At 55.5% G+C, this 103,296-nt stretch carries 87 protein-coding genes and 2 pseudogenes (1 of these 89 running past the window's edge); 45 read left to right on the top strand and 44 right to left on the bottom strand.

Annotation, left to right across the window (positions count from 1 at the left end):
* Both ACEW72_RS08270 and ACEW72_RS08265 read left to right on the top strand, forming a co-directional pair.
* A pseudogene (locus ACEW72_RS08270) lies at positions 1-553 on the top strand (elongation factor 4); the annotation flags it as partial.
* 523 nt (positions 554-1,076) lie between these two features.
* The gene (locus ACEW72_RS08265) at positions 1,077-2,939 is read left to right on the top strand and encodes an ABC-F family ATP-binding cassette domain-containing protein (protein ID WP_373475907.1); all 1,863 of its coding nucleotides are present in this window, start codon (positions 1,077-1,079) and stop codon (positions 2,937-2,939) included.
* On the opposite strand, the gene ACEW72_RS08260 is transcribed toward ACEW72_RS08265, so the two are convergent.
* The 4 genes from ACEW72_RS08260 to pnuC all read right to left on the bottom strand — a co-directional run bounded on the left by ACEW72_RS08260 (position 2,936) and on the right by pnuC (position 4,799).
* Entirely contained in the window at positions 2,936-3,424 is a 489-nt protein-coding gene (locus tag ACEW72_RS08260) for a DUF1579 domain-containing protein (protein WP_373475906.1), read from the bottom strand. The two genes, ACEW72_RS08265 and ACEW72_RS08260, sit on opposite strands and share 4 nt — an antisense overlap.
* 93 nt (positions 3,425-3,517) lie before the next feature.
* Entirely contained in the window at positions 3,518-3,700 is a 183-nt protein-coding gene (locus tag ACEW72_RS08255) for a DUF1289 domain-containing protein (RefSeq protein WP_373475905.1), read from the bottom strand.
* Positions 3,697-4,200 carry an AAA family ATPase gene (locus ACEW72_RS08250; protein WP_373475904.1) on the bottom strand — a complete coding sequence of 168 codons (504 nt, stop codon included), beginning with the start codon at positions 4,198-4,200 and terminating at the stop codon, positions 3,697-3,699. Before ACEW72_RS08250 ends, ACEW72_RS08255 begins: the two co-directional genes overlap by 4 nt.
* Positions 4,197-4,799 carry a nicotinamide riboside transporter PnuC gene (gene pnuC / locus ACEW72_RS08245; RefSeq protein ID WP_373475903.1) on the bottom strand — a complete coding sequence of 201 codons (603 nt, stop codon included), beginning with the start codon at positions 4,797-4,799 and terminating at the stop codon, positions 4,197-4,199. The genes ACEW72_RS08250 and pnuC overlap by 4 nt, the downstream gene beginning before the upstream one ends.
* Before the next feature lie 67 nt (positions 4,800-4,866).
* Here pnuC and ACEW72_RS08240 point away from each other — a divergent pair, with 67 nt between their 5' ends.
* The 7 genes from ACEW72_RS08240 (at position 4,867) to ACEW72_RS08210 (ending at position 11,246) form a co-directional block, all read left to right on the top strand.
* Positions 4,867-5,211: an ArsR/SmtB family transcription factor gene (locus ACEW72_RS08240; protein WP_373475902.1), complete on the top strand. Its 345-nt coding sequence runs from the start codon at positions 4,867-4,869 to the stop codon at positions 5,209-5,211.
* Positions 5,208-5,678, top strand: coding sequence for an ArsI/CadI family heavy metal resistance metalloenzyme (locus ACEW72_RS08235; RefSeq protein ID WP_373475901.1), 471 nt, complete (start codon positions 5,208-5,210; stop codon positions 5,676-5,678). Before ACEW72_RS08240 ends, ACEW72_RS08235 begins: the two co-directional genes overlap by 4 nt.
* 3 nt (positions 5,679-5,681) lie before the next feature.
* Positions 5,682-6,353, top strand: a complete 672-nt coding sequence (locus ACEW72_RS08230) for an aquaporin (protein WP_373475900.1) — start codon at positions 5,682-5,684, stop codon at positions 6,351-6,353.
* 77 nt (positions 6,354-6,430) lie between these two features.
* The gene (locus ACEW72_RS08225; RefSeq protein ID WP_373475899.1) at positions 6,431-8,185 is read left to right on the top strand and encodes a PHA/PHB synthase family protein; all 1,755 of its coding nucleotides are present in this window, start codon (positions 6,431-6,433) and stop codon (positions 8,183-8,185) included.
* Positions 8,186-8,300: 115 nt separating this feature from the next.
* The gene (locus tag ACEW72_RS08220) at positions 8,301-9,131 is read left to right on the top strand and encodes an alpha/beta fold hydrolase (protein WP_373475898.1); all 831 of its coding nucleotides are present in this window, start codon (positions 8,301-8,303) and stop codon (positions 9,129-9,131) included.
* A 62-nt stretch (positions 9,132-9,193) separates the two neighbouring features.
* A complete protein-coding gene (locus ACEW72_RS08215) occupies positions 9,194-10,501 on the top strand; it encodes an FAD-dependent oxidoreductase (RefSeq protein WP_373475897.1) in 1,308 nt (435 codons plus the stop codon).
* A gap of 73 nt (positions 10,502-10,574) precedes the next feature.
* Complete coding sequence (locus ACEW72_RS08210; protein ID WP_373475896.1) at positions 10,575-11,246, top strand: purine phosphorylase; 672 nt, start codon at positions 10,575-10,577, stop codon at positions 11,244-11,246.
* Between the two features lie 50 nt (positions 11,247-11,296).
* Here the strand turns inward: ACEW72_RS08210 and ACEW72_RS08205 are convergent, their stop codons facing one another.
* From ACEW72_RS08205 to ACEW72_RS08180, 6 genes are all read right to left on the bottom strand, one after another.
* Positions 11,297-12,505 carry a DUF445 domain-containing protein gene (locus ACEW72_RS08205; protein ID WP_373475911.1) on the bottom strand — a complete coding sequence of 403 codons (1,209 nt, stop codon included), beginning with the start codon at positions 12,503-12,505 and terminating at the stop codon, positions 11,297-11,299.
* 116 nt (positions 12,506-12,621) lie between these two features.
* Positions 12,622-15,762: an efflux RND transporter permease subunit gene (locus ACEW72_RS08200; RefSeq protein WP_373475895.1), complete on the bottom strand. Its 3,141-nt coding sequence runs from the start codon at positions 15,760-15,762 to the stop codon at positions 12,622-12,624.
* Positions 15,763-15,789: 27 nt separating this feature from the next.
* Positions 15,790-16,968 carry an efflux RND transporter periplasmic adaptor subunit gene (locus tag ACEW72_RS08195; protein ID WP_373475894.1) on the bottom strand — a complete coding sequence of 393 codons (1,179 nt, stop codon included), beginning with the start codon at positions 16,966-16,968 and terminating at the stop codon, positions 15,790-15,792.
* A gap of 365 nt (positions 16,969-17,333) precedes the next feature.
* Positions 17,334-17,597, bottom strand: a complete 264-nt coding sequence (locus tag ACEW72_RS08190; protein WP_373475893.1) for a GlsB/YeaQ/YmgE family stress response membrane protein — start codon at positions 17,595-17,597, stop codon at positions 17,334-17,336.
* A 148-nt stretch (positions 17,598-17,745) separates the two neighbouring features.
* A complete protein-coding gene (locus ACEW72_RS08185; protein WP_373475892.1) occupies positions 17,746-18,045 on the bottom strand; it encodes a DUF1153 domain-containing protein in 300 nt (99 codons plus the stop codon).
* Positions 18,042-18,413: a hypothetical protein gene (locus tag ACEW72_RS08180; protein WP_373475891.1), complete on the bottom strand. Its 372-nt coding sequence runs from the start codon at positions 18,411-18,413 to the stop codon at positions 18,042-18,044. Before ACEW72_RS08180 ends, ACEW72_RS08185 begins: the two co-directional genes overlap by 4 nt.
* Positions 18,414-18,580: 167 nt before the next feature.
* On the opposite strand from ACEW72_RS08180, the gene mnmA reads away from it, so the two are divergent.
* Positions 18,581-19,705 (top strand): tRNA 2-thiouridine(34) synthase MnmA, encoded by a 1,125-nt coding sequence (gene mnmA / locus ACEW72_RS08175; protein ID WP_373475890.1) that lies wholly within the window; start codon positions 18,581-18,583, stop codon positions 19,703-19,705.
* Here the strand turns inward: mnmA and ACEW72_RS08170 are convergent, their stop codons facing one another.
* Complete coding sequence (locus tag ACEW72_RS08170) at positions 19,706-20,080, bottom strand: hypothetical protein (RefSeq protein WP_373475889.1); 375 nt, start codon at positions 20,078-20,080, stop codon at positions 19,706-19,708. It abuts the gene before it with no gap.
* 31 nt (positions 20,081-20,111) lie between these two features.
* On the opposite strand from ACEW72_RS08170, the gene ACEW72_RS08165 reads away from it, so the two are divergent.
* Positions 20,112-21,251, top strand: a complete 1,140-nt coding sequence (locus tag ACEW72_RS08165; protein WP_373475888.1) for a serine hydrolase domain-containing protein — start codon at positions 20,112-20,114, stop codon at positions 21,249-21,251.
* Here the strand turns inward: ACEW72_RS08165 and ACEW72_RS08160 are convergent.
* Positions 21,248-21,523, bottom strand: coding sequence for a DUF3297 family protein (locus ACEW72_RS08160; RefSeq protein WP_373475887.1), 276 nt, complete (start codon positions 21,521-21,523; stop codon positions 21,248-21,250). The two genes, ACEW72_RS08165 and ACEW72_RS08160, sit on opposite strands and share 4 nt — an antisense overlap.
* Before the next feature lie 65 nt (positions 21,524-21,588).
* Between ACEW72_RS08160 and ACEW72_RS08155 the strand changes: the two genes are divergently transcribed.
* Positions 21,589-22,797, top strand: a complete 1,209-nt coding sequence (locus ACEW72_RS08155) for an NAD(P)/FAD-dependent oxidoreductase (protein WP_373475886.1) — start codon at positions 21,589-21,591, stop codon at positions 22,795-22,797.
* A 60-nt stretch (positions 22,798-22,857) separates the two neighbouring features.
* On the opposite strand, the gene typA is transcribed toward ACEW72_RS08155, so the two are convergent.
* From typA to ACEW72_RS08140, 3 genes are all read right to left on the bottom strand, one after another.
* Entirely contained in the window at positions 22,858-24,678 is a 1,821-nt protein-coding gene (gene typA / locus ACEW72_RS08150) for a translational GTPase TypA (protein ID WP_373475885.1), read from the bottom strand.
* Positions 24,679-24,808: 130 nt separating this feature from the next.
* Positions 24,809-25,807, bottom strand: coding sequence for a hypothetical protein (locus ACEW72_RS08145; RefSeq protein ID WP_373475884.1), 999 nt, complete (start codon positions 25,805-25,807; stop codon positions 24,809-24,811).
* Positions 25,735-26,667, bottom strand: coding sequence for a tetratricopeptide repeat protein (locus ACEW72_RS08140; RefSeq protein WP_373475883.1), 933 nt, complete (start codon positions 26,665-26,667; stop codon positions 25,735-25,737). Before ACEW72_RS08140 ends, ACEW72_RS08145 begins: the two co-directional genes overlap by 73 nt.
* A 124-nt stretch (positions 26,668-26,791) precedes the next feature.
* Here ACEW72_RS08140 and ACEW72_RS08135 point away from each other — a divergent pair, with 124 nt between their 5' ends.
* A complete protein-coding gene (locus ACEW72_RS08135; protein WP_373475882.1) occupies positions 26,792-27,763 on the top strand; it encodes a bile acid:sodium symporter family protein in 972 nt (323 codons plus the stop codon).
* A gap of 24 nt (positions 27,764-27,787) precedes the next feature.
* On the opposite strand, the gene ACEW72_RS08130 is transcribed toward ACEW72_RS08135, so the two are convergent.
* Entirely contained in the window at positions 27,788-30,286 is a 2,499-nt protein-coding gene (locus ACEW72_RS08130; RefSeq protein ID WP_373475881.1) for an ABC transporter permease, read from the bottom strand.
* Positions 30,283-30,966, bottom strand: coding sequence for an ABC transporter ATP-binding protein (locus ACEW72_RS08125; RefSeq protein WP_373475880.1), 684 nt, complete (start codon positions 30,964-30,966; stop codon positions 30,283-30,285). Before ACEW72_RS08125 ends, ACEW72_RS08130 begins: the two co-directional genes overlap by 4 nt.
* A 30-nt stretch (positions 30,967-30,996) precedes the next feature.
* Here ACEW72_RS08125 and ACEW72_RS08120 point away from each other — a divergent pair, with 30 nt between their 5' ends.
* The 16 genes from ACEW72_RS08120 to ACEW72_RS08045 all read left to right on the top strand — a co-directional run bounded on the left by ACEW72_RS08120 (position 30,997) and on the right by ACEW72_RS08045 (position 51,195).
* Positions 30,997-31,680, top strand: coding sequence for an arylesterase (locus ACEW72_RS08120; RefSeq protein ID WP_373475879.1), 684 nt, complete (start codon positions 30,997-30,999; stop codon positions 31,678-31,680).
* A gap of 102 nt (positions 31,681-31,782) precedes the next feature.
* Positions 31,783-32,991: a toxic anion resistance protein gene (locus tag ACEW72_RS08115; RefSeq protein WP_373475878.1), complete on the top strand. Its 1,209-nt coding sequence runs from the start codon at positions 31,783-31,785 to the stop codon at positions 32,989-32,991.
* A 16-nt stretch (positions 32,992-33,007) separates the two neighbouring features.
* Positions 33,008-33,721 (top strand): hypothetical protein, encoded by a 714-nt coding sequence (locus tag ACEW72_RS08110; RefSeq protein ID WP_373475877.1) that lies wholly within the window; start codon positions 33,008-33,010, stop codon positions 33,719-33,721.
* A gap of 170 nt (positions 33,722-33,891) precedes the next feature.
* Positions 33,892-36,399: an FAD-dependent oxidoreductase gene (locus tag ACEW72_RS08105; protein WP_373475876.1), complete on the top strand. Its 2,508-nt coding sequence runs from the start codon at positions 33,892-33,894 to the stop codon at positions 36,397-36,399.
* Positions 36,400-36,402: 3 nt separating this feature from the next.
* Positions 36,403-37,653, top strand: coding sequence for an aromatic ring-hydroxylating dioxygenase subunit alpha (locus ACEW72_RS08100; RefSeq protein WP_373475875.1), 1,251 nt, complete (start codon positions 36,403-36,405; stop codon positions 37,651-37,653).
* A gap of 2 nt (positions 37,654-37,655) precedes the next feature.
* Positions 37,656-37,985, top strand: a complete 330-nt coding sequence (locus tag ACEW72_RS08095) for a cupin domain-containing protein (RefSeq protein WP_373475874.1) — start codon at positions 37,656-37,658, stop codon at positions 37,983-37,985.
* Positions 37,982-39,235: a sarcosine oxidase subunit beta family protein gene (locus ACEW72_RS08090; RefSeq protein WP_373475873.1), complete on the top strand. Its 1,254-nt coding sequence runs from the start codon at positions 37,982-37,984 to the stop codon at positions 39,233-39,235. The genes ACEW72_RS08095 and ACEW72_RS08090 overlap by 4 nt, the downstream gene beginning before the upstream one ends.
* A complete protein-coding gene (locus tag ACEW72_RS08085) occupies positions 39,235-39,507 on the top strand; it encodes a sarcosine oxidase subunit delta (RefSeq protein ID WP_373475872.1) in 273 nt (90 codons plus the stop codon). Before ACEW72_RS08090 ends, ACEW72_RS08085 begins: the two co-directional genes overlap by 1 nt.
* The gene (locus ACEW72_RS08080; protein ID WP_373475871.1) at positions 39,504-42,365 is read left to right on the top strand and encodes a 2Fe-2S iron-sulfur cluster-binding protein; all 2,862 of its coding nucleotides are present in this window, start codon (positions 39,504-39,506) and stop codon (positions 42,363-42,365) included. The genes ACEW72_RS08085 and ACEW72_RS08080 overlap by 4 nt, the downstream gene beginning before the upstream one ends.
* The gene (locus ACEW72_RS08075) at positions 42,358-42,864 is read left to right on the top strand and encodes a sarcosine oxidase subunit gamma (RefSeq protein ID WP_373475870.1); all 507 of its coding nucleotides are present in this window, start codon (positions 42,358-42,360) and stop codon (positions 42,862-42,864) included. Before ACEW72_RS08080 ends, ACEW72_RS08075 begins: the two co-directional genes overlap by 8 nt.
* Positions 42,865-42,893: 29 nt before the next feature.
* Positions 42,894-44,492, top strand: a complete 1,599-nt coding sequence (locus ACEW72_RS08070; RefSeq protein WP_373475869.1) for a BCCT family transporter — start codon at positions 42,894-42,896, stop codon at positions 44,490-44,492.
* Positions 44,485-46,143 (top strand): choline dehydrogenase, encoded by a 1,659-nt coding sequence (betA, locus tag ACEW72_RS08065; RefSeq protein ID WP_373475868.1) that lies wholly within the window; start codon positions 44,485-44,487, stop codon positions 46,141-46,143. The genes ACEW72_RS08070 and betA overlap by 8 nt, the downstream gene beginning before the upstream one ends.
* Positions 46,140-47,504 carry an FAD-dependent oxidoreductase gene (locus ACEW72_RS08060; protein ID WP_373475867.1) on the top strand — a complete coding sequence of 455 codons (1,365 nt, stop codon included), beginning with the start codon at positions 46,140-46,142 and terminating at the stop codon, positions 47,502-47,504. Before betA ends, ACEW72_RS08060 begins: the two co-directional genes overlap by 4 nt.
* Positions 47,505-47,514: 10 nt before the next feature.
* Positions 47,515-48,792, top strand: a complete 1,278-nt coding sequence (locus tag ACEW72_RS08055; RefSeq protein WP_373475866.1) for an MFS transporter — start codon at positions 47,515-47,517, stop codon at positions 48,790-48,792.
* 115 nt (positions 48,793-48,907) lie between these two features.
* Positions 48,908-49,897: a LysR family transcriptional regulator gene (locus ACEW72_RS08050; RefSeq protein ID WP_373475865.1), complete on the top strand. Its 990-nt coding sequence runs from the start codon at positions 48,908-48,910 to the stop codon at positions 49,895-49,897.
* Positions 49,898-49,932: 35 nt separating this feature from the next.
* Entirely contained in the window at positions 49,933-51,195 is a 1,263-nt protein-coding gene (locus ACEW72_RS08045; protein ID WP_373475864.1) for an alpha/beta hydrolase family protein, read from the top strand.
* Between the two features lie 4 nt (positions 51,196-51,199).
* Here ACEW72_RS08045 and ACEW72_RS08040 read toward each other — a convergent pair whose 3' ends face one another.
* Genes ACEW72_RS08040 through ACEW72_RS08005 form a run of 8 tightly spaced genes read right to left on the bottom strand, consistent with a single transcriptional unit; the run spans position 51,200 to position 61,015 of the window.
* Positions 51,200-51,688 (bottom strand): hypothetical protein, encoded by a 489-nt coding sequence (locus tag ACEW72_RS08040; RefSeq protein ID WP_373475863.1) that lies wholly within the window; start codon positions 51,686-51,688, stop codon positions 51,200-51,202.
* A complete protein-coding gene (locus tag ACEW72_RS08035) occupies positions 51,681-54,449 on the bottom strand; it encodes a 2Fe-2S iron-sulfur cluster-binding protein (RefSeq protein ID WP_373475862.1) in 2,769 nt (922 codons plus the stop codon). Before ACEW72_RS08035 ends, ACEW72_RS08040 begins: the two co-directional genes overlap by 8 nt.
* The gene (locus tag ACEW72_RS08030; RefSeq protein ID WP_373475861.1) at positions 54,446-54,709 is read right to left on the bottom strand and encodes a sarcosine oxidase subunit delta; all 264 of its coding nucleotides are present in this window, start codon (positions 54,707-54,709) and stop codon (positions 54,446-54,448) included. The genes ACEW72_RS08035 and ACEW72_RS08030 overlap by 4 nt, the downstream gene beginning before the upstream one ends.
* A complete protein-coding gene (locus ACEW72_RS08025) occupies positions 54,709-55,965 on the bottom strand; it encodes a sarcosine oxidase subunit beta family protein (RefSeq protein ID WP_373475860.1) in 1,257 nt (418 codons plus the stop codon). Before ACEW72_RS08025 ends, ACEW72_RS08030 begins: the two co-directional genes overlap by 1 nt.
* Positions 55,962-57,098 carry an NAD(P)/FAD-dependent oxidoreductase gene (locus tag ACEW72_RS08020; protein WP_373475859.1) on the bottom strand — a complete coding sequence of 379 codons (1,137 nt, stop codon included), beginning with the start codon at positions 57,096-57,098 and terminating at the stop codon, positions 55,962-55,964. Before ACEW72_RS08020 ends, ACEW72_RS08025 begins: the two co-directional genes overlap by 4 nt.
* On the bottom strand, positions 57,095-58,558 hold the full coding sequence (locus tag ACEW72_RS08015) for an FAD-dependent oxidoreductase (protein ID WP_373475858.1): 1,464 nt from the start codon (positions 58,556-58,558) through the stop codon (positions 57,095-57,097). Before ACEW72_RS08015 ends, ACEW72_RS08020 begins: the two co-directional genes overlap by 4 nt.
* Positions 58,558-59,811 (bottom strand): cystathionine gamma-synthase family protein, encoded by a 1,254-nt coding sequence (locus ACEW72_RS08010; protein ID WP_373475857.1) that lies wholly within the window; start codon positions 59,809-59,811, stop codon positions 58,558-58,560. Before ACEW72_RS08010 ends, ACEW72_RS08015 begins: the two co-directional genes overlap by 1 nt.
* Positions 59,804-61,015 carry an SRPBCC family protein gene (locus ACEW72_RS08005; RefSeq protein WP_373475856.1) on the bottom strand — a complete coding sequence of 404 codons (1,212 nt, stop codon included), beginning with the start codon at positions 61,013-61,015 and terminating at the stop codon, positions 59,804-59,806. The genes ACEW72_RS08010 and ACEW72_RS08005 overlap by 8 nt, the downstream gene beginning before the upstream one ends.
* A 140-nt stretch (positions 61,016-61,155) precedes the next feature.
* Between ACEW72_RS08005 and ACEW72_RS08000 the strand changes: the two genes are divergently transcribed.
* Positions 61,156-62,106 (top strand): LysR family transcriptional regulator, encoded by a 951-nt coding sequence (locus ACEW72_RS08000; RefSeq protein ID WP_373475910.1) that lies wholly within the window; start codon positions 61,156-61,158, stop codon positions 62,104-62,106.
* Here the strand turns inward: ACEW72_RS08000 and fdhD are convergent.
* Genes fdhD through purU form a run of 8 tightly spaced genes read right to left on the bottom strand, consistent with a single transcriptional unit; the run spans position 62,054 to position 70,348 of the window.
* Positions 62,054-62,857, bottom strand: a complete 804-nt coding sequence (fdhD, locus tag ACEW72_RS07995; RefSeq protein WP_373475855.1) for a formate dehydrogenase accessory sulfurtransferase FdhD — start codon at positions 62,855-62,857, stop codon at positions 62,054-62,056. The two genes, ACEW72_RS08000 and fdhD, sit on opposite strands and share 53 nt — an antisense overlap.
* On the bottom strand, positions 62,844-63,056 hold the full coding sequence (locus ACEW72_RS07990; RefSeq protein WP_373475854.1) for a formate dehydrogenase subunit delta: 213 nt from the start codon (positions 63,054-63,056) through the stop codon (positions 62,844-62,846). The genes fdhD and ACEW72_RS07990 overlap by 14 nt, the downstream gene beginning before the upstream one ends.
* Positions 63,053-65,911: a formate dehydrogenase subunit alpha gene (gene fdhF, locus ACEW72_RS07985; protein WP_373475853.1), complete on the bottom strand. Its 2,859-nt coding sequence runs from the start codon at positions 65,909-65,911 to the stop codon at positions 63,053-63,055. The genes ACEW72_RS07990 and fdhF overlap by 4 nt, the downstream gene beginning before the upstream one ends.
* A gap of 31 nt (positions 65,912-65,942) precedes the next feature.
* Complete coding sequence (locus ACEW72_RS07980; protein ID WP_373475852.1) at positions 65,943-66,482, bottom strand: molybdenum cofactor guanylyltransferase; 540 nt, start codon at positions 66,480-66,482, stop codon at positions 65,943-65,945.
* A complete protein-coding gene (locus tag ACEW72_RS07975) occupies positions 66,479-67,921 on the bottom strand; it encodes an NADH-ubiquinone oxidoreductase-F iron-sulfur binding region domain-containing protein (protein ID WP_373475851.1) in 1,443 nt (480 codons plus the stop codon). The genes ACEW72_RS07980 and ACEW72_RS07975 overlap by 4 nt, the downstream gene beginning before the upstream one ends.
* The gene (locus ACEW72_RS07970; RefSeq protein WP_373475850.1) at positions 67,918-68,328 is read right to left on the bottom strand and encodes an NAD(P)H-dependent oxidoreductase subunit E; all 411 of its coding nucleotides are present in this window, start codon (positions 68,326-68,328) and stop codon (positions 67,918-67,920) included. The genes ACEW72_RS07975 and ACEW72_RS07970 overlap by 4 nt, the downstream gene beginning before the upstream one ends.
* Positions 68,329-69,438 carry an S-(hydroxymethyl)glutathione dehydrogenase/class III alcohol dehydrogenase gene (locus ACEW72_RS07965; RefSeq protein WP_373475849.1) on the bottom strand — a complete coding sequence of 370 codons (1,110 nt, stop codon included), beginning with the start codon at positions 69,436-69,438 and terminating at the stop codon, positions 68,329-68,331.
* Between the two features lie 52 nt (positions 69,439-69,490).
* Positions 69,491-70,348: a formyltetrahydrofolate deformylase gene (gene purU, locus ACEW72_RS07960; RefSeq protein ID WP_373475848.1), complete on the bottom strand. Its 858-nt coding sequence runs from the start codon at positions 70,346-70,348 to the stop codon at positions 69,491-69,493.
* Between the two features lie 238 nt (positions 70,349-70,586).
* Between purU and ACEW72_RS07955 the strand changes: the two genes are divergently transcribed.
* From ACEW72_RS07955 to ACEW72_RS07925, 7 genes are all read left to right on the top strand, one after another.
* Positions 70,587-73,292 (top strand): TonB-dependent receptor, encoded by a 2,706-nt coding sequence (locus ACEW72_RS07955; protein WP_373475847.1) that lies wholly within the window; start codon positions 70,587-70,589, stop codon positions 73,290-73,292.
* 129 nt (positions 73,293-73,421) lie between these two features.
* Positions 73,422-75,422, top strand: a complete 2,001-nt coding sequence (locus ACEW72_RS07950) for a sulfotransferase (RefSeq protein ID WP_373475909.1) — start codon at positions 73,422-73,424, stop codon at positions 75,420-75,422.
* A gap of 12 nt (positions 75,423-75,434) precedes the next feature.
* A complete protein-coding gene (locus tag ACEW72_RS07945; protein WP_373475846.1) occupies positions 75,435-76,745 on the top strand; it encodes a spinster family MFS transporter in 1,311 nt (436 codons plus the stop codon).
* Entirely contained in the window at positions 76,738-78,177 is a 1,440-nt protein-coding gene (locus ACEW72_RS07940) for an aldehyde dehydrogenase family protein (RefSeq protein ID WP_373475845.1), read from the top strand. Before ACEW72_RS07945 ends, ACEW72_RS07940 begins: the two co-directional genes overlap by 8 nt.
* The gene (locus tag ACEW72_RS07935) at positions 78,174-79,361 is read left to right on the top strand and encodes a mandelate racemase/muconate lactonizing enzyme family protein (protein ID WP_373475844.1); all 1,188 of its coding nucleotides are present in this window, start codon (positions 78,174-78,176) and stop codon (positions 79,359-79,361) included. The genes ACEW72_RS07940 and ACEW72_RS07935 overlap by 4 nt, the downstream gene beginning before the upstream one ends.
* Positions 79,358-80,974 (top strand): GMC family oxidoreductase, encoded by a 1,617-nt coding sequence (locus tag ACEW72_RS07930; RefSeq protein WP_373475843.1) that lies wholly within the window; start codon positions 79,358-79,360, stop codon positions 80,972-80,974. The genes ACEW72_RS07935 and ACEW72_RS07930 overlap by 4 nt, the downstream gene beginning before the upstream one ends.
* Positions 80,975-81,045: 71 nt before the next feature.
* On the top strand, positions 81,046-81,969 hold the full coding sequence (locus ACEW72_RS07925) for a LysR substrate-binding domain-containing protein (RefSeq protein WP_373475842.1): 924 nt from the start codon (positions 81,046-81,048) through the stop codon (positions 81,967-81,969).
* A 23-nt stretch (positions 81,970-81,992) separates the two neighbouring features.
* Here the strand turns inward: ACEW72_RS07925 and ACEW72_RS07920 are convergent, their stop codons facing one another.
* The 3 genes and pseudogenes from ACEW72_RS07920 to ACEW72_RS07910 form a co-directional block, all read right to left on the bottom strand.
* Positions 81,993-82,973, bottom strand: coding sequence for an NAD(P)-dependent oxidoreductase (locus ACEW72_RS07920; protein WP_373475841.1), 981 nt, complete (start codon positions 82,971-82,973; stop codon positions 81,993-81,995).
* A gap of 109 nt (positions 82,974-83,082) precedes the next feature.
* A complete protein-coding gene (locus ACEW72_RS07915) occupies positions 83,083-83,865 on the bottom strand; it encodes a lysophospholipid acyltransferase family protein (RefSeq protein ID WP_373475840.1) in 783 nt (260 codons plus the stop codon).
* Positions 83,866-84,017: 152 nt separating this feature from the next.
* A pseudogene (locus ACEW72_RS07910) lies at positions 84,018-84,781 on the bottom strand (SDR family NAD(P)-dependent oxidoreductase).
* Positions 84,782-84,947: 166 nt separating this feature from the next.
* Here ACEW72_RS07910 and ACEW72_RS07905 point away from each other — a divergent pair.
* The 4 genes from ACEW72_RS07905 to ACEW72_RS07890 are packed head-to-tail and all read left to right on the top strand — an operon-like array spanning position 84,948 to position 92,127.
* Positions 84,948-87,362 (top strand): FAD-dependent oxidoreductase, encoded by a 2,415-nt coding sequence (locus ACEW72_RS07905; protein ID WP_373475839.1) that lies wholly within the window; start codon positions 84,948-84,950, stop codon positions 87,360-87,362.
* A 3-nt stretch (positions 87,363-87,365) separates the two neighbouring features.
* Entirely contained in the window at positions 87,366-89,810 is a 2,445-nt protein-coding gene (locus tag ACEW72_RS07900; protein WP_373475838.1) for an FAD-dependent oxidoreductase, read from the top strand.
* Positions 89,810-91,060: an aromatic ring-hydroxylating dioxygenase subunit alpha gene (locus ACEW72_RS07895; RefSeq protein WP_373475837.1), complete on the top strand. Its 1,251-nt coding sequence runs from the start codon at positions 89,810-89,812 to the stop codon at positions 91,058-91,060. The genes ACEW72_RS07900 and ACEW72_RS07895 overlap by 1 nt, the downstream gene beginning before the upstream one ends.
* Positions 91,057-92,127 (top strand): alcohol dehydrogenase family protein, encoded by a 1,071-nt coding sequence (locus tag ACEW72_RS07890; RefSeq protein WP_373475836.1) that lies wholly within the window; start codon positions 91,057-91,059, stop codon positions 92,125-92,127. The genes ACEW72_RS07895 and ACEW72_RS07890 overlap by 4 nt, the downstream gene beginning before the upstream one ends.
* 281 nt (positions 92,128-92,408) lie before the next feature.
* Here ACEW72_RS07890 and ACEW72_RS07885 read toward each other — a convergent pair whose 3' ends face one another.
* Genes ACEW72_RS07885 through ACEW72_RS07875 form a run of 3 tightly spaced genes read right to left on the bottom strand, consistent with a single transcriptional unit; the run spans position 92,409 to position 94,104 of the window.
* Entirely contained in the window at positions 92,409-93,362 is a 954-nt protein-coding gene (locus tag ACEW72_RS07885) for a cation diffusion facilitator family transporter (protein ID WP_373475835.1), read from the bottom strand.
* A gap of 8 nt (positions 93,363-93,370) precedes the next feature.
* The gene (locus tag ACEW72_RS07880; RefSeq protein WP_373475834.1) at positions 93,371-93,616 is read right to left on the bottom strand and encodes a hypothetical protein; all 246 of its coding nucleotides are present in this window, start codon (positions 93,614-93,616) and stop codon (positions 93,371-93,373) included.
* A complete protein-coding gene (locus ACEW72_RS07875; protein WP_373475833.1) occupies positions 93,613-94,104 on the bottom strand; it encodes a DUF983 domain-containing protein in 492 nt (163 codons plus the stop codon). Before ACEW72_RS07875 ends, ACEW72_RS07880 begins: the two co-directional genes overlap by 4 nt.
* Positions 94,105-94,293: 189 nt before the next feature.
* On the opposite strand from ACEW72_RS07875, the gene ACEW72_RS07870 reads away from it, so the two are divergent.
* On the top strand, positions 94,294-94,614 hold the full coding sequence (locus ACEW72_RS07870) for a helix-turn-helix domain-containing protein (RefSeq protein WP_373475832.1): 321 nt from the start codon (positions 94,294-94,296) through the stop codon (positions 94,612-94,614).
* Between the two features lie 139 nt (positions 94,615-94,753).
* Here ACEW72_RS07870 and ACEW72_RS07865 read toward each other — a convergent pair whose 3' ends face one another.
* The 3 genes from ACEW72_RS07865 to ACEW72_RS07855 form a co-directional block, all read right to left on the bottom strand.
* The gene (locus ACEW72_RS07865; protein WP_373475831.1) at positions 94,754-96,070 is read right to left on the bottom strand and encodes an aspartate aminotransferase family protein; all 1,317 of its coding nucleotides are present in this window, start codon (positions 96,068-96,070) and stop codon (positions 94,754-94,756) included.
* Positions 96,071-96,167: 97 nt separating this feature from the next.
* The gene (locus ACEW72_RS07860; protein ID WP_373475830.1) at positions 96,168-97,544 is read right to left on the bottom strand and encodes an amino acid permease; all 1,377 of its coding nucleotides are present in this window, start codon (positions 97,542-97,544) and stop codon (positions 96,168-96,170) included.
* A gap of 17 nt (positions 97,545-97,561) precedes the next feature.
* Positions 97,562-98,029 carry an Lrp/AsnC family transcriptional regulator gene (locus tag ACEW72_RS07855; RefSeq protein ID WP_373475829.1) on the bottom strand — a complete coding sequence of 156 codons (468 nt, stop codon included), beginning with the start codon at positions 98,027-98,029 and terminating at the stop codon, positions 97,562-97,564.
* A gap of 140 nt (positions 98,030-98,169) precedes the next feature.
* Between ACEW72_RS07855 and ACEW72_RS07850 the strand changes: the two genes are divergently transcribed.
* Positions 98,170-100,512 (top strand): transketolase, encoded by a 2,343-nt coding sequence (locus tag ACEW72_RS07850; RefSeq protein ID WP_373475828.1) that lies wholly within the window; start codon positions 98,170-98,172, stop codon positions 100,510-100,512.
* On the opposite strand, the gene ACEW72_RS07845 is transcribed toward ACEW72_RS07850, so the two are convergent.
* Together ACEW72_RS07845 and ACEW72_RS07840 are read right to left on the bottom strand one after the other, a co-directional pair.
* Complete coding sequence (locus tag ACEW72_RS07845) at positions 100,502-100,978, bottom strand: hypothetical protein (RefSeq protein ID WP_373475827.1); 477 nt, start codon at positions 100,976-100,978, stop codon at positions 100,502-100,504. The genes ACEW72_RS07850 and ACEW72_RS07845 overlap by 11 nt on opposite strands.
* 136 nt (positions 100,979-101,114) lie before the next feature.
* Entirely contained in the window at positions 101,115-102,029 is a 915-nt protein-coding gene (locus ACEW72_RS07840; RefSeq protein WP_373475826.1) for a sulfotransferase, read from the bottom strand.
* A 119-nt stretch (positions 102,030-102,148) separates the two neighbouring features.
* On the opposite strand from ACEW72_RS07840, the gene ACEW72_RS07835 reads away from it, so the two are divergent.
* Together ACEW72_RS07835 and ACEW72_RS07830 are read left to right on the top strand one after the other, a co-directional pair.
* Positions 102,149-103,201: an acyltransferase family protein gene (locus tag ACEW72_RS07835; RefSeq protein ID WP_373475825.1), complete on the top strand. Its 1,053-nt coding sequence runs from the start codon at positions 102,149-102,151 to the stop codon at positions 103,199-103,201.
* Positions 103,198-103,296, top strand: the beginning of a protein-coding gene (locus ACEW72_RS07830) for an acyltransferase family protein (protein WP_373475824.1). The gene runs 930 nt beyond the window's last position; the window shows 99 of its 1,029 coding nt (coding positions 1-99); it begins with the start codon at positions 103,198-103,200; the stop codon falls past the right edge of the window. Before ACEW72_RS07835 ends, ACEW72_RS07830 begins: the two co-directional genes overlap by 4 nt.

Genomic DNA, 103,296 nt, shown 5'->3' with positions numbered 1-103,296 from the left:
TCTCGGCTCCATCCTGAAACTCTGTCAGGACCGGCGCGGGGTGCAGAAACAGCTCACCTATGTCGGCGGCCGGGCGCAGCTGGTCTATGAACTGCCGCTCAACGAAGTGGTGTTCGATTTCTACGACCGGTTGAAGAGCATCTCGCGCGGCTATGCCTCGTTCGATTACCACCAGATCGGCCACCGCGAAGGCGACCTTGTGAAGATGAGCATCCTCGTCAACGGCGACGCGGTCGACGCGCTCAGCATGATCGTCCACCGCGGCACCGCCGAAGCCCGCGGCCGCGGCATGTGCGAACGCCTAAAAGACCTGATCCCCCGCCACCTGTTCAAAATCCCCATCCAGGCAGCCATCGGCGGCAAAGTCATCGCCCGCGAAACCATCGCCGCGATGCGCAAGGACGTGACCGCAAAATGCTACGGCGGCGACATATCGCGCAAGAAGAAGTTGCTGGAGAAGCAGAAGAAGGGCAAGGCGCGGATGCGGGAGTACGGGAATGTAAGCATCCCGCAGGAGGCGTTTATTGCGGCGTTGAGGATGGGTGAGGAGTAGGTAATCTCCCTTCAGGCGCCTCACGCGCGTGAGGAATAATTTCTCTAGACAAAACAATTATTTGACCCGATAATAGTCAAGTTATTTGAGGGGCCTTGGCTTGTTTAACCTTTTGTCTTCGCGTGATGACGTCGCCCCTTTTCTCGAATGCATAATTAAAGCTTCGAATAGCGAGCGGAATTCCTTCGGCTTTTTGCCTGCGACCGTTTATCGAGATTTCATACAGCAACAACAGATCGTTGTTGCGATAGATGAAGAGACTTCCGCGTTCGTAGGATACATCATATTTGCGGGTGCACAAGTGCAAGGCTGAACCGCAAGCTCAGCCTGTCGCTTTTCGGGTCGACCGGTCTAAACAGCAACAGCGCCGACTTTGCAGCTGGTATTGGAATAAGTTTCAAGCTGAACTGACCCAAATCCCGAAGACTATCGCAACAGCGGTGATTTAAAGGATCGGGTCGGTTCGTTCGATACCATAATCCCCCATGACACGCGCGCCTTGCTCTGCTAGGCGCGCGCCATCATGCTCAATCTCAACGGTATCACCGTGCGCCTTGGCGGACGCACTATCTTGGACCGCGCCACTGCGGCGCTGCCTCCTTATTCGCGCGTTGGCCTGATCGGGCGCAATGGCGCTGGTAAATCGACACTGATGAAGGTGATGATCGGCGAGCTTGAGGCCGATGACGGCGCGATCGAAATGCCCAAGAACACGCGGATCGGCTATATCGCGCAGGAGGCGCCTTCGGGCACCGCGACGCCGTTTGAAACCGTGCTGGCAGGCGATGTCGAGCGCGCTGCTTTGACGGAAGAGGCCGAGCATTGCGCAGACCCCGACCGGCTGGGCGAACTGCACGAACGGCTGATTGCGATCGACGCTTACACCGCGCCTGCACGGGCAGCGCGGATTTTGGTCGGGCTGGGTTTCGACGAGGAAATGCAGGGGCGACCGCTTGATAGCTATTCGGGTGGTTGGAAAATGCGCGTGGCGCTGGCGGCGTTGTTGTTTTCTGAACCCGACCTGCTGCTGCTCGATGAGCCTTCGAACCACTTGGACCTCGAAGCGACGTTGTGGCTCGAGAATTTCCTCAAATCCTATCCGTCGATGATGGTGGTGATCAGCCACGAGCGCGATTTGCTGAACAATGTGGTCGACAACATCCTGCATCTGGAAGGCGGTGCGGTCACGCTCTATTCGGGCGGCTATGACAGCTTCGAACGCCAGCGGGCGGAACGTGCGGCGCAGCTTGCTGCGGCCAAGGCCAGCCAGGATGCACAGCGCGCCAAGTTACAGGATTATGTCGCGCGAAACTCGGCCCGCGCCTCGACCGCAAAGCAAGCGCAGTCACGGGCCAAGGCGCTGGCACGGATGCAGCCGATTGCTGCGATGGCCGAAGATCCGACGTTGAGCTTCGACTTTCCGTCGCCTGATGAACTGCGCCCGCCTTTGGTCACACTCGATATGGCAGCGGTGGGTTATGCCGAGAACAAGCCGATTTTGCAGCGCCTGAACCTGCGGCTCGACCCCGATGACCGCGTGGCGTTGCTCGGGCGTAACGGGAACGGCAAGACGACGCTGGCGCGATTGCTCGCGGCGCAACTCGCCCCGATGGATGGCGCGATGTCGGCCTCGGGCAAGATGCGTGTGGGTTACTTCACGCAATATCAGGTCGAGGAACTCGACGGCAAGGACACGCCGCTTGAGCATATGAGCCGGCTGATGAAGGGGGCGACCCCGGGCGCGGTGCGCGCGCAATTGGGGCGGTTCGGCTTTTCAGGTGCGAAGGCAACGACCTTGGTCGGCAAGCTGTCAGGCGGCGAACGCGCACGGCTCGCGCTGGCGCTGATTACCCGCGATGCGCCGCACATGCTCATCCTCGATGAGCCGACCAACCACTTGGACGTCGATGCGCGTGAGGCTTTGGTGCAGGCGCTGAACGATTATGACGGTGCAGTGGTTCTGGTCAGCCATGACCGCCACATGCTCGAGCTAACTACGGACCGGCTGGTGCTGGTCGATAACGGCACAGCAACCGAATATCAGGGCAGTATCGACGATTATACCGACATGATTTTGGGCAAGACGCCTGCCAAGGAAAAGATGTCGAAGGCCGACCGCAAGGAAGACAAGAAGGCCCAAGCCGCGGCCCGCGAGGAGCAGGCCAAGCTGAAACGCGCGGTGAGCGATGCCGAGGCGGACCTCGCGAAATTCGAAGTGGTGCTGTCTGCAATCGACAAGGCAATGTTCGACCCGGCGTCTGCAATGAACGAATACAAGAACCTGACGATGGGCGAACTGTCGCAACGGCGCGGCAAGATCATCGCGGCGCAGGAAGCGGCTGAAGCAAGATGGGTCGCGGCGAGTGAGGCTTTGGAGAAGGCTTAGCTAACCTCGTCGCGTTCGAAATCCATCGTCCAGTTAGTCTCCCAACTTTCGCCGCCGTCGAGCGACATGGCTTGCTCCCAACGTGGGGAGGGCGCATCTGTTCGGGACCAGATAAAGCGAACCTTTAGCGGTTGGCCTTCAAAACTGTCTTCGGCATAAAATGTCCCGATTCCATTTTCAAACCGGCCAATGACCGGCACATCCAGCGCTTGGGGATTGCGCCCGTCCAGCCACCAGATAGCCCAGTTTCCCGTTGAAACATCATAAGATCGCAACGCCACCGCGCGATAGCTGCCCGATGCGATATGCAATAAGTTATCTTCAATATTCCCATTGCCACCCAGAATTGGGCGGGCGTCGGCTGTGCCTTCAAATTCTTCCCAGTCGGTGCTCTGAACGAGCCGCTCTTTCAAACGGCGATGTGTGACGCGCCAATGTCCAAATTGAAAATCGAAATCATGCGATATTTCCGGGGATGGTGACATGATTCCTCCGCTATTAAATATGATACCAGATTGTTCTTTATATGTTCCAGAAATTTGTCAACTATTTTGCGACACAGAACGGGACAATTCACATCAGGCCAAAAGCGCTTTTCGATCCGGCAGCTTCGCCAATATCTGCAACTTTTCTTCACAACTCGCGGTCGGCCAAGCGGCAATCTCGTCCAAGGATCGGCCGCAACCGATGCAATATTGGCCGGTGACGTCGACGTTGCAGATGTCGATGCAGGGCGACGATATGAGGGCAGGGTCTGTCATCCGATTGCCAGCAGCGCCGCCTCAAAACGCGCCTCACCTTCGCCCTGTATGAGGGCATAACGAACTCCGCGCCGGTCGAGTTCGGTTTTGCATAGATCGAAAAAGCGCTGGCGCTGTTCGGGGCTGGCATAAACGCGCAGACCATCGTCGACAAAGGGCAGGTCGATGTCGAGCAACAGATAGAGGTCGGCATAGCTCGAAAAGCTGTCGAACCACGGATCACGGGTTCCGAACATCATCTCTGCCCAGACGGCGGTGATCAGCGGGTCGGTGTCGAACAGCACAATTGCACCCTCGCGCGCCGCCGCCGCTTGGTTCATCGCGTCCTGCGTCTGGGCGATATGGACCAGTTCGGCCATGCCGATGTCGGTGCCATGCGCCTCACAATAGGCGCGGCCATATTCGGGCACCACTTCGCAGCCCAGATGTGCGGCAAGCCGCGTGCCGAGGGTGGACTTGCCTGTGCTTTCCGGGCCGTGGAGACAGATGCGTTTGGTCATGGCCGCACCTCAGCTTTGCGCCACGCCACCAGCCCGGCAATTGCGAGCACAAGAAATACACCATAAAGCCCGGCGGTCAGATAAAGACCTTTCAACACATAAAGCGGGATCGAGATCAGGTTGACCAAAATCCACCAGTGCCAGTTCTCGACGAAACGCCGTGCCATCAAAATCTGGCCCGCGACCGAAAGCATCGCCACCGAAGCATCCCAATAGGGATAGCTGGTTTGGGTATAGCTACCCATGAAAGCACCCCATCCCCAGATCGCGGCGACCGACCCTGCGATGCAGATCGCATAGCCAAAGGCGGGCAGGCGGCGGACAACAACTTCGCCGACATCCGCACGGTTGCGATGCCAGCTCCACCAGCCATAGAGATTGACCACAGCGAAAAAGATCTGAAGTCCGGCATCGCTGTAAAGCTGGGCATCGCGGAAAATGACGAAATAGAGGCTGACCATCGCGATCGCAAAAGGGAAGTTCCACACCGACCGCCGGATAATCAGCACGATATTGGCAAGGCCGAGCAGGACGGCGACGATTTCGATCAACGACATGGGCGGGGTGATGGCAGCATGGCCCCGCAAAATCCAGCCCACCTGTGTTGACAAAATGGGAGTGGTGCTTTATTCGATGATTCGATAATTATGGAAATATGGATTCCTCATGGACAGTAACACCACCATCCGCGCTCTCGCCGCCCTCGCGCAGGAGCATCGCCTTGCTGCGTTCCGGTTGCTGGTACAGGCGGGCGAAGCGGGCCTTTCGGCGGGCGCAATCGCCGAAGCGGTGGGCGCACCCGCCTCTTCGATGAGTTTTCATCTCGCCCAACTCAGCCATGCCGGTCTCATCCGGCAAAAACGCCAGAGCCGTTCGCTGATCTACAGCGCGGACTATGCGGCGATGGGCGGGTTGATGGCCTATCTGACCGAAAATTGCTGCGGCGGGCAAAGCTGCGCGCCTGCGACTTCTTGCGAAACCCAAAATGACACAGAAAGGAATGCTGCATGAAAAGGCTGCATGTACATGTCGGCGTGGACAATCTGGACCAGTCTATCGCCTTCTACTCCTCGCTCTTCGGAAACGAACCCAGCGTGACCAAGTCCGATTACGCCAAATGGATGCTTGATGATCCGCGCGTCAATTTCGCAATTTCCTGCAAGGAAGGCGCGGCCAAGGGTATCGAACATCTGGGTATCCAGGTCGAAGACGGGGCCGAACTCGCCGATGTCTATGGACGGCTGAAGGTTGCGGGCGGACCCGTACTGGAGGAAGGGGCGACCACCTGTTGTTACGCCAAATCCGAGAAAAGCTGGATTACCGACCCTGACGGCGTTGTGTGGGAGGCTTTCCTGACCCATGGCGAGTCCACCGTTTACGGCGACAGCCCCGATTTCGATCACCTCGTCGGCGACAATGCCGCCGCCACCGCTTGCTGCGCCCCCAAGGTCGAGTCGGCACCCAAGGGTTGCTGCTGAGCCATGAAGCCAGATATCCGCCGTCCGCTAGTGGCGGAGGCATTGGGGTCCTTATTCTTGTTCGCGACAGTGGTCGGGTCTGGAATTATGGCAGAGCGTTTATCGGACGGCAATGATGCCGTGGCGCTTCTGGGCAACAGCGTGGCGACCGGGGCGATGTTGTTCGCGCTGATAACGATGTTGGGGCCGGTTTCTGGCGCGCATTTCAACCCGGCGGTAACTTTAGTGATGCGGCTCCGCAAGGAATTGGCAACAACAACGGCGCTTGCCTTTATCGTGGCGCAGCTGTCGGGCGGGATCGCAGGGGTGTGGATCGCGCATCTGATGTTTGATGAGCCGATATGGCAGCTTTCGACCAAAACCCGAACCGGCGTCGGGCAATGGATGGGTGAATTTGTTGCAACCTCCGGTCTGATTCTCACCATATTGGGGACATTGAAAACCCGCGCCCATCTGGTGCCTATCAGTGTGTCGCTGTATATAGTCGCGGCGTACTGGTTTACGTCATCGACCAGCTTTGCCAATCCGGCGATTACAATCGCGCGCAGCCTGAGCAACAGCTTTGCCGGAATTGCGCCGGTTGATGTCGTTCCGTTCATCGTTGCTCAAATATTGGGGGCATGTTCCGGCCTGGCTATGGCGCATTTCATTTTCGACCTTCCGGAAAATCGATAGTTACCAATTCGGGAATTCACTTCAATTGACGTCGGCGAAAGTCCGTGCAATCTCTCGTCCGGGAAGAGGAGAGATTTATGGCTGTTAAAGCTGATAAAGGGCCTGAGAAAAAATCAGGCGCAAAGAAGCCTAAAAAGGGCGCGCCATTTGAGGGCATTTCGGGGGCTTTCGACGCTGCCAATGATGCTACGATGGCGCTGGGGCCGCTGGCTGGTCTTGCGCGTGAGGATTTTATCGGCGCAATTGGCCTGATGTTGCGTCAAACCGCGACCAACCCGGACAAGGCATTCAAGGCCGCCGGTAATTTCAGCGAAGATGTCGTAAAGATCATCACCGGAAAGTCCGACATAGCGCCCGATCCCAAGGACAAGCGTTTCATGGACCCGGCATGGACCTTCAATCCCTTTTTCAAGGCGGGTGCACAATATTATCTCGCAGTGCAGAAGGGCGTCAAAAGCTATATCGAGGACCTTGAACTCGACGCGATGGAACGCGACCGCGCGAACTTCATCTCTCAGATCATCATTGATGCGATGTCCCCGACCAACAGCCTGATCGGCAACCCGACCGCGCAGAAGCGGCTGGTAGATTCGGGCGGGCTTAGCCTCGTCAAGGGGCTGAAAAACGCCTATAATGACATGGTTCACAACGACATGATGGTGAGCCAGGTCAATAAAGAGCCGTTCAAACTCGGCGAGAATGTCGCCACCGCCAAGGGTTCGGTTGTCTATCGTGACGAACGCTTTGAACTGATCCAATATGCGCCGACCACCGACAAGGTTTATGCGATCCCGCAACTGACCATCCCGCCGCAGATCAACAAGATGTATATCAACGACCTTTCACCCGAAAAGTCGGTGATTAAATGGCAGACCGATCACGGTATCCAGCCATTCATGATTTCCTGGCGCAACCCGACGGACGAAATGGGCGTTTGGGGCATGGCGGAATATATCGAAAGCTGCGTCAAGGCATTGGACGTGGTGTGCGACATCACTGGCAGCGACAAGGTCAACGTTTCGGGTGGTTGCTCGGGCGGGCAGACCATGTCGGTTCTGCTGTCTAAACTGGCCTCAATGGGCGACACCCGCGCTAATGCGATCACGATGATGGTGTGCGTTCTGGAACCAAAGCCGGGCGATACCGAGGTGTCATCGCTGGTCAGTCACAACGGCATCGCGTTGGCACGGCAGCGCGCGGCGAAGAAGGGCGTCATTGAAGGCTCTAGCCTCGCGCGAGGTTTCGCGTGGCTGCGGCCCAATGACCTGATCTGGAATTATGTCATCAACAATTACCTCCTCGGCGACGATCCGCCCGCGTTCGACATTCTCTTCTGGAATGCCGACGCGACCAACCTGTCGTCGGCGCTGATGGGTGATTTCCTCGAATTGTTCGAAGCCAACGCTTATGCTGCGCCGGGGACGTTCGAGATAGCGGATCACACGCTCGATCTGACCAAGGTCACAGGCGACATGTTCATACTGGGCGGCACCACCGATCACATCACCCCATGGCGCGCCTGTTACCGCTCGACACAGTTGTTCGGCGGCAAAAATGTCGAGTTCATCCTGAGCCAGGCCGGCCACATGCAGGCGATCCTGAATCCTCCGGGCAATCCCAAGGCGAAATACTGGAAGCATTCAAAGGGCAAGGCACCTGCCGACGTCGGCGAATGGATGAAGGGCACGGAGGAAGTCGCCGGAAGCTGGTGGCCTTACTGGATGGAATGGCTCCACGCCCGTTCGGGCAAGGAAGTTGCGGCACCGAGTGGGTTGGGTAGCAAGGCACATCCGGCAATGGAAGCCGCGCCGGGGTTGTATGTTCTGGAGTGAGGAGTTTGCCCGACGAGCGTGTCTTGGATCAGCGCATTTAAATTATGTTACTTGCACCATCTAACCGTTCGGTTAAACCGTCCCCTGCTACCCAAAACAGGGCAGAGGAACAATTATGACCAAGGGCCGCGAGCCAGTTTACAGTATGGAAACCGTTGATGGCCGCGTTTTGCGCGTTGCTGTCTGGCGCGCCAGCAAGGCGAGCCTCAAGCTTCCCATCCTGTTCTTCAACGGCATTGGCGCGAATATCGAGGCGATGGCGCCGATGGCGGAATTGCTGGTCGATCGCGACTTTATCACATTCGACATGCCCGGCATCGGCGGTTCGCCTGATCCGGTGGTGCCTTACAACGCGATCCTGATGTCGCGTATTGCCGCGTTGTTGCTCGACCGTTTCGAAATGCCGCTGGTTGACGTGATGGGTGTCAGCTGGGGCGGGGCGATGGCGCAGCAATTTGCTATCCAGAACAGCGCGCGCACCAACAAGCTTATCCTTGTCGCAACCAGCGCGGGTATGTTGATGGTACCTGGCAACCCCAAGGCGCTCATCAAAATGGCCGATCCGCGCCGCTATATCGACCCTGAATTCATGGCGAAGCATTTCCAGACGCTTTACGGCGGCATGGTGGGCAATAAGGCGGAGCATATCAACCGCCTGAAACCGCCTTCGAAAACCGGATATTTCTATCAGTTGATGGCGATGATCGGCTGGACGAGCGCGCCGTTCTTGCCGTTTTTGCAAACCGAAACGCTCATCATGATGGGCGGCGATGACCAGATTGTACCGGTGGCCAATGGGAAATTCCTGAAGTTCCTGATCCCCAATAGCGAATTGTTCGTAGTCGAAGATGGCGGGCATCTTTTCCTGTTGAGCCATGTCGAACAAAGCATCGCCGTAATCCGGGATTTCCTGGATAAAAGGGAAGAAGTGAAGCAAGCCGCGTAATGCGCTCTTCCCTTTCGCCGGTTCGACGTTAGCCTGTCGAATCAGGGGTAAGGAGAGAGCCCATGCGGCATATCGCGATTATTGGTTCCGGCCCGGCAGGCTATTATTCCGCAGAGGCGGCGCAAAAGAAATTCGGGTCTGATGTCCGTATCGATATCATCGACCGTTTGCCGGTTCCCTTTGGTCTGATTCGCTTTGGCGTTGCGCCCGATCATCAATCCATCAAAGCGGTTTCGGCCCGTTATGAAAAGGTTGCACTGTCCGACAATGTCGGCTTTGTCGGCAATGTTACCGTGGGCAAGGATGTCAGCGTCGACGAACTGCAAGGCCTTTATGATGCAGTGATATTAGCGACAGGCGCACCCAATGACCGCACGCTGGACATCGCGGGCGGCGATTTGCCCGGTGTTTTTGGCAGCGCGGCCTTTGTCGGCTGGTATAATGGCCACCCGGATTTCGCCGATATCGAACCACCGTTGGATGGCCGGCATGTGGTCATCATTGGCAATGGCAATGTCGCCCTTGATGTGGCGCGCATCCTTTCCAAGACCCGGGCCGAATTTGGCGGGTCCGACATTGTCAGCCACGCGCTGGATATGCTCGACGACAGTAAATTGGAGGATATTTCCATACTGGGTCGCCGTGGCCCGCACCAGATTGCGATGACGCCAAAGGAACTCGGCGAACTGGGTCATCTGGAACGGGCGACCCCCCGTGTTGAACCGGGCGACCTGCCCGAGTTGGGCGATGATGCCCTGTTGGAACCGGGTATGCGAAAATCCGTTACCCTCTTGCGCGAATTCGCCGCCATTCCAGAGGCCTTTCGCGCCGACAAGGATATCAACATAAATTTTGATTTCTTTGCCGCCCCTGTCGCCATTGAAGGCAATGGCAAGGTCGAGCGCATCATTGTTGAACGCACCCGGCTGGATGACCAGTATCGCAGCATAGGCACGGGGGAAATCTATACCATCGACTGCGATATGGTTATCAGCTGCATCGGGTACGAGACGCCATCGATTGAAGGCGTGCCCTTTGAACATGGTCGTGGCCGCTTTGCCAATGTCGAAGGGCGTATTTTACCGGGACTTTACTGTGTCGGCTGGGCGCGGCGCGGTCCGTCGGGAACTATTGGCACCAACCGGCCCGACGGCTATGCGATCATTGACATTGTGGCCGGAGATATTGGCGATGGTGCGGGCAAAACCGGTCGGCCGGGGCTTGATGCCATTCTGGAAAAGCGCCGCGTTCAGGTCGTGAAGTTCAGCGACTGGAAAAAGATCGAAGAAGCCGAAACCGCCCGTGCCCGCGAAGGTGCTCCACGCGAAAAATTCGTACGGATTGAAGATATGATCGCCGCAAAGGGATAAATTTTCCGTTGTCATGATAATCGCATAAAAACTGCGTTAAGTCATTGCTTTAAGTGCTATAAGGGCAGTCAGCATGATCGAACGGATAGGCATCATTACCGGCGTGGACGCCGAAGCGGCGGTGTTGTTTTCAGGGCAGGGCGCGCATGGCGAACCTTTGCACGGATTTCTCGTCCGCCAAGTGCGCTTTGCCGGTAAGGATATCGTGATCACTTGCAGCGGAATAGGCAAAGTCAACGCGGCCATGGCGGCGATGATGCTGGTCGATCATTATGATGTGCAGATGTTGGTGGTTGTCGGGACGGCTGGCAAATTGACCAACGTCGACGCCGACTGTTTTCAGATTGTCGAGGCAGTGCAAGGCGATTATGGTGCTGCGCGACACGATCATTTCGCCCATTATAGTGCAGGCGCATGGCCTATCGGCGAAGAACATATCGAGGCGTTCCGTGCCAAAGCGACACCGGACATCGGCCTACCCAAAGCGCGGATCATCACGAGCGACGCGTTTATCGAAAACCCCGATCTTGGCAGGCGCCTGCATGACGCCTTGGGGGGTGACATAGTCGATATGGAAACCGCCGCCGTCGCGCAAGCCGCGGTAAGAATGGACCTGCCCTGGGCCGCGATCAAGGCGACCAGCGACAATGCCGGCGGGGCCAGCAGCGGTGATTTTCAAAGCAATTTGAAACGCGCCGCAAAACGCGCGGCAGATGCGACAGAACGGATGATCGCGGCTTTGTAGGCTATTCTGCGCGCCGTCTCAGGCTCTAGTTCGACCGACAACGAGGCGCGTTAGATCAGCAACCCCACGGCATGAATGACGATCCCCGCCATGCCGCCCACCAACGTCCCGTTGATGCGGATGTACTGGAGGTCGCTGCCGACGGCATTTTCCACGCGGTCGGTGATGGTGGACGCATCCCAGCCCTTGATCGTATCGGATACGAGCGCGACGATATTGTCGCCATAATTTTCGGTGGTGCCGACAATGGCGCGACGGGCGAAGCGGTTGATTTGATACTTTAGGCGGGCGTCATCCTGCAAGGTGCCGCCCAATTTGATCAGCGCGTCGCCAAAGCTGCCCGCCAATGCCGCATCGGGGTTGCGCGCGGCCTTTAACAATCCACTGCGCCCCTGATCCCAAAGGCTGTTGATCCATTTGCTCATCGCCGGATTATCAAGCAATTGCCCTTTCCAGTGATTGACCTTGGCCTGCAACTCCTTGTCATGACGCAGGTCGTGGGCAAGGCTGGCCAATCCCTCTTCGCCCTTTTCGCGCAAAGGGTGGTCGGGATCTTCGGCCATGTCATGCAGCAACTTGTTCAGGCCATTGACAATGGCGTTGGCGAGACGGTCGTCGAGGCCGGTCCAGCGCATGATGGTGTTCGCACGTTCCTCCACCATTTCGCGGATCAGATGTTCATTGGCCTCCAGCGTCTTGGACGACCATTTAATGATGCCGTCGAGGACCGGGATATGCCGCCGCTCGCGGATCATCGCGGTGAGCAACTGGCCGAGCAGGGGGGCGATATCGAGCTTGTCGAGTTGCTTGCGGATCGCGCCCTTGGCAACGCCGCCGAGCCGTTCATCATCCAGCGCGGCGATGATATCGCCCATCAGGCGCGATGCCCCCATCCGCATCCGGCCTTCGCCGCCCGATGGTGCGCTCAGGAATTTGCCCATCGCGCCTGCCACATCCATCCGCTGCACGCGGCGTGCGACGACTTTGGTGGTTAGAAAGTTCGAGCGGAGAAAACTGGCAAGGGTGCGGCCCAACCGTTCCTTGTTATTCGGGATGATCGCGGTGTGCGGAATGGGAATGCCCAGCGGATGCCGGAACAGCGCGGTAACGGCAAACCAGTCGGCAAGCCCGCCGACCATACCAGCCTCGGCAAAGGCGCGCAGGAAACCCCAATGGCCCTGATAACGGGTTTCCAAAAAGTTGCCGGCGATAAACAAGAGCACCATGAACAGCAGCAGGGCCGACGCAAAGATCCGCATCTGCCGCAATTCGGCATCGCGCTCTGCATAGCGGGTCTTTTCGGACTGCCCCAGTTGATTGGCCGACTTCACATCATTGCCTTAGCTAAGGCGTGCCGCGCTGCCAAGTGTGGCAATTACTCGGCAGGCTGCAAACCGCCAAGGTCACCCTTGTCTTTTGGAGGTTTCTTGCCGGTGATGGCCACGAAAGGCTTACCCTCGCCATGCTTGTCGGGGTCATATGTCAACAGACGGGTCCGTAACCACGGCCCAACCCGCTTTTCAAAGCCGTCGGCAAGGCTGAAGCCGGCCGGTACAATCAACAAGGTCAGCAATGTGGAAACGATCAGTCCGCCGATCACGACGGTGCCCATCGGCGCGCGCCATTGGCCATCCCCGCCCAGCGACAAAGCGGTCGGCACCATCCCTGCGGTCATCGCAACGGTGGTCATGACGATCGGCTGAGCGCGTTTATGTCCGGCTTCCATAATTGCCTGAAACTTGGGAACGCCGCGCGCCATTTCTTCAATCGCAAAATCGATCAACAGGATGGAGTTTTTCGCAACAATGCCGAACAGCATCAGGACGCCGATGAATACCGGCATTGATATCGGTTGTTGCACAATGGCCAGCGCCAGCATCCCGCCCAGCGGCGCGAGCAGCAATGAACCCATGTTGACCAACGGTGACATGAAACGGTGATAGAGCAAGACCAGCACCGCAAACACCAGCAAGGTCCCGGAAATCAGCGCGGTCAGGAAGTCCCGCTGCATTTCGGCTTCCCATTCCTGGCTACCAAATGGGGCGCGGGAAACGCCCGTGGGCAGGTTTTCCATCACCGGCAATTTGTTTATTTTGGCATCGGCATCCGAAGATACAACGCCCGGTGCAAAATCGGCGCCGATGAAAATCCGGAAATTCTGGTTCCGCCGTTGAATTGACGTAGGTCCTGCACCGAAGCTGATGTCGGCCACACGCGACAGCGGAACCGACCCGCCGGTTGCAAGCGGAACCGGCAAGTTGCGGATAACATCAAGGCTTTCGCGCGATTCCTTGGCCAGCATGACGCGGATCGGGATCTGACGGTCGGACAGCGAGAATTTTGCGCTGTTCTGGTCGATATCGCCCAGCGTTGCGATGCGGATCGTCTGGCTTAATGCAACGGTTGTCACACCCAACTGCGCGGCGAGGTCAGTCCGCGGGGTAATCAGCAATTCGGGACGTTGCAAATCGGCCGATATACGTGGTGCCCGCAATTCGGGGACGGTCTTCATCTGCTCGACAAGCGTCGCAGCGGTGGAGTCTAGCGTCTTTGGGTCAGAACCGGACAGCATAACCGATACGTCACGACCCGAACCGCCGCCGCCCGGGCCATTGGCCTGAAACGTAACGCGGGCGTCGGCAATCTTGGTGAGCTTCGGCGTCAGATCTTCTTCAAATTGCTGGCTGGTGCGTGCGCGGTCCTTGTGAAGCGTGATGAACATACTTGCGCTGCCCTCACGCACGCTTTGCAATGCGGTTTTGACTTCGGGTTGCGCTTCGATGATGGCGGCGGCTTCGTTCGCGACTTCGCGGGTCCGTTCCAGCGTGGTGCCGGGTACCATTTCGATCCGGACGCGGCTGAAATCCATATCACCGTCGGGGAAGAATTGCTTGGGCAGTACGACCATGAGTGCAACGGTTGCAACAAGTGACAGAACGCCAATGCCCATCATCCAGCGCCGGTGGCCAAGCGACCAGCGCAGGATTTTCATATACTTGTCCATCCAGGCGCTTTCGCCATGTTCGGCAACACCACCTGATTTGAGGAAATAAGCCGCGATCATCGGCGTAATCATACGCGCTACCGCAAGGCTCATCAGCACCGATGCAACGACAGTCAGACCGAAATTCTTGAAAAACTGGCCCGCAACGCCGGGCATCAGGCCGACGGGCAGGAACACAGCGACGATGGAAAATGTTGTCGCCACAACCGCAAGGCCGATTTCGTCGGCGGCATCAATCGATGCCTGATAGGCGGATTTGCCCATCCGCATATGGCGCACGATATTCTCGATCTCCACAATCGCGTCATCGACCAGCACACCTGCGACCAGTCCCAATGCCAACAACGACATGGTGTTAAGCGTAAAGCCCAAAAGGTCCAAAAACCAGAATGTGGGAATGGCCGAAAGCGGGATGGCAATGGCGGAAATGACGGTTGCGCGCCAGTCGCGCAAGAACAGGAACACCACGACAATAGCCAGTAAAGCGCCTTCGATCATGGCCGCCATCGAGCTTTTATACTGGGCCTTGGTATAATCGACGCTGTTGAAAAGCGTGGTGAACTTTACTCCGGGATTTTCTTTTTCAATCTCGGCAATTTTGACCATTGCTTCATCAAAAACAGTCACGTCTGATGCGCCTTTGGCGCGTGACATGCCAAAAGTGACAACCTGTTTACCGCCTGCAAAAGCCATCGACCGCTGTTCGCTAAACCCGTCAGTAACTTGTGCGACGTCAGCTAATTTGATGTTACGGCCATTGCCAAGATTGATCTGCGCCTGTCCCAGCGCATAGGCATCGGCGGCATTGCCAAGAACGCGAACTGACTGGCGTGATCCAGCGATTTGCGACTGCCCGCCCGATGCGTTGACGTTTTGCTGACGCAGGACATTGTTGATCTGGCTGGCGCTTACGCCGAATGACTGCATTTTCGCAGGGTCAAGCACCACACGGATTTCGCGATTTACGCCACCATTACGGCTAACCGACGCCATGCCTTCGACGGCCAGCAGGCGCCGTGCGACGGTGTCGTCAACAAACCAGCTCAATTGTTCCAGCGTCATGTCGCTGGCCTCGACCGCGAAATAGGCAATCGGGTCGCTAGAGGTGGCGACCTTGAAAATCTGCGGTTCCAAAATGCCATCTGGCAAATCACTGCGGATTTGATCGACGGCGTTCTTGACCTCACTTACCGCCGCATTGATGTCGTCGCCGATTTCAAATTCCGCACTAACGGTGGTGTTGCCTTCGCTGGCGGACGCATCAATGTTTCGCACACCCTGAACGCTGCGGATCGCGGATTCCACCTTTTGCGTGATTTGCGTGGTGATTTCCGATGGCGCGGCACCCGGTTGCGAAATCGAAACAACAACAACGGGAAATTCAATGTCCGGATCGTTCTGCACATCCATATTCATGAACGAAATGATACCCGCCAGTGTCAACGCAACGAAAAGCACGATAGGGACTACCGGGTTGCGGATTGACCAAGCGGAAATATTACTGAAGTTCATGGGCTACGGTTCCGGTTATGGTTCGGTTTACTTCTTTTTCAGAAGCTTGGGGTTTATGGTTTCATCGGGGTTGAGGAAACCGCCTGCATACAGAACGACGCGTTCGGTGCCGTCCAGCCCGCTTGCGATTATCAGACCGGATGCGGTCGTGTCGCCGACTTTTACCGGACGTTGTTTTACCTTGTTGTCCTTACCGACGATATAGACAAAGCTGCCTTCACGGCCGGTCTGAACCGCTGACTCAGGTAATACAGGGGCGGTCATCGACCCGGCCTTGATTTCAACCGAGGCGAATCCGCCCGGCCGCAATGCCTTGTCAAAGGGAAGGGCGATGCGCGCAATGCCTTGACGGCTTTGTTCACTAATCATCGGGGCCACTTGCCATATTGTGCCGGAAAACTGGCGGTCGGTGCCGACGGGCGTTACCGTTGCAGGAACGCCTTCGGAAACCAGCACCAGATCATTTTCGCTTAACTGCGCCTGCAATTCCATCTGTCCGTCTTGAGCGATACGGAACAGAATACCGCTACCTGCGGAAACCGTTTGGCCTGTTTCAACATTTCGTTCGAGTACAAAGCCCGACACCGGTGCACGAATATCCAAACGTGCATTACGTGCGCGGGTTTCGTTTAGTTGTGCATTCGCAACATTCACCCGGGCGCGCGCGGCGTCGCGTGTGGCGGTTTTGCGGTCAACATCGGCTTTTGAAATAAACCCGCGTCCAACCAGTTGCATCCCGCGGTCAAGCTCGTTCTGGGCAAGCTGGAGGTCGGCGCGTGTAACGCCGATTTGCGCTTCAAGCGCGGCGGCCTGCTGCGCCTGAACCGATCGGTCTACGCTAATAAGGACCTGACCTTGCCGAACCCAGTCACCGGCGTCGACATAGACCCGGTTGACCTGGCCACCTTCACCGACAACTCCGACCGGAACCTCGCGACGTGCGGCCAATGTGCCGGTTGCATTGATTGCGCGGACAACCGTTTCGCGGCCCGGTGCGACGACAGTGACGGTTTGCGCCTGTGCGTTTTTGTCGTCCTCACCAGCTGCGGGGGCAGCATCGCCGCCCATGAAATAAAACGCGGCGCCAATTGCAGCCAAAACAGCCAGTATGATTAATACGATGACAATGCGCCTCCGGTTAGGACTTTGCCGTTCATCAAGGATGCCGCCATCCAAATCACCGCTCATTGTAGTTTCGTAATTCATATCCGCTTTCCAAAATCATTTTCCGCCAAATGCGTATCTGGCCGACGCTATTCTGATGCTATCCGCGATGTGCGCGGACAACGCAACAACTGTGTTATCTTAATAAGTCACTGCCCGCAAGGCGCAGAATTGCATATCGCAAAAGGCACTACCCTGTTTACGTTACCGGAAAAGGTCGGGAACAACAATACAGACCGGCGTCTTCAGTATTCGACAAACGACGTCAGAATGCGGCTTAGTCGCGCCGTCGAGCCTCTCTTTCAGATGAGGGATACCCAGTCACGTGGCTTTAGCCTTCGGATGCAGTGGAGAGGGAGAGTTTGCGCTCCACCTTCTCCAAAATTACTAAACCCGCTCTCTCAGTATCAGCGCACGCGGCCACGTTGTACCAGATTCATTACGCCTAGCACGACGACTGCCCCTACAAACGCGACGATCAGTCCGGTAAGCGAAAATTTCTGGACACTGCCGACAATTCCAAACTGGTTCGCAATCAGATTGCCGACAACCGATCCCACGCAACCTGCGACAACATTCCAGAAAATGCCCATTGATGCGTCGCGGTTCATGACCTTGCTGGCTAGCCACCCGGCAATGCCGCCAACAATTATTGCAACGATCCAACCCATAATCTTCCTCCTTAAATGCGCCCGGGCAGTGCCTGGGCCATTGGAGATGATAACCGGATCGTACCTGAATGCCACCTGCAAAGCGGCAAGGGATGTAAAATCGAAATTCAGGGCCGAGCTTTGAAAGGCATCGGCCCTGCGGATATTGTCAGTATTTCTGCTGGCGCTCGTACAGGTCGCGATAATGCTGGATACGCGTCACGCGAAGGCCCGGCATACCCGAACGGTCAACCGCACGTTGCCACGATGCAAATTCTTCCAGCGTCAGGCTGTACCGTTCGCACACATCGTTGATGGACAACAGACCGCCATTGACGGCTGCAACAACCTCGGCTTTGCGACGGACGACCCAGCGCGTTGTTCCGGCTGGCGGCAGGCTGGACAAAGTCAGTGGCTCTCCCAATGGGCCAATAACCTGTGCAGGGCGAATTTTCTGGTTCTCAATCATAACGTCCTCGATACTCCATGCCCCACCTGGGTTGACTGAACCCCCGTTGCATCTTCTTCTATCTGCTGGTCTTTGATATAGGCTGAATTGGCTTGGTAAACGGCATCTTCACATTTGCGATCAGCTTCACTTGCGCGCCAGAATGCACCGCATACCGACACTTTTTCCGATTTTTTTGAAGCAAAATACTGGATCCGCTGGCTCGCTGCGTCGCCGGCTAAGGACATATCGTCCTCGACACGCCGCAACAACTGCACGGTGCGGCTATTTGCCTGCCGTGCTGTAATCGCCGCTATTAACGCCTTATGGTCATTTCGGCGAACGACCGAATTTTGACTCACTGACTCATGGGGGAATGTCATTTCCATGACACCCCCCTAGCGTTGCATCTGATAACAGGGGGTAAAGGCGTTATTCAGACCATGTTAGCCCAAGTTAACGGGAATTATCATTTGCCACCCGATGTTGTTTCAAAACGAGAAATGCCAACGGAAAACTGGCCTTTTCGCACAACTGTGCGTATGGCCTGCGTCAAATGATTGACGCTATAAATTCCCATGATTTCCAACTTGGTCCCGATTTATCGGGAAAAAGGATTGTCGTCGCCATGTCTGGCGGGGTTGATTCGTCGGTTGTTGCTGCCCTTGCCGCCCGTTCCGGCGCTGAAACCATTGGTATTACGCTGCAATTATACGACCATGGCAGTGCGGTGAAACGGGCAGGGGCGTGTTGCGCCGGTCAGGATATCCGCGATGCCCGTGCGGTCGCCGATAAATTGGGAATCGCCCATTATGTTTTCGATCATGAAAGCCGCTTTCGCGAATCGGTGATCGACCATTTCGCCGACGAATATATGGCGGGGCGTACACCGATTCCTTGCGTCCGGTGTAACATGGGGGTGAAATTCACCGATCTGTTCCGGCTGGCAAAGGAATTGGGCGCCGATTGCCTTGCAACGGGCCATTATGTCCGCCGCGTCGAGGGCGCTGAAGGCGCAGAATTGCACCGCGCCGCCGACCCCGCACGAGACCAGAGCTATTTCCTGTTTGCAACGACGCAGGATCAACTCGACTATCTGCGCTTTCCATTAGGGGGAATGCCCAAACCACAAGTGCGTGAGATTGCACAGGATTTGGGACTGATCGTGGCAATGAAGCCCGACAGTCAGGATATTTGCTTCGTGCCGGATGGCGATTATGCGAGTGTTGTCCGCAAAATCCGCCCGGATGCCGAACTGGGTGGCGACATAGTGCATCTGGATGGACGCGTTCTGGGCCAGCATAAGGGCATGATCCATTATACTGTTGGCCAGAGAAAAGGGCTGGAAGTTGGCGGGCAGCCGGTGCCGCTGTATGTCATACGGCTTGATCCATCGACGCAGCGCGTGATCGTCGGCCCGAGGGAGGCGCTGGCGGTCGATGCGGCGCGCATAATAGAAGGCAATTGGCTCGCCGACTTGCAAGGTCGCGAAATTATGGCGAAAGTCCGGTCAATGGCAAAGCCCGTTGCGGCGCATATTGATGGTGACTGGCTGCGTTTTGCATCGCCTGAATATGGAGTGTCGCCCGGACAAGCCGCTGTATTTTATGAAGGCGAGCGCGTGCTGGGTGGCGGCTGGATCGAAGAAACCGTGGCGACAATGCAGGAAATTGCAGCCTAGCTAAAGCGCTTCGATCTCGGCCTTACTTAACTGGACACAACCAAACTCGCCCCTTCGCTCCGCCACCGCTTCGGCCAGAAACGGTACGGATGCGTAGATGCGTTTGTTCGCCGGGTCGTCAGACAGGCTGACCAATTCCATCCCGGCCTCTTTATCGGTTTCGCAACTGGCCATGTCCCGACCCTCGATATGGCGGCATGAACAGGTGATGTGGGCTCCATAAGCAACGCCGACTTGCGCTTCGCCCTTTATGGTCGTCCAATTCCAGATCAACCAGATCGCAAAAACCGCAGCGACTGTGCAGGCAACGATCTTCGCGATCTGCAATGGGCCAAACCGCCTCTTGGTCAAAGATTTCGAAGTTGCGGTTGCCATGTGACCTCCAATTGGTGCAACGGTATGACTTATGCCTAGAAACAAATTTGTCGCAGCCGCAACCGCTTTTTGCACTATCGCCACATTGGCCCTTGCGTCATGTGGTGAAGAACCTGCCGCAAAGCCGCCTGTACCCGGTCAAACGATGATCGTAAGCGATGCCGTCGTCGGCAAAGAAAAACTGGGTGATGCGATCGCCCCGTTTTTTGAAGATCCGGCGCTTTCGGAAACACGCGCGCTGGTGGTGATGCAGGGCGGCCGGGTCATTGCCGAAAGATATGCACCGGGGTACGGGCCGGAGACCCGCCTGATAAGCTGGTCGATGGCGAAAAGCGTGACGGCGACTTTGGTAGGTTTAATGGTTGCTGACGGGCGGCTGGCGCTTGATGAGCCCGCACCTGTTCCCGAATGGCAAACCCCGCGTGACAGCCGGGCGCAAATTACGCTGCGGCATTTGTTGCATATGTCTTCCGGCCTCGACCATACCGAGCTTGCCGAAGGTGACGTCGAGATTTTTGACGCAGATACGCCCCGTATGCTGTTTCTGGACGGGCGTGAAAATATCGCACGCTATGCTGAAACGCGCCCATTGGAAGCGCAGCCGGGCAGGAAATTTGAATATAGCAGTGCAACTAGCAATATCCTTGCCGACATCATGACTCGCTCCCTTACCGAAAGCACCGACCCCGCTGTACGACGTGACGCGATGCTTGAATATGCCCGTGGTCGGTTGTTCGAACCGCTGGGGATGACGAGCGCGATACCGCAATTTGACCGGAATGGCACGATGCTGGGCGGCAGTATGATTCATGCCACAGCCCGTGACTGGGCAAAATTCGGCGAATTTTTAAGGAATAACGGTTCAGTGCGTGCGGCCCAATTGCTTCCTACAAGCTGGACCCGGTTTATGAAAACGCCAAGCAAGAATGATAACAGCTATGGCGGGCATATATGGCTCAACCGGCCCAACAACGCAGACCGCAATCAGGTGTTGTTTCCCGGAAAAGCACCGTCCGATGTATTCGCGGCGCTTGGACATCTCGGGCAGTTCATCATCGTGTCGCCCCAACACCGGCTTACTATCGTGCGGCTGGGCAAAACCGATGATAACAAGCTTGATCCGTTGGATGACCAGTTTGTAAAACTGATATCAATTTTTCCGAAAAATTAAGCGGTTGCAACCGGCGCGTCGTCGCCCAAATCTTCGAACCAGGCTTCAACCGGGCCGCTGAGTTTCAGCAACAACGGATTGCCCTTGCGGTCACGCGCCTTGCCTGCCTGCACTTTGATCCAGCCTTCGGAAATGCAATATTCCTCGACATTGGTGCGTTTTTCGCCCTTGAACCTTATGCCGACGCCGCGAGAAAGCAGGTCGCCGTCAAAGTGTGCGCTGAGCGGATTAATCGAAAGATGGTCGGGCGGAGTGTCGGCTTTTTCTGTCATAGCGCGCGCCTTTGCCGGAAAGCTTCGCGCTTGGCAATATCGTGCGAGCAGTGCAGAGGCTTTGCATGGCAAGTTCCAATCAATATGATGCGATAATTCTGGGTGCTGGCGGCGCTGGTTTAATGTGTGCGTTGACCGCCGGTCAACGCGGGAAACGGGTGTTGGTGATCGACCACGCCAGCGGCCCCGGTAAAAAAATTCTGATATCGGGCGGCGGGCGATGCAATTTCACCAACGTCAACGCCACCAGCGGCAACGCGCAGGAGCGGTATTTGTCGGCCAATCCCCACTTCGCCAAATCGGCACTGGGCCGCTACACCCCCACCGATTTTATCGACCTGGTCGCGGCTTATGGCATCGCGTTTCATGAAAAGACCTTGGGACAGCTATTCTGCGACGGCAGCGCACGGCAGATTGTCGAAATGTTGATGGCGGAATGCGACAAATCCACCGCGTCGGGTGGGCACGTAGATTTTGCATTTCATGCGCCGATATCGGATGTCAGCCATGCCGATGGGCAGTATACTGTGCTATATAATGGCCTGACCGCCTCCGCGCCCGCTTTGGTGATCGCAACGGGCGGCCCCAGCATTCCCAAAATGGGGGCGACGGCTTTTGCTTACGATCTGGCGCGGCAATTTGGGTTGAAGGTCGTTGAACCGCGGCCGGCGCTGGTGCCATTTACTTTGGGTGGCGACGATGTGCTGTTTCGTGAATTGTCCGGCGTGTCTGCCGATGTCGAAGTAAAATGCGGCAAGACGCGGTTTCGGGAGGCTGCGCTTTTGACGCACAAGGGATTGTCCGGCCCTGCAATTCTGCAAATTTCGTCTTATTGGCGGCATGGCGAACCGGTCGGCATCGATTTTCTGCCGGATCAACCCCAAGGTTGGTTGCGTCAATTCAAACGGGAAAAGCCACGCAGCACCGTCAAATCTGCGCTGGGTTCGACATTATCCGCACGGCTTGCCGACATTTTGGCCGACCAGATCGGCGAAACGTGCAATCTTGCCGATGTACCAGACCGTCGTTTGGAAGAGGCTGAGCGGCGGTTGTCGGAATGGCAATTTACGCCGAATGGTACCGAGGGTTACGCCAAGGCAGAGGTGACTTTAGGTGGTATCAGCACCGATGGCCTGTCGCAGAAATCGATGGAAGCCAGAACTGTTCCCGGCCTATATTGCATTGGCGAAGCAGTGGACGTTACCGGCTGGCTTGGTGGCTATAATTTCCAGTGGGCCTGGGCCAGCGGCGTGGCGGCGGGGTCAACATTGTAGCGTTAGCGCCGATGGAATCGTTAGGGACAGCCCCCATAAGGACTGTCCCGGACGCTTGATTTAAGCCGCTTCTTTCTTTCGCGATGCCTTTTTCCGTTCGTTCGGGTCGAGCATCCCCTTGCGGATACGGATATTCTTCGGTGTGACTTCGACCATTTCGTCGTCGTCGATATAGGCAATGGCCTGTTCGAGCGTCATGACTTTAGGCGGGGTCAGGCGGATGGCGTCATCCTTGCCGGTCGAACGGAAGTTCGTCAGCTGCTTTGACTTCATCGGGTTGACTTCAAGGTCGTCGGGTTTGGCATTTTCGCCGATAATCATGCCTTCATAAAGCGCTTCGCCGGGGGAGACGAACAATATGCCGCGCTCTTCCAACGGGCCAAGTGCGTAAGCAACCGCATCGCCATTTCCATTGGAAATCAGCACGCCGTTTTTCCGGCCTTCGATCGGGCCGCGATACGGGCCATATTTTTCGAACAAACGGTTCATAATTCCGGTGCCGCGTGTGTCCGACAGGAATTCGCCATGATAGCCGATCAGGCCGCGCGACGGCGCGCTGAACGTGATGCGTGTCTTTGCCCCGCCTGATGGGCGCATATCGGTCATTTCACCTTTGCGAATGGCCATTTTTTCGACCACTGTACCTGAATGTTCATCGTCAACGTCGATGACAACGGTTTCATAAGGTTCAGTGCGATTGCCGGATTCGTCTTCGCGGAAAAGCACCTTGGGGCGAGAAATGCCCAGTTCGAAGCCTTCGCGGCGCATCGTTTCGATCAATACGCCCAGCTGGAGTTCTCCGCGCCCTGCCACTTCAAAGCTATCACGATCGGCAGATTCGGTCACGCGAATGGCGACGTTGCTCTCTGCTTCACGCAACAGGCGGTCGCGGATCATGCGGCTCGTGACCTTTGTGCCTTCGCGGCCAGCCATCGGCGAATCATTCACAGAGAAGCGCATCGAGAGGGTGGGGGGGTCAATGGGCTGTGCGTGAAGAGGTTCGGTCACGCTCGGCTCTGCAATAGTGTCGGCCACCGTAGCGGTCGTCAGTCCTGCGATAGAGATGATATCACCAGCCTGCGCCTGATCGACGGGAATACGCTCCAGCCCTCGGAACGACATGATTTTTGACGCACGGCCCGCTTCGACAATTTTGCCATCCGGGTTCAGCGCGTGGATCTGTTGGTTGACCTTGACGGTACCGGACAGGACGAGGCCGGTCAGGATGCGGCCAAGGAAGTTGTCACGGTCCAACAGGGTCACGAGCATCTTGAACTCGCCATCGACATCGGCTTTTGGCTCAGGAACATGCGCGACAATGGTTTCGAACATCGGCGTCAAAGTGCCTTCGCGTGCGCTCGGGTCAATCGAGGCATAGCCGTTGCGGCCCGAGGCATAGAGAACGGGGAAGTCAAGCTGCTCGTCTGTGGCATCAAGCGATACGAACAGGTCGAATACTTCGTCCAGAACTTCCTGAATGCGTTCGTCGGGGCGGTCGACCTTGTTGACAACAACGATAGGACGCAAGCCGAGCGCCAGCGCTTTACCGGTCACAAATTTCGTTTGCGGCATTGCGCCTTCGGACGAATCGACGAGCAAGATAACGCCGTCCACCATGCTCAAAATACGCTCAACTTCTCCACCAAAGTCGGCGTGGCCGGGGGTGTCGACGATGTTGATGCGGGTTTCGTTCCATTCGACACTGGTGCATTTGGCAAGAATCGTGATGCCACGTTCTTTTTCCAGATCGTTGGAATCCATCGCGCGTTCTTCGATGCGCTGATTGTCACGGAAAGTTCCGGATTGGCGGAAAAGCTGGTCAACTAAGGTGGTTTTACCGTGGTCGACGTGCGCGATGATGGCGATATTACGCTGGGACATTTACAAAGTGCCTTTTGGGAGGTCAGTTAGGCAGCAACATGCCACCGGATTCTGGCGCGCCCTTAACGCAATATGTGCTGCGGCGCAACATTCGAACGGTCAGATGAATGAAAATGGGCGTTGCAGTTTGTTAGAATGCAGAACTGGCATTGCGTTTAATGGCGACTTCCAGCTTTTTCGGGTTGTAAAGCGACTGATGTTCTTTCGCGGCAAGGCGCTGCGCCAGGCCGGATTTGAAATCGGCGCGCCACGATATTAGCGACGCCGAAAAACCCGTGCCGAATTGGGTGTCCGCTACATCCTGCAAATGCCGTGAGGCATCGAGCAACAATTGGCGTTCAACGCCAAACCGCGATGCAGAAAAACGTTCGTCGATCAGGCCCAATTGATGGCGCGCAGCACGAACCAGCAATTTTGCCGCCTCCTCATCGTCATTTTGGTGCATCGCCAACGCGCCATCAATGGCGGCGTCGATCAGGTGCAACTGATCCTTCAGGCGGCGTTCCTGCGACGTGGTGCCGTCACATTTCCGGATCGCACGTACGTAAGTCGCAAGTGCCTTTAATGTAGTGGCGCTCGGTTCCTTGCCCGCGAATTCTTCGACGATCAGTGTCCGTATCAAGCGTTCAAGCGCGGGGTCGTCCGGCGCACGAGAAACCTTGCCTGGATTAGCAAGATCAGGAATTTCAACGGGATCATAGGCCTTGTTACTACGCAATATACTGAAGAAAGAACTGGTGACATCGGCTGTCCCCGATTCAGATGACAGGCCTTCAACGCGGAAATGCGGGTTGTTGCGGCCATTGTCGTGGCAGCTATTGCAGCTTAAGCCCGCCTTTGCGGCTTGGCCGCCAAGCAGGCTCGGGGTGTTGAAAATGGCCAACCCGGCCTTCAATAGGTCGGCATCGCGTTGATCGAACGACAGGCAACTGGACGGCTGCGTGGTCGCTGCGGCGACTTCGGCACCGGAGTCGGTCCACCATAAGGATTGTATTATAAGGGTAGGCGAGGCCGCGATTGCAGCCCCGCTTAATATTCCAGATGTGATCGAGAGGATCAGCTTGCGGATGTTGCCGCATCCTTGATCCAGCGACGCAGTTCGTCCGCTTCGTGACAGCCGTAACCACACAATGCTTCCAACTTGGCCAGATGCGCCTTGGCCCCGGCTACGTTGCCGCGCTCCAGCTTGAGTTCGCCATAATATTCCAGTGCGCCGCGATGTTGCGGGGCAATGGTCAATGCCGCCTGATAATAACCTTCTGCCACTTCAAAATTCTGCAACTTGCGGTTTGCGAAACCCAAATAGGTAAGAATGTCAGGATGCGGACCGGCAGCCCACAATGCGTTATCCAGCTTGGCAATTGCGTCCTGATACCGTTTTTCGTTAATCAATGCGACGGCCTGTACATAAGTTTCATCGGCAGAAACCGCCTGCGCCAGATACATATCCGGTTTCACTGGTCCCAATGCCGTTTTGCCAGCGACCAAAGCGGCTTCGACCTGGGCTACGGCTTCTTTGAGCTGCTTCTTGTCACGGCAGCCAGCGCCGCAATTTATTTCAAGAACTTTCAGCGCGGCCAATTGTTCGTTGGCCTTTGCGGCGGCGCCCAGTTTTGCGTGGACGATACCCAGATCGCGTTTTGCATCGATCATTTTGTCGTCGTACTTAACAGCCAAAGTCATTGGACCCTTGGCCTTTTTGAAGTCGGCCAAAGCCATATAGCTAGCACCGAGCAGATACTGCGCCTGTGCGTTGCGGGGCATTGCACGAACGACACGTTTGAACGCCTTTACCGCTTCGTCATATTGTCCGGCGCGAAATGCAGTCGCACCCTTTTGGTAATCGACCGTAGGATCATAGGCAGGAGTTGACTGGCTTGGCACGCTGCCACCACCACCACCGCCACCCGCAGCAAAAGCGGGGGATAATGCAACGGCGATAAGCGCCGCCGATGAAATCAATATCAGTTTACCGTTCGGCATCTTCATGGGGATAGTCCTTTCCAAATTTACCCAACATACATAGCATAACTTTGTTACGTACGTAAAGTGCGCGCTTGCCCGTTTGCCAAAATTGCTCCATCGAAGATGAACATAACATTTTTGGCCCGCCGTGCTCCGTAAATTTTTACCCGATCAATTCGTATTGTTGCTGTTTGGCACTTTGGTCCTGGCCTGGTTATTGCCGGTGCCGTTGAACGCCGTGCCGTTGGCGCAGAGCATATCCTTTGCGGGTATTTTCTTCCTGTTCTTCTTGCATGGATTGCGCTTGCCCCGCCACGAAGTTGCCCGGGCGATGATGGGTTGGCAGTTGCAAGGCATAATGCTTGCCTTCACTTTTATCCTGATGCCATTGCTTGGACTGGGCGTGTCGACAATAGCGGCGCAGTTTCTGCCGGCCGCATTGGCCAGCGGCTTGCTTTACGCGGCAATCTTGCCATCGACTGTGCAATCGGCGGTCAGCTATGCAACCCTTGGTAAAGGAAATATTGCCGCGTCGGTTATCGGATCGGCGTTGTCCAATCTCTCCGGAATATTTGCAACACCGCTGCTCTTTGCGCTATTGCTGGGCAGCGCATCGGGGGTGGTGATCGGCAGCGATATAGTCATCAAGATCATCACGATGCTGCTTTTGCCTTTTGTACTTGGGCAAGCTGTACAAAGCTGGTTGGGGCAATGGGCGGCGCGGCAGAAGAAACTGCTTACCATTTGCGATCGCGGGGTGATTTTGCTGGCGGTTTATGTTGCCTTTGGTGCGGCAGTAAGCAGCGGTTCGCTTGAAGTAATCAGCATCGCGTCATTGGCGCTGCTCGTTCTTTTTGCCGCAGTTTTCCTGGGGATTGCCTTTGCTGCTGCCTGGTTTGCCGGGGGCATTCTTGATCTACCCCGTTCCGACCGGATCAGCTTATTGTTCACAGGCGCGCATAAAAGCATCGCAATCGGAGCGCCGATGGCAGCGTTGCTGTTTTCGCCCAAAATTGCCGGACTGATGATTTTGCCAACGATATTATATCACCAGTTGCAGTTGATCGCGTCCGTCCCGCTGGCCAAGCGATTGGCCTCGACGCAGGGCGATTCCGACTAACGTAGCGGCAATAAAATGGATGTTCTAAAGGCTGCGTAACGCTTGCGCCGGACGTGCCGCCAATATGGGTAATGAGCCGACAATGCCGAGCACAAAGGTCAACCCGGCGCCGCCCACCAGAGTCAGCAATAAAATCGCCGGATCTGGCGCAAAGCTGAAATCAAATATCTGCACCACGACATACCATGCAGCGGCCAAGCCTAGGGCCAGGGACAACAGGCCAAGTGTCAAAGCCAATATGCCATATTCCAGGGCTTGCGCCCCCAATATCTGGCCGCGTGAAGAGCCGAGCATTTTCATGATGACGCTGTCATAGATGCGCGATTGCCGGGCTGCGGCAATGGCACCGACCAAAACAGCAATTCCGGCCAGTATCGCGATTGATGCAGCCGCGGCGATGGCTTGCGCCATCTGCGTCAACAATATGGTGATTTGCGAAGTCACTTCACCGACCTCAATCAATGACGCCGAGGGAAAAACCGGCGGGATCGATTTGGCCAAAACGCGCTCGGCTGCTTTTGAAACGGTCACCGTCGCCACCATATTGTGGGGTGCGGTATCAAGGCTTCCGGGCGAGAAAACTATGGCATAGTTCAAGCCGAAATTGTCCCATTTCACCGTTCGTAATGACGCGATTTTGGCGGGAACTTCTACGCCGAGTAAGCTTATCGTCATACTGTCACCCACACCGATGCCCAGCGTCTTGGCGACCTCGGCCTCCAAGCTGATAAGCGGTGGGCCTTTATAGTCGGCCGGCCACCATTTTCCCGCGACGATTTCGCTGCCATTGGGGAGAGCGCCGCTATACGTCAGGCCTCGGTCACCGTTCAATATCCATGCACCATCGGGAAGTTCGTCGAGTTGATCGACCCGTTGCCCGGCAAATTCAATGATAGTTCCGCGCAATGCGGGTATCATATTCACAGACGCTGCGGGATCGGCGGATTTGACCATTTCGGTAAATCGGGCGGCGCCGTTGCGGGGAATATCGAGAATGAAAAAGGTGGGCGCGCGGTCGGGTATGCTGTTTTTTATTTCATTGTTGATGCTCGTCTGGATTGCGGCGAGTGTGACAAACAGCGTTAGCCCGAGACCGAGCGCAACGACCAGTGCCTGTGTTTGCGCGCCGGGCCTGTGCAAGTTTGCGAGTGCCAGCCGGAGCAAAGGTGCTTTGGGTCTTGGCATCCGCATCGCAATAAAGCGCAATAGCCATGCAATGCCCGTAAGCAGAAGCAAAAGGCCAAACGCAGCGCCGACAAAAGCGAGGGAGAATAACGGTTCGCGCGCGGTTACGACCGCAATCCCGACGATGGCCGCGATAGATGCAATTACCCAAATCAGGCTGCGCCGATCGATGCGGGAATTCCCTTCGACAATTGCCCGGAATAATCCAGCGGCGGGGACAGTTCGTGCCCGCGCCAGCGGAGGCAGGGCAAAAGCGACCGCGATCAACAGGCCGTACAAGGCGCTGACAGCGAGCGGCAACGGATGAAGCGCATAGCCGGGAGCAACCGGCAGGATGTCACCGGCAACTTGGCCAATCGCCAGTGGCATCACGCTTCCGACCGCGAGACCGACGGATATGGCAACAACTGCCACGGCGAGAATTTGCAGCATATATATACGGAAAATGGTGCCGCTATCCGCGCCATTGACCTTTAACGTCGCAATGCTCGCGCTTTTGCTGGCGAGATAACTGCCGACACCATTGCCGACACCTATTCCTGCGATGACCAATGCGGCCAAACCTACCAAAGTCAGAAACTGGCCCATCCGTTCGATAAAACGCCGCGTTCCGGGTGCGCCGTTTGAACGGTCGGTTATTTCCCACCCGGCCGAGGGGAACCGCGATTCAAAAGATTTGCTGATGGCTGCAACATCCTGTTCGGCGCTAAGTTTGATGCGGTATTTGGATTCGTACATGCTTCCGGGTTGAATAAGCCGGGTTTCGGGCAGGGAAGCGATATTGATGATGGCTACAGGCCCCAGCGTGAAGCCTTCGCCCAGCCGGTCCGGTTCTTCGTCGATGATGCCGGCGACCTTGAACCGGGCCTCGCCAAAGCGGACGGTTTCGCCTTTTTTGATATCGAGCCGATCGGATAAAGTTGGTCCGATGTAAATTTCGCCTTTGGCAGGTGCATTTACGGCTCCTGTGTCCTTTAATCGCAAGGCGCCATAATGCGGATAAAGCGCATCAACCGCTTTTAACTCTGCAAGCAGGCTGTCTGTGCCAATTGCCATCGCACGCAACCGCACGGTTTGGGAAACGGGCCCCGCTTTTTGCATAGCGGCCAATTCTTTTGCGTTGGCCTGCCGTTGGGCGATGCCGATTTCGATGTCGCCACCCAATATGGTCTGACCACGACGGGACAATTCTTCGCTAATGCCTGCGGTCAAACTGCCGATCGCGGCCAAAGTGGCCACGCCAAGAAACAGACAGATGGCGAGCAAACGCAATCCACGGATACGGGCAGTCAAATCGCGGCGGGATATGCGCCAAATGACCGCAATCGGCAGGGTCACGCTGCGCTTTCCACAATATGCCCGTCATGCATGGCGATGACCCGGTCGCATTTGCGCGCGAGTTCGGGGTCATGCGTGATAATCAGCAATGTCGCCCCTAACGCCGCCCTTCTTTCGAACAAGAGGTCGATAACCGACGCACCTGTTGACCCGTCGAGATTGCCAGTCGGTTCGTCGGCGAAAATGATCTTTGGTGACGCCGCCATAGCACGCGCAATCGCAACCCGTTGCTGTTCGCCCCCCGACAGTTGAGACGGATAATGGGTTGTTCGATGCCCAAGGCCCACCGCCTGCAATTCGGTCGCCGCGCGCTCAAAAGCATCCTCTATGCCCGCCAATTCCATAGGGATCGCCACATTTTCGAGCGCGGTCATGGTTGGTAATAAATGGAACGCCTGAAGCACAATGCCAATACGTCCCCGCCTTGCCCGTGCCAACGCATCTTCGTCCAATTTGGCAAAATCGAGGCCGTCGACTATGACCGTGCCTCCGCTTGCCTGTTCCAAGCCGGCCAATACCGCCATCAAAGAAGATTTTCCGGAACCCGAAGGCCCTAACAAGGCAACGCTGCTATCATAGGGTATTTCAAGATCGACGCCGCGTAAAATCGACACCTCGGCGTCATTACTACCAAGGCTAAGGGTGACATTTGATGCGCGGATTGCCATATCAGATGCCATGTTACGTGGAGCGTGCAAAGGGATGTCCTTATGAACAGAAGTTTTTTGGTATATGGTGCACTATTGGTCGCAATCCAAGGGCTAGGTGCATGTGGGAATAACCCTGTAGAGGAACCTGCCGATATTGCGGTCACAGCCAAAGTCGGCGCCAGCGACAAGTTGGTCGTGGCATTCGGCGACAGCCTATATGCAGGGTATCAACTCGCCCCGAATGAGGGGCTTGCGCCGCAGTTACAGGCCGCGCTTGTCGCCGACGGTATAAAAGCGCGGGTGCATAATGCCGGTGTTTCGGGCGATACGACCGCAGCCGGCAAAAACCGGCTGGCGTTCGTACTGGATAATCTGGAACGTAAACCAGACCTTGTGGTCCTCGGGCTTGGCGGAAATGATATGCTGCGCGGGATCAAACCGGAACAGACCCGCGCAAATCTTGAGGCGATGTTGACCGAACTGAAAAGGCGCCAAATTCCGGTTGTGCTGACCGGAATGTTGTCTGCGCCAAATCTGGGTGCCGATTATGCGCGTGCATTCAATCCTTTATTCCCCGAAGTTGCCGCGCAATATGGCGCAAAGCTATATCCTTTCTTTCTGGAAGGTGTGGTGATGGATAGGAACCTGATGTTAAATGACAATATCCACCCCAATGCCAAAGGTGTTGCGCGCGTTGTCGAAGGATTATCGCCCCTTGTCGAAGCTGAATTGATGAAGAATTGAAGCGCTGTATTAGAAAAATAATACAGCTGGGGACGTAAGTGCTTGAAAAGGTCGGGCGCTCGTTCCATCTGATACATATCCGAAGGACAGAGGAAACTGACGATGTCGACTGAAACCGTTACCCAGACCGTAAGCGAGTTGAAACTGACCCCGCCTGATCCTGTGCCAACCGTCGCACCGCAGCAGGCGATGGGATTGGTGCCGGTCACCGATGAACAGAAAACGAAGCTTGAAGAACGGGTTGACGCCTATGTCGCCGATTTGATCGCGCAGGACGTCAACAGCCCCGAGTTCGGCAAACGCGTCGACCAGTTGACCAATATGGGCCGCAAGGAGATCATGGAAGCTTCAGCCCAGTCAAACCGCTTCCTCGATAAACCGATCCGCCGGATGGACGAAGGATCAGGTGTAGGAGCCGACCTTGCCGAACTGCGACGCGTGGTTGAAGATCTGGACCCTTCGAAAAAGGGCAATCTGATGACCAAGGACCGGTTGTTCGGTATCATTCCTTGGGGTAGCAAATTACGCAATTATTTCGACAGTTACCAAAGTTCGCAAACCCATATCAGTTCCATTCTCAGCCGCCTTGGCAATGGCAAGGACGAATTGCTGATGGATAATGCGGCGATTGATGTGGAGCGCCAGAATCTCTGGGTTGCGATGGGTAAGCTGGAACAGATGGTTGTGATGTCCAAGCAGCTGGATGCAAAGCTGGAAGAAAAGGCGGCTGAACTTGAGCATTCCGATCCGGCAAAATCCCGTGCCATCAAGGAAAGTGCTTTATTCTATGTGCGCCAGCGCACCCAAGATCTGCTGACCCAGATGGCGGTAACGGTGCAGGGTTATCTCGCACTCGATCTGGTCAAGAAAAACAATGTGGAGCTCGTTAAGGGCGTGGACCGGGCGTCGACGACAACCGTTGGTGCGCTTCGCACTGCGGTGACGGTTGCGCAGGCCATGACCAACCAGAGGCTCGTGCTTGAACAGATTACCGCGCTGAACTCGACTACCGCCAATATCATTGATTCCACTGGCAAGCTTTTGCGCGATAATACGGCGCGCATTCATGAACAGGCGGCAGGTGCTACGATCCCGCTGGAAACGCTTAGCCGTGCGTTCCAGAATATCTACGATACAATGGATGCGATTGATACGTTCAAACTGAAGGCGCTTGACAGCATGAAGCAGACGTCCGAGGCGCTGGAACAGGAAGTGCAGAAATCAAAGGGCTATATCGCACGCGCCGAAGGGCAGGCGCAGGCCCTGCAATCGACGCAGGAAAGCGGTCTGCTCGCTTCCCTGGAAAATTGAGAATATTAGGATTTGAATGACCAGCCCCGCTTCGCAATCCGACGAAATCCTTGAAAGCAGCCGCCGTGCACTTCGTAATGTGCGATTGCCGCCTATTGGTACGAAATCGATGGCGCTTCGGCGCGCACATTTTTGGGGCAAAGTCAGCAAGGCCGGACTTGCCGTCGGTGCGGTGCTGATCGGCGCAGGCATTGTTGGCGCTGCCATTGACGGTATTGGCTTTTGGGGCGTCATGATTACCGGATTGGTCGGGGCTGCGGCGGCTTATGTGCTGCTGCGCTATCCTGCAATGCCGATGCCCACGACGGAAACTTTGCGCCAGACCGATTTGGGCACTTTGGCGGGAAAAACAGAAATATGGCTGGAATCCCAACGCCCCGCATTGCCTGCCCCTGCGGTTACTTTGATGCAGGATATCGGCATTCGGCTCGATCAATTGGCACCGCAGCTTCAATCGCTTGACGATAATGACCCTGCGGCGCGCGAAGTGCGGAAATTGGTGGGCGAACATCTGCCCGAGCTGATTAACGGCTACAAGCGTATCCCTGAAAGTTTGAAGCGCAAGGAACATGGCGGCAAGACACCCGAGCAGCAATTGCTCGACGGGTTGAAGCTGATCGACCGTGAGATCGAGACGATGACCGGTCAGATTTCACGCGGAGAGCTGGACAAGCTCGCCGTGCGTGGGCGGTATCTGGAACTGAAATACGACACGGAAGCTCCGCAATAACCCACTGAATGTTACCCCGGCACCTTGGGATCAGCATTTCGGTTATTAAAATCAAAATTGCTAATAGCTACTATTAGAATGTCGAAAGCATGCTCGGTGCGGGCTCAAGATGATTGATGCCTGGTAACCTATTCTGACATAGCAAATCCATCGAGCGCGGGGTGGGTTTAATGAAAACGACAGCACGGGCAGTGGTTATTGGCGGCGGCGTCGTGGGCGTCAGCACATTATACCATCTGGCCAAAATGGGGTGGAGCGATGTCGTTCTGCTGGAGCGAAAGGAACTGACATCGGGGTCCACCTGGCACGCAGCCGGGCTGTTGCCGCTGTTCAACCTCAGCTATTCGGTCGGAAAACTGCACCAATATTCGGTCGGGCTGTATCCTAGTCTGGAAGCCGAAACTGGCCTGCATGCTGGATTTTCGCAAGTAACCAATATCCGTCTGGCGACCACGCGCGATCGTATGGATGAGTATCATTATTATGCAGGTGTCGCGAAGACTATAGGTGTCAACGTCAACTTCCTTACGCCCGATCAGGTCAAGGACATCTGGCCGCTTGCCGATATAGACGGCGTCATTGGCGCTATCCAGCATCCGGATGACGGATATATCCAGCCGGCGGACCTGACCCAGGCTCTGGCCAAGGGTGCGCGGCAACGGGGTGCTACTATTTACCGTAACACGACGGTTACTGCCATTACCCAACAACCCAATGGTGAGTGGTTGGTGTCCACTGACCAAGGGGACATTATGTGCGAGCATGTTGTTTCCTGCTCCGGAAACTTTGCGCGGGCGACAGGGGCGATGGTTGGATTGGATGTTCCGGTTATTCCGGTCGAGCACCAATATATAGTCACCGAACAACATCCCGACATCATGGCCCGCAAAAAGGCCGGATTGCCGGAGATGGGCGTGCTGCGGGAATCCGACGCGAGCTATTATATGCGCGAAGAAGCGGGAGGCTTGCTGCTGGGCCCCTATGAAGTCGGCGCGCCGGCTTGCTATGTCGACGGCCCGGCGGAGAACAGTGAGTATGAATTGTTTCCCGACGCGCTCGAACGGCTCGAACCATATATTCTGGCCGCAATGAAGCGCGTTCCGGCCTTTGGCGAGGTGGGAATCAAGAAAGTTTATAATGGCGCAATTGCCTATACGCCCGACGGGTCGCCCATCGTCGGTCCGGCATGGGGCCTCAAAAACTTCTGGCTAAATGAAGGCCATAGTTTCGGGGTTACCGCCGCAGGCGGCGCGGGTTGGCAGCTTGCCCACTGGATTGTCGATGGTGAACCGACCATCGACATGATGGGCGTCGACCCGCGCCGCTTTGGCGATTATGCAGGGCGTGGCTTTCTGATCGAAAAGAACGAAGAAGCCTATGCCAAGGTTTTTACAGTGCACTATCCCGACGAAGAGCGGGAGGCTGGTCGCGCGTTGCGGCGCACGCCGTGCTACGACCGTATGAAAAATCTAGGCGCCGTCTTTGGTAGCGTTTTCGGATGGGAACGCCCCAACTGGTTTGCACCTGAAGGCTATGCCTTGACCGGGGCCGATCTCGATAAGCCCGATGTGCTGTTGAACGACAATCACCCCGTTGTGGCGGGTGAAGCTGTCCGTGAAAAATGGTCTTTCCGCCGGTCCAACTATTTCACACATGTTGGCAATGAATGCCGCCATGTACATGAAAATGTGGGTATTCAGGATATGAGCGCCTTTGCCAAATGCGAAATATCCGGACCGGGAGCAGAGGCTTGGCTTGATCAGTTGTTGACCAATGCAGTGCCCAAAAAAGTGGGTCGGGTAACGCTGTCCTATCTGCTCACCGACAAGGGCGGGGTGCGGAGCGAATTTACCGTCTACAAGATCGCGCCGCAGCGTTATTATCTGGTGTCGGCGGGTGCCTATGAGCGGCACGACCATGATTATCTGAAAAAGGCGATGCCCAAGGACGGGTCGGTGAGTTTTGAACGGCTGACCACATCGATGGGCGTGCTTGTATTGGCCGGGCCAAAGTCGCGCGCGCTGTTGCAAAAACTGACCGCTGCCAATCTTTCGAACGAGGCCTTTCCTTGGCTGACGGGACAAAAGATCAGCATCGGTCTCGCCCAGGTTGAGGCGTTGCGGGTCAATTTCATTGGCGAACTGGGGTGGGAAATCCACCATCCCATCGAAATGCAGAACTACATTTTCGACCAGCTGATGGCGGCTGGGGTCGAGTTTGACATTAAACCTTTCGGCATCCGCGCGATGACTTCGATGGCGTTGGAGAAGAGCTATAAGCTGATCCCGCGCGAACTGTCGGTCGAATATGCCGCTTTTGAAAGCGGGCTGGATCGCTTTGTCAGCCTGAAAAAGCCGGGCTTTCACGGCAAGGAATCCCTGCTGGCATGGCGGGAAAAGGGCTTCGCCAACGCGCTCGTGACGATTGAAGTGCATAAGGTGACCGATGCTGATGCGCGGGGTTCGGAAGCGATTTATCTAGGCGACGAAATCGTAGGGCGCGCCACATCGGGTGGGTATGGCTGGCGCGTAGGCAAATCGTTGGCGTTGGCCATGGTCCGACCCGACCTCGCGGTTCCCGGAACGGAGTTGGAAATCGCGATATTGGGGAACCGATATAAGGCCAGCATCATTGCGGATTCGCCCTTTGACCCTGATAATGCGGCGCTCAGGAGCTAGGCCATGTCGCGCTTTGAATCCATAAACGCGTTTTTGCAGAAAGACCGGCAGGGGTACACGCTGCCGCGCGAGCTTTATGTGGGTGAAGAGGCTTTCCGGTTCGATACGCAGGTCATGCTTAAATCAGTCTGGCTATACGCCTGTACGGCGGCGCATGTTAAGAACCCCGGCGACTATTTTGTGTTCGAGATCGCGCATAATGCAATCATCATCGTGCGGGGCCGCGACAATGAAATCCGCGCCTTCTGGAACAGTTGCCGGCACAGGGGCGCACGCATCTGCACCGAGCAACGCGGCCGCGCCGCACGATTGATGTGCCCTTATCATCAATGGACCTATGGCCTCGACGGAAAATTGCTCGCCGCGCGCAGCATGGCGGAGGACTTCGACAAGCAGGATTACGGCCTGAATCCAGTGGCGCTTGAAAATGTCGGCGGGCTGATCTTCATTTGTATGGACGATAATCCGCCACCGATTGAACGTGTTAAAGCCGACATTGAAGATCAAATCGCGATTTATGATATCGAACGGCTGAAGGTCGTGATTCAGGATAATTATATCGAAAATGCCAACTGGAAACTGGTGATGGAGAACAACCGTGAATGCTATCATTGCGACGCGGGGCATCCTGAACTGATCCATGTGCTGGGCACATATGGCTTTGGTAAAGGCTTGCCCGAGGACGGCGAAGCGGATGTCGTCGATGACGCGACCTTTGATGCCATGGTCGAGGCGAAGAGGGCGCATTGGAAAGAGCTTGGCATATTCCGCGAGCTTATCGAATTTCCCGATGGCTGGTGGCACAGGATTGCCCGGCTTCCGTTGGCTAATGGAGCGGTTACCCAGTCGATTGACGGCAATCTTGCCTGCAAGAAACTTATCGGGCCATTCAAAGAGCCGGAAAGCTCAAGCCTGTCTGTCTGGACCCAGCCCAACAGCTGGCATCATTTCTGCTGCGACCATGTCGTCACCTTTTCGCTGACCCCTTTAGCTGCCGACAAGACTTTATTGCGGACAAGTTGGCTGGTGCATGAAGATGCCGTCGAAGGTGTGGATTATGATCCCGATCATATCGCGGCCCTGTGGCGGACAACCAACACACAGGACGGGCATTTTTCGATGTTGAACCATCAGGGGATCAGCACAGATGGCTATCAGCAGGGGCCTTATGCGGTGGAAGAAAAGCTGGTTGAGTATTTCAAGGATTTCTATGTCGCCGCGTCGTTAAAGTCGCTGAAGCGAGAAGAGGCGTGAGAATGTTACCCGCACAAGGCTCCGTGAAGCTGGCCGCAAGCGATTGGCAACAGGGTGAACGGCCCGGCGAAATGATCCGCTCGCTTGTCGATGACCCTCGGGGGTACCGTACTATGCTTTTGAAAATTGCCCCCGGGCCTTTAGGCGTGTTGCATGCGCATAATGAAATCGAGCAGATATATGTGATGGACGGTGACTTTTTCGATGATGATGAAAGCTATGGCCCCGGTGATTTTCTGCTCCGGATGCCGGGTGCGATGCACCGCGCGGGAAGTAAAGGTGGCTGTACCATGTTCATTGTTTACGCGCCGTTGACCAAAGGTTCAGCATGACCCGTTTCAGTGCCTTTAGCCTGTTCGCCAAAGCACTAGGCGCGCATAAAGACTGGCCGGAACAATGGCCCGATGCCGCGCCTAAAGCGTCTTATGATGCCATCATCGTCGGCGGCGGTGGTCACGGTCTTGGCGCGGCTTATTATCTGGCCAAGAAATACGGAATCACTAAAGTTGCAGTCCTGGAAAAGGGGTGGATTGGCGGCGGCAACACGGGCCGAAACACCACCATCATCCGGTCCAATTATCTTTATGACGAAAGCGCGCACCTTTACAATCATGCGGTCAAGCTTTGGGACGGCCTCAGCCAGGAACTGAATTACAACACCATGTATTCCAAGCGCGGTGTGATGATGCTGGCGCACAATGTCCATGATATCCAAAGCTTCAAACGGCATATCCATGCGAACCGGTTGAACGGGGTCGATAATGAATGGCTGACCCCCGAAGAAGCCAAAGCCTATTGCCCGCCGCTGAATATAGCCGCCGATGCCCGCTATCCGGTGTTGGGCGCCGCGTTGCAACGGCGAGGCGGAACGGCGCGGCACGATACGGTGGCGTGGGGCTATGCACGGGCAGCGGCTGCGCTTGGGGTGGATATTATCCAGAATTGCGCCGTCACTGGAATCCGCCGTGGGGCGGACGGCGCGATCGAGGGTGTGGAAACCACGCGCGGTTATATAGCGTCGAAGCGGGTTGGTGTTTCTGCGGCGGGTAACAGTTCGGTCGTCATGCAGATGGCAGGCCTCGATTTCCCGCTGGAAAGCTATCCGCTGCAGGCGCTTGTGTCCGAGCCGATCAAGCCGACTTTTCCCTGCGTCGTCATGTCGAATACCGTGCACGCCTATATGAGCCAGTCGGACAAGGGCGAGCTGGTGATCGGTGCGGGGACGGACCAATATGTGAGCTATTCCCAGCGCGGCGCACTGCATATCATCGAGCATACACTTGCCGCGATTTGCGAGATATTCCCGATTTACCGGCGGGTACGGATGTTGCGAACATGGGGCGGCATAGTCGACGTGACGCCGGACCGGTCGCCCATATTGGGCAAGACGCCGGTCAAGGGTCTTTACGTCAATTGCGGCTGGGGCACCGGCGGGTTCAAGGCGACGCCCGGCGCGGGTGACTTGCTGGCTTACACCATGGCCAAAGACGAGCCGCACCGGATCAACGCGCCCTTCAACCTCGACCGGTTCCGCAACGGGCGGTTGATTGACGAAGCGGCAGCAGCGGCGGTGGCGCACTGATGATCCTGATCCATTGCCCCTATTGCGACGAACAGCATCCCGAAATCGAATTTGCCTATGCCGGCCAAGCGCATATCGCACGCCCCGTAGACCCCGACAGCTATAGCGATGAAGAATGGGAGCGGTTTCTGTTCATTCGCGCCAATCCGCGCGGACGGCATCACGAACGCTGGCGGCATAGCCATGGCTGCGGACGTTTTTTCAATGCGGTGCGCGATACCGTGACGGACAAATTTGAAACGACCTACAAGGCAGGGGAGCCCCGCAAATGAGCGGCTATCGTTTACCTGCCGGTGGCCGTGTCGATCGCAGCAAGCCGGTCAGTTTCACATTTGACGGCAAAAGCTATCAAGGCTTTTCTGGCGACACTTTGGCGTCGGCGTTGCTGGCCAATGGCGTATCGCTCTTTGGCCGTTCGTTCAAATATCACCGCCCCCGCGGACTGCTGGCGGCGGGGAGCGAGGAGCCTAATGCCCTCGTATCTGTCCATCGCGGGCCGGGACGTTTCACCCCCAATTTGCGTGCGACCAATGTGGAAATCCACGACGGATTGCTTGCAACCAGCCAGAACCGCTGGCCTTCGCTCAAGACCGACTTCGGCGCGATCAATGACAGGCTCGGCATGTTTTTCCCCGCGGGCTTTTACAACAAGACCTTCATGTGGCCGCGCTCGTTCTGGGACCGGCTCTATGAACCGGCCATCCGTAAAATGGCCGGTTTGGGCGATGCACCGACCGAGGTTGATCCCGACAATTATGCCGCGATCTACGCACATTGTGATCTGCTGATCGTAGGTGCGGGACCTGCCGGTCTGGATGCCGCGCTGGAGGCGTCTGGCACTGGCAGGCGCGTTATCCTTATCGACGAACAGGATGAGGCTGGCGGCGGGGCCTTGGCCGACCCGGTTTTATGGCCGTGGCTGGAGCGCAGCCTGAAGGCGTTAAATGCTGCGGCGAATATGACGATCCTGACGCGCACAACGGCCTTTGGCTATTATCACGACAATTTCATTGGGGCTGTCCAGAGGCTGACGGACCATCTGTCCGAAAATTCCGAAGCTCCGCGAGAAAAATTGTGGCGTATCCGCGCAGGTGAGGTGCTGTTGGCGCAAGGGGCGATTGAACGTCCGCTGGTGTTCGATGGCAATGATGCCCCCGGCGTTATGCTGTCGTCGGCCGCCAAAACATTCGCCAACCGGTATGGCGTCGCCGTCGGCAAATTACTTGCCTTGATGGCCGTGCACGACAGTGGCTGGCATGATGTTTTCGCCTTGAAAAAGGCCGGAGTGGGAATTGCGGCGATCATCGATGCGCGCGATGATGTGGACGAAAACTTGCTGGGAGAGGCGGCGGCATTGGGAATCGCGGTCCATCTCAACCACAGCGTCATCGGCGTAAAGGGACGGCATCGGGTCACATCCATCCAGATTTTCAACAATGCCGACTATCTTGGCAGCAGCATAACCTGCGACGCGCTCTTGATGGCAGGCGGATGGACGCCGAGCGTCCATCTGTGGTCGCACAGCAAGGGCAGCCTGAAATGGCGCGACGATTTGGGGGCTTATGTCCCCGATCAGGCCAATGAAAAATGCCGCAGCATCGGGGCCTGCTCGGGCGATTGGGATTTTGGCAGGGGTGCGATTCTGGATGTACTGCCGACACCCAAGGATCAGGCGCGGATCAAGGCATTCGTCGATTTCCAGAATGACGTGACGGCCAAGGATATCAATCTGGCGGTGCGCGAAGGTTTCCGGTCGATCGAACATATCAAACGCTACACGACCAACGGCATGGCGACCGATCAGGGCAAGACATCGAACCTGAATGGCCTGCAAATTGCCTCTACCGCTTTGGCAAAGGCCGTGCCCGACATTGGCCTCACCACCTTTCGTCCGCCCTATACTCCGCAAACTTTCGGGGCATTGGCGGGCCATGCGAAAGGCGCGCTGTTCCAGGCGACACGGACCACCAATATCGACGGCTGGGCGTCCGAAAATGGTGCTGTATTCGAACTGGTCGCGCAGTGGCGAAGGGCACGTTATTTTCCGAAATTCGGGGAAGATATGCACGCGGCGGTCAACCGTGAATGTGTTGCCGTCCGCTCCGGCGTCGGAATATTCGACGCATCGACTTTAGGCAAAATCGAGGTCGTCGGTCCGGACGCCGGCGAATTTTTGAACCGCATGTACACCAATCCGTGGAAGGCGCTTGAGCCCGGCCGTTGCCGTTATGGCCTGTTGCTAAAAGAGGACGGCTTCATCACCGACGACGGCGTTTCCGCACGGCTGGCGGCGGACCGGTTCCATCTGACCACGACAACCGGCGGCGCAGCCCGGGTGTTGAATATGATGGAGGATTATCTCCAGACAGAATGGCCTGACCTCAATGTCTGGCTGACCAGCACTACCGAGCAATATGCGGTGATCGCGCTGCAGGGACCCAACGCACGCAAGCTGATCGAGCCGCTGGTGGAGGGTATCGACCTGTCGCCGGAGGCATTCCCGCACATGGCAATCCGCGAGGGGCGGATATGCGGCATTCCCACGCGCTTGTTCCGCGTCAGCTTCACTGGCGAACTCGGTTTCGAAATCAATGTCCCTACCGCTTATGGCCGTGCCCTATGGGAAAGGCTGATGGCCGAAGGTGAACGTTTTAGCATAACGCCCTATGGCACAGAAGCGATGCATGTTCTGCGCGCGGAAAAGGGCTTTATCATTGTCGGGCAGGATACAGACGGAACGGTCACGCCTTACGATGCAGGGCTGGACTGGGCCGTCGGCAAGAAGAAGCCGGACTTTGTAGGGCGGCGTTCACTTGCACGCCCCGACATTGTTGCGGCTGGCCGCAGGCAGTTGGTCGGATTGCTGACCGAAGACCCCAGCATGGTTTTGGAAGAAGGCGCTCAAATTGTGGCTGATCCCCATCAGCCTGTCCCCATGACAATGATCGGCCATGTGACTTCTTCCTATTGGAGCGAAGCGCTGGGGCGTTCGATAGCCATGGCGTTGGTTGCAAATGGCCATGCCAAGATGGGCGAGACGATTTATGTTCCAATGCCGGACGGCACGCATAAGGCCACGGTAAGTTCGATAGTGTTTTACGATCCGGAAGGAGCGCGTCTGCATGTCTGACACTCTAATACGCGCCGAGCCAGTTCCCTCCGCACCCTTTGTTGGTGACGGCATATCCGTCATTCCGGCCGCACCGATGATGCGCTATTCGCTGCGCGCGCGTCAGCCACAGGCGCTCGAAACCTTGCTCGGGGTCAAGGTGCCGAAGAAAATCGGCGCTACCGAAGAGGGGATTGCGTGTCTTGGTCCGGATGAATGGTTGCTGCGCGCGCCAACAGGCTCCAAGATAATAACTGGCGCAGGGCTTCCTGTGTCGCTTGTCGATATCAGCGAACGGGCGATTTGTCTGGTGGTGGAAGGACCGCGGAGCGCCGAAATTTTAAACGCAGGCTGTCCGCTTGATCTGGATAAATTTGCAGTCGGACGGGCAACACGGACCATATTCGAAACCGTTGAAATTGTTCTGCTGCGGTTGGCCGACGACCGGTTTCATGTCGAAGTTTGGCGCAGCTTTGCGCCATGGTTGTGGACCGCACTAACAACGGCGGCCCGCCACTAATATCAAGTTGGTATCAAGGAGGGAACATATTGGCGGATTGGGATAAAGCGATTGATTTGGGGGATTACGGGAAGTCGAACCGTAACTGGCTGGGTATGCACATCAACCCCGCAGTATTCCTGCCCACCGCCTTTATCTCGCTCGCCGTCATCATTTTCAGCCTTGTCGCGCCACAGGCATCGGCAGATCTTTTTTCCGCCTTGCGGAGCGGGGCGGTGGCGCATTTTGACTGGTTCTTCATGTCCGTAGGAAATGTGCTGTTGCTGTTCTGCGTGATCGTGGCCCTGTCTCCGCTCGGTAAAATCAGACTAGGCGGCAAGGGGATGAAGCCCGATTATTCCCGGCTATCCTGGTTCGCGATGCTTTTTGGCGCAGGCATGGGAATCGGTCTTGTATTTTACGGCGTGGGTGAGCCGGTTACCCATTTCACAACGTCGATGGCCGGAGGTTCAGGCGCGCCTTTGGGTGGCGCGATCGGGGACGCAGCGGCTGCACGGGGTTTGGCGATGGCGGCCACAATTTTCGACTGGGGTCTCCACCCGTGGGCGATCTTCACGGTCACGGGCCTTGCTCTGGCGGTGTTCAGTTTCGACTACAAAATGCCACTATCGATGCGGTCGGCCTTCTATCCTCTTTTCGGCAAGGCCGTGTGGGGACGGGCAGGGGATGTGATCGAAATATTGGCGGTGCTGGCGACCATCTTTGGTCTAGCCACCTCCTTGGGACTTGGCGCGCAACAAGCGATGGCTGGAATCAGTTATATTTATGGTGTCGCAAGTTCTTCAACCACGATATTGATGCTGATAGCGGTGATGGCCGCCATTACCTTTTTGTCGGTTCGTGGCGGCATCGACCGGGGGATACGCATCTTGAGTGAAGTCAATATGTGGGTCGCCTTTGCCTTGCTCGTATTCGTCCTCTCGACCGGATCCACGCTGCAATTGCTCGGCGATCTCGGGCGCAATATCGTCACCTATCTCAGCCTTCTGCCCGCACTCTCCAACCCGGTAGGCCGGACCGACACGGGTTTCTATAACGACTGGTCAGTTTATTATTGGGCGTGGTGGATCAGCTGGGCGCCCTTTGTCGGTATGTTCATGGCCCGCATTTCCCTGGGTCGCACCGTTCGTGAATTTGTTGCAGGGGCCATGATTGCACCGACAATGCTGGGCATTATCTGGCTGACGATATTTGGCGACGCGAGCATCGCCCATATTGCCGCTGGTAACGGTGCCGAATTGACACAAGCATCGCTGGATACGCAGCTATTCGTCCTGCTCGCTTCTCTTCCTTGGGCGCAATTCACTTCGGTCGTCGCCATCGCACTTATCCTGATTTTCTTTGTCACCGGCTGGGATTCCGGCACCTTGGTTATCGACACAATGACGTCGGGCGGACGCACCGACACGCCGCTGCGACAGAAGGCGATCTGGCTTTTTGCCGTAGGGGGGATCGGCATCGTCCTGCTGCTCAGCGGCGGCCTGACTTCGTTACAAGCGGGCGCAATCGCCACCGGCCTGCCGCTCGCGGGCGTATTGCTGTTGATGTGTGGCGGGACATTGAAAGGTCTGCTCGCCTTGCACCACCAATCGTCGCACAGGGAAACAATGGACAATATCGATGGCTGAGCGTTTTGACTTCATCATTGTCGGCGCAGGGTCGGCGGGATGCGTGCTGGCCGACAGGTTGAGCGCGGATGGTCAAAGCCGGGTGTTGGTGCTCGAATATGGCGGGTCCGACCGGTCGGTTTTTATACAAATGCCGAGCGCGCTTTCGATCCCGATGAACACGCGCAAATATAACTGGCAATATGAAAGCGAACCCGAACCGCATTTGAATGGTCGCCGTATGCATACCCCGCGCGGCAAAGGGCTGGGCGGTTCGTCGTCGATCAACGGCCTTGTCTATGTGCGCGGCAATCCGATCGATTTTGAACTTTGGCAAGAACAGGGCGCGAATGGTTGGGGCTATGCTAATGTTCTCCCCTATTTCAAACGGGCCGAGCGCCGGGATGAAGGTGGCGATAGCTACAGGGGCACGGATGGCCCGCTGGACACCCGATATGGACCGATGCGTAATCCACTCTATCAGGCGTGGATAGATGCAGCTGCACAGGCGGGCTATCCTGTGACATCGGACATCAACGGGGAGCAGCAGGAAGGCTTTGGCCGTATGGATATGACTGTGCGCGATGGCGCGAGGTGTAGCGCCGCCAAGGCCTATTTGCGGCCTGCCATGAAACGCGCCAATCTGACGGTGGTTACCCACGCTATGGCCGAACAGATAGTAATGGAAGGGCGAAGGGCCGTTGGCATTCGTTACCAACGGGCAGGACAGACGCATGTCGCTTATGCAAATCGCGAAGTCATACTTTCCGGCGGTCCCATCAACTCGCCCCAATTGCTGATGCTGTCCGGTGTAGGACCGGCTGCCGAACTGCGCCGACACGGTATTGAAATAGTGGCGGATCGTCCGGGGGTCGGAGCAAATTTACAGGACCATCTCGAATTCTATTTTCAGGTCGCCTGTAAACAGCCGGTCACGCTTTATCCTTATATGAACTGGTTTGCGAAAGGGTTGATCGGGGCCCAGTGGCTTTTGACGCGCAAGGGTTTGGGGGCGACCAACCATTTTGAAAGCTGCGGTTTTATCCGGAGCAGGGCTGGTATCAAATATCCTGATATCCAATATCATTTCTTCCCGCTCGCGGTCCGCTATGATGGTAAATCTATGGTCGAGGGGCACGGTTTTCAGGCGCATGTCAGCCCTATGCGATCCAAAAGCCGCGGAAGCGTGACTCTGCGTTCGGGGGATGCAAAGGACAAGCCGGTTATCCAGTTCAACTATATGAGTCATCCCGATGACTGGGCCGAAATGCGCGCAGGTGTCCTTTTAACGCGCGAGATTTTTGCCCAAGCAGCGTTCGAACCTTTTTGCGGCGAGGAGATTGCTCCTGGCGCCCATGTTGTTTCGGATGATGAAATTGATGCTTTCATCCGGGACAAAGTTGAAAGCGGATACCACCCATGCGGTACATGCAAGATGGGGGATGCCACCGATGCTATGGCGGTTGTGGACAGCGAATTGAGGGTTATCGGTGTCGACGGATTACGTGTGGTCGACAGTTCGGTAATGCCATCGATTACCACCGGAAATCTGAATGCCCCGACGATTATGATCGGCGAAAAGGGCGCGGATCATATTTTGGGCAAGCCGCTCTTGGCGCAGTCAAACGCGCCTTATTATGTCGCCGATAACTGGGAAACGGCGCAAAGATGAGGCCGGTCATTCATGAACCCGCGCGCCAGATTGACGTTATTCGCGAAACGGATGTTCTTGTCGTCGGCTCAGGCCCCGGCGGACTTGCTGCTGCTTTGGCTGCCGCTCGGACGGGTGTCGAAACGATCCTCCTCGAACGCTATGGCTGTTTTGGAGGCAACATAACGCAGGTCGGCGTCGAGGGCTTCGCCTGGTACCGCCATCCGCAAACCATCGATAGCGAGGGCATCGGCCGCGAATTTGAAGAGCGCGCCAAGCAGATGGACGCGGCCATGCCGGAACCGCAATCCATCAGCCACAGCCTCGATGCCGAAAGCTTCAAATATGTCGCCGATACGCTCGTCGAAGAGGCAGGGGTTATCCCGATGCTGCACCGGCTTTTCGTGGCACCCATCATGGAAGGTGATACGATTAGAGGCGTCATTGTCGAGAGCAAGGCCGGGCGCGAAGCAATTTTGGCCAAACGCGTCATCGACGCAACAGGCGATGCCGACATCGCCTATCGGGCTGGCGCACCAACGCACAAGCATCCGGTCGACGAAATGATGTCGGTATCGGTCATGTTTTCAATGTGCGGCGTGAACAAGACGCGCTTTATCGATGCGGTAAAAGCTGACCCGCAAACTTATAGCGATTGGGCTGTGGGTGGGGAGTGGGAGGTGAAAACCAGCGGCAAAGAGGACGATATGTTCTCGCCTTTTCTTCGCAAGCCGTTTCAAAAAGCCTTCGCGGCAGGGCTCATCCCGGATAGCGTGAAAACTATGGCGGGAACATGGGGCACCGTTTCTGACCAAGGCGATCTTACCTATTTGAATATGTGTCATCTATATTTGGATGGGACCGACCCGGATGCGCTCACCCATGGCGAAATGGCGGGGCGCAAGCAGGCGATGCACGCAGTAAACGCGCTCAGGTCTTTTATGCCAGGGTGTGAGGATGCAAAGCTAAGAAATTTTGGTATGACTCTGGGCATTCGGGACACACGCAAGATCGATGCTGCATATAATATGACCGCCGCCGACGTTATGGAACAAGGGCGATTTGAAGACAGCATCGGGATTTTCCCGGAATTTATCGACGGCTACGGATATCTCATACTGCCGACCACAGGCCGCTATTTTCAAGTGCCTTACCGCGCCATGTTGCCAACTGACGTCAAAAATCTGATCGTTACAGGCCGGACAATTGGCGGCGACAAAACAAGCCATGCCGCTGTGCGGAATATGATGTGTTGCGCTGTGGCAGGACAAGGTGCGGGGACTGCTGCTGCGGTCGGGGTGAAAATGGATCGGAACTTTACCGAAGTCGATATTACAGCCGTGCAAAGCGAATTGATCCGGCAAGGCGCGAGATTGAAATAGGGGTTAATTTATGCGTATTGAGCACACCAAATGGGTTATGTTGGCACTTGCGGCATTCACCATCATGGGCAGCTATTATACCTATGATTCCATTGCGCCAGTGGCCGGCCTTTTGCGTGATGAACGTGGTTTTAGCCAATCGCAGATCGGTTTGCTGAATGCCGTATTCAACTTGCCCAATATCGCACTCGCGCTGATTGGGGGCATATTGATCGACCGCATTGGTGCAGCCAAAGCTATCTTGATCGCAGCTATAATTTGCACAATTGGTGCGATATTGACCGCAATCGGCGAACCTTTCGGATTGATGTTGCTCGGTCGTTTGCTTTTCGGGCTGGGTAACGAAACCTTGTATATCGCCCTCCTTGTGGGAATTGCACAATGGTTCCATCTTGGCGGCGGTGCGCTTGCGATCGCCTTGTTTTTCTCAATGGCACGGGTGGGGTCCTATAGCGCGGACAAGTCGACGAGCTGGTTTGCAGAAGTATACGCTGCAGGCTGGCAGGCCCCTTTATGGCTCGCGGCCGGATTGACCGCAACCGGAGTTCTTTCGGCGTTCGTTTATTATCTCGTGGATAAAAAATTACCGCATCTTCGTGCGGTTGGGCAAAAAATGGAACGTTTTTCGCTCAAGGACCTTTCCGGTTTTAGCCGGTCATTTTGGTATATTCTTTGGCTCAACGTCCTTTTTGCCAGCGTGTTTTTCCCGTTCCGTTCGACCTTTTCCATTCAATATTTTATGGATGTGAAGGGGATGAATCTGGCGGAAGCCGGGACCGCCAATTCCTATGTCTTTGCCGCTGCAATTTTTGCGACACCCGTGTTCGGATTGATCGCAGATCGCTTCGGACACCGCGCAAGCTTGCTGACTTTTGCCGCAGCGTTGATGCCGCTGACATTTTTCATTCTGGTCACAACCGAATATGGTTTGTGGGTCACAACATTGCTGATGGGTTTAAGCTTTTCGGTTATTCCGGCGGTGATTTGGCCATCAACTGCGATGCTTGTCGAAAAGCATCGGGTCGGTACCGCTTTTGGCCTGATAAACATGATCCAGTCTATGGGGCTCGCGGCGGCCAATTTCGGGGCTGGTTATTTGAATGACCGTTTCAAAGCGGGGCCGAATAATCCACAAGGCTATGACGCAATGCTTTCCATGTTTGCGATTTTAAGCCTGATTGCATTTGTTGCGACGCTATTGCTGCTTTTGAGAGAGCGGAGGCAAGTCAACGGAGGGATAGAAGCCCGGGTTATCGGGCAAAGTGATGCCTCAATGCAACGGCACTGATTTATTATGCGCTCATATCGAAAATGCATGGCCCTATTACTCGCCGCGTGGAATAGCCCTTAAGTCAGGTAATGCTGGCCTGTTGGTCAATGAGCTAGCTTGGGAGGGCAGCCGCATGAAACTGCCACAAGAATTTGATCTGCACGCGTTGGAAGTGTTCGTGATGACCGTCGAATTGGGCGGTATGTCCCAATGCGCGAACCATTTGCAGGTTACCCAGTCGGCCGTTTCACAAACCATTGCAAAGCTGGAAACGGGGATAGGCGCGCCGCTGTTTGACCGGACCATGCGACCATTGGGGTTGACTGCCAGCGGAAAGTCTCTGTTTGCGCGCGGGCAAAAGTTGATCGCACACGCAAGGCTTGCGTATGATGAGGTTCGCGAAGGGGCGAATCTTCCGATATCAAGCGTTACAGTCGCTTTGTCTTTCAGTCTCGCCAATCAGCTTACCGCCCCCATATTGGGTACGCTGGGTTGCCGGGCTGACCGGTGGAATATAAGATCAGGCATTTCGATGGAGCATCAGGGCGAATTTTTAGCCCGTGATATCGATATGCTGGTCACTGGCAGCTTTAATCTGGAGCATCGCGATACAGTCGAACTGCATCCGGTATTCGAAGAGAGCTTTATATTTGTCTTTCCAAGAGATTTTAGGGAGCCGATCGATGTCGTTGGCCTGCCATCAACGCTTCCGTTCATCCGCTTTTCGCGGCTTACCGGTACTGGGCAACAGATCGAACGGCAGATTGTACGCATGAAGTTAAAACTGCCGCAGTCGGTGGAAGTGGAATCGTCGCATCAGCAACTCTCTCTGGTGGCCGCCGGTCTTGGCTGGACAATTACGACTCCGGGATGTTTTGCCGCAGTACCGGAATTATTCACGCAATTGCGCGCTGAACCAATGCGAAGAGGCCGGTTTTCAAGATCGATACAGGTCGTCGCGCGCACCAATGAATTGGGCGACATTCCCCGTTTGACCGCCGCGCTTTGCCAGCAGGTTTTGCGGGACAAGGTTTTCCCGCCGGTGATCGAACAATATCCGTGGATCGCGCAACAATTGCTTTGGCCCAAGGCGGATATTGAGAATGAAGAATTGATGGCGTGAAAGTAATCACGACATTCTTGGCGGTATCATTTGCGATGACGCCGTCGTTCGCGCAGGTGCCCAGCTCTCCAGGCGTCGATGCGCCCGAACTTGCTGGTATTGGGAAAAATGGTGTCGGCTTCCGTTCAATAAACCTCATTCACAAAAATCAGCCCGATCTCGAAAATGTTGGCCTTCAAAGCGAAGCAGTCAACCAGATCGACCGGCAGCTTCGCGTCGATATCTGGTACCCCGCAAATATCCGAAAGCGAGCAAAAGCGGTAACTTACACAGGAAGCCTTTGGGGAGAGCCGCCGTTACCATCGGTCAGCTTTTCTCAAAAGGGCATCGCGGTGGAAGGTGCGGATCCGGCTGGAAGCCGCCATCCACTTGTTATTGTCAGTCACGGATACAGCAACAACCCTGCAGTTATGACCTGGTTGACCGAGAATCTTGCGTCGAAAGGTTATGTCGTGGCGGCGATCCATCATCGTGACCCCAATCCATATATCGCTTCACCATCAAAGCGGGCTGCGCCAAATTTCTATCGCCCTAAAGACATTGCGTTTGTAGCAAGTGAACTCCGTGCCCGTCTGGGTAGCCAGATAGATCCTGCGAATGTCGCACTTATTGGCTATTCGCAGGGCGGATATGGGGTAATTACGGCGGGCGGTGCAACACTTGATCCCGAAGGACCCAACATGGCGTTGGTCGCCGGTGGAATGATGAAAAACCTGGCAAGGGGCGGCATCGGTGCAGGTGACATCAAGGTACCTGGCGTGAAAGCTATCATCGCGCTTGCCCCGGGGGGGGGATTTCCGAAAAGCGCCTGGGGGGCAGCAGGTCTGGCGGCAATTTCTTCTCCGCTGCTTTTGATTCAGGGCGATCAGGACCCGGTGGTCGATTATAAAACGGGCGCTTTGGCGATATTTAACAGCGCGACAAATGCGGATCGAAATTTACTGACATACCGCCAAGCAGGTCATTCCATCGCCTTAAATCCTGCGCCAGCCGAAATGCGGAGCAGCGTTTGGGATATCGACTGGTTTGAAGATCCGATTTGGCGGCAGGACCGGATTATCGGAATAAATCTGCATTTCATTACAGCTTTTCTGGCAGTGCATTTGCGGGACGAAATCGCGATGCGGGACTATCTGGATGTACCTGTTGCAGATTCGGACTTGGGCGAATGGAATGCGCCTGTCGGCACGCCTTGGGGGGCATATAGTCCGGGTGCACCCGATGCGACATTGTGGAAAGGTTTCCAGCGACGCCATGCGCGGGGCATGGAATTGCGCCATGCGCCGCGTGCAAAATAATAGCTTAATCTAGAGCCGTCGCTGCCTCTTGCCAGAAGTGGATGATACCCTCGGCATAGCTGAGCGGTACATAAGCGAGGCAAGCATCTTCGTTCAGCACATGCAGCCGGATGTTGACATGGTCGATAATGGTTGCGGCGCTAGAGCCAGCTGCAAATGTCGGGCATTCGGCGTCAAACACGCCGCCTTCCATCAATAGTCGACGCCAGCCCCCACCCGACAGCAACACCCGTGTGACGCCACCGCCAATGGCGGTAAGCGCACCGTCTGTGTCCAGGATGGACGGCAATGGGGTCGCATCACCTTCCGCAAGCCAAACCGTTGGCTCATAGCGGATCAGGCGCAAAGCATCGTTGCCGCCCGAAGTCCCCATTTTCGGCAAAGCAAAGCCCGTCGCCGCCGCAAAACGCGCTGCTACGGCGTCCGGATTGCTCCAGATCTCAAACGCCCACAGAGGCGCCGACGGAAGGTTGGAAACCGTTACATCAGTCACGATAGCGTTCCCCCGCGCTGTCATAGAAATGGGGAGGGACAACGCGCACGCGCGCCCGCTGTCCACGGGTTGGCGAGGTGGCGATGAGCTCTTCCCCACCGCGCAGGAAGCCGCCTGCCAATTGCCCCAAGGCGATGGACCCGCCGTTCACTATGCGGAAAGCCGATGCGCTGACATGACCTTCGGGCGATTGTCCGTCCGCAGTGACCAGCATGGAACCTTCGGGAATGGAACCTTCAATCGCTTCAAGCCCCACAAGCTGCCGGCGGCCTACTTCGGACAGGGCAGGACGGCTCAGGCCCGCTGCGCCAATAAACCCGCCCGCTTTGTTCAGCATTTTGTCGAGCGCCAAATCTTGCGGTGACATCCGTCCGTCAATTTCGCCGCCCACCACCAGATGGCCCTTTTCAATTCGCAAAAACTCCATCGCTTCCAGCCCGTAGAGGCATCCACCTTCCGCCACGACGGTTGTTTCGCAGTGCGCCCACACCGGTTCTGCGTTGCGGGCATCCACGTAAATTTCAAAAGCACGCTCACCGCTATAGCTCGCGGCAAGCACGAGGACAGCGACGTCCGCAATCTTTGCTGCGACCGTCGACATATGGCGGGGCGGTTCTTCGCCGATCAGCTTTGCCAGAACCGATTTGGCCTTTGGTCCTGCGATGGCAATACCCGCATGGTGTTCTTGCACGTTGACGACGGAAACACGCAACTCCGGATGCAGATAATTGCGTACATAGGACAAATGGGTCGCCATCCGGTCTGCTCCGCCTGTGGAACTGGTCAGCAAATACCGGTTTTCATCGAGCCGCCAGACGGTGCCGTCATCAAAGACAAACCCGTCTTCGCGCAACATGAAAGTGTAACGCCCGCGCCCGACTGCCAGCTTTCCAACGCTGGTCGCGCAAGCGGTTTCCAGCAAAGTCACCCCGTCCGGCCCGCTGACTTCAAATTTTGCAAGCGTGGAAACATCAGTCATACCGACCGCTGTCCGCACCGACCGCGCCTCACGCATGGCCGCCTCTGCAAGGCTTTCGCCCGCCATCGGATAGGCCCTTGGCCGGAACCAATAGCCGAGCGGTTGCCAAATAGGGTTTTTGGCTGCGTGGACATCATAAAGGGCCAGACGACGTTTATGTGCCCCCGCATCTTTCGCCCCCGCACCTGCCAGCAGCCCCATGGTGACGGGCGTGTAAGGCGGACGGAAAGTTGTCAGACCAGCCTCGGGTATAGCAACGCCCTGCTTTTCGGCCAGCCGTGACAACGCGGCCATATTGCTCGTTTTGCCCTGATCGGTCGCCATCCCCAGAGTCGTGTAGCGTTTCAAATGCTCAACCGACCGGTAACCCTCGGCCCAAGCCAGATCGACATCGGCCAAGGTCACGTCATTCTGGAAATCGATAAAGCTCTTTTTCGGTGGTGAAATTGGTGTGAGCGTAAACGTAGGTTCCGGACTGGCCGCGCCGCCCACAGTTTTAACATTCTGTAATGAACGATCCGGCACAAAGGCTTGCGCCGCGTCATTCCATTTCAGCGTCCCGCCTGATTGCATGTGGAGATGGATTACCGGCGTGAAGCCGCCCGACACCGCGAGCAAATCGGCATCCCAACTTTTGGAAATGCCGCCCACTTTTGCTGTAACGCTTTTCAGACAATGTCGGTTGCCTTCGGTAGAAAAAGGAATGGCGTCATTGCACACCGGAAGTCCATAAGCTTGACCCGCAGGAGCTGGACGAGCGTCAAGAATTGCAACAATCTGTGCGCCTGACGCTTTCAGAGCGAGGGCTGTTTGGTAGGCATCATCATTATTGGTTGCGATAACCACGCGCTTTCCGGGAAGCACGCCAAAGCGCCGCGCATAAGTACGTGCGGCTTGCGATAGCATGATACCGGGCCGGTCGTTATGCGCGAATGCCATCGGGCGTTCGATAGAGCCGGTGGCTAAAATGACTTCATTTGCACGAACATGCCAAAGCCGCTGGGCAACACCGCGAGATGGCACTTGTCCAGGTTCGGCAAGTCGTTGGCTTAGCGTCACCAGATTATGTTCCCAATAGCCGGAAGCGGTTGTTCGCGTCAAAATGTGGCCACCGGCGGCGCGAATGCGTTCGGCACATTCTTCGACCCATAAGCTGTCCAGCGCTTGCGGATCGCGGATCAGCGAAGCACCCATGATGCTGTCCTGCTCGACAAGAATGACGCGCTTTCCAGCTTCGGTAGCTTCGAGCGCGGCCGCTATGCCGGCAGGGCCTGCGCCGACCACCAGTACATCGCAAAAAGCCGCACGCTGGCTGAACCGGTCCGGGTCTACATCGCGTGGCGCATTACCCAATCCGGCAGCCTTGCGAATGAAATACTCATAGAACATCCAGCGTTTTGCCGAACCGAAAAAGGTTTTGTAATAAAAGCCGGCTGAAAAAACCGGCGCGGCAAGTCCGAACAATGCCCCTAAATCAAATGATAGACTAGGCCAGCGATTCTGGCTTTTGGCAACCAAGCCGTCGTACACAAAGACATCAGTTGCCCTGGTATTCGGCTCTGCTCGCCCGGCTTCGCCTACAGTCACAAGCGCATTGGGTTCTTCAATTCCGGCGGTCATGATTCCACGGGGGCGATGATATTTGAAACTGCGACCGACAAGACCGATACCATTTGCCAGCAATGCAGCCGCAAGCGTATCGCCCTTGCGCGCGTGATAGTGCTTTCCATCAAAGGTAAAGCTTATGCCCTGATCAGTGCTGGGACGCGAAGGGCCGGTCATGGCAAAGCCTCCGGTCCGACGGCGCGTACTTCCGAAATCGCGTTGGTAACACGGTGGCGTGTCACCACCATCCACGCCCGGCACCCGAAGGTATGACGCCAAATCTCGTCATCCACACCGCGCGGATTGCTTCGGGTAAAGAGCGTCTGCATGGCTTCATCATTGGTCACATTTGCCGGTGCAACAGAGTCGACAGTACGTTCGTAAACAAATTCGCTCTGCGCGCGCGGGCCGCAATGGGGGCAGTGTATCAACATCATTAGCGGCTGTTCGGCATCGGGCCGGTCCCTGTCTCATCGATTGTCGCCCCGGTCATGAAGCGTTCGAGCGAAAATGGCGCGTTCAACGAATGTGGTGTGCCGGTGGCAAGCGTGTGGGCATAAGTCCATCCGGACGCTGGTGTCGCTTTGAAGCCACCATAGCACCAGCCACCGTTGAGGAAGAGATTACGCACCGGCGTTTCGCCGATTATCGGGGCGCCATCAAAGCTCATATCCGTGACGCCTGACCATGTGCGGACCATTCGAAGTCGGGATAGTGCAGGGACAAGTGCGAGACCTTGTGCAATGGCACCTTCCATCACCATCGGGTGCCCACGTTGGGCGTAACTGGGCCAATTGTCGGGGTCGCCGCCAAAGACGATGCCGCCCTTGTCCGACTGGCTGATATAGCAATGCAGCGATTGTGACATGATGACGCTGTTGATCATCGGCTTGACGCCTTCGGTCACCATGGCTTGCAAGGTTTGCGATTCAACTGGCAGTTTCAGGCCCGCAAGACCTGCGACATGGCCGCTATGTCCCGCCACGCAAATCCCGACACGGCCTGCGTTAATCCGGCCGCGCGTGGTTTCGACGCCGACGACCGCCTCGCCATCGCGGACAAATCCCGTGACCTCGCATTTCTGGATGATGTCGACGCCGTATGAATCGGCACCCCGTGCATAGCCCCACGCCACGGCGTCATGCCGCGCAGTTCCGCCGCGTTTTTGGATCAAGCCGCCTTCGATGGGAAAGCGGGCGGTGCGCGACATGTCGAGCAGCGGTTCAAGCTTTGCAACCTCGTCGCGGGTCATCAGGTCGGCATCGATACCATCGCAGCGCATGGCATCGCCGCGCTCGGCCAACTTCACCATATCGGCATCGCTATGGCCAAGGAACATCGCGCCACGCGGGCTGAACATCACGTTATAATTCAGCTCGTCGCTGAGATTATGCCATAATTTCAGACCGAATTCGAACAAATCATGTAAAGGCTTTTGCCGATAGTTGGACCGCACGATGGTGGTATTGCGGCCGGTATTACCGCCACCGATCCAACCCTTTTCCAACACCGCAATGTTTTTAAGGCCGTGAACTTTGGCGAGATAATAAGCGGTCGCAAGGCCATGCCCGCCACCGCCGATGATTACGATGTCATAACGTGCTTTCGGTTCCGGATCGCGCCACGCAGGCTGCCAATGCTTCTGCCCGTTCAGCGCCCCCCGCAGTAATCCGAAAGCCGAGTAGCGATTCATGAAATCGGCATCCACCCGCGCTTTTCGCGCCAATCGGATTCCAGATTATCGAAGCGTGACAGCTTTAATATGTCAATATTGGCAAAGGAACAGGCGCCATCCATGACGAGATCGCGGATGGCGTGACCCGATGCGGGCGACAGGCCAAAGCCGACGCCGGACATGGATGCAACCACAACATTATCGGGGCTGGTAAGGCGATCGATAATCGGTCGTCCATCAGGAGAATTTTCAATAACCCCGGCCCAGCTACGGATGATGTTCAGGTGCGCGGCCTTGGGTAACAGTTGAGCCAGACGGCTGGCAAGATTACGCATCAAGGGCGTTGAGGGCCGATCCTTGGGACCTGTCGCATCGACATCGATCCATTCGTGCGGGCCGCCACCATAAGCGAGATTGCCACGCATGGTTTGACGGCCATAAAGCTTATGTCCATCCACACCGCCAATAGGCATCATTGGGGCGGGCTCGGTGATAATCATCTCTGCGCGGGCAGGGGCCAGCGGAATATCTATACCGAACTGCGCCATCAATTGCGGAATCTGTGGTCCGGCGGCAACAACTACCGCATCGCAGCCATAAGTCGCGGTCGCCGTTTTGACCGCAGTGACTTTCCCGCCTGCAGTTTCAAAGCCGGTGACGGGGGTGTGCTGGACAATCTTTCCGCCCAGATCCTGCAAGGCCCAAGCATAGGCCTGCACACTGCGTTGCGGGTTGGCGTGGCCGCCGAATTTGTAATGGACGCCGCCCAAGCAGTTATCCCCCGCCAATGGCACAGCCTCTTGCACCTGCTTCACATCCAGAACTTCGACCGGATGACCCAGCCGGTGGTGGCGTTCGGCAACAAAGCGATATTGCTCCCACTGCCGTTCGGTCATCGCGATGATGATGCGTTCTTTCTGGTGTTCGGTGGGGTAACCGAGCAATTCGTCCATTTGCGGCCACATGCGCTGTTCTTCATCGAATAGCGGGCTTTGATAGTGGGATGCCCCACCACCATTGCGGCCCGAAGCTTCCCAACCGACAATGAATTTATCGAGGACGGTGACCTTGACGCCCGAACGGGCCAGCCACCAGCCGGCGCTCAAACCCGTGACGCCGCCGCCGACGATGACAACTTCCGACCCGCTCATTCGTACATCCCCGTATAGAGCATCTGGCGATGGTCCTCTTCATATTGCGTGCCCAGATCTTCCAGCGGAACCCATTGGGTCGGGATTCCAAACCAGACATCCCAGGCCGCCGTCATGGCTTCGGGTTCATTCCAGTCAGCCATGATTTTCATAGGCAACGGACGAACCGGTGCGCGATGCGATGCCAATGGAATGGTACCAAAAGGTTGCCCTGCTTCCAGCGCGAGCAACATGGCCACCTGATCGCGGCATCGGCGACCTTGGCACACGCCCATGCCCGCCCGCGTCAGGCGCTTGATCTGGTCAGGGTTGGCGGGGCCATCCTGCAATAATGTGTCCAGTGACCGGGCGCACATTGGTGCAGGGCGAACCAGATAATTGGGCGGCTGCACCCCGATCAGGTCCGCACGCGTCACTTCCTCGCATTGGCAAATGACGGTGTCGTCGGCGCTGATGGCGGTGAGCGCCTGCATCCAATCCATGCGGTATGCGACATGGTCGAAACTCGTATCGGTCAAGCCGGCGCAATCGCCCACGGCCGAAACCGTTGCTTCGCCAACTGGGACATAGCCGCCGCGTGTCGCATTCAGCGTGCGCCCACCGTGCATGGCATCGACCAGTTCAATCGACGGAATCAAGCCAATCGCAACGCAGATGGTATCACACGCAATCTCTTGGCCATTGGAAAGCGCCGCGGATTCGATACCATCGATGCCGCCTTTGGCCGATGTGATGGTGGTGCCGCAATAGATTGCGATGCCCGTTGCTGCCAGTTTTGCCTGCAACTCCGTTGAACCCTGCGGCTCGTCGCGTACTTCGACGAGGCCAGCAACATGAACTCCGCGCGCATGGGCCAGAATCGCCGTTTCGATTGCGAGATCGTGTGAACCGAGGACTAAAATGCGGTTTCCTGCAAAGGCGTCATAGCGTGTCAGCAACATCTGCAATGCCGCCGCGCCCATAACGCCGGGTTGGTTCCAACCTGGAAAGGCCATGGCAAGATCTCGTGCGCCGGTGGCAAGGGTGATATGATCGAAGCCAACCAGCCATGACCGTTCGCTATCGGCAAGGCCGACCACCTGATCGGGCAGGCTGGCGACGCCAGGGCCGTTCCGGTAAACACCCCAGGCGGTCGTCCCCAGCAAGAGTTCGACCCCAGCCTCCATCGCCGTTTCCAACGCGGGCATCGACATGAAAATAGCTTCGAGCATACGCTCGCTATTCTGTGTCGCCGCCGTCATGCGGCCACCGAAATAGAGCGGCACGTCATTGCCCATCAGCGCCCCGGACACCGGGTTTTCATCAATCAGTAAAACCTTGGTACCTGCCTTTGCCGCGTCGATGGCGGCGGCAACGCCGCTAGAACCAGCGCCGACCACGACGAGCTCATAATGCGCTTCCGGTGCGCTGCGCGTTCCGTTGACCGCGCAGATATCTGTTCCGGTAAATTTAAGTTCCATCACACGGCCTCCAGTGCCTGCGCCAGATCGGCGATCAAATCATCCACATGTTCAAGCCCGACAGAGAGCCGCATCGTCCCATCGCTAATGCCACCGGCGCGCCGCTGTTCGGGCGGCACGGCATAATGCGTTGTGCTCGCCGAATGGCAGATCAGCGTTTCCGAACCGCCAAGACTGACCGCCACTTTCAGAAGCTGCAAATTGTCCAACATGCGAAATGCCTCTGCCTCTGCGCCATGAAGGTGGAAGGAGAATGTCGACCCTGCAGCTTTACATTGGCGGTCATATACGGCGCGTGGCCGTGTGCCTTGTTCGAGAAAGCCGAGATAGGTAACGCCTGCAACCTTGGGGTGGCTGCGTAGAAATTCAGCGACCGTTTGGGCATTGGTCATTGCACGTTCGGTGCGGACAGCGACGGACTCCAGCGATCGAAGGACCAGCCACGATGTGTAGGGATCCAGATGATTGCCCCATGTCGTGCGTTGCATCCGCAATTGCTCGATCAATTCTTTTCGCCCGCTGACGCCGCCGGCCAGCAAGTCGCTATGCCCGCCGCAATATTTTGTAAGTGACGTCATGCACAAATCGACGCCATGTTCGATCGGACGTTGTGCGAAAGGGCCCAGCAAGGTGTTATCGACAACAACCAGCGGACGATGCCCCTGAAGCGCGCCAACTTCGTCGGCCATCCGGACCATCAGATCAAGGTCGACCATAGCCGCAGTCGGATTGGCAGGAGTTTCGGCAATGATCAGCTTGAGCGGACCTTTCGCCATGGCCGCCTGTGCTGCGGCGCGCACATCGGCGTCGTCCGTTCCGTCAAGATAGGCAGCGGCATGCGATCCGAATTGTGGCATGATGCTGTTGTAAAGCATATCGACGCCGCCATAGATGGGGCGGCCATGCAAGACGCTATCGTCAGCGCGCACATGCGCTAGCGCGATGCTGGAATGGGCGGCCATACCACTGCAATAGGCGACCGCCTCTTCAGCACCGTCAATCGCGGCGAGACGCTTTTCCAAAAAGTCCAGACCAGGATGACCGAGCCGCGAATAGATATGGTTGGTCTGACCCACCAAGGGCCCGGTTCCATCGAAATAGGCTTCGTGCACATCCTTGGCATGTTGCGCGGACGGGTACACAAAGGTGGAGGTCATGAATATCGGCGGCTTTACCGAACCCATACCCATCTGGGCGTCATAGCCATAAGCAACAGCAAGCGTTTCGGGGCGCATCCCCTTTGGATTATCCATTGGCATGGGCCGCAATATAGGCACGTCCTTTGTCGCAATACCAGTCGGTAAAGCGTTGTGCGAGCATCTCTGCCTCTTGCGAATATGGGCCGGGGGTGTAACCGGGGCTATGCACGCCGACCTGGTTATTTTCGGCCAAATGCTTGTCTTCCAGATTGGTCGTCGTCCAAAGCGCGGTCAGTTTTTCAATGTCATAATCGACACCTTCCACGGCGTCTTTATGCACAAACCATTTGCCGGTGACATGGGTTTCTTCTGGCCCAACCGGCATCGCGCTGAACATGAAGGCATGATCGGCTGTGCAATGAACGAAACAATGCGGGTCTACCGCCCAACGCATCGATCCGATGTCCCCTTCATTAGCGTCGCACATCAGTTTCTTGGACAGATGCTGGCCATCACTTGAAATCGAAACACAGCCTTCATTCAGTGCAAAGCGTGCGATTTGCCACCAATGGCCTTCGACTGGCGTTTGCGGCAGGTTGTGCGCCTCCATTGCGGCTTCGAAGGCGATGACCCGGGCGTCATGGCCGCTGTCGAAATGTTTGGACATACCGACCGGGAAGGTTTTGGAAAGTTCAGGATGGCCCGTGCTGCAATGGTAACATTCGCGACCATTTTCCATCACCAGTTTCCAGTTGGCATTTTCGACAAGGACACTTTGAAACGCAAGTTTTGCGTCCTTCAGATGATGCGGAGCGGCATAGAGTTCGAGCTTTTCCCGAAAATCATCCATCGGGGGAGGGGTATCGGAAAGACAAATGAAAATCGTGCCGGATATGCACTCGATCGCGACTGGTTTCAGACCATGCTCGCTCTTTTCAAAGTCGTCCGGCATACGACCCGCCGCAAATAAAGACCCGTCAAGATCATATGTCCACCGGTGGTAGGGACATACAAGCTTTGGTGATGTGCCGCTGCCCGGCGCGCAGATCATTGATCCGCGATGACGGCAACTGTTGTGGAAAGCGCGGATTTCGCCTTGGCGATCTTTCGTAATCAGAACGGGCCATTTCCCGACCATCAACGAAACATAGCTGCCTGCCTTCGGTAACTCGCACTCCAGACCGGCCATCAACCAGCTCTGGCCATAGATCGCGGTCATGTCGAAATCGAAACTATTTTGTTCCGTGTACAAACCCTGCGGCAAGGTATGCCCTTCGCGACGCTGCCCAAACAGCGAGTCAATCCGCTTCAAATCCATGATTAGGCCTTTGCTTAATTCTCTCCAAAATTGGAATGGTCCAGATAGCACAGCTAATAAAATCGCATTTTCGCATAGCCCTATGTCAAAATGTCGGGCAGAGTTGGTGCCGAAGAAAAGCACGTTGTCGAAAGGCCCCGATCATTTCCAACCGCAGCACTATCAACCGTCGCTGGTTACCCCTGAATGCGCTTCGCGCGTTTGAAGCTGTGGGCCAGCATCTCAGCTTTACCGGCGGTGCATCGGCCCTATCCGTTTCACAAAGTGCGATGAGCAGGCATGTCGGCGGCCTTGAGGATTTGTTGGGCAAGCAATTGTTCGTTCGCGATGCATCGCGGCTGTCTTTGACGGCTGCGGGTGAGGAATTATTGCCCGTTGTAAGCAAATGTCTCGATCGGCTAGAGCAGACAATGAACGCGATCCGCGACGATGAAGTGACCGGCCGGTCATTCAGACTCCATGTTCCTCCTTCATTACTGCAGCAATTGTTTTTGCCCATGCTGCGAGATTTTCGCGCCGAGCACCCTGATATCCGTCTTGATGTATCAAGCGCGCACGTTACCGGTTTGCCGCCAACCGATTTTGACATGGCGATTGCCTATGACCGTCCCAATGTCGATGACCGGGTGACCGATCTTTTGTGGATGGTCCGGGTTGCCCCATTATGTTCGGCCGAAACTGCAAAAGCGAGCATCGGTAAAACGCTGGAGCAATTTCTGCAAAGTCAGGAATTTTTGCACCTGAAACTGGATGGCGAGCCACGCGAACTTCTATGGACGGCCTATTTACGCCAAAGCGGTCTATCTATGCCAACGCATGGTGGCGTGGCCTTTGATACAACGATTGCTGCGGCCCAATATGCAATGGCGGCCAGTGGCGTATTTTTGGGCGATGTTGACATGTTCGCTCAAGAAATAGCCGATGGACGTCTGGTAATGCCTTATGATGCAGTGATTGAGGACGGCTATGGCTATTATCTCAAATTGCATGCCGACGACTTGGCGGACCCTGCAATTTCGATGTTCCGAAGCTGGCTTATCAATCGATTTGGCCAATTGCGACCAGAGCCGAGTCAGGCCGCGCAAGGCTAACGAGGCGCAGACCACTGCTTCGCGCAAATTGCAGGGCGAGGTCGGATGCTGCCGAGATTGTGACCAGCGTGGCGCAATTGGCGAGGATTGTCTTTTGCACCAATTCCAGACTACATCGTGCAGTCAACAGGATGAAGCCGGACGATGGATCAATTCCTAAACGGGCAAGCGCACCGATCAACTTATCGAGTGCATTGTGCCGACCCACATCTTCGCGCGTCATCAATATAGTTCCGTCCGCGGCGCAAAATGCAGCAGCATGTGCAGACCCGGTTGCTGCATTCAAGGTTTGATGTTCGCGCAAAGAAGATAAAGCTGCAAAAATCGCTGCATCTGGCACATCGATCTGCGCTTCCATTCGGGGCAGCAGGCGCATGACCTCATGTAAATTGTCCATGCCGCAAAGGCCGCAGCTGCTCTCTGAAACACGTTGTCGCGCGCGGGCAAAGACCTTTTCGGCACTTTCGTTTGGTAACTGGATACGCAAGATCCAACCCAGATCGGTTTTGTGGGAATCGATTGCCAGAATTTGACCGGCATTCTCGATTAACCCTTCGGACAAACTAAATCCTGTCCCAAAGTCATCCAGGTCAACCGGCGTTGCCATCATGACAGCATAGCCAATGCCATTATATTCAATGGAAATAGCGGCTTCGACAATCGTTTGGCGGTCAATTATTTCCAGCGGTCCGCCTTCTGCCCTGATCACTGAAAAGCGAAACGGCTTTGTGCCATTTTCAGGCTGCGGCATGAGCTTCTGCTAAACGATCAATAGCCGCCGATGCAATTGGAGACAGCCCGTCGCGATTGCTTTCGAGGATCATTTTCTTCATCCGCGGGTCCCAGAATAGCTGGATATGCTCGGCCGTCGCGGTCACGGGGTCTGCGTCGGTCGCCAGGTTGGTTGCGATCTGGTTCACCATATGCACAAGACGTTCAAGGCTTGTCACTCGGCAGGCACTTCTAGTGCAATCCGTCGCGAGCGTTCGGAAAGTGCCTCATATTCCTCCTGCCAATCGGTTGGTCCATTGGACGGGCTGATCTGGACCGCGGTCACCTTATATTCGGGGCAATTGGTGGCCCAGTCGCTATAGTCGGTCGTGACCACATTGGCCTGCGTTACCGCGTGGTGGAATGTCGTATATACGACGCCGGGTGCAACCCGGTCTGTAACGGTTGCACGCAGGGTCGTCTCACCAGCGCGGCTTGCGAGTTTTACCCAGTCCCCCGATTTTATGCCACGATCTTCGGCATCGACGGGATGAATTTCTAGCAAATCTTCTTTGTGCCACGCGACATTTTCAGTCCGCCGCGTTTGGGCGCCGACGTTATAGTGTGACAATATGCGGCCCGTGGTGAGCAAGAGCGGGAAACGCGGCCCAGTTTTCTCATCAGTTGGTACATAATCGGTGACCACGAATTTACCCTTGCCCCGCACAAATCCATCGACATGCATGATCGGCGATCCATCGGGAGCAGCATCGTTAACCGGCCATTGCAGCGAACCTTCTTCATCCAGCCGTGCAAATGAAACGCCTGCAAATGTGGGCGTCAGACGTGCGATCTCGTCCATAATTTCGGACGGATGTGTGTAATTCCAGTCCAGCCCCATGGCTTGGGCCAAGCGCTGTGTGACTTCCCAATCTTCCAGCCCGTTGAGCGGCGTCATCACCTTTCGTACCGGCTGGATGCGACGTTCGGCATTGGTGAACGTGCCGTTCTTCTCAAGGAAGGTTGATCCGGGCAAAAAGATATGCGCATAATTGGCGGTCTCGTTCAGGAAAAGATCGTGCACGATGACGCATTCCATGGCCGCCAGACCCGCCGATACATGCTTTGTGTTCGGATCGGAATGCAGGATATCTTCACCCTGCACATATAGCGCCTTGAACACGCCATCGACCGCGGCGTCGAGCATATTGGGGATTCGCAAACCCGGTTCGGGATCAAGCGCCACGCCCCAATCATTTTCGAACAGCTTTCGTGCATCGCCGTCGCTTACATGGCGATATCCGGACAGTTCATGCGGGAAGCTGCCCATGTCGCAGGCGCCTTGCACATTGTTCTGACCGCGTAACGGATTCACGCCGACTCCGCGCCGTCCGATGTTTCCTGTCGCCATGGCAAGGTTGGCGATGGCCATGACGGTCGAACTGCCTTGTGAATGTTCGGTAACTCCCAGGCCATAATAGATCGCGCCATTGCCGCCTGTCGCATAAAGACGCGCTGCGGCCCGCAATTCTTCGGCATCGACCAGAGTTACCGGTTGCAGGCTTTCGGGGCTATTGCGGGGTTGGCCAACGAATTCGGCCCAATGGCGATATTCATCCCAATCGCAGCGTTCTTTGATAAATGCCTCATTGGCGAGACCCTCGCTGACGATGACATGCGCCATCGCGGTCAGCACCGCAACATTTGTGCCGGGACGAAGCGGCAAATGGTGCTGCGCCTCAATATGGGGGGATCGCACGATATCGGTCCGGCGTGGGTCAATAACAATCAGTTTTGCGGCAGCACGCCCGTCGATCCCACGCAGCCGCCGCTTCATCCGGCTCGCAAAAACAGGATGTCCGTCGGTTGGATTGGCACCAATTATCAAAATGACATCGCTGTCCTCAACGCTATCGAAATCCTGTGTGCCTGCGCTAGTGCCAAAGGTTGTTTTTAACCCATAGCCGGTCGGCGAATGGCAGACGCGGGCGCAGGTATCGACATTGTTATTACCGAAACCGGCGCGGACAAGCTTTTGCACCAAAAAGGTTTCCTCATTGGTGCAGCGGCTCGACGTAATTCCACCCAAGGCATGACGGCCATAAGTGTCGCTGATCCGTTTCAGCTCCGATGCGGTATAGGCAAACGCCTCATCCCATTCGACCTCGCGCCAAGGGTCGTTGATCGATTTGCGGATCATCGGCTTCAATATGCGTTCCTGATGCTGGGCATATCCCCAAGCGAACCGCCCTTTGACGCAGCTATGTCCCCGATTGGCTTTGCCATCTTTGTAGGGGACCATGCGAACGAGCTGCTCGCCGCGCATTTCGGCCCGGAAAGTGCAGCCTACGCCGCAATAGGCGCAAGTTGTCACAACGCTTCGTTCGGGCGTTCCAACTTCTACAATTTTTTTCTCCGTGAGCGTCGCGGTCGGACAGGCTTGGACACAAGCACCACATGACACGCATTCCGAGCCGAGAAAATCATCGCTCGCCAAACCAGCGGAAATTTTGGAATCCCAGCCTCGGCCCTCCATGGTCAGGGCGAGCGTGCCCTGAACTTCGTCGCACGCACGAATGCAGCGTGAACAGGCGATGCACTTACTGGGATCAAAATCGAAATAAGGGTTGGAATGGTCCTTTTTCTGACCAAGATGCGTGTCCTGCACATCGTAGCGAACTTCGCGCAATCCGACGGCACCTGCCTGATCCTGCAATTCACAATCCCCATTGGCGGCACAGGTCAGGCAATCCAGCGGATGATCGGAAATATAAAGTTCCATCACGCCTTTGCGAAGTTTTTGCAGGTGCGGTGTTTGGGTGTGCACGACCATGTCGGCTTCGACTGGCGTAGTGCAACTGGCAGGTGTTCCCCTGCGGCCGTCGATCTCGACAAGGCAAAGGCGGCATGAACCAAAGCTTTTCATATTGTCGGTCGCGCATAGCTTTGGGATCGATGTTCCCTGTTCCGCAGCCGCGCGCATAACACTCGTTCCGGCCGGAACAGTAACCTGTCGCCCGTCGATCGTGCACGTCACAAGTTCGGTGGAGCTGCTGGCCGGTGTGCCAAAATCCTTTTGCGGCTGATATGTCATTTAATCACCTTACACAAAATAGGGATGCGGATCACGTATGCGTGGCCAATTTGTTAGCAGCATATATCAGATCGGACGGGTGGTTGATGTTAAAATGCGTTAGCTGCGATTGCAAAGGACGCGCGCCAATAGTTTCAATCCAGTGCCGCATCGAACAATTGGTTTGTTGTTCCAGATGCCAGTCCAGTTCTGGTGCCAGCGACACTGGCCACAAGCCGAACAGAAAATGGTCTTCAACAAAATACGCCGTATTCGGGTCGGTAATTGCAGGCATTTGCGGTATGGGCAGAACATCGCAGCCTACAGAAAAGACATAATCGAAACCGCCGTCGCGTGCAAAATGGAGGGCGGCGTTCAACCCGCCTAAAGGCCCCTTGTCGTCAACTGGCCGATCTGCGATGCACCGCATGTCAGGCCATTCACGGCCGCATACGATCACATCGTCAACCTGGCCGCGCAAAGCATCAGCGACATGTTCGATGAGCGGCATATTGTTCAGTAACGCAGCAGCTTTATCGCTGCCAAAGCGCTTGGATCTGCCGCCTGCCAGGATTGCGCCCAGGATTTTCATCTGAAGTCTTCGGGGAAATGAGTAATCGCCGACATCACAGGGTAAGGGGTGAAGCCGCCAAGCGCGCACAACGAGCCAAATTTCATCGTTTCGGACAGATCGCCCAAAAGCGCCAAATTTGCCTCGACATTTTTGCCCGATATTATCTGGTCCAGCGTTTCCACGCCTCTCGTGCTGCCCAACCGACATGGCGTGCATTTGCCACAGCTTTCAACTGCACAGAATTCCATCGCAAATCGTGCCATCTGCGCCATGTCTACGGTATCGTCAAAAACCGTAATGCCGGCATGACCGATTAAAGCATCTGCCGCCGCAAAGGCTTCATAATCAAACGGCAAATCAAACTGGGAAGGGGGGATATAGGCCCCCAAAGGCCCACCTACCTGAACGCAACGCACCGGTCGTCCGCTTTCGGTACCACCGCCAATGTCGTTGACGAGTTCGCCCAAGGTGATGCCAAAGCCAACCTCGAACAGGCCACCATATTTGACATTGCCCGCCAATTGGACGGGCATTGTCCCCTTGGACCGTCCCATGCCATAAGACGCATAGGCATCGCCGCCGTGCGTCAATATCCACGGAATAGCGGCAAGTGTCAGGACATTGTTGACGACCGTCGGCTTGCCAAAAAGCCCTTCGAGAGCTGGAAGGGGTGGTTTGGCGCGCACTTCGCCACGCTTCCCTTCAAGGCTGTTGAGAAGCGAAGTTTCCTCACCGCATACATAGGCTCCGGCCCCGACGCGAACTTCAACGACAAAGGGAGCCACAAGATGCGCCGATACGGCGATAGCGGATTCCATTTTGGCAATGGCATGTGGATATTCTGACCGGATGTAGACATATCCCTTGTGCGCCCCCACGGCCAATGCGGCGATGGCCATGCCTTCGATTAGCATGAAGGGATCGCCCTCCATCACCGTACGATCTGCGAACGTCGCGCTGTCACCTTCGTCCGCATTGCAGACGATATATTTGATATCGGATTGTGCCGACGCGACCGTTTTCCATTTGATGCCCGCTGGAAACCCTGCGCCACCGCGGCCCCGAAGCCCGGATGCCAGCACCGTCTCGATGGTCGCTTCTGCGCCAATGGCCCGCGCCTTGGCTAGACCAAGCCAGCCCTCGCTTGCGTAATAATCGTCAAGCGATATTGGCCGGGTCTTTCCAGCTCGCGCAAATGTCAGGCGGGATTGGCGGGTGAGGAAGGGGTGTTCGGCAATCTTTCCAATGGACTCCGCATTGCCTGACAAAATGGCATCAACCTGATCGGCCGTTACATTCGCGAAGCCTGCGCCTTCAATGTCCACCAGAGGTTCGAGCCAATGCATACCCCAACTGGACACGCGTTCGACTTCGGACCCTGCCTGGATGAAAGCCCGTGCAACGGCGTCGGCACCGCAGGCTATCGCAAGAGCGTCATCGGAAATACGAATTTTCATAGGCTAGCCAACAGCGCTGTCAGCCGCGGACTATTCAATCGGGCGTGCACGGTGTCGCCGACCAGTGCCGCAGGACCGACCGAGCATAGTCCGAGGCAATAGATGGGCTCTATTTTGACGCGGCTTTGGCCCTCCGCAACCGGAACCAGCGCCTCGACCCCCCGCGCTTTGCACGCTTCCGCGCGGCAGAGTTTGAGCACAGGCCGCGCTTCGGCTTCGGTCCGAAAATCGTGATAGAAACTGACTACGCCATAGACCTCGGCGCGGGTCAAATTCAGGGCATTGGCGATTTCCCTCATCGCGTCTTCGCTGACATGGCCGAACAGCTTCTGCACATCATGCAAAATGGGAAGCAAAGGGCCTTCGCGGCCTTCATGCCCGGCCAATATGTCGGCGAGAGATGTCATTCAATAGACCACAACACTTCTGATGCTTTCACCTGCGTGCATCAAGTCGAAGCCTTTGTTTATTTCGTCGAGCGTGAGCACATGGGTGATCATGGGGTCGATCTGGATTGTGCCATCCATATAAAGATCGACGATTTTGGGGACATCGGTGCGCCCCTTTGCGCCACCAAAAGCCGTTCCACGCCAGTTACGACCGGTGACCAATTGGAACGGGCGGGTGCTGATTTCTTTGCCAGCCTCGGCCACGCCGATGATGATGCTGGTACCCCAGCCGCGGTGGCAAGCCTCGAGAGCCTGGCGCATTACGGTCGTGTTGCCCGTGCAGTCGAACGTGTATTCCGCGCCGCCGTCGGTCAACGCCACAAGATGCTGGACAATGTCGCCCTCGACATCCTTGGGATTGACGAAGTGCGTCATACCGAACTTTTTGCCCCATTCTTCGCGCGCCGGATTGATGTCGACACCGACAATCATGTTCGCGCCCGCCATCTTTGCCCCTTGCAAAACGTTCAGGCCAATTCCACCCAAGCCGAAGACAATGACATTATCGCCGGGCTGCACCTTGGCGGTATTTGTCACCGCGCCTACGCCAGTCGTTACCCCGCATCCGATATAGCAACTGGACTGAAATGGCGCATCCTCGCGAATCTTGGCCACCGCAATTTCGGGCAGCACGGTGAAGTTCGAGAAGGTCGAGCAGCCCATATAATGGAAGATCGGTTGGCCTTTATAGCTGAACCGGGTTGTGCCATCGGGCATCAACCCCTTACCTTGAGTCGCACGGATCGCGGTGCACAGGTTCGATTTTCCGGACAAACAGGTTTTGCACTTGCCGCATTCGGGTGTGTAAAGGGGAATGACATGATCGCCCGGCTTTACGCTAGTCACGCCTATGCCCACTTCGCGCACAATCCCTGCGCCTTCATGGCCCAGAACGCTCGGGAAAAGACCTTCGCTGTCCAGTCCGTCGAGCGTATATGCGTCGGTGTGGCAAATACCCGTCGCCATGATTTCAACCAAAACTTCGCCAGCCTTTGGCCCCTCCAGATCAAGTTCTACAATTTCCAGCGGCTTTTTGGCTTCAAAGGCAACGGCGGCGCGGGTTTTCATCAAACGGTCTCCTGAATAAAATATTTATATATGTATCAGATACGTATATTTATTACTTAAATACAATTGTGCGATTGCCATTGAGCATAACGCGGTGCTCAAGGTGCAATTTAACCGCACGGGCCAATACGCGACTTTCGGTATCTTGCCCTTGGGCGATCAGATCTTCAACGGTATCGGCATGGTCAACGATCGAAACATCCTGCGTTATGATTGGGCCTTCATCGAGATCGGGCGTCACATAATGGGCCGTCGCACCAACCATTTTGACGCCGCGTTCATAGGCACGATGATAGGGCTTTGCCCCCTTGAAGCCGGGAAGGAAGCTATGATGGATGTTAATCACGCGGCCATCAAGTTTCCGGCAAAGCTGGTCCGAAAGCACCTGCATGTAACGGGCAAGAATGATAAGGTCGACCTGCTGCTCTTCAACCATAGCCAGCAACTTGGCTTCCTGTTCCAATTTCGTTTCCGGCGTTATGGGTAAATGATGGAATGCGATACCCTCATGTTCGGCGCGTCTTTGCCAGTTAAGATGGTTGGAAACGATGCTGGTGACATCCATCGGCAACCTGCCGGTTGATGTCCGGTAAAGCAGATCGTTGAGGCAATGGCCCCCTTGGCTGACCATAATCATCGCGCGTAATTTTTTACGAAGATCGTTGATTTGCCAATCCAGTTGAAAGGCAGTGGCCACCGGCATGAAGGCAGACGAAAAACTCTCCGACGTCATTTCTAGCGGACATGAAATTGCGACCCGCATGAAAAACCGGCCGGTATTTGCATCCCCATATTGCGAGCTTTCGACAATATTGCAGTTTTGGCTAGCGATTGAATTGGCAACAGCAGCAACAATACCTTTGCGGTCTTCACACGCGATTAACAGAACAAATTCGGCACCCGGCTGCATAATTCAAACCATCCTCTAAAAACTGATACTTGGCGTAGCGTTGCAATACTGCACTATCCATCGTGCCAAACATATATTAGGTCTTCTAATCGCAACATGTAGATGATGTGATTGATTGAGGAATTTAATTTACCAATCAAGAAAATTTGGTCAGTTGCATGGGGGGGACTCCGGTTTCAGTCTGCCTTTGGAGATTTACAATCCTCGCAATTGTGAGGGATGGTTGAGGGGAAGAAAATTGAAAACCTATTTGAAAATTTCGACTGCGGCATTTGTATTGGCATCCATGGGTGCCGGTGTAGGGGCCGCTCCTGTATTTGCTCAAGCAGCTGCCGAAGAAGATGATCGCGGCATTGTCGATATCGTCGTCACAGCAACAAGGCGCGAAGAGTCGGCAAACAGGGTGCCACTCGCGATAACCGCGCTGGGTGGTGATACATTGAGTGATCTTAATATCACCAAGTTCGACAAGCTAATCGAATATCTGCCAAATGTCCGATCCGCGTCGCGCGGTCCGGGTGCTTCGTCCATCTTTATCCGTGGTCTGTCCACCGATTCCCCCGGCCTGCAGATTGCAGGTACAGCTGGTGCCCAGCCAACGGTGGCTCTCTATGTCAACGATGCGCCAGCATCGCTTGTCGGGCGCAACCTTGATTTATATGCGGTCGATTTGCAGCGTGTTGAAGTTCTTGCAGGACCACAGGGCACGTTGTTTGGCGCAAGTGCAATGGGCGGCGCCGTCCGGTACATTACCAACAAGCCAGACACGGCCGAATTCCACGCGGGGTTTAACGCAAGCTATGCGTTCACCAAAAGCGGTGAGGAAAGCGTCGCTGGCGATGCGTTCATCAACATTCCGATTATAAAAGACAAGCTCGCTATTCGGGCGGTATTCTATACCGACCGTCAGGGCGGCTACATCGATAATGTCGCCGGCACTTTCCAGATGCCGTTCAACGGAAATGTTGGAATCGCCGGGCGTTTGCCAACAGGCAACCCATTGCTCGTCATGCGCGCAATACAATCATGCCAAGCGACGGCAACAACGGTCGTGCCAAATTGTGATGGCAGCCAGTATACGCCGCCAACACGTCAATCGATCGACAATGATGCGTTTGTTGAAAAGGATTATAACGACGCGACATATCGCGGTGGCCGCCTTGCTCTGACCTGGAATATCAGCGACGACTGGTCGATTGATTTGATGCACGTTCGCCAGGAACTGGATACCGACGGTGTGTTCGATTTTGAACCCGATGTGGGTGATCTTCAGGTCACAAAGTTCAACGACAATTCCTTGCGCGATCGGGTAAGCCTTTCGACTTGGACCGTTAATGGGCGTCTTGGTGACTTGGAGTTGATCTACACCGGTTCTTACATGAAGCACCGTGCAACTCAGATTGCCGACTATGCCGGCTATTCAAATATCGGCCTTTTCCTGCCTTATTATGAATGCGACCGCGGGGTTTATTATACCGCGGCCTATAACGGCAACATCGGGAATACCTGCTACGCGCCAAATAAAAGCTATCAAGTACGCAACCGGACCAAGCGCCTGACCCAGGAATTCCGGGTCACGACGCCCGCCGACAAGCGTATTCGTGGTACTTTTGGTTTGTTCTACGACAACAACAAATTGTTCGACAACACCGACTGGTCCTATTTGCAGGAAGCGGCAGGTTTTATCTATCGCCGCGCACCTAACCCGTCAGTAAATGCAAATGATACCAGTATCCGTCCTGTAAAGGTTGGTTTCTTTAACGACGTTCAACGTAAGGATAAGCAATTTGCCGCTTATGGTGAAGCATCGTTCGACATCATACCGGAAAAGCTGATTATCACCGGCGGTTTGCGCTATTATAATGAAAAAGCGTCGATTAACGGGTCGTCGAATGGCAGTTTCGGTGGATCACGCGGCGTATATAATCCTGCGACCGGAACATACACACCTTCAGCAACCCCGCCGACTTTCTATAATGTCAGCGCCAACCTGAACAATTTGTACGCCGACGCGTCGCCTGCAAAATACACAGGCGTGCTGTTCAAGGGCAACCTGACCTATCGTATCGGCGAAGGTTCGCTGGTCTATGCGACTTATTCGGATGGCTTCCGTCCGGGTGGTTTTAACCGTCGTCCATGCGCGGTTCCTAGCACGACTTGCCCCACCAATGCCGACTTCGTAAGGTTGGGCACCTATGTACCTGATAAGGTTCAAAACTATGAAATCGGGGGTAAATTCTCGCTTTTTGATAGACAGGTGCAGCTGAATCTGGCGGCTTATCAGATTGACTGGAGCAATATCCAGATCACTGTATTCGACCAGAATATCTCCAACCAGACATTTACGACCAATCTGGTTGACGCCCGGATCCGTGGCCTTGAAGGCGATCTGACCTGGCGTGCGACGCAAGAACTTACGTTGAACAGTGCTTTTTCTTTCAACGACTCCGAATTGACCAGGTACCGGAAGAACACGACTGTGCTTCGTCCACTCGGCAGCCCACTTGCGCTAAGCCCCAAGTTCCAATTCAATGCGCGTTTGCATTGGGAAAAGGAACTTTCTTCGGGTCTGGTTCCTTTTGCACAGGTTGGTTTCCATCACGTTGGGAAGAGCATTTCCGATATCATCGATAATGTTGATATCCGGTATCAGTCCTTCAACCCGACATTGGGTTACGCTGGCTCAATTCCAGTGACTTATAACGGTGTGTTGGTCAGCCCCGGTGATGTTATTTCACCGATACCGGCGGCGCAGCGTCTGGCATCTTATAGCACAGTAAGCGCGTCGTTCGGCGTATCCAAAGACGAATGGCGCATCGAATTGTTCGGTGACAATCTGACCGATGAACGGCCTGAATTGTACAAGAGCGGGAATGACGGTGAACTTCGCACCACAACGTCACGTCCGCGTACAATCGGTCTGCGGTTCTCGTATAAGATCTAAAAGAAAAGGGCGGGGCACCAGCTATATGCGCGGTGCCCCGTCATACTATCATTTCGGCATTGCGTCCGACGCCGGAAATGCGGCAGTGTTCGGGCAACCGTTCGTCACAACACAGGAGTTCGTGTGACAATGTTGGCGCAAGCCTCGCCCGAAGTAATAGAAGCCTCATTGGGTGAGGCCCGGTCTCACTTGAAAAATGCCCGTCTTGCCGATGCTCATGCGAGCTGCAAGCGGTTGCTCGAAATGGCACCGGGTAATATTGATGCGCTTTATACCCTTGCCGTTACCCAACGTATGCAACGGCAAATCCCAATGGCACTGGAAACGTTAGACCAACTGATTGCGCTTGACCCAAGCTATGGTCGCGGGTGGCAAGAGCGTGGTCATTGTTTCCGGGATATCGGACGCAAAGACGATGCGATTGCCGCTTATCAACGGGCGGTAACCCATAATGGCGCATTGATGGCCAGCTGGCGATTGCTGAGCGAATTGCACGGTGCTGGGGATCGAACCGAGGCGGCAAATTTTGCCCACGCGCAGTTCACCCATTTGTCGCAGCTGCCGCCCGAGTTGCTGAGTGTGGCCAGCTTCATTCAAGAAGGCAGGATTTATAAAGCCGAGCAGCTTTGCCGCGCGTTCCTTCAGATAAATGGCCACCATATCGAAGCGATGCGCTTGCTCGCCGAAATAGGGATGAAGTTCAACGCTTATGACGAAGCGGAGTTTCTTCTGGAATCTTGCAAGGTCCTCGCACCCGAAAACGTAAACGCCCATTTTGATTATGTTAAAGTATTGCGAAAGCGTCAGAAATTCGAACAGGCGTTGGTTGAAGCATCGGAACTACGCGACAAGGAGCCGGGTAATCCCGAATTCGAAATGCTCTTTGCCAATGAAAATCTGGCGGTCGGCAATTTCGATCAGGCGATGTTGGTTTATGAAGCTTTGCTAAGTTCGATGCCGAACAATCCGGGAATCAACCTGACTTATGGCCACGCGTTGAAAACGGTAGGGCGTCAAGACGATGCGATCACCGCTTATCGCCGTGCCTACCAATCAAAACCTGACTGTGGCGATGCGTATTGGAGCCTTGCGAACCTGAAAACCTATAGGTTCGAAGAATCAGAAATCCTCCAGATGCGCGACCGCGAAGCGTCGCCCATGACGGCGCTTGATGATCGCTATCATCTGTGTTTTGCGCTGGGCAAGGCGCTGGAAGATATGGGCGACTATCGAAATTCCTTTGAATATTATGAGCGTGGCAACCGTTTGAAGCGTGAAGAATTGAAATATGAACCGGCGCGCCTGTCAAATGAAATGCGGTTGCAGCGCGAAGTCGTAACCACGGATTTGTTCGAGAAATTTGAAGGCGCTGGCTGCCGCGATGAGGCACCGATTTTTATCGTCGGATTGCCGAGGGCTGGATCGACATTGCTCGAACAGATATTGGCGTCACACAGCCAAGTCGAAGGCACGATGGAATTGCCGAATATTTTCGCGCTTGCTTATCAGCTTGATCGCAATCGCAGAGTGGGCGACGAGCCTGAATATCCCGGGAATCTCCACAATCTTTCGCAGGATGATTTTACGCGTTTTGGCGAAGAATTCATCCGCGATACGCGGGTTTATCGCAAAAAGGGAACGCCGTTTTTTATTGATAAAATGCCGAATAACTTCCGCCATATAGGTTTGATCCACCTGATATTGCCAAATGCGAAAATCATCGATGCCCGTCGCGGGGCCATGGGATGCTGTTTTTCCGGGTTCAAACAGTTGTTTGCCGAGGGACAGGAATTTACGTATGGCCTTGAAGAAATAGGTGAATATTACAAAGACTATGTCGCACTGATGGATCATTGGGACTCCGTTTTGCCCGGCAAGATATTACGTGTACGTTATGAAAATGTGGTGGCAGATCTGAAAACCCAAGTGCGCCGTTTGCTTGATTTTTGTAATTTGCCGTTCGAAGAATCTTGTATCAATTTTCACCAAACCGAGCGTGCTGTGCGGACAGCCAGTTCGGAACAGGTGCGACAACCGATTTTCAAAAGCGGCGTCGATCAATGGGAGCATTTCAGCGCCCATCTCGATCCGCTGCGCGCAAAATTAGGGCCGGAACTGGCCGCAACCTGAGGGGGAATAATAATGGCGAGTAATACACCAACCGCGCCGGTCAATGCCGATCAGGTGTCCACTTTAGGGCAGCGTTGGTATGTTCTGATTATCATGATGCTCGCCTATACGATCAACATTGCCGATCGTTATGTCATGTCGACTGTACTCGAACCTATCCGGCTTGAATTGCAACTGTCCGATAGCGGGGTAGCATTTTTAACCGGCGTTTCGCTCGCGCTTTTTTACGTGACGATGGGTATTCCGCTGTCATGGATCGCGGATCGCTATAACCGCAAGAACCTGCTGGCTGTTTCAATGGCGGTCTGGTCTGCAATGACGGCTTTGTGCGGAATGTCGCAAGGTTATATGCAATTATTGCTAGCCCGTATCGGCGTCGGAATTGGCGAAGCGGGCGGCACGCCTTCCTGCAACTCGATTGTTGCGGACTATTTTCCAGCTAGCCGTCGTGCGATGGCGATGACCGTTTTTGCTTTGGGTGCCCCGATAGGTGCGTGGCTGGGCGCAGACATGGCCGGCGCGGTCGCCGCAGAATATGGATGGCGCGCGGCATTTTTCGTGCTCGGCGTTCCCGGTGTTATCCTTGCGTTGGTTGTCTTTCTTACCATCAAGGAACCTGCGCGCGGACGGCTGGACGCGGTGTCGGATCAACCCGCCCCGCCGTTTACAGAAACAATGAAATTCCTGTGGTCGCAAAAAGCCGCTGTGCACGCGATGATGGGCAGTGGTCTGTCCGCGCTTTGGGGTTGGGGATTAATGTGGTTTACGCCGACATTCATTCAAAGAACCTATGGTCTTGATGTCGGCGAAGCCGGAGCGGTTGTTGGCCCGATCCATCTTGTGATGGGAATTGCGGCATCGCTGTTTACCGCCTGGCTAGTGGCACGTCCTGCTTATACCGACCCACGCAAGATATTGCGCTTATTGGGTGTGGTGACCGCTTTGGCGACGATACCATCGATCATCGCATATTGGACAAATTCGCTGAACGTTGCGACGGTGATGTGGTGGATATTTATCCCTGCAATCTATTTCTACATCGGTCCTGCATTTTCATTGGCGCAGAATCTGGCACCACCAAAAATGCGCGCGATGTTTATCGCAATTTCCCTCTTGATCGCCAATGTGTTCAACCTGATCGTTGCACCGCAAGGCGTTGGACTGCTAAGCGACTATTTTGCTGGACCCGGCGGGGCCGATGCCGCGTCATTGCGTCTTGCTCTCCTTGTGCTTGCACCGACTGGATTCTGGGCAGCGTGGCATTACTGGCGTGCCGAAAAGTACATCATCGAAGATCAAAAAAGGGCGGTTGGTTATGTCTGAAGGCGCGTTAAAATCTTATATCAATGGCGCTTGGGCGTTGCCAGCAACATCGACTGAAACGGTCACCGCGATCAATCCGGCGACCGAAGAAGTCTGTGCCATAGTAGCGGTATGTGGCCTGGATGATGTGGATAGAGCGGTGCAGGCAGCGCGGGCGGCATTTGGTAGCTATTCAGCCATGTCTCTCGACGATCGTATTGCGCTCGTCGAAAAACTGATCGCTATTTTTGAACGGCGCTATGACGAAATGGTCACCGCCATTTCGACCGAGATGGGCGCACCATATGACCTGTCTTATAATTCGCAAGCGGAGTGCGGCCCCGGCCATTTGCGCGCAACGGTAACTGCCGCGCGCGAAATGGAATGGGAGCGTAAGGTCGGTGTGGATGGCCTGATCGTGCACGAACCAATCGGTGTTTGCGTTTTGATTACACCCTGGAACTGGCCCGTGAATCAATTGGCGACCAAAATTGGTCCCGCACTGGTCGCCGGTTGCACAATGATCCTGAAACCCAGCGAAATGGCACCATTGTCCGCGCAGCTTTTTGCTGATTTCATCGACGAAGCAGGGTTCCCCAAAGGGGTGTTCAATATGGTGCACGGCACCGGCGCGGCGATTGGAAGTGCGCTGACGAGCCATCCGGAAGTCGACATGATCTCCTTCACCGGTTCGACCCGTGCAGGGATCCAGATCGCAAAGTCGGCTGCGGACACCGTTAAGCGTGTTTCGCAAGAGCTGGGCGGAAAGTCTCCAAATATTGTTTTCGCGGACGCCGATCTGGAAGCGGCCGTGACACGCGGTGTGCTGCACTGCTTCGAAAATGCCGGGCAGTCATGCAATGCGCCTACGCGGATGCTGATCGAAGAACCGGTTTACGACGATGCAGTGGCGATTGCCACACGGGTCGCGGCCGCTGCGAAACTCGGCGATCCGATGGAAAAAGGGCGGCATTTCGGGCCGGTCGTCAGCAAGGCCCATTTTGAAAAGATTCAAGGGTTGATTCAGGTCGGCATAGATGAAGGCGCAAAGCTGATCGCAGGTGGCACTGGCCGCGCCGATGGTTTTAACCGGGGCTATTATGTGAAACCGACGGTTTTCGCTGGCGTCCACAATAAAATGGAGATTGCCCAGGAAGAAGTGTTCGGCCCGGTGCTCGTCATGATTCCATTCAAAGATGAAGCAGAGGCCGTGGCGATTGCCAACGACTCCCCATATGGATTGGCAGCCTATGTCCAGACCGGCGATTTACATCGTGCACGCCGCGTTGCACGTCTAATGCGTGCGGGCGGGGTCAGCGTCAATGGTGCGGGGCAAGATTATATGGCGCCTTTCGGCGGCTATAAGCAGTCCGGCAATGGCCGGGAATATGGCGAATTCGGCTTGCGCGATTTTCTGGAAGTGAAAGTCATCAATGGTTTTTACGCGAAATGAAGCTCACCGATATTGAGACTTTTGTAGTCGGCAATCCGCCCCCTCATTTTGGCGGGCGCTATTTTGTGTTCGTCAAACTGACAACCGACAGCGGCGTGTCCGGCGTGGGGGAAGCCTATTGCGTTCCGTTTGAGCCGCATCTGGTCGCCCGAATGATAGAGGATGTGTTTGCGCGTTATGTCGCCGGAAATGATCCGCATGATATCGAGAATATGTGGCGCAGGGTCTATTCGAGCGGATTTACCCAACATCCTGACTTGACCTTGATGGGCGTATTGTCCGCGCTGGAAATGGCGTGCTGGGATATAATCGGCAAGGAAGCCGGCAAGCCCGTTTACAAATTGCTCGGCGGACAGGTGCACGAACGGCTGCGGGCTTATACATATATCTACCCACGTCCGGGAGATAAAACCGATGTCTATCATGATCCCGATTTGGCAGCGACGCGGGCGGCGGAATATCTGGATCAAGGGTTTACAGCCCTCAAGTTCGACCCAGCCGGACCCTATTCGGCATTTGACGGCCGGCAACTGTCGCTGGAAGCTCTGGACCTTTGCGAGCGCTTTGCGCGCCAGATACGAGAAGCTGTAGGCATGAAAGCGGACCTGCTTTTTGGCACCCATGGGCAAATGACCGCCGCCGGCGCGATTCGCCTTGCCAAAAGGCTGGAGCCGTCCGACCCGCTCTGGTTGGAAGAGCCCGTTCCGCCAGATGCACCGGAAGAAATGGCGAAAGTTGCGCGCGCGACCTCTATACCCATTGCAACGGGCGAACGGTTGACGACGAAGTATGACTTCGCACGCCTTCTACGAGCGGGTGCCGCGGCAATTCTCCAAATGAATCTGGGACGCGTCGGCGGCATATTAGAGGCAAAGAAAATCGCCTCGATGGCAGAGGTCGACCATGTGCAAATTGCACCACATCTATATTGTGGTCCGATTGTGGGTGCGGCGAATATCCAGATTGCGACTTGCTCACCCAATTTCCTGATACTTGAAAGTATTGAAACTTGGGGCGGTTTTCACAGCGCAATATTGAAATCCCCAATCCGTTTTGAAGAAGGGCATGTAATTCCCTCGTCAGAACCGGGGCTTGGGGTTGAGTTGAACGAAGAAGTTGCGCGGGCAAACCCCTATAAGGGCAATATGCTGCACCTCGAAATGACGCAGCATCCTGTCCAGTGACCGAAGAATTCGACTTCATCATCGTCGGCGCAGGCACGGCGGGTTGCGTGTTGGCGAACCGCCTGACCGAGAGCGGTAAATATAGTGTGCTATTGTTGGAAGCAGGCGGCAGTGATTTGTCAATCTGGATACAGATGCCAATCGGATATGGCCGCACATTTTTCGACCGCCGGATCAACTGGATGTATGACACAGAACCTGTCGAAGCCCTGGGTGGCAGGCGCAGCTATTGGCCGCGTGGCAAGGTTATAGGCGGTTCCGGTTCGATCAACGCAATGGTGTATGTGCGCGGACAGCCGCATGACTTTGACGACTGGAAGGCATTGGGCAATGTGGGATGGGGTTGGGACGATGTCTTGCCCTATTTCAAAAAGTCCGAGGATTTTGACTGGCACAGCGTCCATCATGGTCACGGCGGCCCCCAACACGTCACTGACATCTCACCTTATGTCCACCCGGTCTGCCATAGCTTCGTTGAAACGGCGCAGGCTCTGGGGTTTGCAGCAAGCAGTGACTTTAACGGCGCACGACCCGAAGGCGTCGGCTATTACCAGATTAACACCAGAGGCGGATGGCGCGCATCGACTGCCAACGCATTTTTGCATCCGGCACGCAAACGCAAGTCATTGGCACTGCGGACGCATGCCCATGCCCAACGCATTTTATTCGAAGGAACGCGCGCCGTTGGCGTTGCGTATTTGCACAAAGGGAAGCCGTGTGAGGCAAAAGCGCGGCGTGAAGTTATCATATCGGGCGGTGCAATAAACTCCCCTCAATTGCTTATGCTTTCCGGGATCGGGGACGCAGGCCAATTGCAAAAATCAGGAATTGCCCCGGTCGTTGACGCCAAGGCGGTAGGGCGCAATTTGCAGGATCATATTGCGGTGTCCTATTTCTACAAAGTGCGTACCGCGACATTGAATGATGTCCTGCATCCTTTGTTCGGCAAGATAAGGGCCGGGCTGCGTTATATGGCAGACCGCGCCGGACCGCTTTCGCTTAGCGTTAATCAAAGTGGCGGTTTCGTTCGGAGTGACCGGAACAAAGCACACCCCAATTTGCAGCTCTATTTCAGTCCGGTAAGCTATACCAAAACGCCATTGTCGGAGCGCAAATTGCTAAACCCCGATCCATTTTCGGCCTTTTTGCTGTCGCACAATCCTTGTCGCCCGACCAGCCGGGGGCATATAGAACTGGCAAGCGCCGACCCGCGTGAATATCCGGTCATCCACCCCAATTATCTGGCAACGCAAGATGATATCGATGACGTTTTGGCGGGAAATCGCCTGTTACGCGAACTTGTCCGCACACGCCCGCTTGCCGATATTATCACTGAAGAGCTCATCCCCGGCGCCGAAGTCGTTGGAGACGACGCGTTGCTGTCCGACTTTCGAGCGCGCGCCGACACAGTCTATCATCCAACCAGCACCTGCATGATGGGGAGCGACCCGACTGCATCGGTGGTGGATGCCCGACTTAAGGTCCACCGGACCGAAGGATTGCGCGTCATCGACGCTTCGGTTTTCCCCAATATCACCTCAGGCAATACAAATGCACCCACGGTCATGGTTGCGGAAAAAGGCGCGGCGATGGTCCTGGAAGACGCAAAATGATGCGTTAAATTTATTTACCAGTCCTTTCCCGCCATGCTATTCGTAAAATCGAGCGCGAATCCGGGGAGGAAATGACGTTGCACCCAAAGATTGATCTTCGACAATTGCCGCCTTTGAAGGCGCTCAAAGGCTTCGAAGCTGCGACACGCCATCAAAGTATACGCGACGCTGCCGACGAACTTTGTCTCACCCATCCAGCGGTCAGCCATCAGGTTCAGTTAATCGAAGACGCGCTTGGCGTCAGCCTTTTCGCCCAGGAAGGGCGGCATATCGTCTCGACCGAAGAGGGGCGGGTGTTGTACCCTTATGTCCGCGCTGCGTTCGAATCCTTGCTCGAAGGTGTCGAAGAAGTGCATCGCAATGCTTTGGGCAAACCATTGCGAGTGCAAACTTATGTGACGGCGTCGATCCGTTGGCTGGCAAAGCGGGTGCCGCAATTTTTGGCGGATCACCCTGAAATCAAACTTACGCTGAATACGTGTGCGGTTGAGTGGGAGTTTGATGACGTGCACGCCGACGTCGGTCTTGTTTATTGCGCGACCGAACCGGATGCCGCCAAATATCACTGGGTCCCGCTTTATGAATATGCGTTGTTCCCGGTGTGCAGTCCTGCGGTTGCGGCAACGCTGGGCGCGCATCCAACGGCGCAGGAACTGATGACCAAGCCACTTGTCGCGATTTACACCGAAGTGCAGAATTGGGAGTCGTGGTTCGTATCGGCGGGCGCCGATTTTGAGCCTTCTGTTCCCTATCTAATGGTTGATACGCTCGCGGTCGCGCTTGAAATGGCATTGAACGGTGAAGGGATTGCTCTGGTCAACGGGCCCTTTGTTGAACAGGATCTTGCTGCTGGACGGTTGGTTCAACCTGTATCGCACAAGGCTGTGTGTCCCGGCGCATGGGGGCTGATATGCCGCGCAGATATGAAGGAAAATCTGCGGATCCGCACCTTTATGGATTGGGTGATAAAGAATGTCGAGGAAGGACGGACTTAGGTTGCTTACCTTAGTTCCTGACCCTAATGCTTGGGAACCACTTCGTAACCGGGTTCTTCGGGTTCGTCGTCGACCATGTCGGCGGGGAATCCAGTCCCCAAAACCTTGATGCCCAATGGCTCTTCATAGCGGCGGATGATATTGGGCGAAAATTCGCGCGAGCCAAAGGCGGCTTCGCCTTCTTTGAAGATTTTGACGATCAACGGCGACAATTCCACCGGGACTTTCGCGTCATGGGCGATCTTGTCGAATAGTCCGACATCTTTGCTCACCAAATCCATCGTGAAGTTGATGTCGCGGCTTCCATTCAGAATGACCTGGCTCTCGGTTTCGTGGACGAAGCTGTTGCCCGACGAAATGCGAATGGCTTCATAAGTCGTGTTCATGTCGAGCCCGATTGCTTTGCACGTTGTCAGTGCTTCGGCCAATGCGACGAGATGGACAGTGCACAAATAATTGGTCATCACTTTCAATTGCGATGCCGTTCCCAAATCGCCCGTATGCAAAATGCGCCGTCCCATAGTGGTCAAAACAGGCAGGACAAATTCGAAGGCTGCACGGGGTCCACCGGCGAAAATCGCAATGTTGCCCGTGTCGGCGCGATGGCATCCGCCGGAAACCGGGCACTCCATGAACATGGCACCGCGCGCTTCGACAAGTGCGCCTAAACGAATAATTTCGCTGTGGTCCGTCGTGCTCATTTCAAGCCAAACTTGCCCCGGCCGCATGATTTGAAGGAAACCGTCATCACCTTCTGCAACTGCTGCACTTGCTGCAGGTGAGGGCAGGCATGTGATAATCAAGTCGACAGCTTCACCCAAAGCTTTCGGCGATGCCGCTGCTTTCGCACCGCGACCCACATATTCCGCGACCAAGGCGTCATCGAGATCGCGAACTGTCACATCATGTCCGTTGCGGATCAGGCTGCCCGCAAGCTTTCCGCCAACATTACCTAGACCGATAAACCCGATTTTCATGATTACGCCCTGTTCAACCTTCGCCATCAAAATATGCGAAAGTTAGAGCGCCGCACCCGCGTCGCTACAATTGAAAAATTTGGCTTATTGGATGAAATATTTTGCGAGCGCCCGTCGGCACACGCGTATGGGGTGGTCAAGTAACAGTATAACCCAATGTTCCAGATAAAGCCGCGGCCATCCGGGCGCGCGCAAGAGCGCAAACAACCTTGCGATCTGCAAGCTCGCCAGGGTTAAATGTTTCGAGGAAATGGACCCCTACTTCATAGCTTCCCGGACGGGTAAATGCGCGCCACGCGCTTTCCCAACCCGTTTCTTCACCCAACCATGCGACATCGGCGGCGGCTTTGCCAAAATCGATTATCACGGGTTGGATCATCATGGGTTTGGGAGGTGGGGCCAAAGTTGCAAACAAGGATTGTTTAAACGGCAATAATTGCCTGCCATCCGAAGTGGTGCCTTCAGGGAACAGCGTAACTGACCAGTTTTCGGCAATCGCTTCGCGCAGCTCTGCAACCTGTTCCGCGACATTTTGCTTGTCCGTACGACTAACAAATATAGTGCGGTTAAGACGGGCCAGCCAACCAATAACGGGCCAATCGCGCACGCCATCTTGCGCGACAAATGCTGTTCCGGTTATGCCTGCCAAAATAGGAATATCATGCCATGACAAATGGTTGGCGACAAAAAACACATCTTTTCGAAGAGGATTCCCGTAAACTTTAACCCGTGCACCCATGGCGCGCGCGGCTATCCGCAGGAACAACATTGCCCAAGGTGAGGGTATTTTTAGTGTGTGCCAGATCAAGTGTAATGGCAACAAAACCAGCAGCGGAAGAGCAATCCACAAGACTCGCATCGCGCAAAGGAGGTAAGCCTGCGGCTCGGCCTTGGGTATCGAAATCGAAATAGATGTCATCGAGATTCGCTTTAGCATGGGGACGGACCATTAACAAATCCCATCATGGCCGCCAACTGTGACTCTGCTGTGACGAAATGGCCCATCCTGTTGGGATGACTAAGATAAGATCATGTAATAAATGATAAAAAATCCTAGCAGTGAGAGCCCGGTCACCTTGATTTCAATCGAAGCGCATCCCAGCTTGCGTCCGCGATCCATCCACCGTCCACGGGCAGGCTTACACCGTTGATAAAACTGTCCTCCTGCGCGAGGAAAGCGATGGCTTTGGCAACATCTTCTGGTTTGGCAAAACGTGCCATTGGAACCCTATTCATAATATCATCGTCGGAATATGCCCCCGAACCCTGATCAGCAGTGTCCATCTCGGTTTTGATCCAGCCCGGACAAACGGCATTAACCCGCACGCCGCGACCACCCCATTCGGCGGCAAGCGTCCGGGTTAGTCCGATCAATCCGTGCTTCGACGAATTATATGCGACGCGGTCGATTACGCCGTGCAAGCCAGCTATCGAGGCCACATTGACAATGTTTCCGCGCCCGCGCGCCAACATTTGCTTGCCTATTTCGCGGCAGAGCAAAATGGGCCGGTCAAGTTGATGCCCATTACTCTTTGCCATTGTTCGATAGTGGTTTCTTCAGCGCTTCGGATCAAACTGATACCGGCATTATTGACCAAAATGTCCGCAGCCCCGTGTTCCGTTGCGATTTTCTGGGCCAATTCCAAAACAAAGGACTCGGATGATATGTCGCCGGAATGCGCGGTAACTTTTCCTGCCGATGATTTTAGAGAGTTCGCTTGTATATCAAGATCTTGTAGATCGGTTATCACCACATGATGTCCCGTTTCCGCGAACAATTTGGCAGTTGCAAAACCCACGCCTTGCGCGGCACCGGTAACCAAGGCAACTTTCATCTCTTATTCTCCCCATCATAAACCTTGCGGCGTTTCATTACAGGTCCTGACCCTAAATATGATCCAAAAATTTTTTTAACCGATCCCGTCATATTCCCCATTTGTGTCTGACCTCAAACAGGGCCTAGAGTTCAGGTCAAATATTGCCTTAAGGATATGGTCTCTCATGCAAACATCGGCCCGGGTTGTCATCATCGGCGGCGGCATCATGGGGGCGTCGTTGCTCTACCATCTTGCCGAACTTGGCTGGACAGATTGTTTACTGATCGAAAAAGACGAGCTGACTTCAGGTTCGACATGGCACGCGGCCGGGCAGTGCCCCAGTATTACGGGCAGTTACAATCTTGCCAAGATCCATGCTTACAGTAACGACCTATATCCGCGCCTGGAAGGTATGACCGGCCAATATGTCAGTTGGCACAAATCCGGAGGTATTCGTCTTGCGACCAATGAACGCGAGCTGGCCTGGTTCAAATATATCCATGGATTTTCCAAAATCATCGGGTTCGATATGGAGATCATCGATCCTGAGGAAATCCGCCGGATTAACCCCTTTCTGACCACTGACGGCGTGATCGCCGGGGCCTATACGACCAGTGATGGCCACGCTGACCCGTCAGGTATCTGCAATGCGCTTGCTATCGGTGCCAAGAATTTGGGCGCGAAGATCGTCCGCAAGAACCGGGTCACCGGATTGACCCAATTGCCATCGGGCGAATGGGATGTGGCGACCGAAAAGGGCGTTGTACGCGCCGAGATCGTTGTGAATGCGGCGGGTTGCTACGCCCGCCAAGTGGCGCAAATGGCGGGTATCGACATTCCGGTCACCAATATGGAGCATCATTATATCGTTACCGACCCCATTCCGGCCTTTCTGGAGCGGGACGAGGAAATCCCGGTCATGCGATGCCCTTATGTTTCGGGTTATTTCCGGCAGGAGCAGAAAAGCGGCTTGATCGGTGTCTATGAAAACATCGGACTGGCCGAAGCCTGGGCACCCAAAGGGCAGCCGGAGTGGGAATCGACCAGCGAACTCTTTATCGATGATTTGGATCGTATCTCCAAATGGCTGGAGCGTGCTATTGAGCGTATGCCGGTTTTCGGCGAAGTCGGGATCAGGCGGATTGTCAATGGAGCCATTCCGCATACTCCCGATGGAGGCCCGTTACTCGGACCCGCCGCCGGCCTCAAAAATTTCTGGCAATGCTGCGGCACATCTTTTGGTATCGCGCAGGGTGGCGGGTCCGGCAAATATCTCGCTCAGTGGATGGTCTATGGTGATGCCGACATCAACATGACCGAATTTGACCCCCGGCGTTACGGGTCCTTCGCGGACGAAGACTATAGCCGCGACAAGGTATTTCTCGATTACCGCATGACATTTACCACCCGCTTGCCGGGTGAAGAAGAACCCGATGGTCGGCCATGCAAAACCAGCTCGCTTTACGAACCGCTCAAGGCCGTCGGTGCTGTTTATGGCGAAACCTATGGCTGGGAACGGCCGAAATATTTCGCGCTCGACGGTGCACCGGAACAGGGCGGTTACCAGCGCACCAATAGCTTCGAAATGGTCGCGGCCGAGGTGAAAGCCGTGGCGGAACGGGTCGGTGTGCTCGACCTGTCCGGATTTGCCAAATATGATGTGACCGGACCGGATGCCGAGGCATTTCTAAACCGTGTCTGCGCGAACCGTATGCCTAAAAAACAGGGCGGTATCGGGCTCGTCCATCCCTTGTCGCGTCAAGGCCGTATATATGGCGAGATGACCGTCACGCGCTTTGCAGATGATCATTTTTATTGCCTGTCTGCTGCAGCAGCCGAACAGCGTGACTGGGACTTTCTAACCCAGAGCAAATTGCCGGACGAGGATGTGACCATTCGCAACCTGACCATGGACCTTGGCGTGCTAGTGATGAATGGCCCGCATTCGCGTGATGTGCTGCAAAAGCTGACCGACGCCGACCTTGGCAACGAAGGCTTCCGGTGGCTGAGCGGGCAGGAAATTACCATCGCGGGTATCAAGATGCGTGCGCTTCGGGTGTCTTATGCCGGAGAGCTGGGCTGGGAATTGCATCCGGCGATGGATGATCTTGCTGCGCTCTACAACGCTGTGTGGGCGGCAGGACAAGAGTTCGGCATCGTCAACTACGGCCTTTATGCCGCCAATACGATGCGGATGGAGAAAGGCTACAAGGCTTGGGGCAGCGAACTGACCAACGAACTTACGATGATCGAAGCCGATATGCCCCGTTTCATCAACTTCAAAAAGGATGATTTCGTAGGCAAGCAAGCGACGCTGGATGCGCCTGACCGGTTCCGTATCGTCTATGGCGAAGTGGATGCCAGCAACGTTGACGTCCGGGGTGCTGAACCTTGTTTGATCGGCGAAGACTGCATCGGATTGACGACATCGGGCAGCTATGGCCACCGCGTTGGCAAAAGCCTGTTTTTTGCCTGCGTTCCTCTAGAGAATGCCGCGCCGGGATCGGAATTCGAAATCTATCTTCAAGGCGAGCGTCGCTTGGCGACGGTGCTGGAGCATCCCGCCTATGATCCCGACAATGCGAAAATGAAGGTATAAGCCGTGGCTGAACTCCCCAAAAAGGCGCGGGTCGTCATTATCGGTGGCGGCGTAATCGGTTGTTCGATTGCGTATCACCTGACCAAAATCGGCTGGGATGATGTGGTCCTGCTGGAACGCAAGCAGCTCACCAGCGGCACTACTTGGCATGCCGCCGGTCTGGTTGGTCAGCTCCGACCGTCGATCAATATGACGAAGCTCGCCAAATATACTGGTGAGCTCTATCGCGGGCTCGAGGCGGAAACCGGGCAGGCAACGGGCTATCGCCAATGCGGTTCGATCTCGATGGCCACCAATGCCGAGCGGTTCGAAGAGCTGAAGCGCAGCGCGTCCATGGCAAAGGTGTTCGATTTGCCGGTCCATGTGGTCACCCCGCAGGAAATCAAGGACCTCGCGCATATCGTCAATGTCGACGATGTCGTGGGTGGCATTCATATCCCCAGCGATGGCTATGCAAACGCGGTCGACATAACACAGGCCTTGGCAAAGGGTGCGCGCACGGGCGGCGCACGGATATTTGAAAACACCAAGGTTACAAAAATCCGGCACAATGGCGACCGTGTGACGGGCGTCGATACGGATGAAGGATCGATCGACGCCGATTATGTCGTCATCTGCGGCGGCATGTGGACCCGTGATCTGGCGGCAAGCATCGGTGTGGCGGCGCCGCTCCACGCATGCGAACATTATTATGTGCTATTTGAAGGTGTCGAGGGAATAGACTCTACTCTGCCGGTTCTGCGCGATTATGATTATTGCGGCTATTATAAATATGACGCGGGCAAGCTGCTGGTCGGTGCCTTTGAACCCAATGCCCGACCATGGGGAATGGACGGCATTTCGGAAGATTTCTGCTTCGATGAAATCGCCGGCAGTTTCGAACATTTTGAACCCTTGTTGATGGACGCGATGCGCCGCGTACCGGCTTTGGAAAAGGCAGGTATCCAGAAATTCTTTTGCGGTCCGGAAAGCTTCACCCCGGATGTCCGATACCATTTGGGCGAAAGCGCCGAATTGAAAGGTTGTTTCGTTGCGGCGGGTCTGAATTCAATCGGACTGCAATCGGCAGGCGGCGTGGGTAAGGTCATGGCGGACTGGATCCGTGACGGAATTCCACCTGCGGACCTATGGACGGTCGATATCCGCCGCAACATGCCGTTCCAGATCAACCGGAAATATCTGCGCGAGCGCGTAACCGAGAGCCTCGGTCTGCTCTACGCGACGCATTACCCGTTCAAGCAGTATGAGACCGCGCGCGGGGTGAGGCGCTCTGCCGTCCACGATCGGCTGGTTGCCGCAGGTGCCTGCCACGGCGAAGCTTTCGGCTGGGAACGGCCCAACTGGTATGGCGAACCCGGCAGCACGCCGGCTTATAAATATAGCTATGGCCGACAGAACTGGTTCGACGCCAACGCCGCCGAGTGCAAGGCGGTGCGCGAAGCGGTCGGTCTGTTCGACCAAAGCTCTTTCGCGAAATTCCGCCTCGAAGGCCGTGACGCCATGTCTGTGCTGAATAGGGTGTGCGCCAATGACGTCGATGTCGCGCCGGGCAAGCTTGTATATACGCAGTGGCTGAACGACAAAGGCGGGATCGAAGCGGATTTGACCGTTACCCGGCTGACCGAAACGGCGTATCTGATCGTTACGGGTGCCGAGACAGAGGTCAAGGACTTCAACTGGCTCAAGCGCCACACTCCAGACGACGCCCATGCGGTGCTGACCAATATCTCTTCGGCAATGGGGGTCATTTCGATCATGGGGCCCCAATCGCGGGCGTTGTTGCAGTCGATCTGTCCCAATGATCTGTCGCATGAAGCGTTTCCTTTTGCCACTTCGCAGGAAATCGAACTGGGTTATGCAATCGTCCGTGCATCGCGCATTACCTATGTCGGCGAACTCGGTTGGGAACTATATATTCCGACCGAATTCATGACGGGCGTCTATGACGAGATTGTTGCGGCGGGTGCCGCGTTCGGACTGAAGCATTGCGGTTATCATGCTCTCAACGCGCTTCGAATGGAAAAGGCCTATCGGCACTGGGGCCATGACATCACCGATGAGGATACCCCGCTGGAAGCAGGCCTTGGCTTTGCTGTCAAATTGGACAAGGCTGGTGGATTTATCGGACGCGATGCCTTGCTCCGCCAAAAGGAAGAGGGCCTGAAACAGCGCCTTGTGCAGTTCCTTCTGAAGTCGCCCGAGCCGATGCTCTATCACAATGAGCCGATCTGGCAGGGCGAACGGATCGCGGGATATATCCGGTCGGGCATGTATGCCCCTAGCCTGGGTGGTGCCTGTGGGCTGGGCTATGTGACCGCGGCTGATGGTGGCACGGTCGGGCCGGTAGGCGCCGATGACTATGAAATTGAAATCGCGGGTGTTCGCTATCCAGTAACGGCTTCGCTCAAGCCCTTTTATGACCCTAGTAATGCACGGATCAAAATCTAATGTCTGAAACGCAAAGTCAGTTGATGCAAAGGCTCGCCGCCAATACCCGCGTCGGTTACAGCTTCGATCAGGAATTTTACGCGAGCGATGCAGTGTTCCAGGCCGATATGGACAGTACCATCAGCCAGAAATGGCTGCTGGCCGGTCATGTTTCACGCATACCAAACAAGGGCGACTATTTCCTTTTCCGCGTCGGTAAAGAGCAGATCATCATCATCCGCGAAAATGCCGACAGCGTTCGCGCCTTTTTCAACGTATGCCGTCACCGGGGTTCAACCATCTGCCAGGCGGACAGCGGCAATGCGCCGCGTCTGGTCTGTCCCTATCATGCATGGACATTCGGCCTCGATGGCAGGCTCATATCCGCACGGCTGATGCCTGAAGATTTCGACAAGGCGGAAAACAGCCTTTTCGCCTGCCATATCCGCGTGTTCCACGGGCTGATTTTTATCAACATGAGCGAGGATGAGCCCGTCGATTTCGACGCGACGTTCGGCGATATGTCGGACATCCTTGAATATCACGGGTTCGCCGATGCCCGCATCGCCCATGCCGGAAGCTACCCAACGACCGCCAACTGGAAGCTGGTCGTCGAGAACTTCTTCGAATGCTACCACTGCGTCCCGTCGCATCCGGAATTCTGTTCGATGCACGCGTCGGAATCGATCGTCGCCGTGGGCGCAGGGCCAAGCTCAGGGCCTGCCGACGCCATTGCCAGTTTCACACCGAAGTTAGATGCGTGGGAGGAAAGCGCAGCAGCGGCGGGCCGGCCAATCGGCAACATCGACGACGCCTCTGACAGCAGCCATTTGCGTTTGTTGATGCAGCGCATGAACAAGGATGGCTGGTCATCGGAAACACAAGATGGCACCGCGCCAGCCCCGTTGATGGGCAAGCGGACCAAAGCCGATGGCGGCCGGATGCATTTAAGCTTCAGCCCCTTTAGCCAGATTGTCGCCGACGACCATTTCGCGATCCTGTTCCAGTTCACGCCACGCGGCGCGCTGGAGACTGACGTTGAAATGATTTGGCTAGTGGACGGCCGCGCAACGGAAGACAAAGTAGACATCGAAAAGATGATCTGGGGCTATCACGCCACCACCACGCAGGACAAGGTTATCACGGAAAATAACCAGGCCGGAATTATGTCGAGCCGTTACCGGCCCGGACGATATTCCGATCAGGAAGGCAGCGTCATCAATTTCCAGAAATGGTATCTGAACCAGTTCGGGCTTGAGCGCGCCGAGTGACCATACCTGCCGTCATGCGCTCCGTTTTGCTCACCGGCTATGGTGGCTATGACAAGCTGGAATGGCGAACCGATGTGCCCGTCCCGCATCCCGGCCCGGATGATGTCATAATCCGCATTGGCGCGGCAGCGGTCAACAATACCGATATCAACACCCGGATCGGCTGGTATTCAAAGGCGGTTGCAGAGGCAACCGATGCAGGCGCCGAAACCGGCATCGAAGGCGCAGGCGACGATGGCTGGTCTGGGGCCGCATTCTCGTTTCCGCGCATTCAGGGCGCGGATGCCTGTGGACGGATTGTTGCGACGGGCGAAGGCGTTGATGCCGCACGGATCGGTGAGCGGGTGCTCGTCGAGCCGGTCTTTCGCGGCAGCAGCCGGTTCGACATCCGCTATTTCGGTTCGGAGGTCGACGGTGGCTTTGCCGAATACGCCCGGGTCCCCGCCGTTCACGCCCACCGCATCGAATCCACTTGCTCCGACGCAGAGCTCGCAAGCTTTCCCTGCGCTTATGCCACTGCGGAAAATATCCTGACACGCATCGGTTTGCAGGCAGGAGAACGCGTGCTGGTCACCGGTGCGTCGGGCGGGGTCGGTTCCGCGGCAGTCCAGCTCGCAAAGCGACGCGGCGCTGAGGTGACGGCCATGGCCGCCGATGCAAAGGCAGAGACGGTGAGGGGGCTTGGCGCAAGCAATGTCGTCCCGCGCGATGCCGATCTGGAATCGCTTTTCGGCCCTGAATATTTTGACGCTGCGGTCGATATAGTCGGCGGGGGACAGTTCGGACCTATCCTGAACACCCTTAAACGCGGCGGGCGTTACGGCGTGTCGGGCGCGATCTCCGGTCCTTTGGTCGATCTCGACTTGCGAACGCTCTACTTGAAAGACTTGCGCCTGATCGGCTGCACCGTTCTGGAACCAGAGGTCTTCGGGAACCTTGTCGGTTACATCGAACGCGGCGAAATCAAACCGCTGGTAGCCGCCACCTATCCGATCACCGACATCGCCGCGGCGCAGGAGGCATTTCTTACGAAGCGCCATGTGGGAAAGATTGTTTTGGTTATTTAAGTAATACTGGCACTAAGGATACAAAAGATACGCAAAGACGCACTGAAAATGTATCCTTTGTTGCTTTATGTCAAAGCGGCAGCACTCTGAATTCGCAGGAAATTTCGACAGTTCAAAGAGCTGGGCCCGCCTTCGGAGGTGGGGAGACGACGCTCTCAAAAATAATCCTTCATTGCAAGGGGAAAGGGGGGTTCGCTGGCCGGACACGCGGTAAGGCGCGACAACAACAAGCCACGCTGTCGATAGAGCTCACGGACTTGCTTATAAGGACGATGCTCGGATCATGCGTCGGTTAGCGATTCCGATAAGCGCTTTCGGGCCTTCTCGTAGCCGGCACGAGTCTGTGGTTTCACGAACAACGCAGTCACCTGCTTGTGTGTGTCGCGAACCCGCGTTTCGATGCCGTTGACAGCGTCCTCGATGGCGGGCGTTAGCAGTGCGTCCTCGAATTCTAGGCTCAGCGTTACAACTATCTGGTTTGGACCCAACTGCGTCGAAAGAATGCCGTTGACCGCGATTACCCCGGGCTGTTCCGCTGCCAGCCGGTGGACATCGGCGATAATCATGTCATCGGCCCGCTCGCCTATCAGCAATCCCTTTGTTTCGCGCGCCAGCAGCACCGCCGTCCCCGCCAGCACCAACCCGATCAGCACTGATCCGACGCCGTCGAGCACTGGCAAGTCCAGCGTGACCGAAGCGAAAATCGAAGCGGCGGCGATCGCGATGCCGATCATGGCCGCCGAATCTTCGAACAGCACGATAAAGGTCGTTGGATCTTTGTCGTCGCGCACTGCTTGCCAGACCGGCTTTCCGCCACGCTTGTGGTTGAATTCGCGCAGTGCGAATGCCCATGATGCCCCTTCGAACACTGCCGCAAGGCCGAGCACGATGTAATTGACTATCGGTCGCTCAATAGGTTGGGGTTCGCGGATATGCAGTATGCCTTCGTAGATCGAGATGCCAGCACCCAGCGAGAAAATCAGCAACGCAACGATAAAGCTCCAGAAGTAGAGCTCGCGACCATGGCCGAGCGGGTTGTCATGGTCGGGTGGTCTGCGCGAACGCGCGTGGCCGTAAAGCAGCAGAACCTGATTGCCGGTATCGACCATCGAGTGAACGCCCTCGGTCAGCATTGACGAACTGCCAGTCAACGCCGCCGCTACAAATTTGATCCCGGCGACGAGCATATTGCCGACTAGTGCTGCGTAGATGACGAAGTTGGAACCGTTCTTCACGCGCCTTTTCAGCGCTTCGGTAGCGCATAGACGACCAATGCATCGCCGATCGGCGTCCGCACGAAATGGTGTCCGCCCGCCATGATCGCGAGATATTGCCTCCCGTCCACCGAATAGCTCATCGGCGTCGCCTGACCACCAGCAGGTAAAACATCCTGCCACACCGTCTTGCCGCTGCGGGTAGCGACAGCGCGGGAAATTCTTCCTGCGGACCCTAGCCATTTTTTAATCAAGGTGCGATATTTTGGCCTCATGAACTTGCCTGAATCGGGGTGACAAGAGGCCGTTCTTTGTCGAACCCGTGCATCCCCAACCACCATTGCAAGGCAATGATTGCCCCCTTTGCAGGCTGCAGCAGACCGATCATTAGCAGAATTGCCATCGGCATCGTAATTGCCATCAGGATTGGTACGGACAGATTGGCGTTTTTTATCAGTGCTATGATGAGCGGAGCCATCAGATGCCCGGTTAAGAAAATCGATGCATAGGCTGGGAAGTCATCGGCCTGCTGATGACTCCAGTCCTGTCCGCATTGCGGACAACTTGGGATGGGCTTGAGAAACCGTCTGAACAGCCGCGCCTCTCCGCAGCGCGGGCAATTCCCGCGCAAGCCGCGCAGTAACGCTGCCCGGCCTGAAGAAGGCAGAATTACACTGCCAATCGTCCGTTCTGGTTCGTGGATCTTTTCAAGCGGTGCCACCGTCAAAGCTTTGTCGAATGGAGTTCGGAAAAAGTTAGGCATCGAACACTCCGGAAGAAGCTGCGGCCAATACGCGCAGATAGGCATTTACCTTATGAATATGCAGCGGCCCGTTTTCACCGGCACAGTTTGTGCGAAAATCTGATCTACGGGATACCATAAAAGCTATATACACTATTACATTGAATTGTTAGAACTTAATTTTGATGTATTAAACATCATGGAGATAAAATGATAACATCGCAGCAAATGAGAGCCGCGCGCGCCCTGTTAGGGCTCGACCAGCGTCAGATGGCCGCGCTGGCCGGCCTTTCATTGCCCACTATCCAGCGCATGGAGGCTTCGGACGGTCAGGTTCGGGGGGTAGTCGACACGTTGGTGAAGGTTATGACGGCCCTTGAAGGCGCTGGTATCGAACTTTTGGGTGAAAATGCGCCCAGTTCGGGCGTGGGACGCGGGGTCCGTCTGCGAGAGACGACAAAAGGCAAGTCTGGCGCACACAGCCAATCCCTCCTTTATGTTAAGGCCGCAGCCAAGGCGACCCAGCGGTGACAATGAAGGCTTAGCTGACATAACGCGCGAAGCCGACGCGAATCTACCTTATGAGCGTGTATCAGGTAACCTCATGTAGCCGCTGAAGCCTGCTGGTCCGCACCCCAAAACCAACCACCCATCGGCATCGCGCGAAAACCTAGTCCACCGTCTCGACCAGCTCCCCGATCCGTCCGATCATTTCGTCGATATGCGCCTTTTCCAGAATGAGCGGCGGAGACAGGGCGATGATATCGCCCGTCGCGCGAACCAATAGACCGTTGTCGAAGCACTTGTGAAACAATTGCATCCCCCGCTTGCCGACGCCGGCGGTATGGGGTGCCAACTCTATTGCGGCGACGATTCCCATGTTGCGAATGTCGATGATGTGGCGCTTGCCCTTCAGGCTGTGCACAGCCTCCTGCCAATATCCATGCAGCGATGATGCGTTTTCGAAAATGCCTTCGGATTTGTACAAATCAAGTGTCGCCAGACCTGCTGCGGCGGCGAGGGGGTGGCCTGAATAGGTATAGCCGTGGAACAGTTCGATGCCGTCTGGCCCACCTTCGACCACGCCGTCGTGGATATGGCGGCTGACCGCGACCGCGCCCATTGGAACGGCGGCATTGGTCAAGCCCTTGGCCATGGTGATGATATCGGGCGTGACCCCCAGTGTTTCCGATGCCGTCGTGCCACCGACCCGGCCAAAGGCGGTAATGACTTCATCGAAAATGAGGACGATGCCGTGCTTGCGGGTAATCTCGCGCAGCTTTTCGAGATAGCCGATCGGCGGCACCAGTACGCCGGTCGAACCCGCCATCGGCTCTACAATCACGGCGGCGATTGTTTCCGCGCCGTGCAATGCAACAATCGCCTCCAGATTATCGGCCAGATGCGCGCCCCATTCCGGGCGACCTTTGGTAAAGGCGTTATGTTCCAGATTATGCGTGTGCGGCAGATGGTCGACGCCGGTTAGTAATGTGCCAAACTGCCGGCGGTTGTTCACTATGCCGCCGACCGAAATGCCGCCAAAGCCGACGCCACTATATCCGCGTTCGCGACCGATCAGGCGCGTGCGGGTGCCTTGCCCAATCGCCCTTTGATAGGCGAGTGCGATTTTCAGTGCGGTATCGACTGATTCCGAACCGCTGTTGGTGAAAAATATGCGATCCAATCCTTCTGGCATGATCGTGGCCAAGCGCGAAGCCAGTTCGAATGCCAGCGGATGGCCCAGTTGGAAAGGCGGGGCATAATCGAGTATTGCCGCCGTTTTCTGAATCGCTTCCACAATCTGCGCACGGCAATGGCCCGCATTTACGGCCCAAAGTCCAGCGGTACCGTCGAGGATTTGCCGCCCGTCGTCGCTGGTATAATGCATGTCCTTGGCGGACTTGAGCTGACGCGGCGTTGTTTTGAACGCCCGGTTTGCCGTGAACGGCATCCAGAATGCGGCTAATGGGTCATTTTCGAGATTCATAATCAGGCTCCGGCACTAAGCTTTTACGGCTTATGCAATGGTCAGTGAATTCGGCGCGACTCAAATCTTTATTCCGACTGGAAAATTTTGCTTTCAGTCACGCATCCTTTGGTCGCGAAGCAAAATGGTTTTTCGCCCAGTAACCCAGCAGGAAGGCGGCTGTCACAATGATGCTTGCCCACAATTCCTTTGAGCTTGTCGGTGACAATGCCATCATCACGAGCACCCCGCCCATACCGGCAATCGCGAACCATGTGCCAAACGGGTATAGCCACATCTTCACCTGTAACCGCTCAGGCGCCTCCGCCTCGAACCGGGCGCGAAGGCGAAGCTGGGCAACCGCCACCAGAATATAGATGAAAAGCATGATTGCGCCTGAGGACGTAACGAGAAAATTGAACACCTGATCCGGTGACAAGATGGAGGCGGCGAGGGCAAAATAGCTGAAAAGGCTGGCGATCAGAATTGCCCTTGCAGGAACGCGTGCACCGCTCAGCTTGACGCAGGATTGCGGTGCATCGCCGTTACGGGCGAGGCCGAACATCGCGCGCGATGTGATGTAAATCCCTGAGTTCAGGCATGAAAGAACTGCGACGAGGACGATGCCCTCCATAATCAGGTCTGCACCGGGATAACCCATCTGTCGGAGCGCATGGGCAAAAGGCGAGGTGCCAGCCTCAATCTCGGTCCAGGGAACAACCGAGACGATCAGGAAGATGGACAACACGAAGAAGATCAGGATCCGCAATGAAACCGAGATGGTCATATTCGCGATTGTCTTGGATCCTTCCTCCGACTCTGCCGCGGCCAGCGTGGCAATTTCAGCGCCGCAGAGCGAGAAAATCGTTGTCGCAACACCTGCAAAAATCGCCGCCACACCGGCAGGGGCAAAGCCGCCATGCGCCGTCAGGTTCGCAAAGGTTGATCCCGATGGCGATGTCACTCCGGTTGCATAAGCCCCGGCCACAAGAATGAAGACGATGATCGCGACAACCTTGGTCGACGCGAACCAGAATTCAAATTCACCGTAGGATTTCGCCGACATCAGGTTGATCGCGGTCAGCACCGCCATCAGCGCGACACCGATTTGCCAGATCTCCAGCTGCGGATACCATCCGTTGATGATTTTGGCCCCGGCAATGGCCTCGATTGCGATCACCACGACCCAGAAGTACCAGTAGAGCCAGCCGACCATGTAACCGGCCCATTCGCCTACGCCCTGACGCGCAAAATCGGGGAAGGTCTGCGTGCCCGGCATCGCGATCGACATTTCCGCGATCATCCGCATGACGAGCAGTACGAGAAATCCTGCAATGGCATAGCTGAGCACCGCAGCCGGACCGATATTGCCGATCGCGGTCGATGATCCGACAAAAAGACCTGCGCCGATGATACCGCCAAAGGTAATCATCGACACATGGCGCGATTTCAACGACCGGCTTAACTCATTGGGTGCCGCTAATGTTGATTCCATCAAAATATCCCCCTCGTTCAAAGGGGTTCTAGCGTCGGGACAGCCGTCTTGTAAATGACGGGTCTTAAGGCAAAGCTGGTTGTGACATTTGCCACACCTTTTACGCGTGTCAGGCGGCGGCGTAAAAAATCCTCAAACTGGGTGAGGGACCTTACCAATATACGCAATTGATAGTCCGCTTCGCCGGTCATCAAATAGCAATCCATGACTTCAGCAAATCCCGCGACCGCCGCTTCGAATTCCTGCAAATGGCGATCATCCTGCTGGTCGAGGCGAACGCGTACGAAGGCGGTCACCGACAAACCCATTTTGTCGGGGTCGACCAGGGCCACATAACGGGCAATGATGCCGTTTGATTCCAGCTGCCGGACCCGGCGCAGGCATGGGCTTGCCGACAGGCCTATCTTTTCGGACAAGTCCTGATTGGACATCCGTCCGTCGGCTTGCAGATAGTCGATTATTTTCCGGTCTATCGCGTCAAGCATGTTTTCTGGCATAATCAACCTTTCTCTTTCAGAAATATGGCATATTTTATCAATTTATTGCCGGATGCGGGCTGGATACGCAAGGACATGCTGCAAAGAAGCGGTTACATAAGATATTAAATCAGGAGCGACGATCCGGCATGGCCACGAAATTTGCGGATACACGGGAAGAGAAAATTGCGGCGATTGAGGCGTTGGATGCGCGGTTACGCTGGTTGTCGGCGTGGACGGTACATAACGCAAACCATCTGCGGGAAAAGCGCGATGGTTTGAAAGTTGGCGGTCATCAGGCAAGCTGCGCGTCAATGACGGCCATCATGGCGGCGCTCTATTTCCATGCCTTGCGTCCGCAAGACAAGGTATCGGTGAAGCCCCATGCAGGGCCGGTGTTGCAGGCGATCCATTATATGCTGGGTAACCAGACGCTGGAACAGTTGCAGAAATTTCGCGCATTGGGCGGCGCGCAAAGCTATCCATCGCGGACCAAAGACAAGATTCCGGTGGATTTTTCAACCGGATCGGTAGGACTGGGTGTTGCGATCACCGCATTTTCCAGCCTCGTTCAAGATTATCTGATCGCGCACGGTGCGATGGCAGAATCGGATGCCGGGCGGATGATATCGCTGATGGGTGATGCCGAACTTGATGAAGGCAATATCTACGAATGCCTGATCGAGGGATACAAGCACGATATCCGAAACTGCTGGTGGGTTGTGGATTATAACCGGCAGTCGCTTGATAACACCACCGCAGACCGGATGTTCCGCCGTTTCGATGACATATTCGAAACTTGCGGGTGGCGCGTTGTTACCTTGAAGCATGGCAAATTGCAGCGGGCTGCATTTGCCCGTCCGGGCGGAAAATCGCTGGAAGACTGGATTGAAAATTGCCCAAATGCCGATTTTGCGGTGCTGACTTATCAAGGGGGCGCAGCGTGGCGTGAGCGATTGCTGTCGGACATCGGCGGCAAGCCGCATGTAAAAAAGCTGCTCGAAAGCTATGATGACGAGGGCCTTGCCGAATTGATGACCAATTTGGGCGGACATTGTATCGCATCTTTGATGGACGCATTTGACGGCGCGGATGATGACCGGCCGACGCTGTTCATTGCCTATACCGTGAAAGGCTATGGCCTGCCGCTTGCGGGGCACAAGGACAATCATTCAGGCATGATGAACCCCGCCCAGATTGAGCAGCTTCGTCAATCGATGGGAATTGCAGCCGGTCAGGAATGGGAACCATATGCCGGATTAGGAGGCAATATCGCGGCGCGCCTTAAAAGCTTTGTTGACGAAAGCGTGCTTGCAAAAAAGCCGTTGGAGTTCTCTCCCAATCCTGTTGCAGTGCCCACACATTTTCCGGTGCCGACCGGCGAAATGCAATCGACGCAGGCTGCTTTCGGGCATGTGTTGCTCGACCTTGCAAAATCGTCCGAAGAATTGGCGGACCGGATCATTACGACGGCCCCCGATGTAACCCAAACCACCAATTTAGGCGGCTTCGTCAACCAACGCGGTCTGTTCCGCCGGTCGCAAGTTGCCGATATTTTTCGTGAGGCCAAGATCCCTTCAGCGCAAAAATGGGCGGCGCATGCCTCGGGTCAACATATAGAATTGGGTATTGCGGAAAATAACTTCTTTCTTTTACTTACTTCGCTCGGTCTTGCCGCGTCGCATTTTGGCACGCGCTTAATTCCTGTCGGGACGGTCTATGACCCGTTCATCTCCCGCGGTTTGGATGCACTGAATTATGGCTGCTATTCCGACGCCCGCTTCTTGTTGGTCGGAACCCCATCCGGATTGACTTTGGGCCCCGAGGGCGGGGCGCACCAGTCGATAAACACGCCGCTGATCGGTATGGGTCAGCCGGGACTGGCATATTTTGAACCGGCCTATGCCGACGAAGTTGCCTTGTTCATGCGCTGGGCATTCGAATATTTGCAAGAACCGGATGGTAGCTCCGTCTATTTGCGGCTGAGCACCAGACAGATATCCCAGGAAAGCCGGACGGACGAGACGTGGAAGGAAGATGCGTTGAAAGGCGCATATTGGCTGCGCCCTCCGGCTCAAGGGGCAGAAGCCGCCATCGCGTTTACTGGCGCAATCGCACCCGAAGTGTTGGCCGCTTGGGAAGAGCTGCAATACGACATTCCCGGTTTGGGCGTCTTGAATGTGACCTCACCTGACCTGTTACACCGCGATTGGTCGGCGACCAAAGCCGCGCGCTGGACCGGCGGACACGCAAATGACTGTCATGCCGACACGCTGTTATCGCAGTTGTCGCCCAACGCGTCGATCGTAACTGTCATAGACGGGTCACCGGCGGCGCTATCATGGCTGGGCGGAGTACGCGCTATGCGCGTAAGCCCGCTGGGTACGGACCGTTTTGGCCAGACCGGCGACTTGCCCGATCTCTACCGCACCTATCGCCTCGATACCGATGCCATCATCGATGCTATGGCGGAACTCTATCTCAGGCGTTGACGACGTTGTCAGGCAAGGAAACAGCTGGCTTCGCCATTAAAGATTCGTAGCAGCCCCAGATTAGCGATTTAACAGCCGCCAGATCGCGCGCCAAAATAGCAGGAGCCAGTTGATCGTTCAGAAATGACCGATGGGAAAATAGCCCTACCCCTTGCGGCACATCAAGATAAGCGGCGGTCCCGCTTTCGACAAAGCCTGCCAGCATTCCTGCAAATTTGTCAGTACGCAAAATATCTGGCGAGCCTGTCAATATTAAAGTCACGCCGAAATGATGACCCGGCGGTGGCGGCGTGTCTGTCGGTATCATCATAATGCCGCTCATATCAGGCCGCCAGCTTTCGTCCATTTCCGGCAAGCTGCGCCACAGACAATAATAATCGCGGCAAACATTGGGCCGCGTCTCATAAATACCGCAGCCTTTGCCAATTGTGCAATGTTGGCACATGACGCCAGGCAATTTGTGCATCCCGTCGTCGAGAATTGCCAATTCCTTGCAACATGCAGTGCAGCTACCGCATTCCCGCTCGGGAACTATATATTGAACGTTTTCCAACTTGTTTCACCTTCCAGTAACACGGAAGTAAGCGCGGATTTTCTCAAATTTATGACGTGGTGTTGCCAGGCAAGGCCAGCTTCAATATTTTTGCGACCGCCTTGATCACAAATTGTTCTGCCGACCCAACTTTGCTCCAATCGGCCTCCCGTTTGGAAATATGGATCGGACCTTTATCAAATCGATCCGGATTGCCGTTGAGCGAGTGATAATTGTCCTTTGATAGCACCGAATTGGCGTCGATCCACGCAGGCACAGGTTCTGTTGTCAAAGACAGCTTTGCAAATATCCGATCTAGGGTTGATTCAGGGCTGCTGCACAGTTCCCCATAATCAATGCGCGAAACCGGCGTGGCTTGCCCCAGACGTTTGGCGAGATATTCGACCTTCCACCAATCGGTTGCTGCGGCGGCGACCGACATACGTTTCATTTCCTGCCCCATGCCGGGGTCAAATTTGGCGGAGCGCCAGGAGAGAATAACATCGGCCGGGTCGCGATACAGGTGGATGATACGGACCATCGGATGACATGCCATCAACCATGCACGCGGGCCAGCCTTGGAACTGTCGACCAGGATTGCGCTGCCCGACGCGTCGGCAACGGCCTCAAAAATCCTGAACTGAATCGCCAAAAACCTTTGAACCTCCGGGCTATTGCGAAGGGATTCGATATTGAATTGGTGGCTTGCAATAAAAGCAGTGCGGCACACCCGGTTTTCTAAAGCACGCAATTCAGCAATTGCGGTAGCGTCGATATCTGCTTTTTTTAAGATGGACTGCCAAAAACTATCATTCTTGAATGGCGTTGCGCAAGAACAAGTTATGTCGGCTTCTTCCAAACGCCACAAACAATGAAACTCTCCCAGTGCAGAAACGCCTTGTGAAGAGTGTATAATTCTTTCCAATAGTGTTGAGCCGCTGCGGCCAGAGCCGGATACATAAATTATATTCTGTAATCTATTCATAATGTATCTTAATTTCAGTAAAAGTAAAAATGCTACGGTCAAATTGAAATATTACACTATTATTACTATAAGATAAGTTGTTGCGTACTGTTAATTTGTTTTGCTAGCTGCGCCTGAAAATGTCTAGCATCGAATCTTCCAGACTTGCTTTTGTTGATACGTTGCGACTGTTTGCGGCGGTATTGGTCGTATTCCAGCATTTGGCCGAAAGGCATCCGACGGTCACGACTCGTCCGTTGGTCGAACTGGGCCCCGGTGTAATGGGGGTTGTGCTTTTTTTCCTGATTAGCGGTTATGTAATACCGTTTTCGGTACGAAAGGGCCTCGATCCAGCGGCATTTATCATACGGCGGATATGCCGCATCTATCCGCTGTTTCTGGCTGCATTGTGTGTCGTGGCGATTGGTGGCTGGACCGGGCTGCTCGACCAATGGGCTTATCTGGCCGACACCGGCCTCTGGCGATGGACCGCAAACATATTGCTGATCCAGGACTTTGTCGGCGTTCCTGCAATTTTGGGTGTTAGTTGGACATTGATAATTGAGCTGATCTGGTATGCACTTTTTGCCTTTGCCATTTTGGCTTTTAAGGAGCGGGCGGCTGATGTGCTCGCACTTGTGTTTCCTGCAATATTGCTTGGCCTTGGTCTCATATCGCTATGGCTTGATACGCGCATTCCGCTCGGGCGGCCGGCGATGATATATGCCGCAATCCTTGGCTATCAGGTTTATCAATTTCATACCGGCAAACTTTCGCGCACTCGGTTGTACGGTGCATTAGGTGTTTTCCTGGGCGTAAGCTGGTTCACCAATTATGTTGCATTTGGCATTTTCACCCATCCACACATTACGTTGTCGCAGGCGCTTGGACCCTGGACGATTGCGCCATTATTATTCTTTGCGATCACGCTGACCGACCGGTTGAGAACGTCCGGATTTATCAATAGCGGCATATTACCGCTGGCCGGAACGATCAGCTATTCGATATATTTGCTCCACCCAATCGCCAATGCCGCCGCCGACCAATATTTTGCGGAAATGTTTCAGGTGCCGGTAGCCTTGGCCTTGACGCTCATATTGTCGGTACTTGGTTATCGCCTCGTCGAACGGCCGGGTATTGAACTCGGACGTTATTTGGTTAGCCTCAAAACATCCCGAGCGGTGACCGCATGAACAGGATCAAATGGCTTGATTCGGCGCGCGGGCTAGGGATTATTCTAGTTGTGATCGGCCATGCGCTGGGTGGCTTGATTGATTCAAAATTGGGC

It is taken from the genome of Sphingorhabdus sp. (assembly GCF_041737645.1).
GTDB lineage: Bacteria > Pseudomonadota > Alphaproteobacteria > Sphingomonadales > Sphingomonadaceae > Sphingorhabdus_B.
The sequence above is the reverse complement of the archived record's forward strand: the minus strand, read 5'-3'. Positions and strand labels throughout refer to the sequence as shown.

What these genes read in the sequence shown, in the direction of transcription:
- ACEW72_RS08230 (WP_373475900.1), top strand. Translation starts at nt 5,682, where the DNA reads ATGAAGCCAGATATCCGCCGTCCGCTAGTGGCGGAGGCATTGGGGTCC.
- ACEW72_RS08235 (WP_373475901.1), top strand. Translation starts at nt 5,208, where the DNA reads ATGAAAAGGCTGCATGTACATGTCGGCGTGGACAATCTGGACCAGTCT.
- ACEW72_RS08050 (WP_373475865.1), top strand. Translation starts at nt 48,908, where the DNA reads ATGAAACTGCCACAAGAATTTGATCTGCACGCGTTGGAAGTGTTCGTG.
- ACEW72_RS08225 (WP_373475899.1), top strand. Translation starts at nt 6,431, where the DNA reads ATGGCTGTTAAAGCTGATAAAGGGCCTGAGAAAAAATCAGGCGCAAAG.
- ACEW72_RS07835 (WP_373475825.1), top strand. Translation starts at nt 102,149, where the DNA reads ATGTCTAGCATCGAATCTTCCAGACTTGCTTTTGTTGATACGTTGCGA.
- ACEW72_RS07920 (WP_373475841.1), bottom strand. Translation starts at nt 82,973, where the DNA reads ATGGCGAAGGTTGAACAGGGCGTAATCATGAAAATCGGGTTTATCGGT.
- ACEW72_RS08170 (WP_373475889.1), bottom strand. Translation starts at nt 20,080, where the DNA reads ATGGCAACCGCAACTTCGAAATCTTTGACCAAGAGGCGGTTTGGCCCA.
- ACEW72_RS07845 (WP_373475827.1), bottom strand. Translation starts at nt 100,978, where the DNA reads ATGCACAAATTGCCTGGCGTCATGTGCCAACATTGCACAATTGGCAAA.
- ACEW72_RS08045 (WP_373475864.1), top strand. Translation starts at nt 49,933, where the DNA reads ATGACGCCGTCGTTCGCGCAGGTGCCCAGCTCTCCAGGCGTCGATGCG.
- ACEW72_RS07875 (WP_373475833.1), bottom strand. Translation starts at nt 94,104, where the DNA reads ATGCCTAACTTTTTCCGAACTCCATTCGACAAAGCTTTGACGGTGGCA.
- ACEW72_RS08020 (WP_373475859.1), bottom strand. Translation starts at nt 57,098, where the DNA reads ATGAGCGGGTCGGAAGTTGTCATCGTCGGCGGCGGCGTCACGGGTTTG.
- ACEW72_RS08005 (WP_373475856.1), bottom strand. Translation starts at nt 61,015, where the DNA reads ATGGATTTGAAGCGGATTGACTCGCTGTTTGGGCAGCGTCGCGAAGGG.
- ACEW72_RS08125 (WP_373475880.1), bottom strand. Translation starts at nt 30,966, where the DNA reads ATGGCATCTGATATGGCAATCCGCGCATCAAATGTCACCCTTAGCCTT.
- ACEW72_RS08090 (WP_373475873.1), top strand. Translation starts at nt 37,982, where the DNA reads ATGACCCGTTTCAGTGCCTTTAGCCTGTTCGCCAAAGCACTAGGCGCG.
- ACEW72_RS08025 (WP_373475860.1), bottom strand. Translation starts at nt 55,965, where the DNA reads ATGAATCGCTACTCGGCTTTCGGATTACTGCGGGGGGCGCTGAACGGG.
- ACEW72_RS07880 (WP_373475834.1), bottom strand. Translation starts at nt 93,616, where the DNA reads ATGAGGCCAAAATATCGCACCTTGATTAAAAAATGGCTAGGGTCCGCA.
- ACEW72_RS08160 (WP_373475887.1), bottom strand. Translation starts at nt 21,523, where the DNA reads ATGACAGAAAAAGCCGACACTCCGCCCGACCATCTTTCGATTAATCCG.
- ACEW72_RS07870 (WP_373475832.1), top strand. Translation starts at nt 94,294, where the DNA reads ATGATAACATCGCAGCAAATGAGAGCCGCGCGCGCCCTGTTAGGGCTC.
- ACEW72_RS08260 (WP_373475906.1), bottom strand. Translation starts at nt 3,424, where the DNA reads ATGTCACCATCCCCGGAAATATCGCATGATTTCGATTTTCAATTTGGA.
- ACEW72_RS07945 (WP_373475846.1), top strand. Translation starts at nt 75,435, where the DNA reads ATGGCGAGTAATACACCAACCGCGCCGGTCAATGCCGATCAGGTGTCC.
- ACEW72_RS07850 (WP_373475828.1), top strand. Translation starts at nt 98,170, where the DNA reads ATGGCCACGAAATTTGCGGATACACGGGAAGAGAAAATTGCGGCGATT.
- ACEW72_RS08060 (WP_373475867.1), top strand. Translation starts at nt 46,140, where the DNA reads ATGAGGCCGGTCATTCATGAACCCGCGCGCCAGATTGACGTTATTCGC.
- ACEW72_RS07855 (WP_373475829.1), bottom strand. Translation starts at nt 98,029, where the DNA reads ATGCTTGACGCGATAGACCGGAAAATAATCGACTATCTGCAAGCCGAC.
- ACEW72_RS08215 (WP_373475897.1), top strand. Translation starts at nt 9,194, where the DNA reads ATGCGGCATATCGCGATTATTGGTTCCGGCCCGGCAGGCTATTATTCC.
- ACEW72_RS07865 (WP_373475831.1), bottom strand. Translation starts at nt 96,070, where the DNA reads ATGAATCTCGAAAATGACCCATTAGCCGCATTCTGGATGCCGTTCACG.
- ACEW72_RS08115 (WP_373475878.1), top strand. Translation starts at nt 31,783, where the DNA reads ATGTCGACTGAAACCGTTACCCAGACCGTAAGCGAGTTGAAACTGACC.
- ACEW72_RS08220 (WP_373475898.1), top strand. Translation starts at nt 8,301, where the DNA reads ATGACCAAGGGCCGCGAGCCAGTTTACAGTATGGAAACCGTTGATGGC.
- ACEW72_RS08095 (WP_373475874.1), top strand. Translation starts at nt 37,656, where the DNA reads ATGTTACCCGCACAAGGCTCCGTGAAGCTGGCCGCAAGCGATTGGCAA.
- ACEW72_RS07840 (WP_373475826.1), bottom strand. Translation starts at nt 102,029, where the DNA reads ATGAATAGATTACAGAATATAATTTATGTATCCGGCTCTGGCCGCAGC.
- ACEW72_RS08055 (WP_373475866.1), top strand. Translation starts at nt 47,515, where the DNA reads ATGCGTATTGAGCACACCAAATGGGTTATGTTGGCACTTGCGGCATTC.
- ACEW72_RS08155 (WP_373475886.1), top strand. Translation starts at nt 21,589, where the DNA reads ATGGCAAGTTCCAATCAATATGATGCGATAATTCTGGGTGCTGGCGGC.
- ACEW72_RS08165 (WP_373475888.1), top strand. Translation starts at nt 20,112, where the DNA reads ATGCCTAGAAACAAATTTGTCGCAGCCGCAACCGCTTTTTGCACTATC.
- ACEW72_RS08210 (WP_373475896.1), top strand. Translation starts at nt 10,575, where the DNA reads ATGATCGAACGGATAGGCATCATTACCGGCGTGGACGCCGAAGCGGCG.
- ACEW72_RS08190 (WP_373475893.1), bottom strand. Translation starts at nt 17,597, where the DNA reads ATGGGTTGGATCGTTGCAATAATTGTTGGCGGCATTGCCGGGTGGCTA.
- ACEW72_RS08120 (WP_373475879.1), top strand. Translation starts at nt 30,997, where the DNA reads ATGAACAGAAGTTTTTTGGTATATGGTGCACTATTGGTCGCAATCCAA.
- mnmA (WP_373475890.1), top strand. Translation starts at nt 18,581, where the DNA reads ATGATTGACGCTATAAATTCCCATGATTTCCAACTTGGTCCCGATTTA.
- ACEW72_RS08180 (WP_373475891.1), bottom strand. Translation starts at nt 18,413, where the DNA reads ATGGAAATGACATTCCCCCATGAGTCAGTGAGTCAAAATTCGGTCGTT.
- ACEW72_RS07895 (WP_373475837.1), top strand. Translation starts at nt 89,810, where the DNA reads ATGTCTGAAACGCAAAGTCAGTTGATGCAAAGGCTCGCCGCCAATACC.
- ACEW72_RS08200 (WP_373475895.1), bottom strand. Translation starts at nt 15,762, where the DNA reads ATGAACTTCAGTAATATTTCCGCTTGGTCAATCCGCAACCCGGTAGTC.
- ACEW72_RS07940 (WP_373475845.1), top strand. Translation starts at nt 76,738, where the DNA reads ATGTCTGAAGGCGCGTTAAAATCTTATATCAATGGCGCTTGGGCGTTG.
- ACEW72_RS08080 (WP_373475871.1), top strand. Translation starts at nt 39,504, where the DNA reads ATGAGCGGCTATCGTTTACCTGCCGGTGGCCGTGTCGATCGCAGCAAG.
- ACEW72_RS08185 (WP_373475892.1), bottom strand. Translation starts at nt 18,045, where the DNA reads ATGATTGAGAACCAGAAAATTCGCCCTGCACAGGTTATTGGCCCATTG.
- ACEW72_RS07925 (WP_373475842.1), top strand. Translation starts at nt 81,046, where the DNA reads ATGACGTTGCACCCAAAGATTGATCTTCGACAATTGCCGCCTTTGAAG.
- ACEW72_RS08110 (WP_373475877.1), top strand. Translation starts at nt 33,008, where the DNA reads ATGACCAGCCCCGCTTCGCAATCCGACGAAATCCTTGAAAGCAGCCGC.
- ACEW72_RS08250 (WP_373475904.1), bottom strand. Translation starts at nt 4,200, where the DNA reads ATGACCAAACGCATCTGTCTCCACGGCCCGGAAAGCACAGGCAAGTCC.
- ACEW72_RS07970 (WP_373475850.1), bottom strand. Translation starts at nt 68,328, where the DNA reads ATGACATCTCTCGCCGACATATTGGCCGGGCATGAAGGCCGCGAAGGC.
- ACEW72_RS07915 (WP_373475840.1), bottom strand. Translation starts at nt 83,865, where the DNA reads ATGACATCTATTTCGATTTCGATACCCAAGGCCGAGCCGCAGGCTTAC.
- ACEW72_RS08030 (WP_373475861.1), bottom strand. Translation starts at nt 54,709, where the DNA reads ATGATGTTGATACACTGCCCCCATTGCGGCCCGCGCGCGCAGAGCGAA.
- ACEW72_RS08140 (WP_373475883.1), bottom strand. Translation starts at nt 26,667, where the DNA reads ATGAAGATGCCGAACGGTAAACTGATATTGATTTCATCGGCGGCGCTT.
- betA (WP_373475868.1), top strand. Translation starts at nt 44,485, where the DNA reads ATGGCTGAGCGTTTTGACTTCATCATTGTCGGCGCAGGGTCGGCGGGA.
- ACEW72_RS08265 (WP_373475907.1), top strand. Translation starts at nt 1,077, where the DNA reads ATGCTCAATCTCAACGGTATCACCGTGCGCCTTGGCGGACGCACTATC.
- ACEW72_RS08195 (WP_373475894.1), bottom strand. Translation starts at nt 16,968, where the DNA reads ATGAATTACGAAACTACAATGAGCGGTGATTTGGATGGCGGCATCCTT.
- ACEW72_RS07965 (WP_373475849.1), bottom strand. Translation starts at nt 69,438, where the DNA reads ATGAAAACCCGCGCCGCCGTTGCCTTTGAAGCCAAAAAGCCGCTGGAA.
- ACEW72_RS07950 (WP_373475909.1), top strand. Translation starts at nt 73,422, where the DNA reads ATGTTGGCGCAAGCCTCGCCCGAAGTAATAGAAGCCTCATTGGGTGAG.
- fdhF (WP_373475853.1), bottom strand. Translation starts at nt 65,911, where the DNA reads ATGACATATCAGCCGCAAAAGGATTTTGGCACACCGGCCAGCAGCTCC.
- ACEW72_RS07860 (WP_373475830.1), bottom strand. Translation starts at nt 97,544, where the DNA reads ATGGAATCAACATTAGCGGCACCCAATGAGTTAAGCCGGTCGTTGAAA.
- ACEW72_RS08240 (WP_373475902.1), top strand. Translation starts at nt 4,867, where the DNA reads ATGGACAGTAACACCACCATCCGCGCTCTCGCCGCCCTCGCGCAGGAG.
- typA (WP_373475885.1), bottom strand. Translation starts at nt 24,678, where the DNA reads ATGTCCCAGCGTAATATCGCCATCATCGCGCACGTCGACCACGGTAAA.
- ACEW72_RS08100 (WP_373475875.1), top strand. Translation starts at nt 36,403, where the DNA reads ATGTCGCGCTTTGAATCCATAAACGCGTTTTTGCAGAAAGACCGGCAG.
- fdhD (WP_373475855.1), bottom strand. Translation starts at nt 62,857, where the DNA reads ATGCCGCAGCCTGAAAATGGCACAAAGCCGTTTCGCTTTTCAGTGATC.
- ACEW72_RS08105 (WP_373475876.1), top strand. Translation starts at nt 33,892, where the DNA reads ATGAAAACGACAGCACGGGCAGTGGTTATTGGCGGCGGCGTCGTGGGC.
- ACEW72_RS08010 (WP_373475857.1), bottom strand. Translation starts at nt 59,811, where the DNA reads ATGGATAATCCAAAGGGGATGCGCCCCGAAACGCTTGCTGTTGCTTAT.
- ACEW72_RS07935 (WP_373475844.1), top strand. Translation starts at nt 78,174, where the DNA reads ATGAAGCTCACCGATATTGAGACTTTTGTAGTCGGCAATCCGCCCCCT.
- ACEW72_RS08035 (WP_373475862.1), bottom strand. Translation starts at nt 54,449, where the DNA reads ATGACCGGCCCTTCGCGTCCCAGCACTGATCAGGGCATAAGCTTTACC.
- ACEW72_RS08085 (WP_373475872.1), top strand. Translation starts at nt 39,235, where the DNA reads ATGATCCTGATCCATTGCCCCTATTGCGACGAACAGCATCCCGAAATC.
- purU (WP_373475848.1), bottom strand. Translation starts at nt 70,348, where the DNA reads ATGCAGCCGGGTGCCGAATTTGTTCTGTTAATCGCGTGTGAAGACCGC.
- ACEW72_RS07975 (WP_373475851.1), bottom strand. Translation starts at nt 67,921, where the DNA reads ATGAAAATTCGTATTTCCGATGACGCTCTTGCGATAGCCTGCGGTGCC.
- ACEW72_RS08075 (WP_373475870.1), top strand. Translation starts at nt 42,358, where the DNA reads ATGTCTGACACTCTAATACGCGCCGAGCCAGTTCCCTCCGCACCCTTT.
- ACEW72_RS08205 (WP_373475911.1), bottom strand. Translation starts at nt 12,505, where the DNA reads ATGCGGATCTTTGCGTCGGCCCTGCTGCTGTTCATGGTGCTCTTGTTT.
- ACEW72_RS07980 (WP_373475852.1), bottom strand. Translation starts at nt 66,482, where the DNA reads ATGAAAATCCTGGGCGCAATCCTGGCAGGCGGCAGATCCAAGCGCTTT.
- ACEW72_RS07905 (WP_373475839.1), top strand. Translation starts at nt 84,948, where the DNA reads ATGCAAACATCGGCCCGGGTTGTCATCATCGGCGGCGGCATCATGGGG.
- ACEW72_RS08255 (WP_373475905.1), bottom strand. Translation starts at nt 3,700, where the DNA reads ATGACAGACCCTGCCCTCATATCGTCGCCCTGCATCGACATCTGCAAC.
- ACEW72_RS08015 (WP_373475858.1), bottom strand. Translation starts at nt 58,558, where the DNA reads ATGGAACTTAAATTTACCGGAACAGATATCTGCGCGGTCAACGGAACG.